Genomic DNA, 115,343 nt, shown 5'->3' with positions numbered 1-115,343 from the left:
CATGATCAGGTGGATGCCGAGGGAACGACCGCGCTGGGCGATGTCGACGACGCCGTCGACGAACTCCGGCACCTCCCCGGCGAGCGCGGCGAACTCGTCGATCACCAGCACCAGGGCCGGTGGCGTCTCGGGATCGCGACGCTTCTCGAGCTCGAGGAGGTCCTTCGCCTTCTTGCGGTTGAAGAGGTGCTCGCGATGGTGCAGCTCGGCGCGCAGGCTGGTGAGGGCGCGACGCACCAGGTGCGGGCTCAGGTCGGTGACCAGCCCCACGGTGTGCGGCAGATCGACGCAGTCCGCGAACGCAGAACCGCCCTTGTAGTCGACGAAGAGGAATGTGACGCGATCGGGGCTGTGGGCCGCGGCCATGCCGAGCACCCACGCCTGCAGGAACTCGCTCTTGCCGGCACCGGTCGTCCCGCCGACGAGCGCGTGCGGACCCTGGGTGCGCAGGTCGAGGGTCATCGCGTCGGTCTGCGACTGCCCGATGATGGCGCGCAGGTTTCCGGCCTTCTTGAGCCGGGACTGCGGAGCACCGGAGCGATCGATGATGGTGTTGTTCTGACGCCACCGGTCGATCACGGCGCTCGCATCCTCGGCGACCTCGTTCCCCACCAGCGAGAGGAAGCTGACGGAGTTCGGGATGTCGGAGGAATCCTCGATCACCGTGCTGGAGTCGACGACCGGGGCGAGGCGCTTCGCGAACATCGTCATGTAGGCGTGCGAGACGCCCTCGACCTGCACCCCGCGGTAGTCCACGCCGCTGCGGACGGTACCGACCACGGCATCGGCGAGGCCGGCGCTCACATCGACGAACGTGCGGCACGCGGCGGGCAGCGCCTCGACCACCGGAGCGACGAAGAGCGCGTACACGCCGACGTCGGCACCGCGTTCGAGGATCTGGGTCAGTCGCGCCCGGTCGACGGGAGCGTCGTTCGTGATGATCACCAGGATGGCCGTCTGGCCGGGGAACGTCGCGTCCTCTGCTGCCCGCTTGACGTCGGTCCCGTAGCGCATCGGATCCCAGTCGGCGCCGTACGGCGGCCGCGCGGACTTCGATTCCCGCGAGCGACGCAGCACGATCTCCTCCAGGCCGCTGAGCAGCGCCGTGCCTGTCGAGGCGGAATCGGCGAGGGGCATCTCCTTGAACGGGTTGCGCTCGCTCGAGGTGTGCGGCAGCCACTTGAGCCAGTCGAGCTCGTTCGCCCAGCCCGGCTCGGTGAGGGCGACGGTCACCAGCTCATTGGGGGAATGCGTACCGAACAGCTGCACCGCGATCCCGCGCAGCGCATCGCTCGCGAGCGACGTCGGCCCCGCGACGCCGATGGATCCCACGCTCTGGAGCGATTCCAGGATGGGGACGTCGTCGATCATCCGGTACCGCTCCTCGAGGCGGTCGACGCGCTCGACGTACTCGACGAGCGCCTCCGGGGTCTCGGTGCGCTTGATGCGCGTGCGCGCCTCGCTCTCGCAGACGCCGAGGCGCAGGGCGAGGAAATTCCAGTGCTCCGGTCGACGCGTCCACAGCAGGGGTCCGAGGCGCATCGCCTCATCGAACACGACGGCGACGGCGGGAACCTCGTTCTGCCGCACCTCCCGCTCCTTCGGGTGCGAGTGGTAGAGCGTCTCCTCGAGCCGCTCGAACTGCTCCTCGAACGACTCCGCCTCCTTGCGCAGACGCTGACCGATGTTGGTCTTCTGGGAGATGAAGTTACCGAACATCATCATCGGGGAGGCGGCGGCGATGAGCAGAGAGGCCGGACGCTGCGTGATGCTGAACATCGTCACGGCCAACAGGATCGGCGCGACGAGCATGGGCCAGGGGAAGAGCCGAGACGGCTGGTCGCGTGGGTAGCGCGGTTCATCCAGCTCCTGCCCCGTGAACCGTTCCTCCACGCGGGGGCTGCGATTGAACATCAGAGCACCCCCGCGCTCGAGCACCGGGTCGCCGCTGGCCGATCCGTCGAAGTCGCTCACCATGTGCACGACGAACTCGCAGTCGCCGAGCGCGAAGCTCTGTCCGGGAATCACGCGGAGCCGCTGCACGAGTCCGCCGTCGACGAGGATTCCGTTCGCCGAGTTCAGATCGACCAGCTCGACGAAGGTCGCGGCGACCTCGATACGAGCGTGCCGCTTCGAGACCAGCGGATCAGCGATCGTGACGTCGTTCGCGCTATCACGGCCGATCAGGAAGTGACCGATCGGCAGCGGGAACTCCTGGCCCGCGGCGGGACCGGCGACGACCGTGAGCACGGCGGCCGGGCGCGTGCCGGCTCCTCCCACCGATACCCGGTTCGGGCCGACGTTGACCACCTCGGCGAGGAAGCCGGAGCCGATCGGAGCGTCACCGACGAGCAGGTCGGGGTTGAGCATGGTGAGCTGCTCGCTGGTCGGCGGCGCCACCGAGAGAGTGAGCACGTCGGCCGGAGCCGCGGCGATACTGCGTGCGGGGTCGGTCGTGGCGATCTGACGCGCGACGTCGGCGATCGTCGCCGTCGAGTCGGCCATCACGACCACATCGGTCAGGGGTGCTGCGGGTCGACGCAGGGTCAGCTTGACTCTCATCGCTCGTCCTCACCGCGCCGAGGGCGCATCTCACTACTCAGGGTCATGCCCACTCCACCTGGAGGGACCGGTCGCCGAAGCGCACCGTGTCGCCGGTCTTCAGCTCGGCGGGGTGTCCGGCCGGGAGGACCGTCTCCGCACCGCCCCGGATGATCGCGCTGCCGTTGGTCGACGCCCGGTCGACGACGAAGACACCTCGTCGAGCCGGCATCACCGCGATGTGCGTCTTGGACACCGAGCGAGTGTCGTCGATCACCGGCACGAGCAGCGCCTCCCCCTCGCCGGCGGCCGCACTCGGAGACCGCCCGAAGAGCGTGGTGCCGCGCACCTCGATGCGCTCGCCCGTGTCGAGCACGAGGATCGCACGGACGCCCGCGGGTGCGGGAGCAGCAGGCGCAGGTGCAGGTGCTGCAAGGGCGGGCGGTTCCGCCGCGGGCGGGGCGGGCGCCGCGACCGGTGCCGGAGCGGGGACCGGAGCCGGAGCGGGCGCCGGGGCGGGAGCCGGGGAGAACGTTGCCGGAGCCGGTGCGCCCGTCGCGAGCGACGGCGGCGCCGCCGACACCATGGAGCCGGCTCCAGATGGCTCTGCCTGCTCCGTCGCAGCCGCCGCGGCCGAGCGGTGCGCACCGATGACGCCTCCGGAAAGGCGCGCACTCGGGACGTACTCGGCCGGCGCGTCGCGATGCACCGGCGTCGCCAGTGACGGCAGCGGAGCCTTCTCCTCGTGTTCGGGCGTCTTCACGCGCTTGCGCGCGATGCGCATGCGTTTCGCATCGTAGGGATTCAACCCGCCGCGCACGTCGACGAACCAGGTCGCGGCAGCGAGATCGAGCCAGCCGCGTCCTCGCCTCTCGATGTCGAACAGCGGGGAGAGCATGATCACCAGCACCGGACCGATGACCGGGACGATGAACGAGGCGTAGGCGAGGAGGAAGCGGACCACGGCTCCGCGCCAGAAACCGGGGCGCTCGAGGGTTCGGACGTTCACCGAGCGGATGCCGCAGATCGCCTTGCCGAGCGTCACTCCCTTGCGTCCGTGCAGGACGAGCTGGACGACGATATAGGCGATCATCAAGCCCTGCGATACGGCTGCCGCGACGATGAGCCACACCAGGTCACCGCGGGCGAAGAACTTCTCGGCGTCGAACTGCCCTGCCACGACCTGCGCCAGAACCGGGGTGAGCGCGATGATCGCCGGGAGCGCGATGAGCACGGCCACCGCCCACTCGATCAGCGCGGCGAGCACGCGCGGCCCTCGCCCTGCTGTGCGGAGACCGAGGGCCTCCGCGTACGCAGGATCCGGGCGTCCGTGCGCGTCGAGCCCTTCGACCTCGGGAGCGTGGTCGTCGATCTCCCAGATCACTCCTGCTCTCCCTCGACCTCGTCGACGGCGTGCGCGGTGTCGAGCAACGGCAGGTCGCTCTTGCCGACCAGTCGCGACGCGATCACGTGCTCCACCAGGCGCGCACGTCTGTTGGTCGCGAAGCTGCGTTGTCCGCCGCGCATTCCGGGCACACCGATCCGGTCGAACTTGTCGCACACGTTGTCGAGCTTGCGGTTGAAGCGGGTGACGGTCCAGCCGAGGCGCTCCGCGGCCTTCGCCGACGTCGGGATCTCGCTCATACCCGTACCGTCCCTGCGCAACTGCGGCTCCGCCAGCGCGAGGATGAGGAGCTTCTGGCTGAGGGTCAACGGGACGTCGCCGATCGTGGAGGCACCCCCGTCGTCGTGCTCGCGCCTGGTCGCACGGAACGTCGGCTCCGCCGCATGCAAGGTGAGTTCGTAGGTCGTCGGTCCCGCGCTGAACACGATGGTCGTGGTCTCGAAGACCAGCGGAAGGCGGGCACCGGGAGCGAGCCAGGCCTGCACGCCACCGGCCGAATCGGTCACGGTCGCCGTGAGTCGCGTGCCGACGTTCGACAGCCACCACAACCCGTCGGCGTCGGTGATCTCCAGAAAGTGCCGGTGCAGGAACAGGTTGTCGTCGAGCTCGAGATCTCCCTCGCGCCCGACGATGAACCGCCCGCCCCGACGGATCGGGAAGTACTCCCCCGCGAACTCGACGGTCACGCCGCCTTCACCACTCACTCCACGCACCCCCGCACGGTCTCGGACGCGCGCCCGTCGTCGCGTCGCAGCATCACGTCGATGCAGACGGTCCCCGCCGCGGCGGGCACCGTGGCGGTCGGATCCGGCGTCTGCTGGGGATCGACCTCGCCCGAGACCGCCACCGGGGTCCAGATGTATGAATCGCCGTCGAGCGGGCTCGGGTTCGTCCAGGTGAAGACCACCTGTTCGCCCTGTCGCGTCCCGGCGAGCTCCGTCACCTTCGGCACCACGTCCGTTCCGACGTCCTTCGGATCGACGGCTTCCGCGGTCTCCTGCGGTTCGGGCGCGATACCCGCGACCAGGAGGTTGAGTCCGACGATGCCGCCGATCACGAGCACGACTCCCGCGGCGGCGAGGGTGATCCACAGCCCCTTCCGACTGCGGGGCGGCTCGGGTGCGACCGGGGCCTCGACGGGGACTCCGGGAACCATCGTCAGCGGCACGGCGGCGTCCGGGGCCACGACCATCGGCGCACGGGCGATGGTCCGGTCGTCGGCGCCCGGCACGGTCGGAGGTGCAGCAACGGGAGACGGCGTGCGCAGCTGCGTCTGCTCGACCGCCGCTTCCTGGGCGACCGGCGCGTCGAAGCGCGGCACCCCCTGCAGCGCGGCCGGAGGCTCCTTCCGCTGCGTCGTCGCCGACGGGCGGGTGAACGAGGCCATGTCGGGATCGATGCTGACGATCTCCCGCACCCGGGTGAGACCGTCGCCGTCGTCGTCGAGGTCTTCCGCCGGCGGGTGATCGTCGACGATGTCGATCGGGGTCACCGAGTGGGAGAGCTCGATCTGCACCTTCTGCAGCGCTCGCGCGAACGCCACGGCGCTCGGGAAGCGATCGTCGGGATTCTTCGCCATCGAGCGCTCGAGGAGTCGTTGCAGGCTCTCCGGGGAGTCCGGCCGCTTCAGAGACGGCAGGGCGGCGCGCTCGATGCGCTCGATGAGGTCGGCACTGGAGTTCCGTTCCCCGGGGCGCTCGAACGGTGATCGTCCGGCGAGCAGGGTGTACAGCGTCGCCCCCAGCGCCCACACGTCCGTGCGCGGCCCGCTCTGGGGCGGCTCGGCGAACGACTCCGGTGGCGACCACGGGATCGACATGCCCGACGCCTCACCCGTCGCGCCCGTCGTCGACGCGATGCCGAAATCGGTGAGCGCCGGCCGGTTGTACTCGGTGACGAGGATGTTGGCGGGCTTGATGTCGCGGTGCAGCACGCCTGCGCGGTGCGCCGTCTCGACAGCGCCGGCCACCTGCACGCCGACCCGGAGAGCCTCGGCGACGGAGAACGGGTCCTTCCGTGCGCGCAGCTGGAGGTTCGGCCGCGGGCAGTACTCCATCACCAGATAGGGGCGCCCGTCGCCGGCGACCCCGGCCTGGTAGATCGTGACGATCGCGGGGTGCGTCGAGAGCATGGCCATGACGTTCGCCTCATCGGCGAACTCCTGCGCGGCGCCGCTCGAGATGCGATCGGCGAGCAGGACCTTCACCGCGACGCGGCGGCGAGGCATCTCCTGCTCGTAGAGGAACACGTCGGCGAAGCCACCGGTGCCCAACGGCTCCACATAGGTGAAGCCGGGAAGATCCGGCGGCGGCGACGGGCGACGCGTCACGGGAGATCCTCGAAGGCGACGGTCACGCCGTCGCCGAGGTCGACGACATCGCCGGAGAGCACCAGCGTCTGCTCCCCGGGGTGCAACCGCACGGGGTCGGCGCCCGGGCGCAGGAGCGTGGACCCGTTGGTGGTGTGCAGGTCGATGACCACCACGGTGTCGCCCTCCGGCCTGACCTCGAGATGGCTGCGTGAGATGTCCTGCTGGGGGCTCTCGACGGCGATCAGGTGCGGGAGGTTCGCCCCGCTCGCACGTGTCGACCGCGGCCGGCGCCCGATGATCACGGTGCGGTCGAGGGCGGCCACCTGACCGGTGGAGAGCCGGATGCGGCCGACCGAGGCCACGGCCGGTGCCGGCGCCACATCGAGCACCTCCGTCGGCGCGTCGTTCGCGACCGGCGGCTGCTGGCGGAGAGCACGGAGGTCCGCTGCCGAGACGGTGGCGCCGTCGTGGTCGCCCTCGACGGGGACCGGCACCACCGGTGCCGCCCCGCCGACCGAGTGCACGGTGGCACCCCACAGCTGGTCGAAGTCGTCGTCGACCGGTGGCGCGAGCGTCACCTCCGTGGGCGGCAGGAAGGCGTCTTCGATGAGGGGAAGCGGCTCCTCGGCCTCGGGCTCCGGCACGACCGGCTCGAGTGCGGGCTCCGGCTCGGGTGCGGGCTCCGGCTCGGGTGCGGGCTCGGGCTCCGCTTCGGGCTCCGGCACGACCGGCTCGGCGGCGACGGCCTCGGGCAGAGCCGGTTCCGAGAGCACGGCGCCGACCACGGGCGACGGCCCGAGCACGGAGGTGAGCGGATCGGCGTCGCTCGGCTCGAGCTCGGCGCTCACGGCCGCGGCACGCACGATGCCGCTCTGCACGGGCAGGCCGTCGGCGTCGGTCGGGGCCTCGACGGTGATCTCGATCTTCGACGCACCGCCGAGGAATCGCTCGTTCCAGGTCGTGACCTCAGCGCCGGACAGCTCGAACGAGTCGGTCGGGGTCGCGACCTGGGCGGAGACCGCGCCTCGCAGGGCGATGCGCACATCGGCGCCTTCGGCGACGGCGGCGACGAAGGACGGCAGCGACGTGAACGAGCCTCCCGCGTGTGCGGTGAGCACATCGACGACCGTCGCGAGCGTCTTCTCCTCCGGCATCCGCTCCCACAGCCGCGCGACGACATCGCCCGGGACGTCGGGGGGCAGCGCGACGAGCGCTCCCGGGATGACGATCAGGTACCACTGTCCCGGTCGGTAGATGGTCTGCATCAGCGAACCCCTCCTGCTGCGGCTTCTCGTGGACGTGTGTCCTGGTCGATGTCCGTGTCGGTGGCCATCAGCGTGCCCGGCCGTGAGGCGACGGAGACGGCATCGACGACGAGGACGGTGATGTTGTCCCTGCCCCCGGCGCTGACAGCCTCGTCGACGAGCACATCAGCGGCCCGCTGCGGATCCGACTCGGCGTTCAGAACCTCGCGGATGCGCGCGTCCGGCACCTCGGAGGTGAGTCCGTCGGAGCACACCAGGATGCGGTCGCCCAGTTCTGCGGGGAACATCCAGTAGTCGGCGTCTCCCGTGCTGCTCGCGCCGATGGCCCGGGTGATGATGTTGCGGCGTCGATCGGAGACGGCGTCCTCGGTCGTGAGCTCGCCCGACTCGATCAGCTCCTGCACCACGGAGTGGTCGACGCTGATCTGCTCGAGCTCGCCGTCGGCGAAGCGGTAGGTGCGCGAGTCTCCGATGTTGAGCGCGAGCCAATACCCCATGCCGTCGACGGACGCGATCACCACTCCGCTGAGAGTGGTCCCCGCGCGGCCGTTGCCGGAGGTGGACAGCTCCTCCACGCTCTCCCTCGAGAGCGACAGCGCGTGGCGGACATCGTCGAGCACGAGCGCCGAACGTCCGATGTACCGCGCGAACTCGGCGATCACGGCGGCGCTCGCGCGCTCTCCGGCCTCGTGGCCACCCATTCCGTCGGCGACCAGGAAGATCGGAGCGGCCGCCAGATGTGCGTCCTCGTTCAGCGCACGCCGAAGCCCCGGATGCGTCGCGGATCCGGTCGAGACGATGAGTCCCGGCCTCACGCGTAGCCGCCGATCGTGACGATGCGGTCGCCGATCTCGATGGCGTCGCCCAGACGCACGGGCACGCGTTGCCCCGCGGGGCAGGCGATCCGCTGTCCTGCGCGCACGATGGTCATGCCGTTCGTGGAATGGCGATCCATCACCCACCCGCCCGACGTCTCCGCTGCGGCCTCGAAGTGCGTCTTCGAGAGGGAGAGCGTCTCGTCGCGCACGGGGACGAGCGTGGCTCCCTCTTCCGGGGCAGGGTTGCGCCCGAACACCGTGCGTCGTGAGACGGATACTCGCGTGCCGTCATCCCAGGTGAAGACGAGGCGATGCCCCGGAACACTGATCCTGGTGTCCTCGAGATCGTCCTCGACGACCGCCGAGGAGGGAGCCGCCGGAGCAGCCGAGGCGTCCGGGACAGGCGCGGCTGCCGGCACCGGGGGCACTGGCGGCGCAGGCGGTGCGACGGGAGCCACCGGGTGCTGCTGGATGGTCGCGTCGATCTCGGGTTCGGGCTCCACCGCCGGCGCGGACCGCACGGGGGCGTCCTGCGTGATGCCGGGGACGAAGGCGATGAGCGATCCCGCCTCGGCGACGGGCGCCGCGGGGGCGGCCGGTCGCGGAGGGATGGAGGCCGGTGCCGGAGAGGCGAGCGCAGCCGGGGCTGCTGCCGGCGGCTGCGGGAGACCGGGGATCGCTGGCGCCTGCGCCGTCGGAGCCGCAGCCGGCGCGACCGCGGCTCCCCGCACCGTCGGAGCCGGAGCGGGCGCCGCGGCGTCCGCCCCGACGGGCGCCGGTACCCGCGCGTCCAGCATCAGGGATCCGGCGACCTTGTCGTGCCATCCCTGGAACCGTCCGGAACCGTCGAAGAGCGGGGTGAAGTACCCCACGACGACGGAGGCGGCGAGGCCGAAGATGACGTTGCGCAGCAGCGTGCGTCCGAAGCCGAGCGGACTCCCGTCCGCGGCCGAGGCGAGCTTCAGACTCTGAGCGCGCATGCCGATCGAGCCGGCCCCCGCCTGCATCACCGTGTAGACGAAGAACCAGCCGAGCAGCACCAGGCCCACCACGGGGCCGCCGATCAGCAGGACTCCGAGGCCGGCCTCGACGCTGCCGGCGAGCGACACGGCGACGAGGAGTCCGCCGCCGAGCACGATCGCGAGGCCCCCGGCGATCAAGGCGTCGATGAGATAGGCGACGGCGCGACGGGAGACCGGCGCGATCTGGTCGGGCGCGGGCTGCGTCATGAGGTCTCGCTCTCGGGGGACGGGGGCGTCGTGCTGTTCTTGATGGTGCCAGGTTCGCGGCGGACGCGCACGGCCGCCGCGTCCTTCAGGTTCTGGAATCCGTTCGAGATGGCGGTGCCGCCGATCAGGGAGCGGACGCTCAGTCGCGCCTGGAGGCGCTTCCAGAAGCCGGCCTCCTTGCCCAGTCCGCCGACGATGTCGTCGACCTCGTGCCAGAAGGACTCGACATCCTCCGGGCTCGGCTCGGCGGGGCCGAACACGTCGGCGTCGGCCCGCTCGGCGAGGGCGGTGACCTGCGGGACCGTGAGCGACGACGCCACGACCGCCGCCTCTTCGATCCGCGTGCCTCCGGGAGGGATGCGGGCGCCGTAGTCGACAGCACGGTCGGTGAGCTCGTCCCAGCCGCCGCTGATGCGGTCGGCGGTGCGCGCGGCCGCGCGGCGGGAACGACGCTTCGCCGCCTTCCACGCGCCGATCACGATGAAGGGCGATGCCAGCAGTGCGATCACTCCGAGGGAGATGCCGCCGATCACGAGGATCGCCCCGATGATGCCCGCGAGGTTCAGACTCTCGTCCTCGGCCTCGCGGTCGTCGGGCAGGGTGGGTGGCAGGTCGACGGGCTCCTGCGGCGGAGGGGGCGGCTGCAGCACCTGCGGCTTCGGGTCGACGCGCGGCTTGGTGTTCTGGTCGTTCGGCACCTGGTCTTCGGGCGGGGTGGGGTTGAACGCCATCCACCCGAGTCCCTCGAAGTTGACCTCGACCCAGGCGTGCACGTTGTCGCCGGTGGCGGCGAACGTGGCTTCGCCTGCCTTGTCCTCGTCGGGGTAATAGCCCATGACCACCCGGGCGGGGATGTCGACCTGCCCGGCGAGCAGCGCCATGGCGACGGCGTACTGCTCGTCGTCACCGATCATCTGCTCCCCGCCGACGAGCGTCGAGATGCGCTCGGCGGTGTGGCCGGCGCGGGAGATGACCTCGCCCTCGAGCCCGTGGCTGAAGAAGCCCTCCTTGGAGAGGAAGTTCTCGAGGGCCCGCACCCGTTCGATCGGCGTCTCGGCACCGGCGATGGTCTCGGCGGCGAGGGCCGTGAGCTCTTCCGGCACGTTGCTCGGCTTCGGCATCGACACCTTGCCGAACGGCACCTCGGCGAGCTGCTCGTCGTCGGGTACGTTCGGCATCACGGCATCCACCGTGTACTCGTCACCCTTCGTCAGCTTCGTGGTGGAGACGGCGGTGCCCGTCTCGGTGTTCACGTAGGTGCCGCGGCGCAACTGCTCGGCATCGTCGCCGGAGAACCTGATCTCGGACAGCTCGCCCGCGGTGGGCATCCATACTCCGCGATACGCACCGATCTCGACTTTGAGCGTCACCGGGACACCCTCGGCATCCGGCGACATGTTCGAGCGCAGGGGGCTGAATGCGCTCGACGAGGTCGGCCCGCCGTCGGTGACGTTGTAGACCATCCCGTCGAACTGGTCCATGACCGCGGTGCGCACGCGCGCGCCCTTGGGCAGGCCCTGCACCGTGAACAGCGTCTGGTCCGCCTCGTCGCGCACGTTCTTCCGGAACGCCTGCAGGGGGCTCGGGTAATCCCGGATGTCGAACGGCGGGATGATCACGTCGCGGAACACGTGTCGTGGCTGCGCCGGGTTCGCGACGGCGCTCGTGGCCACCCCCGCGCCACCGGCGATCGCCAACACGGCCACCCCGGCGAGCAGACGCCGGGTGCGCATGTGCGCGGCGCGGGAGGGATCGACCTCGCTGACGGAGATCGCCGTGTTCTGCGGTGCCCACAACTGGCGAAGGGCGAGCCACGACATGCTCACGACCGCGAAGACGAGTCCCTGCACGAGTGGGAACGCGGGTTCGGGCGTGCCGAGCGCGATCACCAGCATGAGCAGCACGCCGGCCGGGATCAGGGCCCACGCCACCTGCGACAGCCGGAGCGCGAGGGAGGCGGTCACGGTGGTGACGACCAGCGCCAGCAGGAACGGGACGACGAGGTGTCCGTCGGCCGCCGCGACGGGGGCGACCGTGGTGAGCATCTGCTTCCACGCGGTGACCGTCCCGAGCGCGAGCTTCTGCAGCGTCTCGATGGTCGGGATGAAGCCGAGGATCGACGTCTGCGGCAGAGCGAAAGCTCCGCCGAACACGAAGTACGCGGCGATCGTGAGACCCGCGATGATCAGGATGCCCCAATGACGCCAGGTCGTGATGACCGCGATCGCCAGGCCGATCAGGATTCCACCGATGGCGGCGGGCAGGAACGACGGACCGGCGAACGTCGGCCAGAAGCCCACGAGGGCCGTGAGGACCAGGAGCGTCGTCGCTCCCAGGTCGAGGATCCAACGGCGGAGGGGGAGGTCGCCGAACGCGGCGGAGGACCCGGTCATGCGAGCACCTTCTGCAGAGCGAGCGGGACCTGTTCGAGCGCACCCACCGTGACGACGTCGGCATCGCCGATGCGGCGCAGCGCCGGGGCGGAGGCCGTGGTGTCGGCGACCACGACGAGGACACGGGCACCGAACGGCAGACGCGCGCACGCGAGGCGGAGATCGTCGGACTTCACCCGAGCGCCGCAGACCAGGACCACCACGCTCGCCAACGGCATGGTGGCGGACACGACGCCCGCGAGCTCGGCGATGCCACCCTCCTTCGGCTTGCTGTTCTCCACGGCCGAGAGCGAGTCGAGCAGCTGCTTGCCGGTGCCCGCGGGAAGCTCCCGGCCCTGCACGCGCATGTCGACGCGCTGAGAGTCGCGCAGAGCGCGCAGGCCGATCGACCCCGCGGCCGAGACCCCGAGCTCGAAGTCGTCTTCGGTGGCGTAGTCGGCGAGCGAGCGCGAGAGCCCGATCACGAAGTGCGAGCGTCGGGTCTCCTCGTACTGCCGGACCATCATGGTGCCGGTGCGGGCCGTCGACCGCCAGTGCACGTGACGCAGGTCGTCGCCCGGCTGGTACTCCAGGAGGGCGTGGAACGAGACGTCGTCGCGAGACAGATCCGCTGCGGGAAGTCCTTCGAGGTCGCGCAGGTAGCCGAGCGACTGACCGTCGAACAGCACGGTGCGCGGGTGCACGAAGAGGTCGACAGGGTCGTCACGACGGTGAGCCCGCTCGAACAGGCCGAGCGGGTCGCCGCGGACGACGCTCACCGGCCCCACTTTGACCACGCCGCGCTTCTGGGTGGGGATCGCGAAGAGTTCCTCCGCCTCCTCCCCCGGCGCGAGTCGCTGGATGCCGAACTCGCCGCGTCCGGAACCGACGGGGAGCACCACACGAGACGGGAGGATGGCCCTGGTGCCGCGGTTGGCGAGGGTCAGGGCACCGACCGCGCGCTCTCCCACGACCACACGGGTGCGGGCGAGGTCGAGCGCGACGTCGTAGGCGGTGCGGCCGATGAGGAACAGCGCGCACAGGACCACGGCGATCGCGATGACGACGGCGGCGATGGTGAACTCCGCCCATCCGGCGGTCTGGCCGAGCACCCAGAAGCCGACGGCGAGAGCCATCAGCACCCAGGCCAGCGGGCGGACGGCGGAGGTGATCTTGCGGAGGCGCGTCAGGGCGCGCGCACCGAGGACGGCCGCGATGTCACGCCAACCGGCGTCGCGCTCCATCTGCGGCGTCGACGCCGGAAGGGCCTCCGCGGTCATCAGGCCGCCACTCGGGCCTGGGGCGCCGCCACCGCGTCGAGAACACGGGCGATCACGGTGTCGCTGCTGGTGCCGGCGAACTCGGCCTCGGCGTCGAGAAGCAGGCGGTGCTGCCAGACCGGGCGGGCGAGGGCCTTGATGTCGTCGGGAAGCACGAAGTGGCGCCCCTGGGCCGCTGCCCACACCTTGGCCATGCGCACCATCGCGATCGCCCCGCGCACCGACACGCCGAGACGGATGGCGCCGTCCTCGCGCGTGGCCTCGGCGAGCTCGGCCACGTAGCGGAGCACGGCGGGCTCGACGTGCACGGTCGCAGCGAGGTCGGCCATATCGGCCACCGCACTCGTGGTGATGACCGCGGACAGGCCGGCCGAGGGGTTGCGGTCAGAGGCACCGGCGAGGATGCTCTCGGTCACGGCGAGGTCGGGGTAGCCGATCGACGTCTTGATCAGGAAGCGGTCGAGCTGCGCCTCGGGCAGCTTGTAGGTGCCCGCCTGCTCGATGGGGTTCTGCGTCGCGATCACGAGGAAGGGGCGACCGGCCTCGTGCGTGACGCCGTCGACCGTGACGCGCGACTCCTCCATGACCTCGAGCAGCGCGGACTGGGTCTTGGGCGATGCGCGGTTGATCTCGTCGGCGAGCACGATCGACGCGAAGATCGGGCCCCTGTGGAACTCGAAGCGGTGCGACTGCTGATCGTAGATCGTCACGCCGGTGACATCGGACGGCAGCAGGTCGGGCGTGAACTGGATGCGCGCGCTGGTGCCCTGCACGGTCGCGGCCAGCGCCTTGGCGAGGCTGGTCTTGCCCGTTCCCGGTGCATCCTCGAGGAGCACGTGGCCCTCGGCGAGCATCGAGGCCAGCACGAGGCCGACGATCTCCTGCTTGCCCTGCACGGCCTTGTCGATGTTCTCGACGAGGCGCTGGAAGGTGCCCTGGAACCAGGCGGCCTGCTCGGGGGTCATTGTCATGAGGGTGTCGTTCCTTGTTCTCGTGGAGAGGTGTCGCGCGGCATCACTGCCAGACCTTGTGTTCGTATTCCTTGCCGTCCATCACGACCCAGGCCTCGATCGTCCCGCGGCGCATGCCGAGGTAGCAGCCGAGCTGCTGATCGATGTTGCCGTTGCCGTCGGTCGTGACGGTCCGTCCGCCGAATGTGCCGCCGTAGGGAGGCGGCGCGTTGCTGGCGCACTGCACCCACATGCTGGAGTTCGCCGGGAAGCCGCGGCCGGTGAGGTAGAAGTATGCGCACGTGCCGTCGTTGCAGTTGGGCTGTCCGTTCGCGTTTCCGGTCGAGGTGACCCAGGCGCGCGGGTCGGGCTTCGGTCCGGACGTCTGCTCCGCGGATCGGGTGATCTGCTGGCCTGCCTGGTCGGTGACCTCGACGTCGATCGTGTGCCGCTGGCTGTACCCGTCGCCGACCGTACGGCTGCCGCTGGCGGCGACGTTCTGCCAGCCGCCGCCGTCGATGCGGATGCGGACGGTCTTGATGGAGCGGCCGTTCGCGGCGGGCCCCGCGTCCCAGTTGAAGGTGACGCTGGTGGGGTTCTGCGAAGCGCTGACCGCCGGCTGCTTCAGCGGACCGTACGGGTTGCCGACGATCTGTCCGGAGGGATCGCTCGCGTACGTCGACCCGTCGACCGTCGCGACCGCGCGCACCCGCACGTTGTAGTTGGTTCCGTTGGCGAGTCCGGTGACCACGTTGTTGCCCGGCATCGCCGCCCAGCTGCTACCGCCGTTGATCGAGTACTGGTACTGCACCTCGGTCGTCTTCGCGCCGTTGAGGGCGCTCCGGGACCAGGTGAGAGTGAGCGAGCGATCGCCCGGCGTGACGGCCGAGAGAACAGGAGCGTCGGGCTTGTTCACACCGCGGCGCGGTGCCGACATGGGACTCCAGTCGCCCCAGCCCGCCTTGTTCTGGGCACGGATGCGGTAGGTGTACGGCACCTCTGATGTCGGGACCGAGACCGCTTGCGACCGTATGGACGCCCCCGGGGTGAGTGTGTTGCGGAGCGTTCCGCCCTCCCATACCTGCAGTTCGAAGGAGTCGATCGGATCACCGTTGGGATTCCCCGGCACCCAGCTCACCTGCATCTGCGCCTGGCTGCCCACGGCCTGCAGCTGCGCGACGGTTGGGGCGGCCGCGGGCATCGGAGGACCTGCCGGTACCTCCGACGCCGACCAGCCGCTCCAGCTCGACGGCTCGGGCGCGCGGTTGTGAGCCTGCACGCGCACCTGGTAGATGCCGCCGTTCTCGAGCCCCTCCCAGGTCATCGAGTTCCCGGTGGCCTGCTTCTGCGAGACCCCGGACGGCGGAGCCGGGGAGATCTCCAGCGTGTAGCTCTCGACAGGAGATCCGGGAGTTGTCGGGGTGGCCCAGGAGACCTTGAGGGACTTGTCGCCGAAGGCGAGGGTCGGCGGGTTCGGGGTGTCGGGCCGAGCGTCCGGACGGGCGACCGCCGACGAGCCTGACGGCTTCGACTCGCCGACGCGGTTCGTCGCGGTCACCTGGAAGGTGTATTCGACGTTGTTGGTCAAGCCGTCCAGCGTGCAGGTGGTGGAGCGGCACTCCTTCGAGTACGGGTTGCCGCTGACGGACTTCACCGTGTACTTCGTGATCTCGGCGCCGTTGTTCGCCGGCGCCCCATAGGAGACGACGACGGTACGGTCCTGCACGCTCGAGACGAGAGGGGTTCCCGGCGCGTCCGGAACACCCTGCACCGTGACGATGATCTGCCCGTTGGCTTCGCGCTCGGCATCCTTCGTCGCGTCCTGGATGCGATAGCGCACGACCATGGTCCCGACGAAGCTGGGGTCGGGCGTGACGACCACCTGATCGCCCTTGACGGCCGCGCCGCCGGAGCCCGACTCCGTGGCGGCCGTCATCAGCTTGAGCGGCGTCTCCGGGAACGGGTTGTAGTCGTTCGCGAGCACGGGCACCGTGATGCTCTTGCCCTGATCCGCTTCCGAGATCGTGTCGGTGTTGGCCGCGGGCAGTGGGCGGGTCGACGCGCCGACGCGCACGGTCACGGTGCCTTCGACCGCCTCGGTCGTTCCGTCGGTGATCTCGAGCTTGAGCGAGGCGACCGTGCCCTTCTCGACATCCGACGACGCTTCCACGAGCAGCTTCGAGCCATCGATCTTGGCGGTGATGCCCTTGCCGGCGCCGCTGACGTACTTGTACCTGTGCGTGCCCTCGTCCTCCGGATCGGGGTCGGTCGTGAGCGCAGCGAGGTCGAGCGTCGACGCCTTCTCCCCCGGGGCGACGATGACCTCTGCCCCCGTGAACACCGGCTGCTGGTTCTCCGGCGGCAGCACGTTGATCGGGATGCTCAGCGTCGCCGTGCGGCCCTCGGGGTCGTCGGGGCCCGTGCCGTCGGTGACCTCGAAGGTGAGCGAGTCCTGTCCGAAGTACCCGTCGGCCGAGGTGTAGACCAGCGTCGTCTCGTCCTTCACGAGGTCGTCGCCGTTCGCATACACGGCGGTGACCTTGGCGTGTTCGGTGATCCGAGCCGTACCGCCGCCGGCGACGGTGACGAATTTCGAGAGCGGGATCTCCTTGGTCTCGCCGCTCATGACCTCGAGCGGCTTCGTCGAGTCGAGGATCGGCCGGAGGTCCGCTTCGGCGGGAACGAAGATGAAGGCCGATGCGGCCAGTTCGTCCTGGTCGGTGATCGTGTAGCGGATGAGCTGCAGGTTCTCCGTCACGGTGACCCGCACCTTGCCGTTCTCGAGCTGCATGGCGCCTTCACCGAGCGCGAGCTTGAGGCGGTCGGTCGTGCCGTCCGGGTCCTCGTCGTTCTTGAGGATGTCGAGGTCGGCACTCATCGTGCCGTCGGTGAGGTCGGTCGGGCGCACGCGGTCGTCTCGCGCGACGGGCGCCTGCAACGGCACGTCCTCGTCGACCGTGATCTGCAGGGCCGCGGTGGCTTCCGCGCCCCGCGCATCGCGGATCGTGTACTGCAGCGACGTCTCGAGCTCGCGGTTCGGCGCCTGCACCAGCACGCGGTCACCCGAGACGCGGGCCGTGATCCCCGTGTCGGTCGGAACCTCGAGACCGTCCTTCACGAGACTGATCTTGTCGCCCTCGGGGTCGGAGTCGTTGAGCATCACCGGTACCGAGATCTCACGGCCGGGTCGCACGACCACGGCATCCTTCACCGCGAAGGGCCTCTGGTTGACCTGCTCGCCCGGAGCGATGCCCACGCGGATCGTGGCGATGCCCTCCTTGCCGAGGCGGTCGCGCACTCGATAGCGGAACACATCGACACCGGAGGAGTCGTCGAACGCCTCGTAGGTGAAGTAGTTCTGCGCGGTCTCGGTGATGCGGCCCTTCGTGGGGCTGGAGGCGATGTCGATCAGCTCGACCGAGTCGCCGTCGGCGTCGATGCCGTCCAGAGGCACGGCGATGTTCGCGGTGGATCCGGCGAGCACGCGCGCAACGAGATCCTGAGGGCGTGGAGCGGCGTTGGTGTCCGCGTCGACGGGGAGGATCTGAATCGTGACGTAGCCGGCGTCCTTCTGCTGGCGGGAGTCGACGGCCTCATACGTCAGATAGACCGTCTTCGCGACGGGTCCGGCCTTGAAGCGGATCGTGTCCTGCGAGACGAACGCCTCGCCGTCTTCCGGGTCGACGAGGGGCTCGACCAGCTCGGGCACGACGTGCATGACGTCGTCGTTCGGATGCGTGTCGTTGTCGAGCACCGGGATGGTGACGACGTCGCCGGCACGCACGATCGCGGTGTCGTCGTTCACGACCGGCTGGAGGAGCTGGTCGGGCGCGGGGATCGGGATCACCACGACCTCGCCCTCGGCCGACTTGGAACCGTTCGAGATCCGGTACTTGATGCGGGCCTGATCGGTGAGCGATCCCTGGTCGGTGATACGGAGGGTCTCATGGTTGATGACCGACACCGAGACGCCGGAGTCGTCCTCGATCGAGACCGACTGCACGACGAGGATGCCGCCGGCGGGGTCGACATCGTTCGCGAGCACACCGATGAGCACGTCACCACCGGTCGGCAGCAGCGCCACGTCGCGCACGGCGACAGGGGGCAGATCCGTCTCGCTCGCCTCCAGCACGTCAACGCGCACGATCCCCTCGCCGTTCTCGGGACCGGCGGTCGCGAGATACAGCACGTAGTAGGTGCCGGGGGCATCGGCGGTGAATGTGAACGTCTTGTTGGGGCCGTCGGTCACGATGGTCGCGCCGGGGACCTCGTTCACGCGCCCGAGACGCAGCAGCTCTCGGCCCGAGCTGGTGTCGTTGGCGAGCGGCGCCACCGTGACCTGCTCGCCGACGCGGGTGACGACGTGGTCGGCGTTGGTCTTCGGCTTCGTCGAGCCCTCCGGCCGCACGTCGAGGATCACCGTGGCGGTGGCCGTCTCGCCGTATCCGTCGGCGACCGTGACCTGCACCTCCTTATGCCCCTGCTGGCTCGCCGTGGCCTTGTAGGTGATCTGACCGTCGGTGTTGAAGTCGACCTCGTCTCCGGGAGCGGCGACCACGTCCTTGAGGTAGACGTCGTCGCCCTCCGGGTCGATCCAGTCCGGGAGGATGTTGTACGAGATCGTGCCGCCGGTCTCGACCGTCAAGGTCGTCCTGCGCTTGGGGACAGGGGCGGTGTTGACGCTCTTGTCGAAGACGGTCAGCGTGACGGCCGCCGTGTCCTTGCCACCGCGGCCGTCATCGGCCTCGTAGGTGAACGTCGTCGAGCCGGACGCGCCCTCCTCGACCGCGATCTGCAGTGATCCGCCGTTCTGCACCTGCTGGATCGTGCCGATCGCGGGCTGGGCCTCGGCGAGCGTGGCGACCAGGACGTCGCCGTCGGGGTCGTTGTCGTTGTCGAGCACCGGGAGCATGGTCGTGACACCGGGGCGCACGCCGAAGGTGTCGTCCTCGGCGATCGGAGGAGTGTTCTCCTCCTTGCGCTCCGGGAGCGTCGTCTCGACGGTCTCCTCGGTCGAGTCGTCCTCGTTCTCGGTCTCGCCTTCCGGCGGGGTGAGGTCGTTCCAGTTGTCGACGCGCTGCAGACTCTCGTTGGCCAGCCAGGCCGCGCCGCCCACGGCGTCGTTGAGGATGATGACGTCGCGGTTGACACGGAACACGAGGCTCTTCGCGTCTTCGGCGCCCTCGACCTGGGCGTTGACGTCGTTGGTCGTGCCCGGGCACTCGCGGATGAAGGTCGCCGTGCCGGCCCACGCGCCGTAGGTGCATCCGCGCAGCCAGACGGGAGCGGCCGCGGTGCCGTCGCCCCCCGCGTCGACCTCGGTCGGCTCGCTGCCGTCGAGGGGGACGCTGACGAGGGCGTTCGCAGTCGAGATCGCCACCGCGTCGGTGTTCTCGGACGACTGCTGCAGGACCGCCTTGTCGGCACCGCGGATCTCGGTGCGCATGCCACCGGGCGAGGTCACGACCCCGGCGGCGCGATCGAGCACGACCGGTGTGCGTCCAACGGCTGTGATGGTCGGCTTCGCGGCCGCATCGAGCTCGCCGACCGAGGCTGCGGAGGCGTCGAGCGCCTCCCCCTCGTTGTCCACAGGGACGGTGACGACCTCGCCGCGCTCCGGCGCGAGTCCGAAGACGGTGCCGTCCTTGGCCACCGCCACGTCGGCACCGGCTCCCAGCTCCGCCACCGGCTCGTTGACCTCGGCTTCGAAGGAGGAGACACCCTGCGCCGGAACGACCCAGAGCTCGCCGGTCTTCTGGTCGAGGATCGCGGCCGTGCGGTTGCCCAGCGCGACCTTCGAGGAGGAGGGGACCTTCGCGGAGTCGTTGAGCGAGACGCGTGCCGGATCGACGGCGGTCAGGGTCGAGGCGTTCTCATCGACGACGAGGATGTTGCTCGTGTCCTGCAGGATGTCGTAGTTCTCACCCGTGGTGCGCAGGCCACCGTCGAGGACGGTCGACTCGTTGTTGAAGTGCCCGACGAGCAGGCTCGAGGTCTTGGTGATCCAGACGCCGCCGTCGTTCAGATCGACCTTGGTGGTCGGGAATCCCTCATAGGTGAAAGCCATCGTGGTGATGGCGATGACGCCGACGGTGACGCCGGCGGCCGACGCCAGCGTCTTCGGTCGTGCGCGCATCCATGACAACGCCTTCATTCCCGGTTCCCCCCCAGGGTGACACTCTTCGATTGCTCCTGTGCAGTCCCGACGGGCCCACCGAGCACCCGTTCATCCTAACTGCGTCCTGGAATACTGCTCGATGGGGATATTTGCCCATCGCCGAGGGTCAGGCTCGCCAGCACCCCGAGATGTGGTCGTCGACCATCCCGCCCGACTGCATCAGCGCGTACATCGTGGTCGGCCCGACGAAGCGGAATCCGCGACGGCGCAGCTCTGTGCTCAGCGCGGTCGATTCCGGCGTGACCGCCGGGACGTCGGCGAAGGATGACGGGCGATCACCCGCGGCCGTCGGAGCGAACGACCACATGAGCGCGTCGAACTCGCCCTCGGCCATGCCCCGGACGATGCGGGCGTTGCCGATGGTCGCCTCGATCTTGGCGCGGTTGCGGACGATGCCGGCATCGCCCATCAGACGCTCGACGTCGGACTCGTCGAACTCCGCGACGATCCCGGGCTCGAATCCTGCGAACACCTCGCGGAACCGCGGTCGCTTGCGCAGGATCGTGATCCACGAGAGCCCCGCCTGGAAGCCCTCGAGCGCCATCTTCTCGAACAGCGCACGATCGCCGTGCAGGGGCGTGCCCCACTCCTCGTCGTGATAGCGGCGGTACTCGTCGTCGTCGCCCACCCAGGCGCAGCGGTCGCGGGCGTCGGGGCCCGTGAGAAGAGAGGTCATCCGCTCAGGCTAGCCGCGGTGACCGACACCGCCTTCAACCGAACGTGGCCGCGTCGATCACGAACCGGTACCGCACGTCCGACGCCAGCACGCGCTCATAGGCCGCGTTGATGTCGGAGGCGGGGATGGTCTCGATCTCGGCGGCGATGCCGTGCTCTGCACAGAAGTCGAGCATCTCCTGAGTCTCGCGGATGCCGCCGATGTTGCTGCCGGCGAGCGAGCGGCGTCCGCCGATCAGCGACATCACGCCGACCTCGAGGGGCTCGCCGGGAGCACCGACGCACACCATGGCTCCGCCGACGTCGAGCAGGCTCAGGTACGAGCGCAGATCGATCACGGCACTCACCGTGTTGAGGATCACGTCGAACGACGACCGCAGGTCGCGGAAGGTCTCGCGGTCGCTCGTGGCGCGATAGTGGTCGGCGCCGAGACGCAGACCGTCGTCCTTCTTGCTCAGGGTCTGCGAGAGCACGGTCACCTCGGCGCCGAGCGCGTGCGCGATCTGCACGCCCATGTGCCCGAGTCCGCCGAGACCGACGACCGCGACACGAGTGCCGGGTCCGACGTTCCAGTGCCGCAGCGGCGAGTAGGTCGTGATGCCGGCGCACAGCAGGGGTGCAGCGACATCCAGCGCCAGAGCATCGGGGATGCGCAGGACGAAGGCCTCGGTCACGACGACCTGCTCGGAGTACCCGCCCTGGGTGACGGTGCCGTCACGGTCGGTGCTGCCATAGGTGAGCACGGCCCCCTGTGTGCAGAACTGCTCCTCGTCGCGCAGGCAGTTGCGGCACTCGCCGCACGAGTTCACCAGGCATCCGACGCCGACGCGGTCGCCCACCGCGTGCCGGGTGACGTCCGCGCCGACTGCCGCCACCGTGCCGGTGATCTCATGCCCGGGAGCGAGCGGATACTGCTGCGGACCCCAGTCGCCGCGCACCGTGTGGATATCGGAGTGGCAGATCCCGGCGAAGGCGACGTCGATCAGCACGTCGAGTGGGCCGAGCTCGCGCCGTTCGATCACGGTCTTCTCGAGCGGGGCCGCTTCACGGGGTGCGGCATAGGCGTTCACGGCAGACATCTCGGACTCCTCGGATCGGGTACCTGCCGAGACTACCCAGCCCCGAATGGGAATCGGCCATCCGCGCGGATCGGCGATTGTCAAGGCCGGGGGCGCTCCGCTCGGCCGCGTCTAGGCTCGCGCCATGACCACCACCGACGACACGATCTCCGAGTACCTCACCCGCTACGCGGACAGCCTCACCGCGTTCGATGCCGAGACCGCGGCGGGGCTGTGGTCGACGCCGGGGACGATCGTGAACGACCGCTCCTCTGGTGTGCTGGAATCCCGCGACGCCATGATCGACGGTCTGCGGCAGTCCTATCCGATCTACCGGCGACTGGGGCTGGCCTCCGTCGGATTCGAGCTGCGCGAGCGCCGCGATCTCTCCGACCGTCTCGTGCTCGTCCGGGTGCGGTGGCTGTTCTTCGATGCCGGCGGCGCGCAGCTGACCGACACCGACAGCTACTACCTCCTGCGCGACGAAGACGCGGTGGGGCTGCAGGCATGCGTGTGCGTCGAGACCGATGCCGCCGAGAAGCTCCAGGCGCTGGCCGCCGCGCGCGGCGTGGACCTCACCGCGGCGCCCTGAGAACGACACCCGACACAGGGATCCCGCCTCGATCGTGAAGACGGGGCGGGATTCCTGGACCATGAACCGCGGGCGGGGTCAGCGCTGCTTCTTCTTCAGCGCCTTCTCCTGGATCGGCGCCCGGCCGGTCGCCGCGAGGTCGGCGTAGTACGCACGGGCCTCATCCTGACGCTGCTTCTCCAGACCGCTCGCGATGGGGGCACGCACGTGCTCGGGCTCGTAGCCGAACGCGTTCACGAGGTCGAGCGCATACGGGCGCAGGCGGGTGCACAGGCGATCGATGTAGCTCGACACGGCCGCGGCGCGCTGCGTCGACAGCCGTCCGTTGATGAGGTGCCAGGCGAGATGCTTCTCGATGAGCTGCAGACCGAACAGGTCACGCAGCCAGGTGAGCACCTTCTTCGTGTCCTCGTCGTCGATCTGGTGCACGGCGTCGGTGAACGCCTCCCACTGCAGCAGTTCGCCGTGCGCGCGGGCCGCCTCGATGAGCTCTGCCTGGTTCTCGTTGAACAGGCGGGCTCCGAGTGCCTTGTCCTTCGCGCCGGGGCGCAGACGCGAGGCGATGTCGGCCACCATCTGCTGCACACGGCCCGCGAGCAGGTCATGCTGCTGCTCCTCGCGCAGGCCCCGTTCGACCGAGCGGCTCACCTGTCCGAAGTCGGAGACGGCCTGACCGAGCTGACGCAGGCCGGCGCCGTGGAACAGTTTGCCCGCCGTCATCCCGACAGCGAACTTCGCGAGCGCCGCCGCATCCTTGCCCTGGAACTGCTTGGCGTAGTCGGTGAGCAGACGCTTGCCGACGAGCTGCAGCAGCACGTTGTTGTCGCCCTCGAACGTCACGTAGATGTCGAGGTCGGCGCGCAGACCCACCAGACGGTTCTCGAACATGAAACCGGCGCCGCCGGTGGCCTCACGAGCCTCCTGCAGCGTGTCGAGCGCGTGCCAGGTCGACAGCGGCTTGAGAGCCGCAGCCAGCGTCTCGAGGTCTTCGCGGTCGGCCGGGGTGTCGGTGCGACCGGAGAAGACGCCATCGAACTTCTGCAGGAACTCGTCGTGCGCGAAGATCTGCGCGTACGTGGTGGCCAGACGCGGGAGCAGACGGCGCTGGTGCTTGCCGTAGTCCATGAGCACGACCTCCTGCCCGTCCGCGCCGTCGAACTGACGGCGCTGGGTGGCGTAGGTGATCGCGATGTGCAGACCGAGAGCGGAGGCCCAGGATGCCGCGCCGTCGAGCGACACGCGCCCCTGCACGAGGGTGCCGAGCATGGTGAAGAAGCGGCGGCCGGGGCTGTCGATCGCGCTGGAGTACGTGCCGTCGGCCGCGACATCGCCGTAGCGGTTGAGGAGGTTGGTGCGTGGGATGCGCACGTGGTCGAACGAGAGGCGCCCGTTGTCGATACCGTTGAGCCCACCCTTGAGGCCGTCGTCCTCGCGGCCGATGCCGGGAAGATCGACGCCGTCGTCGCCGCGCAGCGGCACGTAGAAGCAGTGCACGCCGTGATTGACGCCGTTGGTGATGAGCTGCGCGAAGACCGTCGCCGCGATGCCGTGCAGGGCCGCGTTTCCGAGGTACTCCTTCGTCGCCCCGCGGAACGGGGTGTTGATGACGAACTCCTCCGTCTCGGGGTCGTAGGTCGCGGTCGTTCCGACGGCCGCGACGTCGGAGCCGTGACCGATCTCGGTCATCGCGAAGGCGCCGGGGATGGACAGGTCCATCACCCCGGGGAGCCACTTCGCGTGGTGCGCCTCGGTGCCGAGCTGCAGGATCGCCGAGCCGAAGAGCCCCCACTGCACGCCCGACTTGATCTGCAGGCTGGGGTCGGCCACCACGAGCTCCTCGAAGCCGGCGATGTTGGCGCCGTTGTTCTCCTCGCCGCCGAGCGACTTGGGAAACGCGCGGTGCACGGCCTTGTTCTCGACCAGCAGGTGCAGCTGGCTGAGCACGCGCTCGCGGTGCTCGTCCTTGCCGAGCTCGTCCTTGCGCCAGAACGCCGAGTCCTTGATCATCTCGCGGGCCTGGCGGCGCACGTCACCCCACGTGCCCATCAGGGCGTCGTTGACGCGGGCGACATCCAGGCGCAGGTGCGCATCCGCGGTGTCGGTGGAGGGGCGAGTCGTCTTCGGACGGACGGCGGCGTCGACCATGAGCGTTCCTCTCAGAGGGAAGTGGGAATACTGCCATGGTAGGTCTGCCACAACCACGGGCGAAGTGCTCTGTCCACTTCCTCCAACACCCGGCGGGCACATCTCCCCGCCGCGTTGTCGTCAGACCACAGTCCGCGCCTGCGCCTCCGCGTCGGGGCTCACCGTTCGCGGCGTCGTCGGCTGCCGCTCGACCCCGGCCTCCCGCCAGCGCCGCCTCGTCCCCGCACTCAACCGCCCCCAGGTCCGGTCACGGATGAAGATCGCATCGATCGCGATCATCGTGAGCGAGAACCACGGCAGTCCCATGAGCACCGCGATGCCGATGTGGAAGGAGAGGATGCCGAGCAGGCCGATCAGCCGCGTCGGACGAGTCAACAGCATGAGGGGGAAGGCGACCTGCAGGATGATCGACCCCCAGCTCGCGATCGTGACCATCGGCCCCCAGGCGGTGACGAGGTCGCTGAGCACCGGCCAGGTACCGAACCGTGCCGTCTGCAGCGGGTTGTAGATCGCGTACCCCTCTTCCCACGGGGCACCCCCGGCCTTGTACAGCGCCCCCGAGGCGTACACGAAGCACACCTGCGCGGTGAGGGCGACGAGGGCGAGGTTGTGGAACATGGTTCCCAGCAGCGCCGGCTGGCTGTTCGGGGCGAACCACTCCCCCGACTTCGCCCGACGCCTCGCGTCCAGCGACCACCGGGCCGCGGGGTCGGCGAAGAACAGCAGCAGCAGGGCGATGCGGAACATGTTGTCGCCCTGATCGCCGACCATGTCGTTGGCCTCGATGAAGCCCACCCAGAGGCAGAAGAAAATCGGGAGCACGATCCGGAACCGCCAGCCCAGGACGAACAGCACCGCGAGCACCCCGAGGAGGAGGTAGAGCGCCGTGTACAGCGCGTCGTTGCCCATCGCGGCATGGAAGGCGCTGAACACCCAGATCTTCGGGAACTCGCTCACCGGCTCGGCGAGCTCGCCGTTCCAGGCCGATCCGGATCCGAACGTGTAGAGGCGGGTGCTGAAGTTCGAGGCCAGCAGGCCGATGGCGGTGACGCCGAAGAGGATACGTGTGACCGCGAGCCCGTAGAGTGCCTTCTTGCCGTTGAAGAGCCAGTCGCCGACGAAAGCAGAGATGCGGTCGATCGCCGAGAGCACCATCGCCCAGAGCCCGCCGATCATCGACGAGGCGAACGTCAGCAGCCGAGTGAGGTACGACCGCGGGGGCACAGTGCTCGCAGGAGCGGGCGCGGGTTCACGAGGAGGAGCGGGAGGCGTGGACACCGGCGCCGGCGCGGTCGTCGTGCTCCGGGGCAGGGCTTCCTTCTTCGTCACGTCCTGCTTCGCGCCGGGCTTCCGCGGCGCGGTCCTCGTCGGCGCGCTCACGGCTGGATCCTCTCGAACTGGGCGCGGAAGGTGTCCGCGAAGTTCTCACGGCTCTGCCCTTCCTCTTCTATGGGAAGTCTCCATCCGGTGGTCGAGAACGTCGGATCGGGCCGCTGTGCGCTCGGATCGTTGCGATCCTCGTACGGGACCACGTTCTGACGACTCACGCGGTACTGCACTTTGACCACGGCATCCGCACCCCAGATCGCATAGGCCACCTGGGTCGCGTACGCGGTGGAGAGGTGCTCTTCGGCCATGTACGCCTCCGTCGACGGGTTGTCGCCCTCGAGCTTCTCGAACGAGCGCACCATCCACTCCTCCCCGTCGTCCTTCGCGAAGTCAAGACCGACCACGGCCTGCTGATCGGCGTTCAGCTTGTTGTAGGCGTTCATCTGTCCACTCGCCACCTCGCTGGACTGGATACCGGCGCGGGGCGGGAAGAGGTTGTAGCGGATCATCGACAGCTCGACGTCGGTGGCGCTGACCCAGCCGGTCTCGACCTGCTCGCCGTCCTTCTCGATGACGGCACGGACGTTGAAGTGGTAGTCGCCGTTGATCGGCTCCGGCGCGAAGACGCTCCAGGACTGTCCGAACATCGGCAGCATGTACCCGGCCAGCACCTCCTGTGTGGGGATCTCCCGCAGGGCGGAGTACGGCGCGATCCACAGGAAGGACGCCCCGATATGCCACAACGTCAGGAGGCAGGCGGCGAAGGCGATGAGCTTCACCCACCAGGTCGGACGCGGACGCACCACGGCCGTGTCACCCGACGCGGACACGTCGGTCTCCGGTGAGGACTCGAGTTTCGTGCTCATTCACTTCCCTCCGTACCGCCGAGGGTCGGGACCGCCGTGGGGAAACGGTCCCGACCACTCAGCGTTCCTGCATCGCGATCACTCCGTCTGCACCTGGGGCCGTCGGGATCTCGCGAGTCTCATCGCCCCCAGGCCGAGCATGAGGAGCAGTGCGGCCAGAGCGATCCATCCGCCCTGGACCTGTCCGCCTGTCGTGGCCAGACCCGACGCCACCACCTGGAACGAGGCCGATACGCTGCCGGACGTCGCTCCGGTCAGCGTCACGGTGTGGGTTCCGAGATCGGTGTCGGTGGGAACGGTCCAGGTGAAGGTGACCGTGCCCTGCGCGTTCGCGACCTGGGTTCCCAGCGCCACGGGGGCGGAGGTCATGACACCCGTCACCGTCTCGCCGGGCCTGAAGCCCGTGCCGACCGCGGTCTGTTGCTTGCCACGCTCCAGCACCGGGGACTTGAGCGCGATGGCGATGTTCCCGGTCGGGTCGGCCGCCGCGTCCGCCGAGGCGCTGGCGGTGGCATCGGCGGATGCCGCAGCCGTGGCTTCGGCCGAGGCGTCAGCTGCAGCCGACGCCGATGCCGTGGCCGACGACGAGGCGTTCGCCGCCGCTGCCGCCGAGGCGTTCGGATCCGCATCGGCCGAAGCCGAGGCATCCGCCGCACTGGTGGAGGTCGCGTCGTTCTGCGCTGCCGCCTGAGCCGCTGCCGCCGCAGAGGCATTCGCCGCTGTGGTGGCCGTGGTCGAGGCATCCGTGGAGGCATCGGTGGTCGCCGCTGCCTGGGCCGCGGCGTTGGCCGACACGTCCGCCGCAGCGGATGCCTGGCTGGTCGCGTCTGCGAGTGCCGCAGCCACTGCCGCTGCTTCCGCCGAGGCGTTACTGTCGTCGTCGGCCTGCGCAGAGGCCGACGCCGACGCGGAGGCGTTGGTGTTGATCTCCGCCGATGCGTCCGCCGAGGCGACCGCATCCGAAGACGCATCGGTCGAAGCGTTCGCGATGGCTGCCGCGCTCGCGTTCGACGCCGCGCTCGTACTCGCATCCGACGTGGCCGATGTGTCGGCCGCGGTGTTCGTCGTGGCGTCGGCCAGCGCTGCCGCCTGGGCGGCGATCGCCGCGCCGGCGTTCGCCTCCGAGGTGGCATCCGCCGTCGCCGCCGTGGACGAGGTCGCGGTCGCCGCTGCCTCCGATGCCGCTTCCGCCGCCGGGTCGGCCGCAGCCGATCCCTCCGCCGTGGCGTCGGCGAAGGCCGCGGCCTGCGCGGACGCTTCGGCGACCGCGGCGGTGGTGGCGTCGGCGTTCGCCGAAGCGGATGCCGAGGCTGTCGCGTTCGTGTTCGCCGAAGCCTCAGACGATGCGTCCGTGGACGAATCCGTGGTCGCTGCCGATTCCGACGAGGCCGAGGAGTTCGACTCCGCCGCCGTCGATGCCGCGGCGTTCGCGTCGTCCGACGCGTCCGCTTGCGCGGCCGCCTGCGCCGCGACGGCCGCCGAGGCGTTGGCCGCGGAGGTCACATCCGTGGTCGCGGTGGTCGAGGCATCGGTCGTCGCCGCGGCCTGAGCCGCCGACGTGGCATCAGCCGTCGCTGCCGCCGAGGCGGCGGAGGTGGCATCCGCGAGGGCAGCGGCTTCCGCAGCTGCCTGAGCCGACGGGTCACCGTCTGCCGTCGCGTCAGCCGAGGCGGACGCCGAGGCTGCCGCGTTCGTGTTGACGTCGCCCGGATCGCCCGCAGTCACCTCGGTGGTGTCCGATCCGGTGACCGCACCCGCGGTCGCCGTGAGCGTGTAGCCCGTTCCCGGCGTGGTGCCGGCCGGAACCGGATAACTCGCCGTGAAGGCGCCGGAGGCATCCGTGGTCGCGGTCACCGGACCGCCGACGTCGGCGCCGCCGCCCGGAGCCGTCAGCTGCAACGACACCGAGGAGCTCACCGGCCACCCGGAACCGGTGACGGCCAGGTTCGTGCCCGCGGGGACTTGCGCCGCCGCATCCACCACGACCGGAGCCGCTGTGACCTCTGTCGTGTCGGTCGCCGTCTGCGAACCCACCGAAGCCGTGACCGTGTAGCCGGTCCCTGCGGGTGTGCCGGCCGGAACCGGGTAGTCGAGTGCGAAGCCGCCGAGAGCACCGGTCGTCGCGGTTCGAGGCGTGCCGATGGCCGCACCGCCGGGAGCGGTCAGCTGCACCGACACCTCGGTGTCGGCCGGCCAGTTCGTCCCGGTGACAGGCAGATCGCTGCCGGCCTGCACGGTCGCCGCCGCGTCGATCGCGGCCGCCGCCGTCACCTCGGTGGTGTCGGTCGCGGTCTGGGCGCCGACGGTCGCCGTCACGGTGTAGCCCGTGCCGGGAGTCGCAGAGGCCGGCACCGGGTAGTCGAGCGTGAAGCCGCCCGTGCCGTCGGTGGTCACCGTCTCCGGACCGCCCACGTTCGCACCACCGCCGGGAGCGGTCAGCTGCACCGACACCTGCCTGTTCGCCGGCCAATTCGTCCCCGTGACCGGAAGCGACGTTCCTGCCTGAACCGTCGCCGCTGCGTCGACGGCCGCCGCGGCCGTGACCTCGGTCGTGTCGGTCGCGGTCTGGGTGCCGACGGTCGCCGTCACGGTGTAGCCCGCTCCGGGAGTCGCAGAGGCCGGCACCGGATAGTCCAGCGTGAAGCCGCCGGACACATCCGTCGTCACCGTCTCCGGACCGCCGACGTTCCCGCCGCCGGGAGCCGTCAACTGCACCGACACCTGCGTGTTCGCCGGCCAATTCGCTCCGGTGACCGGAAGCGACGTCCCTGCCTGCACGGTCGCCGCCGCGTCGACGGTCGCCGCCGCCGTCACCTCGGTCGTGTCGATCGCGGTGACCGCTCCTGCCGTCCCGGTCACGGTGTACGCCGCGCCCGGCGCCGCAGACGCGGGAACCGGGTAGTCGAGCGTGATCTCGCCGGATGCGTTGGAGGTCGCCGTGACCGGCCCGCCGACGTTCGCGCCCCCACCGGGAGCCGTCAGCTGCACCGACACCTGCGTGTTCGCGGGCCAGTTCGTGCCGGTGATGGGAAGGCTCGTGCCCGCCTGGACGGTCGCGGCTGCGTCGATCGACGCGACCGGCGCAGCCGTCACCTCGGTGGTGTCGGTCGCCGTCTGGGTGCCGACCGATGCCGTGACCTCGTATCCGGTCGCCGCCGGCGTTCCCGCCGGGACGGGATAGGCCAGCGTGAACGTGCCGGAGCCGTCGGTGGTCACGAGTTCGGGACCACCGATGTTCGCACCGCCGCCGGGAGCCCGCAGCTGCACCGACACCTGGGTGTTCGCGGGCCAGTTGGTTCCCGAGACACCGAGATTCGTGCCCGCCTGCACCGCGGGTGCCGCGTCGATGGCTGCCGCAGCAGTGACCTCGGTGGTGTCCGTCGCCGTGCTGGTGCCGTCGGTCGCCGTCACGATGTAGCCGGTGCCCGGCGGCGTCGCCACCGGAATCCCGTACGCGAAGGTGAAGGCGCCGTTGGCATCGGTCGTGACCGGCAACGGGTCGTTGACGATGCCGCCGCCGGCGGTGGTCACCTGGATGGTGACCTGCGTGTTCGCAGGCCATCCCGAGCCCGTCACAGGGAGGTCGGTTCCCGCCTGGACCGTGGCGGCCGCGTCGATCGCGGGGACGGCCGCCACCGCGGCCTTCACCGTCGACGATCCGAGGTCGAGCGAGACCCCGCCCCCGACGGCGGGGAGCAGATTCACGCCGAGCGCGCGCACGGTGAAGCTCCCTCCGGGGATGTCTCCTGTCGCCGGCTGCTCGTTGATGGTGATGGTCGCGACCTGCGCCAGCACGCCCTGCAGAACGGGATCGAGCGTCGAGAGCACCGGTCCGGTGATCGCGGCGAGCGCGGGCTGCACGAGCGGGATCACGCTGTTCAGCGCGGTGTTCACGAGCGGACCCGTCGTGGTGGCGACCGCATTCGTGACGGCAGCGACCACCGGGTTCAGCAGGACGCCGATGTTGAGACCGGCGAGGCTGATGTCGGTCGCGACCACGGGAACCGGCGTCGCGGTGCCGGCGAACTGCGCCAGCGAGCCCTTGACCGTCACATCCCCTGACACCAGTGGCGTTCCGGTGAGCGGCACCGTGAGATCCACCCCGACGGTCAGCGTCACCTGGAGCGCGTCCAACGTCGACTTCAGGATGGTGGAGACCTTGCCGTTCAAGCTGTTGGGGTGGGTGCCGGTGAGGGCGGAGGTGATGCCCTGCTGGATCGCGGAGATCGTCGTGGCCGACAGCACCGGGGTGTTCGCCGGCAGGGAGTTGAGGTCGGCCCCAGCCCCGGTCTCGACGAGGATCTTGGCGAGATCGACGGACACCGTCCCGGTGTTCAGATCGACCAGCACCGAGCCCGTCGTGTTCTCCACCGGTGTCTGCAGCACCTGCGTGGTCACGGTCTGTCCGACCGTGTCGAGTCCGGCGATCGCGACCGTTCCTCCGGTCGCGGTGAACGCCGCGACGAGCGGCACGTCGGGAATCGCATTGATCGTGTTGACGATGGTCGTGGTGAGTGCGGTCAGCGCTCCGCCGGGGCCGGCGAGATCGCTCACGGGGGTGACGGTGCCCTGGATCGCGGAGGCGAGTGTGCCCGAGAGCCCGGCGACCAGGTTGCTGTGCAGATCGAGGTTCAGATCCGCGATGCGGTACTGGGAGGTGACCGTTCCCGCGTTGGATTCGGCACGCGATGCGAGTGCGCCGATACCGACCGACGCCTGGTCGAGAACCGCGTCGGTGAGTCCGGCGACGGCGAGCTGGTCGAACAGGTCGGTGAGCTCGAGGGTGCCGGGGTTCACGCTGCCGTCGATGGCGCCGGTGTCGATCGCGCCCCCCGAGGTGATGGTCCCGGATGAGGCGATCGACTGCGTCTGGGTCGGCGACGAGCTGAAGCTCTGCGCTGCGCCCAGATCGCCGAGTCGCAGCAGACCGGGCGTCCCGGGGGTGCCGTCGGTCAGGAGCGGCACGTTCAGCGTGCCCACGTCGATGCTCAGCGCCTCCAGCAGCCCGACGTCCAGCCCGCCGAGCTCAGAGCCGGGGGCCGCCGGGTTGCTCGTCAGCGTGTGTCCGAGCGCCGCGATGTCGAGGCCGCCGAGCAGGGCGGCGGGCAGCTGGATGATCTGCCCCTGCGCGACAGACGGATCATTCGGATTCGCCGCGTCCAGCGCATTCGCCGCCGTCGGCACCAGTGCACTCGCGAGGATCACCGCGCCGACGGTGACGCCGGCGATGCCTCCTCCTACCGCTCTGCGTCGCCGCAGAGTCCTCTCCTGCAATTCCATTCGCTACTCCCGTGTGATGCGATCTTCCGCGTCACATGGCCCCCCCACGGGTCGACTTCTGTCGGCCGAGCGATGTTGCGCTCATTCTTACGGGATCCCGAATGAGAAGTCCAGCATTCGTCCAGAAATCGTCCGGTGAACGTCTTCGCGCGAGACATTTCGAAACGTGGTGACCGTGCAGCGACGGGATGCTCCCGGCGAGAGGATGCCGGGACGCCGAACCGCCCCGCATGCCGAAGCTTGCGGGGCGGTCTTCCGGACGGTGCGACCGGACTAGAGCGAGAGCCCGTGACCGAACCGGAACAGCGGATCGGCGGTGTCGAACGGCACATCGGGACGGGAGGCTTCGACAGCGTCCATCGACCGCGGCAGGTCGAACGGCAGCCTGCCCTGGGCGGGGAACGCGGCGCTGAGCACGTCGAGGAGCGCGGCGCTCGAGGCCCCCCAGTTCACGGTCATCGCGGCCGCGGCCTCGACGATCGGGGTGAGGATCGGCGGACGATCCGCGAGCACGTCGACGACGGTCGGCACGACGGCGGCGACCGCGCGGACGTGCGCGACCACATCGTCCGAGAACGCGAGAGAGCCCGCGTGGAAGAAGTTCTCGAACATCGTCTCGCGCTCTTCGAACGGAGCCTGCAGGCGGATGACGGCCAGGTCGGCTTCCTCCGGCGTCGTGACGATCTCCCCGAACGATGCAGCGACCGTCGCGTCGACGCCCTCGACGTAGAGCTTGCGGCCGGGGACCAACGGCAGGGCACCGTCGTTCATGAGCACCGTGATCGAGGCGCGCTGGGCGACCTCCCCCGCGGCTCGGAAATCGGCTCGCCCGACGATCTCGTCGGCCGCGTCCTCGTCGACGTACGGGTTCTCGAACAGCCCGAGCTCGAACTTCTCGCGCAGGATGCGGCGAGCCGAGACGTCGAGTCGCTCCTCGGTCACCTCACCGTCGGCGATGAGCTCGAGCAGCAGCTCCGGGTTCGCTTCGCCGCCGAACTGGTCGGCTCCGGCCTCCAGCACCTTCTTCATGCGCTCGCGCGGCGTGAGATCCTCCACGCCCCAGGCACGTGCGGGGAAGGGCTGACCGAAGATCTCGGAGTCGCTGATCAGGCCCCAGTCGGTGCACACGAGACCGTCGAAGCCGTAGCGCTCACGCAGCAGGCCGGTGATCACGGACTTGTTGAACCCGAATCCCACCTCCTCGTACTCCGTGCCGACGGGCATCCCGTAGTACGGCATCATCTGCCGGGTCCCCGCGGCGAGCGCGTCTTCGAACGGCTTCAGGTGAAGCTCGAACTCGCCGCCAGGATAGATCTGCTCGCGGCCGTAGGGGAAGTGCGGGTCCTCGCCGTCCTTCTGCGGACCGCCTCCGGGGAAGTGCTTCGTCATGGTCGACACCGATCCGGGCCCGAAGGACTCCCCCTGGAACCCGCGGATGTAGGCGGCGCCGAGCTTTCCCGACAGTTCCGCGTCTTCGCCGAAGGTCGCCGTCTGCCGCGCCCACCGCGGCTCAGTCGCGAGGTCGACCTGCGGGTGCAGCGCGACCCGCAGCCCGACCGCCGTGTACTCCTGTCGGGCGATGTCGGCGAAGCGCTCGACGAGCGCCTCGTCACGGGTGGCGGCGAGGCCGAGGGTCTCGGGCCATTGCGAGAAGGGGCCGGCGAGGATCGACGCACCGGGGTTCTCGCTGAACGAGTGCCGCGGGTCGGTCGACAGCGTCACCGGGATGCCGAGACGCGTGGATGCCGCCAGTCGCTGCAGCGCGTTCTGCCATGCCGCGATCTCGCGGCCGGTCGGCGCCTCACCGAGCAGGTTGAAGTGCGTCATCCGCTTGGTCTCGAGGAATTCGCGCGCCGATGGAGTCGCGAAGACCGGGTTCGGCTCTTCGAGGTGGCCGATGGCGATCATGGTGTGGAAGAAGAGCCCGGCCTTCTCCTCGATCGTCATGGCGTCGAGCAGAAGCTGCACCCGTTCGTCGACGGGGAGATCGGTGTCGAGCCACGGGCGTGCGGTGATGGTCTCGGTCATGGTCACTTGACTCCCTTGATGCGGTAGACGAGAACGGCGCCGGCCAGCGCGACGACCGCGCCGAACAGGTACCAGGTGGTGTAGCCGCCGAGCGGTGTGGCTGCGCCGATGGCGATGATGCCGGGGGCGATGGCCGGGGCGATGGACTGCGGCAGAGCATTGGCGATGTTCAGCACACCGAGGTCCTTGGCCACGTCGTCGGGGTTGGGCAGCACCTCGGTCGCGAGGGCCAGGTCGACCGAGAGGAAGGACCCGGCGCCCAGACCGATGATCGCCTGCGCGATGATGACGGTCGTGACGTCGGGGGCGACGGCGAGGATGACCAGCCCGACCACCATGATCACGCCGGCGATCGCGACGAAGGGGCGACGCTTGCCGATCTTGTCGGAGAGGAATCCACCCAGCGGCGAGGAGATCGCCATCGCCGCCATCGAGGCGAGGTTGGCGGCCAGGATGATGCCGACCGCGCCCTGCTCGTCGAGGCCGAACTTGGTGACGAGGTAGAGCGGCAGGAAGGTGGCGATACCGGCGTAGCCGAACATCACGAAGAACTTGGTGAGCCAGGTCCAGCCGAAGTCGGGGTGCGTGCGCGGGTTGAACACGAACGAGCCGAAGAACATGCCGACGGTGAACTTCTCGGCCGGCTTCTCGGTGAGGCGGCGATCCTTGAGGATCAGGACGAACACGATCACGAGGATCAGTGCGATCACGCCGGGCACCACGAAGCGCTCGAAGTCGCCGGGGAGAAAGTTCACGAGGAAGCTGCCGGCGAGGATGCCGATCGGGGTCGTGATGCCGATGATGCCGGAGACCTTGCCTCGGCTGGTGACCGGCACCTGATCGGGCAGCGTGGCGTTGGCCGCGGCCAGCACGGCGTTCATCGCGGTCTGCACGAGGCACCAGGCGAGCAGGACCATCCACACGGAGGTCGCCGAGCCGATGAGGAGGAAGCCGCCGAGCCCCACGATCGCGCCGCCGAGGATCCACGGACGACGCATGCCCCAGCGCGAGGTGGTGCGGTCGGAGAGCCGGCCGACGAGGGGGTTCGCGATCAGGGCGAAGATCGCACCCACGCCCATCACGAGTCCGAGGCTGCCCTCGGTGTTCACGGGGTCGATGTGCTGGATCTTGAATGCCATCGACACCATGACCGGGGTGAGCAGGGCGAGGTAGACGCCGAAGTTCACGGCGGCGAGGCCCGGCGTGTAGCCGCGCGGGGTCTTCGGCGGCGTGGTTCCGGGGGCCTTGAACCCGGTGGTGCCGACCGCGGCCGCCGTGGCGGCGGATGACAGCTCTGTCATGACAGTCCTTTCGATTCACCGCACGTCTTCGGGCGATGCGGTCTGGGATGACGATACACCAATCTCGACCATCTGGTAACTGAAACCAGACCGATTGGTAATGAGCGAGGATAGGATGCGGAAGGAGGATGCGATGACGACGACGACCGGCTCCCGGCACGCGCGCGCTGCCGCCACGCGCCAGCGCATCCTGACCGCGGCGCACGATCTGTTCGTCACCCGCGGCTACCGGTCGACGTCTCTGCGCGATATCGCCACCGCGGCCTCCGTCAGCCATCCAGGGCTCCTCGGCCATTTCGCCTCGAAGGACGACCTGCTCGGCGAAGTGGTCGCCGAGCTCGAAGCCGAGAACGAGACCGTGTTCAGCGCCATCTCGGCCGCCTCCGAGCCGGGCGAGCTGGTGTTCGCCGGCATCGCCGAACGGAACGCGCGCACCGCGGGCTACCTCGAGCTGTTCGCCGCGCTCACGGGCGAAGCCTCTGCTCCCGGACACCCTGCGCACGAGCGGATGCGCGCCCGGTACTGCCGACTCCGCTCGCTGAGCATCGACGTCCTGGAAGACGCGAAGCACCACGGCGTCATCGCAGCCGATCGCGATGTCGACGGGGAGACGGTGCGACACACCGCCGGATGGGACGGGCTGCAGCTGCTGTCGCAGTATCTGCCTGATCGGGTCGACGTGGTGGAGATGCTCGAGGAGCGGGAGAACCTCTGGGCACTGCCGCTCGGGTGGCGGAACCCCGACGACGAGCCCTCGTCGGACACCTCTGACCCGGCGGGGCCCCTGCCCGCACTGCGCACGACCGCTGCAGCCGACGTCGATCCCGGCTATGCGGTCGGCCGTCGTCGTCGCGCGCAGATCCTCGCCGATGCGACCCGCCTGTTCGCCCGCGACGGCTACGGCGACACCAGCCTGCAGGACATCGCGACCGCGGTCGGGGTGTCGAAGTCGACGCTGCTGCACCACTACCCGTCGAAGGAACTGCTGCTCAGCGCCGTCCTGACCGAACGCGACAGCGCCATCAACCAGAACCAGGGGTTCGCCGGCGCCGCGTCAGCGGGCGAGCTGCTGCGCGGCATCCCCGACGGTGCCGCGCTCAGCGCGCAGGAGGAACCCGGTCTGATCGAGGTGTATGCGGTGTTGTCGTGCGAGGCCGTGCCCGCCACCCACCCCGCGCATGACTACTTCGCGATGCGGTTCGCGAACGCCCTCGACTACTTCACCGAGCTCTTCCGGCTCGCCCAGGTCGACGGCGACCTACCGGCGCACCGCGACCCCGCGCACGAGGCCACGTGGCTCATCGCGATGTGGGACGGACTGCAGTACCAGTGGCTGTACGACAGGGAGCGGCTCGACATCGCCACCCACCTGCGCGCACATCTCGACGACGTGCTGCCTCCGCGCTGAGCGCGCGCGGAGTCGGGCGGTGATGGTCAGGGCTCAGATCAGGCCGCAGCGATGACCGCGAGAACACCCTTGCCGTACGCCTCGCGTTTCTTCGCGCCGATGCCGGTGATCCCGTCGAGGTCGGCGAGGGAGGCAGGACGATGCTCCGCGAGCGCGCGCAGGGTCGCGTCCCCGAATACGATGTAGGCGGGGACGCCCTGCTCGCGGGCGGTCTCGGCCCGCCAGGTGCGCAGCGCCTCGAACAGACCCCGGTCTCCGGCGTCCAGGGCATCGGCGGCACTGGCCTTGCGAGCCCGACCGGACGAGGTCGGACGCCCGATCGTGTCCTTGCGCAGCGGTACAGCCGTCTCGCCGCGCAGCACTCCGGCGGCCTGCTCTCCGGGAGCGAGGGTGCCGTAGTCGCCCTGCGCGACCAGGATGCCACGGGCGAGGAGCTGCCGGACGACGCTGCGCCAGTCCTGATCGGAGAGGTCGTTGCCGATGCCGTAGGTCGCGAGCTTCTCGTGTCCCTGCTGCCGGATGCGCTCGGTCGAGGCGCCGCGGAGGATGTCGATCAGGTGGCCGGCACCGAACGCCTGATTGCGCTCACGCTTCAGCCGCACGATCGTCGAGAGCAGCTTCTGCGCGGGCACGAGCCCGTCGAACGTCTCGGTGTTCTCGAGGCACGTGTCGCAGTTGCCACAGGGCTGCGATTCCTGACCGAAGTACCCCAGCAGGTTCTGCCGGCGGCACTCCACGGTCTCGCACAGCGCGAGCATCGCGTCGAGGTGCTGGCCCATCCGCATCTTGAACGTGCGGTCGCCGGGGCTCTGGTCGATGAGCCGGCGCTGCTGCACGACGTCGCCCAGACCGTACGCCATCCACGCCACAGAGGGCTCGCCGTCGCGGCCGGCGCGACCGGTCTCCTGGTAGTAGCCCTCGACCGACTTCGGCAGATCGATGTGCGCGACGAAGCGCACGTCGGGCTTGTCGATGCCCATGCCGAACGCGATGGTCGCGACCATGACCACGCCGTCTTCACGGAGGAAGCGCGCCTGGTTGGCCGCCCGCACCTCGGCGGGCAGACCCGCGTGGTACGGCAGCGCATCGAACCCCTGGGCGGCGAGAGAGGTCGCCGTCTGCTCGACCGATTTGCGGCTGAGCGCGTAGACGATCCCTGCCGCGCCTTCCGGCTGCGAGCGGATGAACTGGACGAGCTGCTTGCGCGGATCGACCTTCGGCACGATGCGGTACTGGATGTTCGGGCGGTCGAAGCTCGCGACGAAGTGGGCAGCGCCCTCGAGGTGCAGCCGCTCGGTGATCTCCTTGTGCGTCGCCGCGGTCGCCGTCGCCGTGAGCGCCATGCGCGGCACCCCGGGGAACCGCTCCCCCAGGTCGCCGAGCGTCAGGTAGTCGGGGCGGAAGTCATGCCCCCACTGCGACACGCAGTGCGCCTCGTCGATCGCGATGACGCTGAGCGATCCGCGCTGCAGCAGCGCGGTGGTCTGCGCGTTCGAGAGGCGCTCCGGGGCGACGTAGATGAGGTCGAGCTCGCCGTCGACGTAGGCCCGCTCGACCTCGCGACGCTCGTCGATCGCCTGGGTGGAGTTGAGGTAGGCGGCCTTCACACCGTTGGCCCGCAGGGCATCGACCTGGTCGTGCATGAGCGCGATGAGCGGGCTGATCACGAGGCCCGTGCCCTCACGGACGAGGGCGGGCACCTGGTAGGTGATGCTCTTTCCGCCACCGGTCGGCATCAACACGACGGCGTCTCCGCCGGCGATGACCTGCTCGACGATCGCCGCCTGGTCGCCGCGGAACTCGTCGTAGCCGAAGACGGTGTGCAGAGCCTCGCGCGCGGTCGCGTACCGGCTCGGTGTCGCGCGACGAGCGGCCGGAGCCGCGGATGCGGGGGCCACCGGAGTGACCGGCCCCTGACCCCAGTCGAGCGGCGGCTCGTAGCCCGCCCCCTGCGGCTCCCAGTCCATCGGCTCGGGCGGGGCGGACGACTCCCAACCGTCGTCGTAGGGCTCGTCGGCGTACGGCAGGTCCGCGTACGGGTCACGGGGAGTCTGCGGCATCCCTCCAGCGTAACGACCCCCGCCGACGCGGGAGGCGCTTCCTCCACACCCTCGACCGCCCCACTGCCGAAACCCAGGCCACCTGCCTCCCCCATGGAGTGTCGCACTCCGACGCGCCGGTGCGGCAGCAGACGGCCTGGGTTTTCGCCGGGCCCGACCGCGCACGCGGGGCGTAGGTTGGAGGCATCCGTTCGAAGGAGCAGCCGATGACCGCCATCACCGTGACCCGCAACGACGAGGAATCGCGCTACGAGATCCGTTCCGACGACGTGCTCGCGGGCTTCGCGGCGTACGATCTGCGCCCCGGATCCATCCGCTTCATCCATACCGAGATCGACCCGGCGTTCCAGGGCCAGGGCCTGGCGGGCACGCTCGCATCGGCGGCGCTGGCGGATGCGGCAGGACGGGGTGACGCCATCGTGCCGCTGTGCCCGTACATCGCCAAGTACCTCGAGACGCACGAGGTGGCCGGTGCCGAGATTCGCTGGCCGAAGACCCCCTCTGCACCTGTGGGAACCGCGGACGAGGACCCGACGGGCCGCGCCGAATGATCGGACAGCACCGCCTCCTCCTCGAGCCCCGCGAGGTGCCGCTCGGCGGGGTGCGCGGCATGAACGTGCTGCGCGCGCTACCGCACCGCAACCTGCCCACGATCGGCGCCTGGTGCTTCCTCGACCGGTTCGGACCGGCCGACACGAAGATGCGGGTCGAGCCGCACCCCCACATCGGTCTGCAGACCGTGACCTGGCCGCTCGTCGGAGAGATCCGTCACCGCGACTCGCTCGGCAGCGACGCCGACCTGCGCCGCGGGCAGTTGAACCTGATGACCGCGGGCAACGGGATCTCCCACTCGGAGTACTCGATCGGCGAGGATCCCGTCCCCCTCGATGCGCTGCAGTTCTGGGTGGCGCTCCCGGATTCGGCCCGCCACGGCGCTGCCGGGTTCGAACGGCACACCGCACTGCCCGCACTCACCGTCTCGGCCGACGAGGGAGCGGATGCCGAAGCCACCGTCGTGCTCGGCGAGTTCGCCGGCGTGCGCTCACCCGCCACGGTGCACACCCCGATCGTCGGGGCCGAGATCGTGCTCGCTCCCGGCTCGCGTGTGCTTCTGCCGCTGCGCTCCGACTGGGAGCACGCCCTCATGCTCGTCGAGGGAGATGCCGTGGTGGCCGCGCATCCGCTCGATCGCAACGCACTGCTCTACCTCGGCGACTCCCGCGACACCGTCGAGGTGTCGAGCACCGAGGGGGCCCTGCTGTTCCTGCTCGGCGGCGCGCCCTTCGAGGACGACCTCGTGATGTGGTGGAACTTCGCCGGCCGCTCGCATGACGAGATCGTCGAGGCGCGCGAAGAGTGGGAAGCGGAGTCCGTGACGGGAGCGGCATCCCCCCGCTTCGGCGCGGTCGACGGTCACGACGTGCGCATCCCCGCTCCGCCGCTCCCTGACGTGCGGCTCATGCCGCGCAGCCGGAAACTCTGACTCAGCCGCGCTCGGGCGTGTGCACACGAGCGAGGAAGCGCTCCGTGCGCGGCGACGGCCCCCGCGGATCGAGGAGCGACACCACGACCGTCACGGCCGTGGCGAGCGGGATCGTCCAGGCGGCGGGCTGCGCGAGGTAGGGCGCGGCCACTCCGACTCCCCCGACCGCCGCGTGCACCAGCAGCGCGAGTCCGGCGGCGATCCCGCCCGACAGCATCCCGGCGACCGCGCCACGGGCGGTGAGTCCTCGCCACCAGACTCCCAACAGCACGACCGGCGACAGCGTCGACGCCGCCACCACGAACACCACGCCGACGCTCGACCCGAGGCCGGCCGGTGCCGTGAGCAGCGCCACCACGAGCGGCACCAGCGCACAGAGCACGGCCGACAGGCGGAACGACCGCACCGAGCCGGAGAACACGTCCTGGCTGATCACGCCCGCGAGCGACACGACGAGACCGGCCGATGTCGCCAGGAACGCCGCGAACGCCCCCGCGACGATCAGCGCGGTCAGCAGTTCGCCGAACGCTCCGGGGAACACGCGCGACGGCAACAGCAGCACCACCGTGTCGGCGACACCGGGAACCGCGAGGTCGGGAGCGGCGATGCGCGCCAGCAGCCCCATCGTGCTCGACACCGCATAGAACGCGCTCACCATGCCGATCACGATGACGGTGGTCCGCCGCGCCGACACCCCGGTCGGACTCGTGTAGAACCGCACCAGCACGTGCGGGAGCCCCATCGTCCCCAACAGCAGTGCGAGCAACAGGGATGCCGTCTCATACGCGTCGAAGCCCGAGGGCCCGGCCTCGACGGGGAACACCAGCGCGGGATCGACGTCGTGCGGACCGTCGCTGAGGGCGAACGCGATGAACACCACCGGCACCAGGAGCGCCGTGAGCTTGAGCCAGTACTGGAACGCCTGCACATAGGTGATGGCTCGCATGCCGCCCGCGGCGACCGCCGCCGCCACGAGCACCGCGACGGTCACGGCCCCCACCCATTCCGGAAGGCCGGCCACGACGAGGAGCGTCAGCCCCGCTCCGTGCAGCTGCGGCACGATGTAGAGCCAGCCGATCACCAGCACCGCGATGCTGGTCACGCGCCGGGCCGACGTCGACTCCAGCCGCGCCTCGATGAAGTCCGGGATCGTGTAGGCGCCGCTGCGTCGGAGCGGCGCCGCCACGAACGCGAGCACCAGCAGGTAGCCGGCCGCATAGCCGATCGGGAACCAGAAGCCCCGGGCGCCGTCGAGCAGCACGAGACCCGACAGTCCGAGGAAAGTGCCGGCTGAGAGGTACTCGCCGCTGATCGCCGACGCGTTCCACACCGGCCGCACGGTGCGCGACGCCACGAAGAAGTCCCCCGTCGTGCGCGAGATGCGCAGGCCGTAGATGCCGATCAGCAGGGTCGCGACGATGACGAGCGCGACGCCGATGAGGTCGAGCACCGCGTTCATTCGCGATCCCGGAGCGCGCGGTATCGGCGCTCGTTGCGGGCGGCCGTGCGCACGTAGAGCACCGCGAACACGAGGATGATCGGATAGAACGCGTAGGCCTGCAGCAGCCACGACAGCGGCAGGCCCCAGACCACGACCTGTCCGACCTCGGGGACGAGAGCGATCGTCAGGGTCAGCGCGATCACCACGACGACGAACCCCGCGACGGTCCCGAGCGCGAGCCGGAGCTGACTGCGCATCAGGGCGCGCGCATACACGGCATCCGCCTCGTCGACGGGCGAGCCGGGGAGCGCGATGCCGCGGGTGAAGGTGGTCGGCCTCCGATCGGGCAGATCGGCCGTCACACGAACCCGCTTCGGCTTCTCGGTCATCCTGCCCCCTCTCCGCGCAGCAGCGCGTCGCGCACCGCGGGTACCAGTCGCCGGCTGACCGGGAGAGAGGTCGCACCGATCGACACGGTGGGCTCCGGCCCCGACAGCCGCGCCTCGGTCACGGCGGCGATGCGCACGAGCGAAGAGCGGTGGATGCGGAGGAACCCGGCATCCGCCCATCGCGCCTCCAGCTCCGAGATCGGGATGCGCACCAGATGACCCGTCCCATCTCCGGTGTGCAGTCGGGAGTAGTCCCCCTGCGCCCGCACCCAGCGCACGTCGCTGCGTTTCACGAACCGCACGACCGAGCCGACCGTGACCGGCAGCATCTCGTCGTCGCCCGATGCCGCGGCGTCTCCGAGCTCGACCACCCGGTCGACCGCCCGCCGCAGACGCTCGAGGCGCACGGGCTTGAGCAGATAGTCGGCGGCACGCAGCTCGAACGCCTCCACCGCCTTCGCCTCGTCGGCGGTGACAAACACGACCGCCGGAGGTTCGGCGAGGGTCAGCAGCGCCCGCGCGAGCTCCATCCCGGTCAGGCCCGGCATGTGGATGTCGAGGAAGGCGATCCGCACCGCCCGTTCCGACAGCAGCCGCAGCGCCTCCGCCCCCGACGTCGCCGTGAGGATCTCACCGACCCGGGTGTCGGTACGCAGCAGATGGACGAGCTCGTCGAGGGCGGGTCTCTCGTCATCCGCGACGAGGACGTCGATCGAGGGCGCGCTGTTCGTCATGATCGTCAGTCGTTGTCCGGGTCGTGCTGCGGCTGCGATTTCGGGACCCGCATGCGCACCAGGGTACCGGCGCCGGTGTTCGTCTCGACGACCAGTCCACCGTCGGCACCATACAGCTGGCGCAGCCGGGTGTCCACGTTGCGGAGCCCCACGTGCACACCGTCGTCACCGGCCGTCAGCGTGGTCCGCAAGGCTTCCGGATCCATGCCGACGCCATCGTCCTCGACCGTGATCTCGGTGTGGGTGCCGTCGTCGCGCGAGGCGATGCGGATCTCCCCTCCTCCTTCGCCCGGTTCGAGACCGTGACGGACGGCGTTCTCCACCAGGGGCTGCACCGAGAGGAACGGGATGACGGTCGCCAGGGTCTCCGGCGCGATCTGCAGCGTGACGCGCAGACGATCGCCGAAGCGTGCACGTTCGAGCTCGAGGTAGGAGTGGATGCTGCCGAGTTCCTCCGCGATCGTCGTGAACTCGCCCTGACGGCGGAACGAGTAGCGCGTGAAGTCGGCGAACTCGAGCACCAGCTCCCTGGCCCGCGCGGGGTCGGTGAGGATGAACGAGGCGATCGCCGTGAGGGCGTTGTAGATGAAGTGCGGAGAGATCTGCGCCCGCAGCGAGCGCAGCTCCGCCTCGGCCAGCTGCGTCCGGTGCGCATCGAGTCCGCCGAGCTCGACCTGGGCCGCACACCAGTCGGCGATCTCTTCCGCCGCCCGCACGAGCGCGGCCCTGACCGGTGCCGCGAACGCCACGACGACTCCGGCCACCCGGCCGTCGACGAGGATCGGAGCACCGACCGCCTCCAGGTCGTCCTCCCTGCCCTGCGCCGGGAACACCTGCCTCCGCCCCGAGGCCCCGACCTGGGCGGCGATGCGGCGGGCCGCGGATTCGAGTCCATCGGACGGACCGTCGAACGACACCGTGCCTTCCGCGCTCACGATCGCGACCGCCGCGCTGCCGAGCAGCACTCGCAGGTGACGCGCGGCTTTGACCACATCGGGATCCGAGAGCCCGGCGCGCAGATGCGGCGCCGCCAGGCTCGCCTGATGCAGTGCGGTGAGGGCGGCCTGTTCGGCGTCGCTTCCGAGGTCGGCGGCCCCGCGCGCGAGTCGGCGTGCGAGCAGGAGGAGCACCGAGAGGACGATGCCGCCGAGCACGCCGAGGATCGCTGCGAGAACGACGTCGGTCATGGTCCCAGCCTAGGCACCGGCGTGGCTGCGCTCAGCAGCAGCGGGCACCGGGGTTGCGATCCTGGTCGTCCATCCGCTGCCGCCAGAACTGCCGTTCGGTCAGCGGCTCCTCCTCCGGATGCTGCCGACGCTGATGGGCGACGTAGGTCGCATAGGCGGTGTCGCCCATCAGGGTCGTCATGTACCACCGGATGCCGCGACCAGCCCGCGCCACGGCACTGAGCAGCGTCCGCAGGAGGGAGGTCGCGGCATCCGTCCGCCTCATGGTGTCGGCCATCTCAGGGGGATCGACATCAGTGGGTCGACGCCTTGCGCTCGTCGGCGAGGATCGGCTCCCACTGCTTCTCGAGCTCACGTTCTTCGGCGCTCGGCAGGAATCCGGCCGGGGCGAAGCGGCGCGAGGCCACGGGCGGCTCCTCGGTGTTCTCGCCGCCGCCGTTGCGGATGGCCCTGATCGTGACGATCACAGCGGTCACCATCACGATGATCGCCAGGGTCACGAAGATGATCGACAGCGTGCCCTGCACGGCGGTGTTGCGGATGACCGCGTCGAGCACCTGCGGCTCGCCGAGTGAGGTGTCTCCGCTGTCGCGGGCCGCGACGTAGCGGAAGTGGTTCGCCCAGTAGCCGATGGCCGGCACCGGAGAGGCGATCTTGTAGAGCGACGCCGTGATGGTCACGACCGCGGTGAACGCCAGCGGCAGGGCGATGATCCACAACCACTTGAAGTAGCTGCGGCCGCGCTTGGCGACGATGGCCAGCACCACGGCGAGCGCGATCGCGGCGAGCAGCTGGTTGGCGATGCCGAACAGCGGGAAGAAGGTGTTGATGCCGCCGAGCGGGTCGGTGACACCGAGGATGAGGATCGCGCCCCATCCGGCCACCATGATCGCCGTGCAGATCCAGACGCCGGGGCGCCACGAGACGTCGCGGAACTTGGGGAACCAGGCGCCGATCGAGTCCTGCAGCATGAAGCGGGCGACGCGTGTACCGGCATCCACTGCGGTGAGGATGAACAGCGCCTCGAACATGATCGCGAAGTGGTACCAGAACGCCATGAGCGCCTGACCGCCGAGGGCCTGCTGCATGATGTGCGCGAGTCCGAGGGCGAGCGTCGGGGCGCCACCGGTGCGGGACACGATCGACTCCTCGCCGACCGCGGCCGCCGTGCCGGTGAGCATCTCGGGCGTGAGATTCACCCCCGTCAGCCCCAGCGAGTTCACGAAGGCGACGGCCCCTTCGACCGTGCCGCCTGTCGCCGCCGTCGGTGCGTTCATCGCGAAGTAGATGCCCTGGTCGATCGAGATCGCGGCGACGAGGGCCATGATCGCGACGAACGACTCCATGAGCATGCCGCCGTAGCCGATGAAGCGCGTCTGGCGCTCCTTCTCGATGAGCTTCGGGGTCGTTCCGGAGGCGATCAGCGCATGGAACCCGGAGAGCGCCCCGCACGCGATCGTCACGAACAGGAAGGGGAAGAGCGGACCGGCGAACACCGGACCCATGCCGTTCTCGCCGAAGATGCTGACCGCGGGGACCGTGATCTCGGGGCGCACCAGCACGATGGCTCCGGCGAGCATGACGATCACGCCGATCTTCATGAAGGTCGACAGATAGTCGCGCGGGGCGAGCAGCAGCCAGACCGGGAGCACGGCGGCGATGAAGCCGTAGACGATGATGCCCCAGGCGATGGTGGTGCGGTCGAGGTGGAAGATCGCCTGACCCCACTCGGTGCCGGCGACCCATCCGCCGCCGATGATCGCCGCCATCAGCAGGGCGAAGCCGATGATCGAGACCTCGGTGACCTTGCCGGGGCGGAGATAACGCAGGTACACGCCCATGAAGAGGGCGATCGGGATGGTCATGGCGACCGAGAAGACGCCCCAGGGGCTCTCGCCGAGCGCGTTGACGACGACGAGGGCGAGGATGGCGACGATGATCAGCATGATCAGCAGCGAGGCGATGATCGCCGCGGTGCCGCCGATCTTGCCGAGCTCCTGGCGGGCCATCTGACCGATCGTGCGGCCGCCGCGGCGCATCGAGAAGAAGAGCACCGTGTAGTCCTGCACGGCGCCGGCGAGCACGACGCCGACGATGATCCAGATCGTGCCGGGCAGGTACCCCATCTGCGCGGCGAGCACGGGTCCGACGAGCGGGCCGGCGCCGGCGATCGCGGCGAAGTGGTGACCGTAGAGCACACGGCGGTCGGTGGGGACGTAGTCCTTGCCGTCCTGCTTGACCTCGGCGGGAGTCGCCCTGCGGTCATCGGGCCGGGTGATGTACTTCTCGATCACCTTGGAGTAGAACCGGTAGCCGATCAGGTACGTGCAGACCGCCGCGAACACGAACCAGATCGCGTTGACGGTCTCGCCGCGCACGATCGCGAGCATGGTCCAGGCGACGGCACCCAGCAGGGCGATCGCGGCCCACAGGATGATCTTCGGCAGGGTCCAGCGGTTCGCCTTCTCGTGATGCTCTTCGGTGAGGGCGACGGAGGGGAGTTTCGGATCGGTGACGATCACGGGCTCGTCGTCGACGAGTCCGGCGCCGTCGCGGCGGCGCGACGAAGGTGCGGTCATGGGGGTCTCCTCGGGGTACGCGACGTTGCGTTCCCCCACGTTAGGAAGACGACGCCGTCGGAGAGGACCGAGGGAGCAGGTGCTGCGACGAGCGGCGCCGTTCACGCGGTGAACGGATGCGCCCGCGCAGCACGGCACCCCGTGGTCGTTCGACCACGGGGTGCCGTGCTGTCGTGCTTCCGTATTACTCCCGCTTCTCCCCTCGCGGTGCGGGAGTCGCCGGCGCCGACGTCTGCGGTGCGGGAGTCGCCGGCGCGGTCGTCTCCGGAGCCGGAGTCTCCGGCGCGGGAGTCTCGGGCGCCGGAGTCTCGGGCGCCGGAGTCTCGGGCGCCGGAGTCTCGGGCGCCGGGGTCTCCGGAGCCTTCGCCTGCGGCACGTCGACCGTCAGCACGGTGCGGACATCCGACTCGCCGTACTGCACGACCCCGAGGTAGCGGGTGCCGGCGGCCAGGCCGGTCCAGCTGAGGTCGTACGACGTCTGCGTGCCGCGGACCGCGGCGAGCGGGTTCGGCGTGGCGGTCAGGTCTCCCTCGCCGTCGGGCAGCACGTTGGCGTAGGTCATGTCCCACGTCATCGGGCCCGTCGTCGAGTAGATGTTGGCCACCACGAGGTACGTACCCGCCGTCGGCGACGGGATCGTGACCTGCTCATCCGCCGAGCCGGTCGCCGAGCGCCAGCGCTGGTAGTACTGCAGGTCGTCCGGGCCCACCACGCGGTACACGGTGAGGTCGAGATCGCTGCCCTTGTCATCGGACGAGTCGAGGTCGAACCGCGAGAGCGTCGTACCCTCCGGCACGTTCACGATCCACGACACGTCCTTGTTCGCATCACCCGACTTCTCGTCACCCGAGTGACCCTCGACCGGGTTGTCCGCATCGGCGAGCAGCTCGAACGGAGTCAGACCCGAGAGTCCGAGCGCCAGATCTCCGGTGAGACCGGGGGTGATGTCCACCGACGTACTGCCGTCGACACCACTGCCCGTGACCTCGGCCGGAGCATCGGCCGTGACCGGGAACAGCGCGATCGGAGAGCGCACCGAGTTCTTTGCACTCGTCCAGGTCAGCGAACCCGTGGCCCACTGCTCCACCGGAGCGCTCGCGTTGTCGAACGTGACCGTGAAGGTCTTCGTCTGACCGGGGCGATCGAACTTCAGCTGCTGCGGCGTGACCTTGATGTTCACTCCCGGCACGGAGGCCTTGGCGGTGAACGTGCCCTTCTCGGTCGAGGTGACCGTGCGGGTGACGGTCTGCGCGCTGGTCAGCGAGCCGATCGAGATCGACGCCTGGTTCAGATCGCTGCCGTCGATGGGATCGATGCCGGGGAAGTCCGACAACCCCTTCCCGTCGAGGAACGCCGCCCAGTCCTTCACACCGTTGAGGTAGAGCAGACCCGGGTTCAGGTACCGCTTCGGATCGACCTGACCCGCACCCTGCTCGAACGGGTTCGTGTTCTTCGATCCGTCGGGCAGCACCGTGTCGTAGGCGGTGGTCATCATCGCCGACTTGATCTCGGCGGGCGTCGCCTTCGGGCGCTCACCGAGGTACAGGGCCGCGAGACCCGCGACGTGCGGCGAGGCCATGGACGTGCCGGAGAGGATGCCGAAGGTCGGCTTCTCGCCCGGAGCGTTCTCGGTCGCCGCGAGGATCGCGACGCCGGGAGCCGCGATGTCCGGCTTCATCACGTCGCTGCCGTCTGCCAGCATCGGTCCACGGCTCGAGAAGCCTGCGATCTGCGGCGTCGGGGTGGTGACGCCCGTGGTGTTCTCCCCGACGAGCGTGATCGGACGATCCACGCCGCCCTGCACGTACGCGAGCACCGCGGCGCGGTGCACCGCGTTCAGGTGCACGGTCGGCACCGAGTGGAAGTCGTTGTCGAGCGAGTCGGCGCCACCGGGCACGTTCACGAGGACCATGCCCATGCCCCCGGCATCCTTCACGACCTGCGACTTCTCGGCGCGGGCGTTGCCGCCACGGTCGCAGACCACGATGTGTCCGGCGACCTTGGCCGGATCGAGGGTGCCGGGCAGGCAGAGCTGCGGATCCTTCGCTCCTGCTGCGGAGGCATCGACGGCGGCGATGGACGGGCCGGTGACCCTCTGACCGAACGGCACGCTCACCGAGGCTCCGGCCTGCGCGAACCCGTCGAACTGCACGGTGCCCTCCCAGGTCGGGATGGTCGAGGCGGCGACGGTCGTGTACCAGGGCGATGCGTGGTCGGCCGTGACCGGGGCGGGGCCGTCGTTGCCGGCGCTGGTCGCGACGAAGACGCCGGCAGCTGCGGCGTTGAAGAATGCGAGGTCCTCCGGGGCCATCACAGTGCTGGCGGCGCCGCCGCCGATGGAGTAGTTGATCACGTCGACGCCGTCGGCGACAGCCTGATCGATCGCGGCGATGAGGTCGCTCTGCGCGCAGATGTCATCGTCCTTGGTCGACGTGTCGGGGCCGACGTAGCAGGCCTTGTAGGCCGAGATCTTCGCGGCCGGTGCGACTCCCGAGACCGTCCCGAAATCGACGTTCTCGATGCTGGCCTTGACCTTGAAGTTGCCCGCGGCAGTGCTCGCGGTGTGCGAGCCGTGGCCGTCGCCGTCACGCGGCGAGAGGTAGTCGTACTGGAAGTCGAACCCGGCGGCCTCGGCTCCGGCGTAGAAGTACTGCCCGCCGATGAGCTTCGAGGAGTAGTCGCTCTTGTCCCAGTCCTGGCCCTCGACCATCGCGGCCTGGAACTGGCCACCGTCGGACTTGTCGAAGTAGACGTAGGTGCCGTCGGTGTAGGGCTGACCACCCTTGTTGCGAGTGTTCTGCTGCTTCTGCTTCTTGATCTTCTTGCCCTCGAAGGAGGGGTGCTCGGGGGCGATGCCGGTGTCGATCACACCGACGACGACGCCTTCTCCGGCCTTCTCGACTCCTCCGGTCTGCTGCCACACGCCGCCGCGGCCCTTGCGGTCGTCGCCGAGACCGAGGTAGTCGGTCGAGGTCTGCGCATCGGGGTGGCGGATCTCGTCGGGGTAGACACCGAGCACGTCCTTCGAGGCACGGAGCGCATCGACCTGTTCGCCGCTGAGGTCGGCGCTGAACCCGTTCAGCACCACCTGATACGTCGTGTCGGGGGTCACGCCGATGTCGCTGACGAGGTCGGTCTGCTCGGTCTGGAGGTGCTCGACGTAGCGCTGCGAATCCTGCGACTGCGTCTCGAGCTGCTCGCCTTCAGCGGGCTTGGTGGCCTTCAGCCCCTTCACGTCGCCCTCATAGGTGGCGAGCGGATCCGACTTCATCACGACGATGTAATGTCCGGGGGTTCCTGCGACGGGGACGGGGTGCGTCACCTCCTCCGTCGCGGCGTAGCCGGTGGTTGCTGTCGATGCGATGAACAGCGTGGCCAGGGTGGCGGCCGCTGCCATCCGGAGGGGTGTTCGACCCATGTGGTGCTCCCGATGATCACGGTGCAACCGCGTTGCTGCACCGCGGCCAACATAGTCCCGCCCTCAGCGATCGACGCGAGATCTGGTCGATCGACCAGTCGGCATTCGCCGATCGACCAGGGTTATCCACGGCCGCCCTCCCGATAGGTCGACAGTAAGCTGGAGAGGTGGCCCGTACCTCCGTCCTGTCGACCCGAGTACTGCTCGTCTGCGCGGCGATCGGAGTCGCGACGGGCATCCTCGCGGGCATCGCCGGATGGGTGACGCCGGTGCTGCTGGCGAGCCCCCTGCTGTTCCTCTACGGCCTGGTGCTCGGCTCGCACGTGCTGCCGGGCATCATCGCGCAGGAGGTGCTGCGCCTTCCGCTCGTCGCGCTGATCACTCATGTGTTCGCCGCCCTGATCGCGAGCGCCTTCAACCCGGCGTGGGCGCTGCGCTTCATCGGCACGGCACTGCTGTTCGGCCTGATCCAGGAGGGGGTGGCCGCCCTCACCCGCTATCGATCCTGGGGGCCGTGGCGGTTCTTCATCTCGGCGGCGATCATCGGGATGTTCGTGGCCGTCGTGGTGTTCTTCGCCGCCCACCTCGCGGTCATGCCGCTGTGGGCGCAGATCCTCTACCTCGCGATCTCGGTGCTCGGACCGATCGCGTGGACTGCGGTCGGCCTCGCGATCGGTTCCGCGCTCAGTCGCGCGGGCGTCGCCCGCCGATAGGCGCTCGTCCCGCATGGAGAATCAGGTAAGGCTCAGCTAAGTTAGAAGCGTACGATCCGCCGACCCGGGACTTCGCCGTGCGCCCATCCGCGCCCCTGCTCCGCGTGCGTGACCTCTCCCTCACCCACGCCGATGCGGCGCACCCCTCGCCGCGCGACGTGACGTTCGACATCGATGCCGGAGAGGTCGTGCTCCTGCTCGGTCCCTCCGGTTCCGGCAAGTCGACGCTCACCCTCGCGCTCAACGGACTGATCCCCCACGCCCTCCCCGCGACGCTGGTCGGCACCGTCGAAGCCGGGGGCATCGACACCGCCAGCGCGCAGACGGCCACGCTGAGCACACACGTCGCGATGGTCTTCCAGGATCCCGATGCGCAGATCGTCACCGGCAGCGTCTACGACGAGGTCGCGTTCGGCCCCGAGAACCTGCGGCTTCCGCTCGACGTGGTCGAAAGTCGCGTCGAGGAGGCACTGCGTCGGGTCGGACTCTGGGAACGGCGCGACGAGAACCCCGACCACCTCTCCGGCGGCGGAAGGCAGCGACTCGCGATCGCCGGAGCCCTGGCGATGGGCTCTCCGCTCATCGTGCTCGACGAGCCGACGGCGAACCTCGATCCCCAGGGCATCGACGACGTGTACGCCGCCCTCTCGGAGGTCGTCGCGACCGGCGACCGCGCGATCCTGCTCGTGGAGCACAACCTCGACGCGGCGATGGCTTTCGTCACGCGCGCGATCGTGCTCGACGGCGACGGCCGGGTCGCCTTCGACGGCCCGGCCGCCGAGGTCATCCGCGACCACGCGGATGAGCTGGTCCGGATGGGAGTGTGGCTTCCCGCTGCCACCCTGGCGGCACTCCGCCTTCGGGAACGGGGATTCTCGCTCGCCCCCCTGCCGCTGTCGCCGCAGGAGCTCGCCGCAGCGCTCGATCGTGAGAACGTCTCGCCCTCCACCCCTCGGCGCGCAGCCGACGAGATCTCTCCACCCTCCGGCGAGGCGACGGCACGTGTCGAGCCGATCATCCGCGCTCGCGGGCTGACCGTGCGCCGACGCCGCACCGAGATCCTGCACGGGATCGATCTCGATCTCGAACCGGGCAGCCTCACGGCGATCGTCGGTGCGAACGGCGCGGGCAAGACGACGCTGATCCAGGCGCTCGCAGGGGTCGTGCCACCGCCTCGTGGCCAGGTGCGGGTCGACGGGATCGATCCGGGCACCGCATCGCCGCGCGACCTCGCCGCGCGCATCGGGTTCGTCTTCCAGAATCCCGAGCACCAGTTCATCGCCCCCACGGTGTTCGACGAGCTGGCCCACGGACTGCGGCTGCGGCACGTATCGGATGACGAGATCTCGACCAGGGTCGGCGAGATGCTGGCCCGCTTCGGCCTCGAGCACAAGGCGGGCGTGCATCCGTTCCTGCTCTCCGGCGGCGAGAAGCGAAGACTGTCGGTGGGGACCGCCCTGATCACCCGCCCGCGGGTGCTGGCGCTCGACGAGCCCACGTTCGGCCAGGATCGCGCCAGAGCCGCCGAGCTGCTCGACCTGCTGCAGAGCCTGCGCGCTGAAGGCACGACCATCGTGATCGTCACGCACGACCTCCAGCTCGTGGCCGAGCACACCAGCCACGTCGTGGTCCTGGCGGCCGGCCGGGTGCAGGCGGTCGGCCCCACCGCCACCCTGCTGCAGGACGAGCGGCTGTTCGCCGACGCGGGGCTGCGCCTGCCCCCGCTGCAGCGCGTGCTGGCCTCGGCCGGGCTCGGGGCGACCGCGTGACCACGACGACCTTCGATCCGTACGCACGTATCACGGCGACGTCGCGGCGGCAGTTCCTGTATGCGTTGAATCCGCTCGCGAAGGTCGCCGGGTTCGCGCCGGCGATGGTCCTGCTCGTGTTCGTGCGCGACCTGACGACGCCCGCCGCTTTCCTGATTCTCGCCTACGCGCTGATCCTGGTCGGGGCGCGTCTCACGGTTCGGCTCCTCGCTCTCCTGCTGCTCGGTCTCCCGGCCGGCATGCTCCTGGTGGGCATCGGGTTCTCCGTATGGGTCGACACCGGACTCGTCGCGGGCAGTTCCCCCGTCTTGCGGATCGGCGACTGGACCCTCTACAGCGGAGCGCTCCTGATCGGCTTCGCGACGGCGCTGCGGCTCGGATCGATCGTCGCTCTCGCGCTCGTCGGCGGGCTCACGACCAGTGGGCCCGACCTCGTGCGCGCCAGTGTGCAGCAGCTGCGGGTGCCGTACCGGATCGGCTACACGGCACTGGCAGCGTTCCGGTTCGTGCCGCGGTTCGGGCATGAGCTCGCCGTGATCCGGGCGGCCCACCGGGTGCGCGGTTACCACGGCGGACGCGGACCGTTCGCCCGCATCGCCCGCGGGTGGGGCTACATCGTGCCGCTTCTCGCCGGCGCGATCCGTCACGCCGAGCGGGTGGCGCTGGCGATGGACTCGCGCGCCTTCGGTGCGCATCCCACCCGCACCGAGCGGCACCTCGTCCCGTTCCGCACACGCGACACCGTCTTCACCATCGCGACCCTGCTGGCATCCGCGGCCATCTTCGTCGCCTTCTTCCCCTGGCAGCTTCCCTGAAAGGCACCCGATGGCATTCAGCAAGATGGTCAAGCCCGAGTCGACCGAGCTCATCCACCTGGTGGTGCTGCGTACGGAACGCCTGTCGGCGCACTGGATCAGGGTGACCCTCGGCGGCGGCGAGATCGAGAAGTTCCGCCCGATGGGGTTCGACCAGTGGTTCCGGCTGTTCCTGCCCATCGGCGGCGACGCGGGCCTCGACCGGGTGCCGGCGAAAGCCAACAAGATGTTCGGCTACCTGAAGTTCCTGCGCATCCCCGACGGCGAACGTCCGGTGATGCGCAACTACAGCGTGCGGGCATATCGAGCGGCCACGGCCGACGCCGGCGCCGAGATCGACGTGGACTTCGTCCTGCACGGCTCGGCGGCCGACGGAACGGCCGGCCCGGCGTCTCGGTGGGCCGAGGCCTGCCGGCCGGGCGAGCACGTGCTGATCATCGACGAGGGTCTCACCTTCAATCCGCAGCGCGGAACGGATCGTGTCGTGTTGGTCGGCGATGAGACCGCCCTGCCCGCGATCTCCTCGATCTGCGCCTCGCTGCCGGCGAACGCGGTCGGCACAGCGATCGTCGAGACGCCGAGCGAGGAGGATGCGCTGGAGTTCGCGCATCCCGCCGGCATCGAGGTGGTGTGGATCGCGCGTCCGCACGATGTCGCTCCCGGTTCCCTCGCTCTGGAGACGCTCGGCCGCACCGCCCTGCCGGAGGCCCCGTTCCATGCGTACGCGGCGGGTGAGCAGGCGCTCGCATCGGGTGCCCGCAAACACCTCGTCGGCGAGCGCGGGGTGGACAAGAACGCGGTGAGCTTCTGCGGATACTGGAAGATCGGTGCGGCCTCCCCCGCGTCGAAGGCCGCCCGCGAAGCTGCCGCGGAGCCCCTGGCATGAGCGCGGATGCCGCGGGCCGGACGCCCCGCGCCGGCGGACGGTTCCGCTTCCCTACCGCCATCCTGCTGACCTGCGCGGCACTCGGCGTCGCCGGAGCGGTGCTGCTCGCACCGATGAACTGGTTCTCGACCGTGCTGACCGGGCCGCTCCCGTTCGTGGGCATGGCGCTCGCCGGTCTCTGGCTGCTGCCGTCGGTGATCGCGCTGCGGTTGCTGCGTCGCCCACTCGTCGGCCTGCTCGTTGCCCTGATCGCCGGCCTCGTCATGGTGCCGTTCTCCGGGTATGGTTTCCGCACCGTGCTGACCAATCTCTGGTGGGCGGCATTCACGGAGCTGCCGTTCCTCTTCGTGCTCTGGCGCTACTGGGGCACGTGGATGCACTATCTCGGTGCGGTCACGGTCGGCATCGTGTACCCGATCTCCGCGTGGGCATGGTTCGATCTCGGGTCGATGTCGCTCTTCGCCCAGATCGCGTTCTTTGCCGTGACCATCGCGAGCTGCGTGGGCGGCACGGCCCTCGGCATTCTGGTCGCCGACCGTCTGCGCAGAGCCGGAGTCGGTGCGACCGGTGGCGACGGGGCCGGAGTCCGCAGGGCCTGAGTCCGCAGGCATCGCTGAGCCTCGAGAGCACAGGCGCCGACGTCACGCATCGACGTCATCAGGCACCGCGTCATCAGGCACCGCGTGATCAGGCCGGCGTCGTCGTCAGGCGGGCGTCGTCGTCAGGCGGCGATGTCGAAGCGTGCGCGCCCGCCGAGCCTCGGGGCCTGCTGTGGGTCCACATATCGGGGCGGTATGAACCACACCCGCGCTCTACCCCGGCTCCCACTCCCACTCCCGTTCCCGGGAGCGTCGATGCGGATCTCCCACCCGTTGTCGTGGATGCGATGGTGACACGTCTCACACAGCAGCACCCCGTTGGAGAGATCGGTCGGCCCGCGATCGCGTCTCCACCAGCGGATGTGATGCGCCCTCGTCATCTCCGGCGGCAATCCGCACATCGCGCATCCCCCGTCACGCTCCACCAACGCCAGCCGTTGCGCCCGGGTGAACAACCGTTTCTCCCGCCCCCAATCGAGAACCTCACTGTCCCCACCGAGAACACACGGGATCACGCCACCCCCGGCCGCCATCCGCCGCGCCGCCCCGACACTGACCGGCTGATCCACACCATCCACGGTCGCCGACCCGGTCCCGGCCTCCAGATCATCCAGACCCACCCGCACGATCACCCTCGCACCCGCCACCGGAACCCGCCGCTCACACCCGAGCACATGCGCGCAGAACACCGAAAGAGCATCCGCCTGGATCATCGGAACCGTCCGCCGATCCCCATCAGGAGCGCCCGCATCGGGAGCATCCTTCCGCGCCGCGAACACCGCCGTCACGAACCCCCGGATCGCCGTCACCACCGGCGCCGCGGTCTCCACATCGAGAACCGCGTTCAGATGCACCATCCCGTCCCGCTCGAACAGCGACAACGCCCGCCTGCCACGGCGCTCGTCCTCACGCGGCTCCACCCCATCCGGGTCAAGCCACGCCTCCACCCGCACCACGAGCATGCGCACACCATCGAGCGCGAGCCCTGCCGCCTTCTCCACCAGCAGCCGCTCCCCCTCAGCAATCCGCTCCACCCCCGCCACAACCCGGCACCGATCCAGCGCCGCGATGATCACCGCCGCCGCCGGAGCCCCCAGCACCCCCACATCCAACGCCGCACTCACCAACGGATACCTCGCCGGCAGACGCGCCCCCAGAAGATCACTCCGCGGCGCCGTCGCCTCACCCACCCTGACAAGACGCGACGCCTCACCCCTCGACACCCCCGTCGCCACCGCGATCAACGTCGCCGGACTACGGAAACCCTGCTGCTTCGCCAGACTCCCCGCACCCAACTCCGCACGCGACTCCCGAGCAATACACGCCGCCACCGACACATGCACCGCATCCAACCGACGCCGCAACACCCCGATCGACGCGCTCACCACGATCAACTGCTCCCGCGACAACTCCCCCGAATCCCCCACACCCGCCCACACCTCATCCAAGCGAGACATCGCCTCATGCAACGCGGTCAAATTCGACATACTCGATTTTACCGCGACCACCACCGACATTCGAAGCTATATTCGAATAAATACCGGTGCACCGGCATCCCGAGAACACCGAGCGACGCCCGGCGGTGCCGGAGAGCGTCACTGCACGTCGGCGAACAGCCCCATGATCTCCGGGCCCATCTCGACCTGACTCAGCACGATCCCGAAGGAGCCGTCGGGATCGACCCAGAAGTCCGTCCCCTGCCCGCCCGACCAGCCGTAGCGACCCGCGTTCTCTCCCTCGGTCTGCACCGCAACGCCGAACCCCCATCCCGTGCCCTCCCAGAATCCCGGGAAGAAGCTGTCGTCGGTCTTCGCGCTCGACGGCACCTGGTCGGTGCGCATCAGCGCGAGCAGTTCGGGGTCGATGATGACGTTGCCGTCATGCCGTCCCCCTGCGGCGAGCATCCCCGCGAAAGCCGCATAGTCGGCCGCGGTCGACACGAGCTCCGAATGACTGAGGTCGAACGGAGCGGGCGCGACGGAGAAGCCCCCGGCGGCGGGCTCGATCTCGACCAGGGCGCCGTGCTCGTGACAATACGCGGCAGGCAGCCGGTACGCCTGGTCGAGGGGCACCGTGTATCCGGTATCGACCATGCCGAGCGGGGCGAAGAGGTCGCGTCGCAGATGATCTTCCAGCGAACCGTCGACCACGCGCGAGAGCAGGATCCCGAGGATCCCGAAGGAGTGGTGGTAACGCCATCCGGTGCCGGGTTCGAAGGCCAGCGGGAGCACGGCCAGCGCGTCCAGCCACTCCTGAGCGCCCATCGCGACAGGTTCCTGCCCTGCGGCCGTCCGGTTCCCGATCATCGCCTCCGCCAGCGGGGACGGCACGACCTGCACCCCGTATCCGGAGGTGTTCGTGAGCAGGTGCCGCAGCGTGATCGGCGTCGTCGCGGGTACGACGTCGTCGAGCGGGGCGTCCGGAGCGCGCAGCACCCAGCGGTCGGCGAGTTCAGGCAACCATCGCTCCACAGGGTCATCGAGCCGGAGGCGTCCCTCCTGCACGAGCCTCAGCGCCGCGACCGCGAGGATCGGCTTCGTCATCGACTGGATGCGGACGATCGCATCCGCCGGGAGATCGCCGGCCGTGACGATCTCGATGGCCCCGCCAGGAGCACCGAGCACGCCGATGATCCCCGGAGCGGTGCCCCGCGCGACGTGGTCTTCCATGATCTGCCGGAACAAGGTCGTCATGCCCTCGATTCAACCCGGCGGCAGCACCCGTGTCCACGCCTCGACGACGATCCGGCCGAGACGGGAAGAGGCCCCGGACGTCGCATCCGGGGCCCCTTCAGGTGCACGATCTCAGCGCTTGCCGACGATCTGACGGCCGACGAGATCGCGCATGATCTCGTTCGTGCCGCCGTAGATGCGGTGGACCCGGGCGTCGGTGAAGGCGCGCGCGATCGGGTACTCCATGATGTAGCCGTATCCGCCGTGCAGCTGCACGCCTGTGTCGAGCACCTCCCACTCGCGCTCGGTCGCCCAGAACTTGACCTTCGCCGCATCCTCCGCGGTGAGCGTGTTGTCCTTGTAGGCGAGCAGTGCGCGGTCGATGTACGCCCACATCGCATCGGTGGTCGCAGACATGTCGGCGAGCCGGAAGCGGGTGTTCTGGAAGTCGGCGATGCGCTCACCGAACGCCTCGCGATCCTTCGTGTAGGCGATGGTCCAGTCGAGGGCGGCCTGTGCGGCTGCGGCCGCGGCGACGCCGATCGAGAGACGCTCGAGCGGCAGGTTCAGCATCAGCTGGATGAAGCCCTGGCCCTCCTTGCCGCTGATGAGGTTCTCGTCGGGGACGAACACGTCGGTGAAGCTGAGCTCGGCCGTGTCCCAGCCGTGGAAACCCATCTTGCTGAGCTTCTTGCCCTGGTCGAAGCCCTCCATGCCCTTCTCCACGAGCAGCAGACTGAACGCGTCGGGACGGTTGCCCTCACCGGTCTTGACGAACGTGACGACCACGTCGGCCGTCGTGCCCGAGGAGATGAACGTCTTCGCACCGTTGAGGATGTAGCCGCCGTCGACCTTCTTGGCGTTGGTCTTGATGCCACGCAGATCCGAACCCGCACCCGGGTCGGTCATGGCGAGTGCGCCGAGCACCTCACCCGTGGCCATGCGGGGCAGCCACTTCTCCTTCTGCTCCTGCGTTCCCATGTGCACGAGGTAGGGCACGGCCAGGTCGTCCTGGATGCCGAAGGCCCCCGCCAGCGAACCGGCACCAGCGGCGATGACCTCTTCCATGACGATCGTGCGGAAGCGGTAGTCCTGCAGCATCCCGGCGCCACCGAACTCCTCGGGGACCGACAGGCCGATCAGACCCGCTTCGCCGGCGGCGCGCATGGTCCCCCGGTCGATCTCACCGGCGGCATCCCACCGCTCGATCGCTTCGCCTGTCACGTGGCGCTTGACGAAGTCCTTGACCAGGTCCCGGAAAGCCTCGTGATCCTCGTCGTAGATGTCGCGTTCCATGCCGTCCTCCTGAACGTCTCATGCATCGTTGCTCCGGTGATTCTATGTCGCAGAGGGGACGCGGGACAGGACGTTGTGAGAATGCATCCCATAAATCGTGACACTGGGTACCGCACTTGTCGGATGTCGCAACCGGGGCTTCCGCCCCCGATTCAGTGCGCGTAATCCGGCGCGGCAGGAAGGCCGAAGAACTCCTCGAGCGTGTGGAATCCGCCCTCGTGATAGGCCGCGGCGAGGTCGACTCCGACGTAGCGGAGATGCCACGGCTCCGGCGCATACCCCGTCACGGGGGTGCCGACCTGCTCGTAACGCACGATGAAGCCGTACTCCCAGGCATGAGCGGCGACCCAGTCGCTCTGCGCGGTCGCTCCGAAGCCGTCGAGGCCCCCGCACCCCGTGCCGCAGGCGACCACGTCGAGTGCGAGACCCGTCTGGTGCTCGCTGTGGCCGGGGCGCGCCGAGCCCGCATCCGCCTCGGCCTGTCCCTGTGATCGCACGTGGGATCCGTACGTCGTCACCTGCAGTCCGTAGGAGCGGTAGCCGTTGTTCGCGCCGAGGCGTCCCACGCCCGCGGCTGCGGCGGCATCCGCCATCCGCCCGACCGCCGCGGCCACGTCGGAGCGCACGCGCCCCGAGGGTGTCGTCATCTGCAGCGGCACGGAGTCGAGATTCGCCGGCTCGTACTCGGGCGGGTTCAGCGGCAGCGACTTGTTCACCACGACCCAGAGGCGCGCAGGATCGGTGAGCGAGACGCACGGAGCGTTCCCCGCGACGACCGCCTCGCGGAAGGCGGCACCGCCGCCGAAGCCCGCGATCGCCGCCGCATCGTCGCCGCTCGCGATCGCCTGCTGCACCGAAGGCTCGGCACAGGGGTCGGCCGCGGTCGTCGCGGCCACCCTGACCGGCGGAACCTGCATGACCGCGACCGGCACCGGCATCGGATCGGCACCTGAGGAGGACACCGGTCCGGAACCGATCGAGAGCAGGATGCCGATGGCAGTGAGGGCGACGCCGATCGGCAATGCGGGCCCGCGGATCGGGGACCGCGGAGCCGCATGCTGAGCGTGCGGCAGGAAGGGCATTGATCCATCTTCTCATTCGAAGATATGTTGCAGAGTGTCTTGCGATATCTTCGTCTTTCTGTTCGAATGGTCGAATGAGGTGGCAGGGACAAAAGCTCGGAGAGACGGACGCGGCGGCGCTGCCCGGCCTCGAAGACCGCTCGAGTGTGCTGCGCTCGGTGACCACCCCCGATTTCGCCGGCATGACGTTCCACGAGGTGCTGTCGAAGTCTGCTCTCAACCACGTCCCCGGTGCCTCGCGCATGCCGTTCGCGTGGACGATCAACCCCTACCGCGGATGCTCGCATGCCTGCGTCTACTGCTTCGCCCGCGGCACGCACGAGTACCTCGACCTCGACGGCGGGTCCGACTTCGACTCGCAGATCGTGGTGAAGGTGAACGTCGTCGAGGTGCTCGCACGAGAGCTGCGCAAAGGCAGCTGGGAGCATGAGACCGTGGCCCTGGGCACGAACACCGATCCGTATCAGCGCGCCGAGGGGCGATACAAGCTCATGCCCGGCATCATCGAGACGCTCGCGGCATCCGGCACCCCGATATCGATCCTGACCAAGGGCACGCTGATCCGCCGTGACATCCCCCTGCTCGCGAAAGCCGCCGAGCGCGTGCCGATCGACGTGCAGATGTCGATCGCGATGTACGACGACGACCTGCAGAAGGCGATCGAGCCCGGAGCCCCGACCACGCAGGCCCGGCTCGACACCGTGCGGGCTCTGGCCGACGCCGGGTTCCCCGTGACCGTGTTCCTCATGCCGATCATGCCGCACATGACCGATTCGCTCGCCGCGATCGACAGTGCCCTCGTGCGCATCAAGGAGGCGGGGGCGCGTAGCGTCATCTACGGCGCCCTGCATCTGCGACCGGGCGTCAAGCCGTGGTTCTTCCAATGGCTCGACACTCATCGTCCCGACCTCGTCTCGTCGTACCGGGGGCTGTATCCCGGGGCTTCCGCCGAGGCGCCCAAGGGATACCGGCAGTGGCTCGCCAAGCGCACCCGTCCGCTCATCCGCATGCACGGACTGGACGGCCGCCACGAAGACGACTACCCCCGGCGCGGGCTCCGACCGGGGCAGGGCCATGTGCAGACGAGTGCCGCCGCCGCGACCGCGGTGCGGTTCACCCCCAGCGCCCGAGCCGAGGCAGCGCCCGCGCAGCCGATGCTCTTCTGACCCCGCGGTCGGGCGCGCATCCCGCAGCCGCGTAGGCTCGAGGATCATGGCGATCGGTTCGACAGTCCACACATTCGAGGTGCAGCTCGCTGACACCGATCGCGGAGTCTACGAGGACTACTCGTTGCGCGTGGCCCGGCATCCGTCCGAGACCGATGCGTACATGCTCACACGCGTGCTGGCCTACGGGCTCGAGTTCGCCGAAGGCATCGCATTCGGCGGCAGCATCTCCTCGACGGAAGAGCCCGCAGTGCTCGTGCGCGACCTCACCGGCCTCGTCACCGTCTGGGTCGAGATCGGGGCGCCCGACGCCGAGCGGCTGCACTACGGCAGCAGGCTCGCCGAGCGCACCGTGGTGTACACCCACCGCGACCCCGCCAAGGTGATGGCGCCGTGGACCGACAAGCGCATCCACCGCCGCGAGGACATCCGCCTCCACAGCTTCGACCCCGGATTCATCGAGACCGCGTCAGCCCTGATCGAGCGCCGCAACACCATGACCCTCACCGTGACCGAGAACGTGATCTATCTCGACCTCAACGGCACGAACCTGACCTCCGCCGTGCACGTGCACGAGCTGTCCTGACCGACGCTCCGCGCCGCCGCGCGCGATGAGACCGCACTCGTGGCTGCCCGTCAGGCCGATCCGTTCGGAGTGAATGGACTCGCGGGACCGTGGTGACGGCGGGTATCGGGGTCGACCCAGTTGCCCGACCCGGTCATCCGGTGCCAGCGCTTGTGGAACGCGAGATCGGTACCTTCGGCTTCGACGACAGCAGCACCGCACAAATCGCAGATACGAAGCATGATGATGTCACCGTCGGCGGTCGTGATCGAGAATGACTCCGCCGGGAATACGACGCCCATCGTGCTCTCCTCTCGCGCCCGCACCGACCGTCGAGGTCAGGTTCCGAGACCCTCTCAGGGTAGCTTCGCGCGACCCGGGCCGACACTGCGACACCATCCACCGTCATCATCCCGTGGAAGGCGTCATCTCGGCACGGAACCTCGGAGCGCTCGCTTCCGAACGTTCACAACTCCGGAGAGACGACGCAGAAGGGCCCCGGGAACGTGCTTCCCGGGGCCCTTCTGCAGGATCGTCCTCGTTGTGCGCGGTCGCAGCCGGCGACCGACCGACTCAGGAGGTGAGGTCTGCCGCGGTCGGAACGCGACCGGCGATCTCCTCGATCACGTCGTCGTCGAGACGGGCGTTCTCGAACGGCGCATCGATCTCGGCGCGCTCGAGCAGCTCACTCATGCGGCGCTGACGCTGACGCGTGATCAGCGTGACGACTCGACCTGCGCGGCCGGCACGACCCGTACGGCCCGAGCGGTGCAGGTACGTCTTGTACTCGTCGGGCGCATCGGCCTGGACGACCAGATCGATATCGTCGACGTGGATGCCGCGGGCGGCGACATCCGTGGCGACGAGCACGCTCACGCGCCCCGACGTCAGACGCTCGAGGTTGCGCGTGCGCTTGGCCTGGTTCAGGTCACCGTGCAGTGAGACGGCCGGGATGCCGGCGTCGTCGAACTGCTCCGCGAGCATGTCGGCGTAGGCGCGGGTACGGGCGAACACCAACGTCTTTCCGTCGCGGTCGACGAGCGACGTGAGGATGTCGGCCTTGTCGCGGTGCTCGATCACGAGCACGCGGTGCTCGATCGTGCTGGAGTCCTGGTCTTCACCTGCGACCTCGTACACGGCCGGGTCGACGAGGAACTCGTCGACGAGTGCGGCGACCTCACGGTCGAGCGTGGCCGAGAACAGCAGCTTCTGGCTGCCGTCGGCGGTGTGACGCAGGATGCGCTGCACCGGTTCGACGAAGCCGAGCTCGCACATGTGGTCGGCCTCGTCGAGCACCGCGATGCGGCAGTCCGAGAGGTCGAGCTTGCCCTGGTTGATGAGGTCCTCGACACGACCGGGGGTGCCGATCACGATGTCGACGCCCTTCTTGAGCGCGCCCACCTGACGCCCCTGCGGCACGCCACCGTAGATCTGCGTGGTGAACAGCCCGACGCTGCGGGCGATCGGCTGGATGGTGCGGTCGATCTGCAGCGCGAGCTCACGCGTCGGAGCGAGGATGATCGCGCGCGGCGACCGCCCGAACTCACGGCGCTTGCCGGCCTGCGACTGCAGCACGCGCTCGACGAGCGGCGCGCCGAAGGCGATGGTCTTGCCGGAGCCGGTACGGCCGCGGGCGAGCACGTCGCGCCCGGCGAGGACGGCCGGGATGCTGGCAGCCTGGATCGGGAACGGCGTGGCCGCACCCATACCGACGAGGGTCTCGACGATGTTCGATCCGAGACCGAGGTCGCCGAAGGTCACACCGTCGACCTCGACCGCCGCGACGGACTTCGCCTCGAGGCGCTCGTGCACGACGTCATCGCCCGGCGTGAACTTCGCTCCGGTCGATGCAGGACGGCTGGTGGCGTTCCAGTCGTTGCGGCTCGGTCGCTCGTTGCGGGCCGGGCGCCCACGGGTGTCCGAGGTCAGCGGGCGCGGGCGCTCGGTGCGGTACGCGCCACCGGTCGACGGACGCGAACGCTCGTCGCGGCCGCCCTCGTACGAACGCTGTGTGCGGTCACGGTCGAAAGCGCGACGCGCGCGGTCGGCGTCGTATGAACGCTCGGGGCGCTCGGTGCCGCGATCGTTCGACCGGGTGCGGTCACCGGCGCGGTCATCGCGACGCGGGCGGTCGTCACGGTCGAACCGGGGACGCTCGGTGCCGCGGTCACGGTCGAACCGCGGACGCTCGGCACCACGCCGGTCGTCGCGACCCGGACGCCCGCCATCGCGGTGGTCGTTGTCACGGAAGCCCTGACGCTGGGTGCCGGCGCCGCGGTCATCGCGACGCGCACGGTCGTCGCGGTCGAACCGGGGGCGGTCGCCGCCGCGGTCGTCGCGGTAGGTGCCGGGCCCGGTCGGGCGCTGTCCGGTCTGGCGCTGTCCGCCGCGGTCGTCGCGACGCGGACGGTCGTCGAAACGGCCTCCGGCGCTGGGGCGGTCGTTGTAGCGAGGGCGCTCGGAGCGCTCGTCGTTGCGGTGGTGCGGGGCCTCGCGACGCCCGGACTCGGCGCGGTTGCGGATCCCGCGCGCCTCGTCGCGGCCGGCGCGCTCCGACGCACCCCAGCGCTGCTTGGGCGCACCCGACTCGGCTTCAGCCGGACGGTAGCCGCGGTGGCCGGCGCTGCGGCTGCCGGGGCGACGGTCGTACCCTCCCGCGGATGCAGCGGTGCGACGATCGCCGGCATCCGCTCGTCCGCCGCGCTCATCGCGTGCACCGTCACGGGCGGGGCCGCCGTTGTGACGGTCGTGGAAAGAGGTCTTCTTCGCGCCGTAGCGCGGTTCGAAGTTCGCGGACGGACGTCCGCCGCGGGGCTTCTTGTTCTTCGGCATTGCGGTGTCTTTCTGTGTTCTCGCACGAGAACAGCGCCGCGCGCACGCGCGAGCACCCTGCGCCTGGTCGAACTCGACCAGCGGGGTTCCGGACTGTCAGCGGCCGGGGCCATTCATGTGATGGTTGATTAGCGTCGAGCGACGCTCACCATCGGCCCCTGGACTCACACTTCACACACAGAAAACGTCCGCGCCAACGCGCGGGTGTCCGAAGCCGACCGCTCAAGTGTAGCCGACGCTCCTGAGAGACCGCCGACCCGATCGTGGCCGTACGATGACGAGGTGAGTACCGCTTCCCCCACCGGCGCCCAGATCAGCCTTCGACGCGGCGGGGTGACCGCACAGATCGCACAGGTCGGCGCCTCCCTGCGTTCGCTGCGCATCGACGATGTCGACCTCGTACCGCCGTATCCTCTCGAGCTGCCCACGCCGGCCTGTTCCGGCGTGGTCCTCGTCCCGTGGCCGAACCGGGTGCGCGACGGAGAGTGGGACGACGACGGCACCGCACGGAGACTCGCGATCACCGAGCCGAAGCTGAACAACGCGAGCCACGGCCTGTTGCGCTTCACCGCCTACGAGGTCTCGCACACCGAGGGCGAAGCCGTGCTGCGTGCGACCGTCGTCCCGCAGACGGGATACCCGTACCTGATCGAGACGACAGTGGAGTACGCGCTCACGCCCGACGGCATCGACGTGTCGCACACGCTCACCAACCGGTCGACCACGTCCGCGCCCGTGGCCCTCGGCACCCACCCGTTCGTGACGATCGGCGACGTGGACCCGCATGACCTCGTGCTGCGGATCCCCGCGGAGACGGCGTTCGACACCGACGACAGGATGCTCCCCACCGGCACCCGACCGGCCGATGCCGCTCTGCGCGAGGGCGTCCGACTGGGAGACGTCACCCTCGACACCGGCTTCACGGATCTCGCCCGTGATCCCGACGGACGTGTGCACCATTCGCTCACCGCGCCGGACGGTCGCCGCGTGACGCTCTGGCAGGGCGAGGGTTTCGACTACGTGCAGGTGTACACGACGCCCGCTTATCCCGGTCAGAGCCTCGCGGTCGCGATCGAGCCGATGACCGCACCGGCCGACGCCCTGAACAGCGGCCTCGGCATCCGCCGGCTCGCCCCCGATGAGACCTGGACCCTGCACTGGGGCATCACGCTGAGCTGACTCGACGCGGCTCGCCGCGAACTCCCCGACGAGAACAGAGAGCGAATGACGCCGCGCCGGCGAGTCGGATGGTGACTCGCCGGCCGCGGCGCACATGATCTCCGTTTCGGCCGGGCGACGCCGAGAAGGCGCTACTCCCCGCGCTCGCGCAGCTCGCGGCGGGTGAGCTGCGGCGCGTGCGGCAGGCCGGAGGCATCGATCAGCACCGGCTGAGCCGACGCCACGGCGGCACCGGATGCATCCGGGCCCACGGGAGCATCCGGAGCCGAGGTTCCTCCGGCATCCGTTCCTCCCGCCTTGCGCGCTGCGCGTCGCTCCTTGGCCCCCTCGACGAGGTTGTAGAGCGTGGGCAGCACGATCAGCGTCAGCACCGTCGACGAGATCAGACCGCCGATCACGACGATCGCGAGCGGCTGCGAGATGAAGCCGCCGTGACCCGTGATGCCGAGGGCCATCGGAGTGAGGGCGAGGATGGTGGCGAGTGCGGTCATCAGGATCGGTCGCAGACGCTTCTCACCACCGGCCTTCACCGCCTCGATGGTCGACAGACCCTTCTCCCGGTACTGGTTCACGAGGTCGACGAGCACGATCGCATTCGTCACCACGATGCCGATGAGCATCAGCACGCCGATCAACGATGCGACGCCGAGCGGCACACCCGTGATGATCTGCAGCAGGATCGCCCCGGTCGCCGCGAACGGCACCGAGATGAGCAGCAGCAGCGGCTGGCGCAGCGACTTGAAGGTCGCGACCATGACCACGTAGACGATCAGGATCGCCGCGAGCATCGCCAGCCCCAGCTGCGAGAACGAGTCGGCCTGCTGCGACGCGACACCGCCCACCTCGGCGGATGCACCGTCGGGCAGGTCGACCGCCGCGAGCGCGGTGTTCACGGACTGCGTGGCCGTGGCGAGGTTGTCGGACGCCGGCGGCACGGTGATCGTCGCGGTACGGCGGCCCTGCTCCGTGGTGATCGAGGTGGGTCCGTTCTGCTGCTCGACGGTCGCGATGTCCTGCAGCTGCACGATGCCGGTCGGCGTCGGGATGGTGAGCTGCTTGAGCGCGTCGACCGTGGTCGGCGGGTTCGGGGTCACGATGTAGACCGTCAGCGCGGTGTCGTCGATCTCGACGGATCCCGCCTGCTGCGGGCGCATGGTGCCCGACACGATGGCACCGACCGCGACCTCGGAGAGTCCACGCTGGGCGGCGGCTTCCCTGTCGACCACGACGGCGATGTACGGCAGCGACGCGGCGAGGTTGTCGCTCACCTGGCCGACGCCGTCCTTCCCGTCGAGTTCCTTGACCAGCGCGGTGGTCGCCGTCTGGAGGTCGTCCGAGCTCGAGGCGCTGACCGTGATCTCGATGTCGCTCGATCCGAAGCCGGCCGAGGCCGAGACCGCGACATCCCCGACATCGTCACCGAGGCCGTCGATCGCATCCTGCACATCCGCGCGGAGCTTCTCCTGATCGGCGTTCGAGTCGGTGAGCACCGAGTACGTGACGCCCGCACCGCCCGAGAAGGCGTCGCTGAGCGCCGAACCACTGGTGCCGATCGAGGCCTGTACGTGCTCGATGCCGTCGATGTCGAGCAGGGCGTCTTCGACCGCCACCGCCGCATCCGACTTGGCCTCGAGGCTCGCCGTCGGGCCGAGGTCCTGCGTGATCGTCATGGTGTTCTGGCCGGAGTCGCCGAGGAAGTTGACCTTCATCAGCGGCGCTGCGGCGAGCGTGGCGCCGAGCACGACGACCGCGAGGATCACCGTGACACCGGAGTGCTTGAGCGTCCAGCCCAGGATCGGCCGGTACTGGCGCTGCAGCCACGTCGGCGGCGCGTCCGGGTGCTCGGGGTCGATCGCATCGCCGTGCTCGTCGAGCAACGGCTTGCCCGGCTTGAGGAACCAGTAGGCGAGCACCGGCACGATCGTCAGGGCGACCAGGAGCGAGGCGACCATCGCGATCGTCACCGTCATCGCGAACGGCCGGAACAGCTCGCCGACCATGTCGCCGACGAAGACGATCGGCAGGAAGACCGCCACTGTCGTGATGGTGGACGCCGTGATCGCCATCGCGACCTCGCGCACCGCGAGGCGGATCGCATCGCCCTTGTCGGCATCGCCCACGTAGTGACGTTTGATGTTCTCGATCACGACGATGGAGTCGTCGACCACGCGACCGATCGCGATAGTGAGCGCACCGAGGGTGAGCACGTTCAGCGAGTAGCCGAACGCCTGCAGCCCGATGAAGGTGATGAGCACGCTGGTGGGGATCGAGATCGCGGTGACGAGGGTGGAGCGCACCGACATCAGGAAGACGAGGATCACGAGCACCGCGAACACCAGGCCGAGCATTCCCTCGGTGGCGAGCGTCTCGATCGACTGCACGATGAACGGCGCCTGGTCGAAGATCACGGTGAAGGTCGCGTCCGGGAAGGCGTCGCCGATCGTGTCGAGCGCGGCGATCACGCCGTTGGACACCTCCACGGTGTTCGCCGCGGGGAGCTTGGTGATGGAGATCGACAGCGCATCCTTGCCGTCGACACGGGAGATGGAGGTGACGGGGTCGGACTCCTGCACGACCGTCGCGACATCGCCGATCGTGACGTCGGTGCCGACCAGCGGAAGGGCGGCGATCTCCTCGACCGAGGTGATCTTCGCGCCCGTCTGCACCGTCAGCGTCTGACCGTTCTCGGTGATGTCGCCACCGGGGAACAGCGTGCCGTTCTGGTCGAGTGCGTCGTTGATCGCCGAGGTGCTCTGGCCGGCAGCGGCGAGCTTCGCCACGTCGGGCGTGATGCTGATGCGCTGCCCGACGCCACCCACGATCTCGGCCGCGTTGACGCCGTCGACGTCTTCGAGTTCGGGGATCGCGACCGATTCGAGCTGGGCCTGGGCGTTGTCGGCATCCTCGAATCCGGTGACGGCGACCTGGATCACCGGGAAGTCGTCGATGGAGACCGACAGCACCTGAGGGGTCACATCCTCCGGCAGCTGCGATGAAATGCGGTTGATCGCCTGCTGGATCTTCTGCTCGGCTGTGGCGAGATTCGTTCCGTAGGCGAACATCGCCTGCACGATCGAGGCGTTCGTGGTGCTGGTCGCCGTCGTCGACTCCAGACCGGGCACGCCCTGGATCGCCGCTTCGACCGGCGTGGATACGTCGTTCTCGACCACCTCGGGCGAGGCGCCGGGGTAGGTCGTCATGACGACGAGTGCCGGCAGCTCGAGCGAGGGGATGAGTTCCTGCTTGAGGTTCGTGAGCGCGAGCCCGCCGAACACCGCCGCGACGATGGTGATGAGAGCGATGAGCGCGCGGTTCTTCAGGCTCAGGATGGCGAGTTTCGACAAGGCGGTTTCCTCGGTGTCAGGGTGTGGCTGTCGCTGCGGAAGGGGTGGAGACGTCGTCTCCGAGGATCCGCGCCAGTGCGGACTCGATGAAGGACTGGGTGAGACGGTCGTCGCGGATCTGCATGCTCCACATGACGCCGTCGATGAAGATCATCGCCGCTCTGGCACGGTCTTCGCCATAGGTCGGCGTGAGCAGGTCGACGAGGCGGTCCGACAGATGGCGGGCGAGATCCCGCAGGCGGGGGTCGTGCACGGCGGCGGTGACCACGGCGCGGTCGGCCTGCACGGCATGGTGGTCGCCCATGCTCTCGAACACGAGGGCGGCGATCACGTCGGGGCTGTCACCGCGTTCGGCGAGGGTCTGCCGCACGCCGTCGAGACGTGCGTCGACCTCTTCGGCGAGCGCGCGGAAGGCCGCGGCCCTGAGGTCGTCGAGGGTGTCGAAGTACTGCGTCGTCGCCCCGAGAGGCACCCCGGCACGCGCGGCCACCATGCGGTGTGTGACGGCGTCGGCGCCCACCTCGACGATGAGCTCGGCCGTCGCGGTCACGATCTCCCGACGGCGCGCCTCAGGGTCACGTCGCCGACGCTCCCCTTGCCTCATCCCGCCCCCTTGGACATCCGTACATGTACGTTTGTACATTTCAGGATTGTGAAGATGCTGGGAACGGACCTCGCCCTCGCTCCGCACGGAGTCGTGGACCTCCAAGGTGTCGGCGGCGAACGCAGGACCGGCGGTCAGGATGATGCGGTGCTGCACCAGGGAGGCGGGCACGTACATCCCCAACCCCAGCACCGCGAGGGCGGCGGTGCACTCATACCAGTGCGGCCTCGACCTGCCCGCGCTCGAAGTAGGCGACGAGATCGGGATCCAGCGGCGGGATCTCGATCGCGGAGCCGTCACCCCGCAGCGACGCGGTGGCGAGGATGCCGGCGGCGACGGCCTCGCGGGCCGCGACGGGCGACGTCTCGGTGAGTCCGCCGTGGCGCACGAAGCGCAGGAACTCCGCGACGAGCAGGGCGTCCGCACCGTCGTGCCCCGCGTCGGGCACCTCCGGGACGATGAAGGTCTCGTCGGCCGCCGCCGCTCCGGCATGACGCCGATTCCACAGCTTGACCTCACTACCGGCGACATCGCCGAAGTTCTCGATGCGACCCTCGGTGCCGATCACGGTGTAGTTGCGCCAGTAGTCGGGCGTGAAGTGGCACTGCTGGTACGACGCGAAGATGCCGCCCTCCAGCTGCATGTTCACCATCGAGATGTCCTCGACGTCCACCACCGGGTGCAGACCGGTCAGCGCCGTCGGCGGCCAGTTGTCCATGCTGAACCAGTCGGGCATCCGCTCCCCCGCCCTGTCACGACGGTCGGTGATGTCGCCGTACACGCTCAGCGCCCCCATCGCGGAGACGCGCTCGCTGTAGGCGCCGGCGAGCCAGTGGATGATGTCGATGTCGTGAGCGCCCTTCTGCAGCAGCAGTCCGGTGGTGCGGCGACGGTCGGCGTGCCAGTCCTTGAAGTAGAAGTCGCCGCCGTGACCGACGAAGTGCCGCACCCAGACGGCCTTGACCTGACCGATGCGTCCGCTCTGGATCAGACCGCGCATCAGCGTGATCACGGGCATGTGCCGCATGTTGTGGCCGATGTAGAGCCCGGTGCCGGTGCGGCGTGCGGTCTCGAGCATCGCGTCGGCGTCGGCGAGGTCGATCGCCAGGGGCTTCTCGCAGAACACCGGCACTCCTGCTTCGAGGGCACGGATGCTGAGGGCTGCGTGCGTGTCGTCGGGGGTGAGCACCATGACGGCGTCGACGCCGGAGGCCAGCAGCTCGTCGAGAGAGTCGGTGACGAGCGCATCCGGCACGAGAGCGCGGGCGTCGTCGCGAGCGCGCGGTGCGAGATCGCACACGGCGCTGATGCGCGAGCCGTGTCCCGGGCGATGCACCTCTTCCTGGAGGGTCGAGCGCGCGCCGAAGCCGATGATGCCGATCTGGAGATCCACGATGGTCCTTCTGTGTGATGGGTCTGTGCAGGATGCCGAGGTCAACGGGCCCGCTGTGCGGGGGCGTCGAGGTCGGTCGATCCGCCGGGGAAGAGCGTCCACGCGAAGTCGTGCAGGCGCCCGGGTGTGGGGTCGGTCTCGAGGGCGCGGTCGACGATGATGCACGCCTGCCGCTCGTAGAAGTCGGTGGGACCGACGGTCGTGAGCGTGGGCGCGATCAGGCGGGCGTCCGGGGTGTTGCCCACGCCCACCACCGCGACGTCGTGCGGCACCCGGAGGCCGAGCATGTGCGCGGCGTTGATCGCGGCGATCGCAGCGAAGTCGGTGGTGGCGTACACCGCTCGCGGTCGGTTCTCCCCCGACAGCAGCTCCACCGCGGCGGTGAAGGCGCTCGCCTGGGTGTCGGCATACGTCACCGTCCAGCTCGGGTCCGGTTCGATGCCGGCGGCCGCCATCCTCTCGACGTAGGGCGTGTAGCGCGTGATCTGCGTGCCGGCGAGGCGCACGGCTCCCTCCGCGGCGATGCATCCGATCGTGGTGTGCCGCTCCAGCAGATGGTCCATCGCGATCTCGCAGCCGGGGATCGCATCCGAGCGGATCACATCGAAGCCCTCGGGTTCGAGATGTTCGGAGAACACCACGAGACGCTGACCGCGACGCACGAGGTCGTCGAGGTTCTGCCGCGCCTTGTCGTCGAGGCCCACGCCGTCGAGGTACGCCACGTCGCTCTCGACCCGGTCCAGGGCCGCGTGCCAATCACCGTCGGCGAGGATCAGCGTGGTGAGCCCGTGCTTGTTCGCCTCGGCGTTCACCGCGTCGGCGACCGCCAACGACCACGGGTCGCTCAGCATGTGCAGCGAGAGCTGCACCATGCCGCTGCGTCCGGTGCGGATCGCCCGCGCTGCACTGTTCGGGCGGTAGTTCAGCTCATCGGCTGCGGCCAGCACGCGTGCGGCCGTGGCTTCGGCGACGCCGGCGCCCGACGCCGCCCCTGCGCGTCCGGAGAACACATACGACACGGTCGCCGTCGACACCCCGGCCCGTTCGGCCACCATGCGCAGTGTCGGGCGCCGGGGCGCCTGGTGCTCGCTCTTCGCCATGTCTCAGCCCTTCGATCCGCTGAACGCGATGCCCTGGATGAACTGCCGCTGCAGGATCATGAAGGTCACCAGCATCGGCAGCGTCGCCAGCAGCGCGCCGGCCATCAGCACCGGGTAGTCGGTGCCGTGGATGCCGACCAGCTGCGAGAGCCCGACCGACAGCGGCATCTTCGCGGGGTCGGTCGTCACGATCAACGGCCAGAGCAGATCGTTCCAGGACCACAGCACGGTGAACACCACAAGTGCGATGATGCCAGGCTTCGCGAGCGGAACCATGATCCGCCAGAAGGTCTGCCACGGATTCGCTCCGTCGATGCGGGCGGCCTCTTCCAGCTCGGCGGGCATGGACATGAAGAACTGCCGCATCAGGAAGGTGCCGAAGGCGCTGAAGATGCCCGGCACGATGAGCGCCTGCAGCGTGTTGAGCCAGCCCAGCGACTGGATGATCTCGTACTGCGGCAGCAGGTACAGCTGCGACGGCACCATGAGCACCGAGAGGAACACGACGAACAGGGCGTTGCGGCCGGGGAACGGGATGCGTGCGAACGCGTAGCCCGCCATGGTACACAGCACCACCTGGCCGACCGTGCGCCCGACCGTGAGCCACACGGAGTTCAGGAACATCTGTCCGAACGGCATCGAGTCGAACACCTCGGCGAAGTTCGTGAACACCCACTCGCGCGGCAGGAACGACGGCGGCACCTGCACCGAGTCGGACAGCGTCTTGAACGAGGTCAGCAGCTGCCAGACGAACGGGAAGACCATCAGCACCGCGCCGAGGATCAGCACGAGGTGCACGATCCAGAGGCCGCGGTTCCGCGGCTTCCCCGCCCGGGTTCCGGAGCGGCCCACGGGGGCGCCGACCACGGCGCGTGTGTCGAGCGAGACGTCACTCATAGTGCACCCACTTCTTCTGCAGACGGAACTGCACGATCGTGAGGATCAGGATGATCACGAGCAGGAGGAAGGCGATGGCGGCCGCATAGCCGCGGTCGTTGTCGAGGAAGCCCGCCTCATAGAAGAGATAGACGACGGTGCGGGTGTTCGGCATCGCGGGGTTGCTGCGGCCGAGCATCATGTAGATGAGGTCGAACACCTGCAGCGCTCCGATCACGCTGATCACGCTGACGAAGAAGATCGACGGCGACAGCAGCGGGATCGTGATCGAGAAGAACTTGCGCACCGGGCCCGCGCCGTCGAGGTCGGCCGCCTCCATGATCGTGTCGGGGATGCCCTGGAGTCCGGCGAGGAAGATGACGATGTTGGTGCCGAGCCCCGCCCAGATGCCCACGACGGCGATCGCGACCAGCGCGGTGTTCGGGTCGGTGAGCCAGCTGCGGCCCTCGATCCCGACGGCACCGAGGGCCGCATTGAGCACTCCGTAGTCGCCGTTGTAGATCATGCGCCACACCAGCGCGATGGCTGCCGGCATGGTGACGACGGGGATGAAGTACAGCGTGCGGTAGGCGCTGCGCCCCTTGAGACCGGCGGTGTTCAGCAGCGCGGCGATGCCGACCGCGAGGGGAATGCCGATGAGGGCGATGATCGTGTAGATCGCGGTGTTGCGGAGGGCTCCGATCAGCTCGGGGTCCTGGAACAGGCGCGTGTAGTTCTCGATTCCCACCCACTCGGACCCGCCGAACGGGCCTGACTTGGTGAACGAGATGATGAGGGTGCGGACGGTCGGCCAGAGATAGAACGCGGCGATCCCGAGGGCGGTCGGGCCGAGGAAGACCAGCGCCCACCAGGGGGACGCTCCCGGACTCCGTCGGCGGCGGCGGGTGCCGGGGCTCTGCGGCTCCGGCACCCGCTCCGCCGTCTCGACCGCGCGCGGCGCGATGACGGTCATGCGGTCACTCCTGCTCGGCGTCCAGTGCCGCCTGCATCTGGTCGGCGAGATCCTGGAGGCCGTCCTTCGGGGACACCGCGCCCGACCACACCTGCGAGAGCACCTCGCTCTCGATGCTCGTCCAGGCGGAGGTGTTCTTCGAGGCCGGGTACGGCACGGCGTTCTCGAGCGCGTCGATGTAGACCTGAAGGTCGTACTGGGGCAGAGCGTCGACCCACGCCTGCTGCGTGCCCTCGAACGCGGGGATCACGGTGCCGGTCTCGGCCTGGATCTTCGCCGCCTGCTCTCCGGAGGCGAACTCGGCGAACGCCTTGGCCTCGGCGAGGTGTGCGCTCTTCGCGTTGGCGACGTTGCCGACACCGTGGATCACGCTCTGGTTGCCCTCTGCTCCGGCGGGGAGCGGGGCCACATCGACGCTGCCGCCGATGTCGGCGTTGTCCGCGTAGGCGATGGCCGCCCAGGATCCGTTCTGGAACATGGCGACCTTGCCGGAGAGGAAGAAGTCCTCGGGGTTGGTGTCGGTCATCTGCTGCGCCGTGGGCGAGGAGCCCGCCGCGATCAGGTCGGTCCACAGCTCGATGCCGGCGAGCGCTTCGGGCGAGCCGTATCCGCTCTTCGTCCCGTCGGCGGAGATCACCTCACCACCGGCCTGGGCGATCGAGTTGTAGAAGTTCTCCTGGCCGTACTGGCTGGCGGCGACCCCGAACTGGCCCTTCGCGGGATCGGTGAGCTGCGCGGCGGCCGCGGTGAAGTCGTCCCAGGTCCAGTCCGCGGAGGGGTACTCCACACCCGCCGCGTCGAAGAGCGCCTTGTTGTACCAGAGGGCGACGGTGTCGAAGTCCTTCGGGGCGCCGTAGAGCTTGCCGTCGTAGGTGTAGAGGTCGATGAGGCCCTGCGGATAGTCCGCGGCGTCGATGCCACCGTCATCGAGAGGAGCGAGCTGCCCGTTCGACGCGTAGAGCTGGAAGTTCGGGCCGTTCATCCAGAAGACGTCGGCCGCCGAACCGCCGGATGCCGCCGTCTGCAGCTTCGTGAAGTACTCCTTGTACGGCGTGACCTGGATGTCGATCGTGACGTTCGGGTTCTCCTTCGTGAAGGCAGCGGCGATGTCTTCCATCGCCGGTTTCTGGTTCTCGTCCCAGATGGCATAGCTGAGGGTGACCTCGCCGTCGGCGCTGCCGCCGCCCGTCGAGGAGGAGGAGCAGGCGCTGAGGGCGAGGACAGCGACCGCTGACGCGGCGAGGGCGCCGAGAGCGCGGCGGGTCGTACGGGGCATCGGTGTCTCCTTCGACAGGTGCACGAGTGCAGAAACGGATGTTAATCGTTTAGCGTTAATCGATTAGCAAGGAGAGTAGCCCGAGGGGGCCGCACCCCGCAACCCTCGATTACAGGGCTGAACCGAGGGCGAGACCGAGGCCCGCGGCGAGCAGACCGAGCAGCAGCATCCCGATCGCATTGAACGTCGACGCGGGGCGCTCGCCGTCGCGCCACAGGGCCACCGTGTCGAGCATCGCCGTGCTGAAGGTCGTGTAGCCGCCCAACAACCCGGCGCCGAGAAGGAAGGCGGCATCCGGCAGGGCGGTGGTGACCAGTCCGAGCGCGAACGAGCCCGTGAGGTTCACCAGCAGGATGCCCCAGGGGAACCGACGACCCGCGAGACGGGCGACGCCGAGATCGGCGAGGTAGCGCAGCACCGCGCCGACCCCTCCGGCGAGCGCGGCACCGAGGAACAGCAGCGGGCTCATGATGCCCGTCCCGTCCGGGGCCGGCCGAGACGCAGCCCGAGAGCTGCCGCACCGAGCCCGAGAACGAGGCTGCCCACCGCGTAGGCGGCGGCGAGAGCAGGCACGTCAGCCCACAGGGCGACAGTGCCGGTCATGAACGCGCTGTAGGTCGTGAATCCGCCGAGCACTCCGGTGCCGAGCATCAGCCGCAGGTCGGCCGATGCGGGCAGGCGGGCCGCCAGCACGCCGATCAGCAGGGCCCCGACGACGTTGGCGATGAGCACCGCGACGGGAATACCGCCCCCATCCGGGAGCGCGAGGGCGAGGCCGAGCCGTGCGGCCGTCCCCACCGTGCCGCCGGCGGCGACGAGCAGGATGCGGCGGAGGTTCACCTCCGCCACTGTAGTCGCCGAGCAGCGCGGCGTTCGCCGGATGGCAGCGGCCCCTGCGGATGTCAAGGCGGTGGATACCAGGACGCGAAGGGCGTTGACTGACGACATGAATCCCCTGTGGAAGCTCGACCGCACCCTGCCCGTCGGATCCCCCTTCGAACCCGGCGCGCACCACGACGTCGTCATCGTCGGCGCCGGGATCACCGGTCTCTCCACGGCGGTGATGCTCACCAGAGCCGGGCTCGACGTGGCCGTGATCGAGGCGGGCGAGGTCGCCGAGCTCGCGACGGGGGCCAACACGGGCAAGCTCTCCCTGCTGCAGGGTGGCCAGCTCGCGACGATCCGGCGCCATCATCCGGCTGCGCTCGTGCGCGCCTACGTCGACGCCAACCGCTCGGGCATGGAATGGCTGCTCGCATTCGCCGAGCTCGCAGGAGTCCCCTTCACACGACACACCGACCACTCGTACGCGCAGGGCCCTTCCGGCATCGACACGGTCGACGAGCAGCACTCCGCGGCTCGGGAAGCCGGATTGCCGACGCGATTGGCGTCGCCCACCTCACTCCCCGCGACCCCGTTCCCGGTGGCCGCCGCCGTGGCGCTCGACGAGCAGGTCGCGATCGACCCCGTGGCCGTTTCCCTCGCCCTCACCGAGGAGCTTCTCACCGGCGGCGGCACGCTCCACACCGGCGTTCGCGCGACGGGAACCCACGCGTTGGCCGGTCGCGTCGACACCGCGCACGGGCCGCTCTTCGCCGACCACATCGTGCTCGCGACGGGCACCCCGATCACCGACCGAGGTCTGTACTTCGCCAAGACGCGGGGGCTCCGGTCGTACTGCGTGTCCTTCCGCGTGCCGGACGGCGTTCCGGAGGGGACGTTCCTCTCGGTCGACGGACCGACGCGCTCCATCCGCCCGGTGACCGTCGCGGACGGCCCCGGTGGCGGCGCCCGACTGATCGTGGGCGGCAACGGGCACCCGGTCGGCCGATCCGGCGGCGAGAGAGCCGCGGTGGAGGACCTCGTCGCCTGGACGCAGCTGCACTTCCCCGGCGCGGAGGAGACGCACCGCTGGTCGGCGCAGGACTACGAGTCGCACGACCTGATCCCGTTCGTGGGGGCGATGCCGCGCGGCCTCGGCCGCATCCGCTTCGCGACGGGCTACGGGAAGTGGGGCTTGTCGAACGCCCCCGCCGCCGCGCAGCGCCTCACCTCCGAGATCCTGGGCACGCCCCGACGCGACCGCCCGACCTGGATCACCACGATCGGCACGCGTCTGACCGTGCCCGCCGACCTCGTTCGCGGTGCGGTCGAGGGCGGCAAGGTCGCGACGGCGCTCGCCTCCGGCTGGGTGGAGGCGGAGACCCGCCGCACGCCGGTTCCGCAACCGGCCGAGGGCCAGGGCGCGGTGGCGAATCGCGCAGGGCGCCCGGTCGCGGTCTCCACCGTCGACGGTGTGACGCGCGCCGTGAGCGCGGTGTGCACGCACCTGGGCGGCGTGCTCGCCTGGAACGACGCCGAGTGTTCGTGGGACTGCCCGCTGCACGCCTCGCGCTTCGCGCCGGACGGCACCCGCCTCGAGGGTCCGGCGCTGCGAGACCTCACTCCCCTGACGCCGGCGGACCCGGAGTGATGTCGCCGGCGGGAGGCGCGCCGTCCCACCCCTGCTGCGGCGTCTCCCCGTTCTCGCGGAACACGTACTGCGACACGAGCTTGCGCTGGCTGCTCGACCAGTCGATCGCGGGGCGACGCTGTTCCGGCGGCAGGTAGCCCAGCCGGTAGACGGCCATGAGTTCGAGATCGTCCGGCACCCGCAACAGCTGCACGATCTCGTCCCAGCGGCCCGGCACCTCCATCGGGAACGAGATGAACTGGATGCCCATGCCGAGTTCGACCGTGGTGAGCCAGACGTTCTCCATCGCCGCCCCCATGCTGAACACCGAATAGAACGACGAGAGCTGCCCCGGCCGGTACTCGCTGCGGTCGAGCATCACGCCCAGCAGCAGCGGCGACCCCGCCACGAGCTTCCGGTTCTCGGCACCGAGGGTCTTCGGCACTCCGAAGGTGTTCATGAGCGTCTGCCCGCGCTTGGTGAACACCTGGCTCGTGAACGGGCGGAGCGCGGCGGGCAGCTTGTCGAACAGCATCCCGCTGCGCTTCTCCTCCATCTCGGCCTGACTGAAGCGGAAGTACGGTTTGTACCGCTCGAAGAACGTGCCGTTCGACATCGCCTCGGTCATGCTCTCGCCCGAGATGCGGGCGATCTGCTCGATCGTTTCGCGGCTCTCGATCACCACGAATCGCCAGGGCTGGCTGTTCAGCTGCGACGGAGCGCGGCCCGCGGCTTCGAGGAGGATGCGCTGATGGTCCTCGGAGACAGGGTCGGGCAGGAATGCGCCGTTGGTGGTCTTGCGGCGGCGGATGGCATCGAGCAGTTCCATGCGTTTCACTTCCGGTCGGCGGCGGATCGCGAGAGCACCAGCCCTGCGACGATGAAGGGGGCGGCGGCGAGCGCGACCAGCGGATGCCGCCGGCTGTGCGTGCCGAGGTACGGGATGGCCGCGAGCGGCACGGCGGCGGGGAGCAGCCCGACCGCAGCGCGACGGCCACCCGTGCGCGGCCCCCGCGACCAGCCCGCCACGACGGCGACAGCCGAGGTCGCACATGTCGCGATGTAGAGCGCGTGGTGCAGCCAGCGGAAGCGGCTGGTGTCGACCAGGCGCGCGGCGACGGATGCGCCGAGTGCGCAGTTCACGGCGTAGGCCGTGGCCGCAGCGGCGAACAGCGGCGCGTTGTTCGCGCGCTCACGGCGGTGGACCATGGCATGACCCTACGCCCGCGCCTGGGCCTCAGGCTCCCCCTTGCACGCGAGTGCGCCGGTCGGCTAGGCCGTGTGCCGGACGCGAACGACCCCCTCCTGCGCGGACATCGCTCAGGAGAGGGTCGGCTCGGTACGTGGCCTAGAGGTTGCCCTCCGCGTAGACGCGGAGCGCGTCGCGGACGAACTCCGCACCGTGCGTGCCGCCGGACGATGTCGCGTAGTTCGCGCCGAAGCGCGGATCCGCGACGTACATCTCGCCGAGCCCGATCACGTATGCCTTGACGTCTCCGCCGGGGACGGCGGCGGGTGTGCCCGGGATGCCCGTGAGCCACTCGACGTGGCGACGCGCGACCTCCTGGGCCGCGGGTGAAGCCGGATCGATGCCGCTCTCCGCGGCGGCGATCCAGTCGCGCCCGAGGTCGGACACGCGCTGCTGCCAGTCGGCGCGCGCGGCGTCCGTCATCCCGCGCCACCAGCTGTCGCTGTCGGCGTAGGCCTTCTTCCCCCAGCGTTCCTCGACTTCCTCCTTGTGCTGCGTGTGGTCGAAGCCGTCGAACATGTTCTCTGCCATGAGGTTCTCACCTCCTCTCAATGCCGTGATGGTGGATTCGACCGACGCGATCTGACGCGCCAGCCGGGTCTGCTCGTCGCGCAGCAGCGCGAGATGGGTTTCCAGGGCCGATGCCTCGCTCGCTGCGGCATCGCTGTCCGATGCGGATCCCAGCACGTCCGCGATCTGCGGGAGACCGAGCCCCAATTCCCGCAGCAGCAGGATGCGCTGCAGACGCACCAGCGCCGGGCCGTCGTAGTGCCGGTAGCCGTTGTGCGCGATGCGCGAGGGCGGCAGCAGGCCGATGTCGTCGTAGTGCCGCAGTGTGCGGCTCGTGGTTCCGGCGAGGCGGGCGATCTCCTGGATCGACCAGTCATCCGTCTCCATTCCGCCTCCTCTCGTTCGTGGTCGTGCGGTGATGTCTTGAACTCTAGAAGTTGACGTTGCGTCAAGGTCAACATCTTTCAGCGAATATTCGCGCTCCCTTCTTGACAGGATCGAGATATATCGTGTTATCGTGGCAACACACGATATATCGTGACCCTCAACCCAGGAGAAGCAGACATGACCGAGAAGTGGCTCATCGCCCCCGGCGAGGAACGCGTCATCGACATCGAATCCGTCACCCGCCTCAAGGTGGGCCTCGTCGGCGGACAGGTCGACATCATCGCCCATGACGAACCGGGCATCCGCATCGAGGTGCACGGCGTCACCACCAAGGACCTGCGCATCGAATCCCACGACGGCGAGGTCGAGATCGACCACCCGCAGTTGGGCTGGGACAACTTCCTCGAGGTGTTCCGCAACTTCGGCTCCGGCGGCCCCCGCGCCGAGGTGAGCGTCGCGGTCCCCCGCGCGATCGCCCTGAACCTCGGTGTCGTCAGCGCCGGGGCTCTGGTCTCCGGACTCCGCAACGACGCCCGCCTCAACACCGTGTCGGGCGACATCATCGTCGACACCCTGATCGGCGACCTCACGGTCAACTCCGTGTCGGGCGACGTGCAGGTGCGCGGCCTCACCGGCTCGATCAGCGCGAACAGCGTCTCGGGCGATGTGGCCGTCACCGGTGCCGTGCGCCGGGCGACCGTCGACATCGTCTCGGGCTCCACGCTGGTCGACGCCGCGGGCGACGTGAACACGATCAACGTCAACTCGGTCTCTGGCGGCACCACCGTGCGCCTCGACGAGTCGCTCGCCGCGAACTACGTCATCCGGTCACTGAGCGGACGCCTGCTGATCGACGGGGTCGAGCGCAGCACCTCGGGCCCCAGCAACTACACGGGCACGACCGGGGAGCTCGCCGGACGCTTCGTCGACCTGCGCGCGAACTCCGTCTCGGGGGGCGTGACGGTCCTCCGCCGCACCCCGGCATCGATCGCCGACGACCCGGAGTGGGAAGCATGAGCCCCGCGGTCTTCTCCCACGGCGACCTGCGCCTGTACCTGCTGTCGCTGCTCGCCGAGGCGCCGCAGCACGGCTACGGCATCATCCAGTCGCTCACCGATCGCACCGGCGGCACCTACACGCCGAGCGCCGGGACCATCTATCCCCGGCTCGCGAAGCTCGAGGAAGAGGGGCTGGTCACCAAGACCGTCGACGGCCGCACCACCATCTACGCCATCACCGAGGCCGGGCGGGCGGAGCTCGCGTCGCGCGAGGGCGACCTCGCCGGCATCGAAGCCGGCCTCACCGACTCGGTGCGGCTGATCGCGAGCGAAGTGCGGCAGAGCGTCCAGGACGCGATGAAGAGCCTTCGCGCCGATCTGGCAGCGGCCGAGAAGGGCGAGCGCACGGCGGCGAAGAACCGTCCCCGCACGGCGACCGACGACTCCCGGCTCGTCAGCCGCGAGGAGATGCACCGCGCCGATGCCGTGATCAACGCCTTCCGCGCACGGGTGCGCACCGATCTGCGCACCCACATCGCGAAGGGCGGCACCCTCTCCCCCTCGGTCGTCACCGAGCTCGAAGCGGCGCTCGACACCGCCGCACGCGGTGTCACGGTCGCCCTGAGCACGCCACGCCCGTGATCGGTTCCGAGCCGGGTGCGGCACGTCCGCGGCAGGACGACGCCCGCGCGCGGGTGGAACCTCGTCTGCCGGGGCACGCGCGACCACCGCAGCTCCCCACCGCACCCGTGCAGACGTCACCCTCCGCGCGACGTCACGGCATCGTCATCCACATGGGGTGACGCCGTACGAGAAGAGGCCCCACCGGCAATCGCCGACGGGGCCTCTTCTGCGTCCGGGGAACGGCCACTACTTCTCGGGCCAGATCTCCTTCTGCTCGTCCGGCACCGACTCTCCGAGCGGCACGACGAGGATCGAACGATGCTGCCGGTGCGCGAGGCGCGCGGCCACCGATCCGGTGAAGAACTCCCTGATCGACTCGCCGATGCCACGCTTGCGTGTACCGACGACGATCAGCTGCGCGTCGAGCTTGTTGGCGAGCTGCTTGATCGCCAGAGCCGGATCGCCGACCAGTTGCCGCGCCGTCCAGGTGACGTCGGTGCCCGCCAGCAGCGTGGCCGCAGCGGCCTCGACCGCCTCGAACTCCGCGGCTCCGGCGTCGAAGTTGATGTCGATCGGAGCTGAGTGGACGTAGCCGTCCGGGTCCTCGTACGTCACGAAGCGCGTGACGTCGACGTGGGCGACCACGAGCGGTGCGCTAAGAAGTCGCGCGTAGCGGACGGCCTCATCGATCACGTGTCGGTCCTGGTCCAGCTGCATGCCGACGATGACGGCTTTCTGCAGAGCCGCATTCTGTGCGGCCTCGTCGGACGGAGTGGAGGTGTTGTCGGTCATGATGATCGTTCCCTTCACCGGCCTGGCATCAGCCAGAGGGTCGTACCCGCGTGCTATTCTGAATGCTACTCTTACCGGCCTTCAGCCGGTGTCGTGAAATGCATCGGGCCTGAACAGCCCGCAGCTTAACTCGTGAGGGGGTCTCGCGCATGGGCCGTGGCCGTCAGAAGGCGAAACACACCAAGATCGCCCGCGAACTCAAGGCGTACAGTCCGTCGGTGAACTACTCCGCTCTCGAGCGCGAGTTGGGTCATCCGACCGACGAAGACGCGTATGTCGACAAGTGGGCCGATGACTATGCCGACGAAGACGAGGACGAACTAGAGAAGGCCTGACCGCCCCTCTGTTCGTCGCACCCGCACCACGTGCGGGTGTTTCGTCGTGCTCTGGCGCTGAGCTGATGTGCTCAGCGACAGAGCACCGTCTGTCATGCCCCGACGTCGCCAGCTGAGAGGATCTCCTCATGGCACACGTCGTCGCCCTCTACCGTCACCCGATCAAGGGACTCACCCCCGAGCGTCGGGACTCCCTGACCGTGCAGCCCGACGGCCGGATCACCGGCGATCGCGTGCTCGCCTTCCGGTTCGCGGATGCCGCCGAGCCGGAGGACCGCGACGGCTTCGACTACTGGCCCAAGGCCAAGGGGCTCGCCCTCCAGGACTTTCCCGCGCTCGCCGCCCTGCGCACGAGCTATGACGACGAGACCCGACGCATCCGCATCGAACACGCCGGCTCGGTGCTCGTCGAGGCGACCCTCGACGACGGCGGACGGCGCGAGCTGACCGATGCCGTCACCGACTTCGTCCTCGCGACCTCGGAGGGCCGTCGGCTGCGACGCCCCGGCCGCCTCCCGCTCGTGCTCGTCGGTGACGGGGAGACATCGCGCTTCCAGGACCGCCCGCGGGGCTACGTCTCGATTCACGGCCGAGCCAGCGTTCGCGCATTGGGGGAAGCCCTCGGGACGAACGTCGACGACCGACGCTTCCGCTCCAACGTGGTGATCGACGACGCCTCTTCCTGGAGCGAGCTCGAGTGGACCGGCCAGGTGCGCGTCGGCGACGTCGCCTTCCAGGCCGCCGGCCCCATCGTGCGCTGCCTCGCGACCCACGCGAACCCGGACACGGGCGTGCGGGATGCCAAGGTGCTCACCACCCTCACGAGCGCCTTCGCCCAGCAGGAGCCGACCCTCGGACGCCTGCTCCTGCCCGGCTGGGCGCCGTCGGACGACGGCCGACCCCAGGGTGGTGGCATGATCCGCGTCGGTGATGAGATCCACACCCACCGTGCATGATCGTCTCCCCGCGCGCACCGGATCGACCGTGGATGTCCTCACATGGGGCTTGTGAGCGCAAACATGCGCCGCTTCAGAGACTGGTCCAGACGGGCCCAGGGTTCGCGATCACTCGCCGGAGGCGTAGCGGGCACGAATCTGCCCGGTGATCCAGCGATTGAGTGCGGCGGGATCACCGAGCGGCAGACCCGTCCGCGGGTCCGGCGTCGCGTAGTCCGACGGTCCGAATTCCGCCAGGAAAGTCGGGCGACGGCCCTCGGAGCGCAGACGGTCGACGACGAGGTCCCACCATCCCCACTGCGCCTCGACAGCGGACGCCCACCGCGGAGATCGCGGGTCATCGATCTGGGGGGATTGCGCGTGTCCGAATCGCGCGTGGATATGGTCGGCGCGGTCGATAGCCAGCGCCATGGCCTCGGGCTGATCCTGCAACAGCGACTCGGCGGAGACCATCCAGTGGGAGACGTCGAGCGTCAGCCGAAGGCCCGGATGCCTCTCGAGCAATCGCGCCGAGGAGTGCGCGGAGGGGAGCATCCGCGCACGATGCGTCTCGACCAGGATGTCCATGCCGGTCCGCTCGCGCTCGGCGACGATCCAGCCGGCGAGCGCGTCCAGGTCCCGCTCCCTCCAGTGGTCCCGACCGGCGTGCAGGGTGATGTGCAGCGGGGCGATGCCCTCGGCACCGATGGCATCCAGTTGGAGCGCGAGCGCGCGGCGGTGCGCCTCAGGATCGGATTCGACGCTTCCGACGAGCAACGAGACCGGCGCACCGGTCTCGTCTATCGCCGCGACGAGCTCGCGCCGGGCGCTCGACTCCGAGGGAAGCCAGAGCTCCACCCCGTCGTAGCCTTCGCGGAGCGCGGTCTCGACCAACGCTCGCGGAGGCATCGCGGAGACCCAATCGTTCATCAGGACGAGCGGGCTTCGTGTCATCGGCAGATGTCCTCTCCGGTGGATCGGGGCATCGCCGCGAAACCGACGGTCGGCGTGTGCGTGTCAGAGCATGTCAGCGCTCCCTCGATGAGGCCGAGTATAAGCGTCACCGACTTCGTTTGTCGGTTGTGAGCGCAAACATTCTGTGGTTGGATGTGCTTGTGATCGACGGCGCCTCGGCGTCACCCCCGCCCAGGGCGATCCGCAGGAACATGACCTCAAAGAGGAGAACAGCATGGCAATCACCCCTCGCTTCACCCGCACCGCCGCGATCGTCGCGGTCGGCGCGGTGTCGGCCTTCGGCCTCGCAGCCTGCTCATCCGGCGACTCCGGTGACAGTGGCGCCAGCGGCGAGCCCATCACGATCGAGTACCTGCACCGCCTGCCCGACGGCGAGGGCATGACCCCCGCCTCCGAGATCGTCGACCGCTGGAACGCCGAACACCCCGACATCCAGGTGAAGGCGACGAAGTTCGACGGCAAGTCGAGCGACATGATCCTCAAGCTCGAGACCGACGTGAAGGCCGGCAACGGACCCTGCCTCGCGCAGACGGGCTACTCGGAGGTCCCTCAGCTGTTCGTCAAGGGACTGCTGCAGGACGTCGCGGACGAGGCGAAGAAGTACGAGGACGACTTCTCGGCCGGTGCGTTCAGCGGCATGAAGGTCGGCGACGCCATCGTGGGCCTCCCGCAGGACACCGGGCCCCTCGTCTACTTCTACAACGAGGCCGAGTTCACGGCGCTGGGCCTCGACGCCCCGAAGACGCTCGACGACCTCACGGCCGACTCCGCCGCAGCGGCCGCCGCCGGCAAGTACGTCACCGCGTTCACACCGGATGAGGCTCAGAACTGGCTCTCCGCCCAGTCGGCCGCGGCCGGCGACACCTGGTTCAGCACCGCCGGCGACGAGTGGAAGGTCGACGCCGAGGGCGCAGGCTCCGAGCGCGTCGCCGCGTTCTGGCAGGGCCTGCTCGACGGCAAGCAGACGTTGGCGACCGAGCGCTGGGGTGAGGGCTTCACCGCCGCGCTCAACGAAGGCAGCCTCATCGGCCACGTCGGAGCCGCGTGGGAGGCCGGGTTCCTCCTCGATTCGCTCGACGGCACACCGGCCGAGGGGCAGTGGCGCGTCGCCCAGCTTCCCGACTTCGGCGCGGGTGCCATGAGCGGCCCCGACGGCGGTTCCGGCGTCTCGGTGATGAAGGGCTGCGAGTACCCCGCCGAAGCGATGGAGTTCAACGACTGGTTCAACACGCAGGTCGACGACCTCGCATCGCAGGGCCTCGTCGTCGCCGCCAAGGGCGACGTGGAGACCCCCGAGAAGATGCTCCGCCAGTTCGGCGGTCAGAATGTGCTCGCCGAATTGAGCACGGCCACCGAGAATCTGAACCCCGACTTCCCCTACGCACCGGGCTTCTCGACGCTGTCGAAGATGAACGAGACCGCCGCTGCGGCCGTCGCCGGCACGGCATCGGTGGCCGACATCTTCACCACCGCGCAGGACACCGCCGTCTCCTCCCTGAAGGACCTCGGCCTCCCGGTCGCAGAGTGAGTCGACGAGAAGGCATCATCGGATGATCGACGGCGGAGTGCACGCGCAATCGTGCACTCCGCCGTCGTCTTGACCTCGAGAGGCGACACCATGGTCACAGTGACCGAAACGCGAGGTGCGGCACCGGCGCCGACATCGCGCATCCCCGCGGATCCCACCCGCCGGCGCCGGTTCGGGACCCGACGCGAAGGTCTCACCGGATGGCTGTTCATGGCGCCGTTCGCGGTGCTGTTCGTGCTGGTCTTCCTGGTGCCGATCATCGTGTCGATCCGCTCGTCGTTCTTCGCGCAGGTGCCGTCAGGAGACGGACTCTACGGCGGCGGCGAACTCGTCGACACGTTCGTCGGTCTCGAGAACTTCGTCACCGCCGCGACCAACGGCGCGTTCTGGACGGGCATGGGTCGCGTCGTCCTCTACGCCGCACTGCAGATCCCCGTGATGATCTTCGTCGCGCTCGGCCTCGCCCTGCTGCTGGACTCGTTCATCGTGCGCCGTCCCACGCTCTTCCGGCTCTCGTTCTTCCTCCCGTACGCGGTTCCCGGCATCATCGCGGCGATGATGTGGCTCTACCTCTACACGCCCGAGGTGTCGCCCTTCCTGCCCTTCCTCCCCGAAGGCACCGACTTCATGGCACCGGGCACGATCCTGTTCTCGATGGCGAACATGACGACGTGGACCTACACGGGCTACAACATGCTGATCTTCCTGTCGGCGCTGCAGGCTGTTCCGCGCGACCTCTATGAGGCGGCACGCCTCGACGGTGCATCCGGATTCCAGATCTCGATGCGCATCAAGGTACCGCTGGTGCGCGGGGCCGCATTGCTCGCCGTGCTCCTGTCGATCATCGGCACCATCCAACTGTTCAACGAGCCGGTGGTGCTGCAGGCCGCGAACTCGTGGATGGGCAAGGACTTCACCCCGATGATGCTCACCTACAACACGATGATGGGCGAGATCTCACCGTCCGGCAGCGGCCCGGCATCCGCATACTCCCTGCTCATGGCTCTGATCGCGGGCGTGCTCGCGATCGTGTACGCGCTGCTGCAGCGCCGGAAGGGCGACGCATGACCACCACGCGCCTCATCACCACTGAGCCATCCACGCGCCGACGCCCCCGTCGCCCGCGCGACGTGGATGCTCCGCCGCCCTCGATCGCCCCGACCCCGGTCGCGCGCGCGTTCGGCATCATCGCGCTCGTGATCGCGACGCTGTACTTCCTGGTGCCGGTGTACTGGCTCATCGTCGCCTCCACGAAGAACAACACCGACCTCACCTCGACCTTCGGCTTCTGGTTCGCCGACTGGAACCTCGGCACCAACTACGACAGCCTGATGAACTGGACCCAGGGTCTGTTCTGGCGCTGGGTCGGCAACTCGATGCTCTACTCGGTGAGTGCGGGCGTCATCGGCACCCTGTTCGCCGTGATGGCCGGTTACGCGATCGCGAAGTTCGCGTTCCCCGGCAAGCGCATCGCCGTGGGCGTGATCATGGCCGGGCTCCTGCTCCCGGTGGCGCTGCTGACGGTGCCGCTGTACATCGAGTTCCAGGCGCTCGGACTGACCAACACCGTCTGGGCGATCATCATCCCCTCGGCGGTGTCTCCGTTCGGTGTCTTCCTCGGCATGGTCTACGCCCAGTCGTCGGTGCCGACCGAACTGCTCGAAGCAGCTCGCATCGACGGCGCCGGCGAGGCCCGCATCTTCTTCACGATCGTGATGCGCCTGCTGGGTCCGGCGATGGTGACGATCTTCCTGTTCATCTTCGTCGCGACGTGGAACAACTTCCTGCTTCCCCTCATGATGATCTCGAGTCAGGATCTGAAGCCCGTGACCCTCGGTCTCTACGGCATGGTGAGCTACTTCGCCCCGGACAAGGGTGCGGTCATGCTCGGCGCCCTGCTCGGCGTCATCCCGCTCGTGCTGCTGTTCTTCGCCCTGCAGAAGTACTGGCGTTCCGGTCTCGCCGCCGGCGCGGTCAAGGGCTGATCCCCCGTCTCATCCCTCACGTCCGCCCTCGGCCCATCGGCCGAGGGCGGACGTCTGCGCGCGGTGGATGTGCGGTGCTGCGTGGCTGCGGGGTGTGCGGGGGTTGCGGGGTGTGCGGGGGCTGCGGGGTGTGCGGCGTCGGAGGGCAAGCCGGGTCGGAGGCTCAGCGAGCGCACGGGAATCTGGCGAGCGCACGGAATCTCCACGCGTACAAGTCGTGCACTCGACAACGAGCCGTGCACTCGGCGGGGCGAGGGCGGGTGGGCGCGGGGCGGGCGGACGCGGGGCGGGCGGACGCGGGGCGGGGCGCGGGGCGGGCGGACGCGGGGTGGGGCGCGGTAGAGACGGCGAACGGCCCGGAGGAGCACTCCGGGCCGTTCGGGCGGTGCGTCAGCTCAGTCGGCGTCTCCGCAGCCAGAGGACGAGGCCGAGCGTGATCGCGGCCAGACCGGCGACCGCCGCCCCTGCCCAGATGGCTCCGTCTGCACCGGTCGTCGCGAGGCCACCGGCGCTAGCGGCAGCACCGGCCGTGACCGTGAGGTCCCCGCGCGCCAGCTCCACGCCCTGGGCGTCGGTCGCGACGAGAGCGTGGGCTCCAGCCGGCGTCGCTGCGGGAATCGAGACCGTGGCCACGGCGTCGCCGTCGGCGGACACCGTCACCTCGCCGATCCGCACCGGCTCGGAATGCAGCCACAGCTGCACCACCGCGTCCGGCTCGAACCCGCTCAGCTGCACGGTCAGACTCCCTCCCGCCACCACCGAGCCGATGGAGGCCGTGACGGTCGCCTTCTTCCCCGGCTTCGCCTTCTTGACCTTCAACGGAGCGCTGGCGAGTTCCGCACCGGACGCGTCCTGGACGATCACCCGGTGCTTCCCGAGCGAGGCGTCGGTGGGGATCAGCAGTCTCGTCGACAGCGCGCCCTTCTCATCGACCGTCGCATCCGTCAGCTTCGCGCCGTCGAGCCACACCGACACCGTCGAGCGCGGACCGAAGCCCGTGAGCGCGACACCCACCGTCTCCCCGGCGCGCACCGAGTCGGTGTCGAGACCGATCTTCGGATCGATAGCCGGGTTGCACGCGCTCAGGTCGTCGGCCGGACGCGTCGCGGGCGCATGGCCCGCCTGCGGAGCCGAGGAGCCGTAGACGGCCATCTCGGCCACCGAGGCGAACTGCGTCCCCGAGATCGATGAGGTCGCGGTGACCCGGATGTAGCGGGCTGTGGTCTCGGCGAAGTCCACGTCCTGCCAGTCGGCGAGGTTCTGCCACTCCCCCGACGTGACCGGCGTGTACGCCTGCCCGTCCGCGGAGACCGCGACCTCATAGCCCTTGATCGGCCCGTTCTGGTTCGCGTTGCGACGCAGGTACGAGATGCCGTCGATCTTCTCGGCGGCACCGAGATCGAAGGTCATCACGTGCGGATACGAGGTCGCGTCGACGCTCCACCGGCTGTGCCAGAAGGTGCCGGCGTTGCCGTCGATCATGTTGGCGGCGGCGCCGTCTTCACCGGCTGTCTCCTCGGAGCTCGCCGACACCGTGATCTGCGAGTTGGGGATGCGTGCCCGCGAGGACACCGACACCTCCTGCGTCGTGCGGACGGTGCGCACGTCGCAATCCGCGAGGTACGTCGCCGCGATCCCGATTCCGATGCCCGTACCGGCTGCGGCTGCCGGCGCGGTGATCAGCCACGTGGTGTCCACACTGTCCCCGGGAGCGACCGTCTCGAACAGGTTCGATGAGCCGTCGGCGACCTCAACCGCGTACCCCTCCGGCAGCTCGAGCTGCACGCCGATGTTCTCGACGGCGATGGACTCGCTGTTCGTGAAGGTGGTCGTGAACGCGGTCTGCGCACCGGGGCTCAGGACGCCCGCTTCGCCGGACACGGTCGCGCACGGGGTGCCGCCGGTGGTGGGACCGAGGTCGGTGACGGTGAAGTCGTCGAGCACGAAGTCCACTTCCGGCCCTCCCACCCGCTCGAGTCCCACCCAGGTGTAGTCGCCGCATCCGACGACGACGTCCTGCGAGAACTGTGCCGTCTCCAGCGCCTGGGTGATCCCCGTGCGGCTGAGCGTGGTCGACGTGACCTTGCCACCCGCCACGGAGTCGGTCCCGGTGAGCCAGCGATATGCGCCGCTCGCCCCGGCCTGGTAGTCGAAGCCGATCCGGTAGGAGTGCCCTGCCTGCAACGGCACGAGCGTCGGGTCGGTGCGATAGATCAGACCGCTGTACTCCGAGTTCGACATCAGCGAGTGATCCCCCGACAGGGTGGAGTCGACCGCGAGCCCGGCCAGTGCCCCCGAGTCGAACGGGATGGCGGTGTTCCGCCATTCGCTCGTCGTGTAGGGCTCGTTGCGGCGCGAGATGCTCGTGCGGATGCCGCCGGGGTCGCCTGCGAAGACGAACGGCCCCCAGCCGGCCTGGTTGCCCTCGAAGTCGTTCGAGTAGACGGTGCCCTCGGCACGAGGCGAAGTCGTATCGCGCATGATGCGCGCGTTGTCGACCCGCACCTTCGGCTCACCCGCCACGGCGGACACGGAGACATCCACCTGACCGGACGCCGGTGCCAGGAAGGAGACCGATCCTCGCTGGTACCCCAACCCGGCCTTCGAGTCCGACACCATGCGGTTCTCCGTCGGGGAGAGGTTCCAGGTGGCCGGAACGACCCCGTTCCCCGTGTCGACCGCCACCGTGACGTCTCTCGTCGCCGTCGGCTCGATCTGCACCTGGGCCGAGAACGAGTACCGCTCTCCCGGCTTCAGGCCGGTGACGGTCTGGGTGATGGACGATGCGGCAGCGCCGAGCACAGCGATGTTGTCGCCGCGGGACTCGGTCTTCGCCGTTCCCTGATCTGTGCGCTCGATCGTCACCTCGCCTCGCGGGTTCCAGACGTCGAGCGAACCGGAGTTGAAACCCGGGTCGTCGAGACCGGCGTCGTGGTAGTCGACGGCTGCGCGCTGCGCCCCGCCCTGCGGCACCACGACATAGGCCGTGCCCTTGTCTCCCGTGAGCGTGAGCTCACCGCCCGTCGCGTTGACCGTGCCGACCTTGACGCGTCCCTGGTCGCCGAGCTCGAAGACGTCGAAGGCCGTGTTGCCGCGGAAGGCGTCGGTGAGACCGAACGTCTTCTCGCCGCCGGATGCGGAGTAGAAGTACATCTTGTCGGCGTCGACGGGCGACCCGGCCTCCTCGTTCGACTCCAGCGACTGCCACGGCAGCAGGTACGAGTCGCCTCGCAGCACCGTCGCCCCGTCCATCGTGACGACCCTGGTGCTTCCGTCCATGCGCACGGCGACGTCATCCGTCAGCGTCGCCTCCGCACCCGCCTCGTACGTGAGCAGATCGAAGTGCTGCAGGAACTTCGTCGGCAGGCTCTGCGTCCAGATGTTGCCCATGAAGCCGTCCCAGTTGCGGTTGCCCTGCCATCCCTCGGCGTCGATCAGCCGCTGCTGGCCCAACAGGGCGTCGTCGTTCCAGATGTCGGCCTGTCCGTTCTGGATGAAGCGCACCATGGTGGAGTTGATGCCCTTGTTGTCCTTGCCGCCGTAGGCGAGGTCGTTCGGCCAGTGCGACCAGACCGTGTTGTCGACGAACTTGTCGCCCCATTCGGTCGCGACTTCGAGGTCCATGCCGTTCAGCTCGTCCGCGAGCTCTTCGGCGACCCAGCCGTTGGAATAGTAGACGTCGATGTAGACGCCGCTGAGCCCCGGTACCTCGTCACGCAGCTGCTGGAAACGATCGAGCACACGACCGGTGCCGAGGTCTGCCTGCTGGTTGATGTAGTACGACTGGTCGAGCCATGCCCACCCCTTCTTGTACGGGGCGTCGCCGTCGAGGATCGCCGGGTCGAAGGCGTTGGCCTGGGGGTAGATCTCCGTGGCGTTGACGTGCACGCTCATGTCGGCGTTGAGCTTCGCGCCCTCGTCGACGAGGGTGTTCAGGTCGTCGAGACCACCGGCACGCTCATTGTAGTTTCCGCCGTAGTCGGTGTTCGCCGAGTCGTGGCCCTCGCTGCCATAGCCCTTGTTGAGCACCCACTGGCCGAGGCCGTCGGTCTGGTTCGCGATGCGCTTGGTGTTGTCGAGCACGAGGTCGAAGTAGTTCGTCGCACTGGACGCGAAATTGAAGGGGATGCGGCTGACGACACGCTCCGCGACCCGGTCGGCACCGAGACGCGGGGTGTCGACCTCGCGATAGCGGATCGCCGCGTCCTGCCAGTCGACGGTCGCGTCGCCGTTGCGGTCGGCGGCGAGGAGGACGGTGACCTGGGGCAGGGCGTAGGTGGTGACGCGGCTGTCGACGGCGGTGGTGGGGTGAACCAGCCAGGCGCTGGATCCGATCTCGGCCGTGCGCCCCGATGCCTCGGTCACGCGCGTGGTCAGGCGGGTGTTCCAGGAGGCGGTCCCCCCGGAGGCCTGGGTCGTCGCATTGGTGATCACGCTGCCGACCAGCGCTCCGTTGCCGAGGAACGCGAATGCCGCCCCTTTCTGGCCGGTCGCCGTGGATGCGTTCACCGCGATGTGCTCGTCGGCGTTCTTGGTGCTGTCAGGACTGATCACGGTGCGATCCAGCGTCGCCCCGCCGTCCGCAGCGCTCGCGGAGAGGAACGCGTTGTCCGGGACCCCGAGCGTGGTCACGGTCGCCGAGCCTTCGACGGCGGTGACCTCGAACCCGACGGTGCCGTTCTTCGCGACGCGGATGCTGCTGCGCACCGTGACGTCGATGCCGGTGAGCTTCGACACGTAGTCGACTCCGGTCGCGGAGGAGGTCGAGGTGGTCTCCGACGGGTAGCTCGTCCCGTTCACGGACCAGGTCTTCGCGGAGGTGCGCTGCCCGGTGATGCTGTCGTCCCCCACCCGGTACTCGGCGATGCGGGGGAACTCGGTCGAGACGACCGCAGTCGTGCCGCCGTCGGCGATCTCGACCTTCTCGTCGGTGTCGGGGACCTCCGGCTCGGTGACGATGGGAGGCAGCTCCTGGTCCGACAGGATCTCGATCTCACCCCCACCGGCACCATTGCCGGTCATGTCCTGCGCATCGATGATCAGCAGCGCGACGTACCGACCCTCGACCGCGGTGTCGAGCGAGATGCGCTGCTTCTCATTGTTCGACGTCGGCGCGTGCAGGGTCGCCGTCGCGACCGCGGCCCCCCACCCGCCGTCCGCCGGCGAGAGGGTGGCAGCCTGGGCGTCGTCGGTCACGTAGACCTCGACATTCTTCGCGTCGATCCGCTGTCCGAGCTTGCCCGAGTAGTCGAGCGCCTTGACGGAGACGGAGCGCTGGAGGTCGATGGACAGCCAGTGCGGGAACGGCGCCTTCTCCGTGTAGCGCGAGACCCACTGCGTACCGAAATCACCATCGAAGGCGGCGAGCGCCGTGCCGTCGACCGATGGCGGAGCCGGGTAGGGGTCCGATTCGCTCGACACCCCGTGCAGGCGGTAGTCGGTCTTGGGGACGGGGATCAGATCGGCAGCCTGCGCAGCCGGCGCCTGGATGAGCACGCCGCCGAACGCGAGCGCCGTCGCCAGCAGGGAGCTGAGGGCGACGGCCGCGCGGGGCGGTCGGGAAGGTTTCGACACGTCTTGCCTCTCGGTCGGAGCGACGTCCGGGAGCACAGACGCCCCGATGCGTCGCAGATGATCATCGATGACACACCTCGATGTTTGCGCTATCACAATATGCAGACGGAGTCCGGTATATCAAGGCTCCGTTGTAAGCGAGCGCAAACATTGGCCAAAAGTCATCCGCCACAGACGAGAAGAGCCGCCCCGCGCACACGGTGCGAGGCGGCTCTTCTGACGTTCCGGCTCAGGAGCCGATGAACTCCTCGGTCTCTCCGAAGGAGGGCTCCTCACGGATCTCGACCTTCGCTCCAAGGCCATCGGTATCGAGCACCACGATCTCGTTGCGGCCGACCTTCCAGAGCGGTGCCGGCGCGTAGAGCGTCTCCTGCGGCCCGACTTTCCAGTACCGCCCCAGGAGGAACCCGTTCAGCCAGACCATCCCCTTCGATCCCGCGGGGAACGCCAGCCAGGCATCGAGCGGCTCGGCGACGTCGAACGAGGCGACGGCGAGGCCGTCGGAGGCGTTCGCCGGCAAGCCGGAAGCCGCCGAGCGGGGAGTCGCCAAGTGGGTAGTCGCCGAATGCGCGGTCACGGCAGGAGCATCCTGCGGGATGAGGCGATGCGTCCACCCGTTGACGAGCCGGCGGCCGATCATCACGCCGCGCATGATGCCCTTGCCCTCACCCGTGTACGGACCGTAATTGATGCGCCCGAGACTCTCGACCACGATCGTGAGCCGCCCGGCGCCGCCGCCTACGGGCAGGGAGAGCGAGGTATCGCCATCGCGCTCGAGCACGCCGAGCCGCAGCCCGTCGAGGGACACCACGGCACGGTCATGCAGTCCGTCGATCGTGAGCACGGCCTCGGCGGGAAATGACACGTCCGCCTGATACGCGACCAGACCGTCTTCAGCACCGAGCTCTTCGAACGTGCGCGGTCGCGGCGAGACGTCGCCGGTCACGGGGAGAGTCGCGATCAGCTCCCCCAGCGAAGCCCGTGGTTCGAGCGGTGCGGTCGCGGCGCTCTGCCGCTGCGGATCGGCGGGGATCGGAGGGAGCTCACCCGCATGGAACGGCGCGAACATCGACCGCAGCGCATGGAACTTCTCGTTCAGCGTGCCGTCTTCGCCGATCGGTGCATCCGAGTCGTAACTGGTGACCGTCGGCTGCAGCACCTGGTCATGGTTCGCCCCGTTCCAGAGGCCGAAGTTCGTGCCGCCGTGCGCCATGTAGAGGCTCACGGATCCGCCCGCAGCCAGCAACTCCGCGATCGTGCCGCCGGTGCTCGCGGCGGAGCGCACGTGGTGCCGTTCGCCCCAGTGGTCGAACCAGCCGCCCCACAGCTCGCTGCACATGAGCGCATCGCCCTCGCGACGCAGCTCGACCGCCCGCGCGACGCCGGTACCGAAGGTGAAGGTCGCCATCGCACCCGGAACACTGCCGTGCTCGATCATGTCGCCGGTGATGCCGTCGGCGGTCGTGAGCATCTCGACCATCCCGCGGCGACGGAGCCCATCGCGCAGGTGTGCGAGGTAGGCGGAATCGCTGCCGAACGAGCCGTACTCGTTCTCGATCTGGATCGCGACGATCGGTCCGCCGTGCGCCGCCTGCAGAGGGGCGAGGCGGGGGATCAGCGCGTCGTACCACGCGTCGACCGCCGCGAGGAAGTCGGCGTCGCTGGTGCGCAGTGCCGTGACCCGCCCCGACAGCCAGAACGGGATGCCGCCGTTGGACCACTCGGCGCAGATGTAGGGACTGGGCCGGAGGAAGACATCGAGTCCGACGTCTCCGGCGAGGCGGATGAAGCGCTCGATGTCGCGCCACCCGTCGAAGTGCGCATCGCCCTCGACGCGCTCATGGAAGTTCCAGGCGACATACGTGTCGACCGTGTTCGCGCCCATCGCGGCGAGCCGACGGAGGCGGTCCTCCCACTGGTCGGGATGGACGCGGAAGTAGTGGATCGAGCCCGCCAGGATGCGGTGGGCGACGCCGTCGCGGAGAATCTCCCCGTCACGCCAGGTCAAGGTGGGCGCGCCGATCGGCGACGCGGCGGCCGGGGCGTCGACGGCGACGGAAGAGTCGTCGAGAGCCGAGGCGAGAAGGTCAGGCATAGCGCTCCAAGCACGAGTGTTTGCGTTCACATTATCGCATCACACGACTCGCCGCCTCCTGGATTCACGCCGATTGATCGCTACCATTGAGCACATGTCACCTCGTCGCCCGAGAGACGACCGCGCCCCCAGCCAGGTCGATGTCGCCCAGCTCGCCGGAGTCTCCACGCAGACCGTCTCGCGCGTCATGTCCGGGCAGGACAACGTGCGCCCCGACACCGCCAGGCGCGTGCTCGCAGCGGTCGAAGAGCTCGGCTATCGCGTGCACGCCGCCGCCGCATCCCTCGCCTCCGGCCGCACCCGTGTGCTCGGTGTGATCGTCGTCTCGACCGACCGATACTCGTCAGCGGCCCTCGGTGTCGGCATCCAGCAGGCGGCTGCGGCGAACGGATACACCGTCTCGACGGCGGCCGTCGCCGACCATGCGTCGGCCGAGGCGTTCCTGGAGGCCTTCGACCGGCTGGAGCGTCAGGGCGCGGAAGGCATCATCCTCGGGGTGCCGGTCGAGCTCGAGAGTCCGGCCATGCGGGCGCGCACCGAACGCACCCCCGCAACCCGCAGCGAGCGCACCTCTCTCGACGAAGACGCCCCTCTCGCCGTCGACCAGCGCGCGATCGCGCGTCTCGCCGTCGAGCACCTGCTCGATCTCGGGCACAAGACCGTCTGGCACGTCTCCGGCGACGACTACTGGACCGAGACGCAGCAGCGCAGCGAGGCGTGGGAACAGACGCTCCGCGACCGCGGAATCGTTCCCCCGCCGCTGATCCCCGCCGACTGGACGCCCGAGTCGGGCTACCGCGCCGGTCGCACGATCGCGGCCATCCCCGAGGCCACGGCCGTGTTCGTCAGCAGCGACGAGATGGCGTTCGGACTGATCCGCGCGCTGCACGAGGCCGGTCGCAGCGTTCCCGACGACGTCTCGGTGGTGAGCGTCGACGACATCGCCCTCGCCGCCTACGCCTCCCCCGCGCTCACCACGGTCCGCCAACCCTTCGAGGCGATGGGCCGCGCGGCCGCGCTCCGGGTGATCGCTCAGATCGAGGGACACGATGCGGTCGGCGAGATGCCCTCCACCGACCCTCAGCTCATCGTGCGCTCGTCCACCGCGCCGCCGCGCTCCGCGTAGTACCTGGCGCATCCGCGACCTCCTCCCACCCGCCTCATCGCGAGACAGAACTCATCGCGAGACCGAAAGCGAATTGATGCAACTGGCACCGAAGGCCGTGGTCGTCGCCGTTCTGCGGAGCGCAATACCCTGGGCGATACTCCTCATCGCTGCAGTCGGGCTCGTGCTCGGCATCCCTGCGATGCGGATCCCCATCGTCTTCGCGGTCCTCGGACTCGCCGTAGTCGTCGCGCTCATCGAGCTCACCTGGCTGACGCCGGCTGCTGTACGGAGCTTTCGATACTCCGTCTCATCTGACGGGATCCATACCTCGGAGGGCGTCGTCTTCCAGCGAGAGAACTTCTTGCCGATGCAGCAGATCCTGATCGTCGAGCGGCGCCAGGGACCGATCATGCGGTCCGTCGGGCTCGTGAAGGTCCGATTGCGGGTTCCCGGGTCGTACGTCGACATCGACGGTGTCACCGACGACGCCTTCATCGATCTGCAACGCGAAGTCCGATCGGCCCATGCTCCCGATGCTCATGGTTAGAAGGAACAGCCGCGTCATGATCGCGATCGTCGGTGTTCGCGCCCTCCTCGGCGGCATCGTCGGCACCGCAGTCTCCCTTCTCATCAGCGCACTGGTCGGCAAGCCCGTGCCACTCGTGGTGTATCTGATCCTGCTCGTCGGGTTCGTCGTGCGACTCGTCTTCGCGGTTGCCGAGTGGCGGAGCACGACGTATCAGCCCCTCGAATCCGAGCTCACGTACCGGTCAGGTTATGTCAGCTCGAGTTCGCTGCAGGTGCCCTGGTCGAGTGTGCGGGGCGTCTATGTCGAAACCCCCTGGCTTCTGCGCCTGTTCGGGCGATCCGAACTCCGAGTCGCCCACGGTACGGGGCAGGCGAACGACATCCATTTCAGAGCACTCACCCCTGCGGCGATCGCAGAACTCCGCACCCATATCGAAAGCTCCCGCGAGGCGGGCGCCCGCGATGTCGACTTCTTCGACGACACGGAGGAGTTCACGGGCGCCGAGATCTGGCTGTACGCCTTCACGCATTCGCGGTGGTACGTCATCTTCCCCCTCGCCATCGCCGCGATCGGATTGCTCTCGCAGTTCTTGGAACGCGACATCATTCAGACTTCCCTCTTTCTCTGGGACCGACTGATCCGGTTGCCGGTCGCGATGATGGTGGTCGCCCTGGCAGGCACGTGTGCGCTGGCGATCGCGACAGGGGTCATCTCCAGGATGGTGGAGATGTCGAACTTCCGGATCCGGCGGACGGCGGAACTGATCGAGACCCGACAGGGACTGCTGTCGACCAGGACGCGCACGATCGATTGCGCTGACATCACCCTGCTCGATCTGCAGCAGCCCGTTCTGTTTCGTCTGGCTCATCGCAGCATCGTGCGCGTGTCGGGCGGATCGGGTGAGGGAGACCCACAGAACTTCTTGTCTCCTCATGCCACGGCCCAAGAAGCGACTTCAGCGATTCAGAGTGTCTTCCCGAATCATCGGCAGGGCACACTCATCGCGCGGTCGAGGCTCTTCGGCGTGATCGCCATCGGTGCGATCTGGATCGGGGCGATCATCATCGTCCAGTCGTTGATCGGAGCGGCGTGGTCGGTGGTAGCAGGCACAGCTCTGATCATCGTCATCGCGTTGTGGAGCGTGCGCGCACCGTCCCGGTTCTTCCTCTCACCCGACGGGGTCGTGGAGATCCATCGAGGAATCCTGTTCCGTAGGCGGCTTCTCTTCCGAGCTTCTTCGATCCTTCACTACGAATCCGTCGTCAGCCCCGTGGGCCGATGGCTCCCTGCGAACACGATGAAGGTCACCGTTGCCGACAGAGGCACACGAGAGATCTCGATGAGGGCTGTCCCACTGAGAGAGCTACGCGCGTTGGTCCAGGCGCTGACCCAGCTGAAGAGCGTGGGGACATATCGATACAGCCGGATTCCCGACGTGACCGAAGACACGACAGACGACGTCACCGCCGCCCCTCCGACGTCGACAGAAGCTGTTCTCACCCGCCCCACACCGCCCGGGCGCCGGCCTCGCCGATGAGCACGACCATGACCGTGCTCCCTGCGCCGCTCACCACGGCCAATGCGGCCAGAATCATGCGCGCTGTCCTGCGAGGCCCCTCGGTGAAGCGGTACCAGCACCACTGCACCGCGGCGACGACGAACATCGCCAGCGCCCATGGCCACAGGAGCCCGCCGAGAGCCGCATGATGGACGACGGCCGGCACCGGTCCCACCTGCTGCGCCAACGCCTCACCCGCGAGCATCGTGATGGGCACGAGCACCAGCACGGCCAGCGCGGCGATCGGTGTGACGACGCCGAGCCTCTTGCGCGCGGCGGGCAGGAAGGCGCCGAGGATCAGTGCCAGCGCCGTGAGCGGCACGAGGATGACCACCGCGTGGACGATGAGCGGATGCAGCGGGAGGCCGTCGATCTCGAAGAGGTCCATACTCAGGACACGGGATGACATCGCGCGAGGTTCAGATGAACTTCTCGCCCGGCTGTCTCGTGTCTTCGGAGAGGACCGAAGGAGGTGGCGGATGCCGAAGGATGATGCGGCGCGTCTCGGCGCGCTCTACGACGCGCATGCGGCACCGATCTGGCGCTATGTCGTGCACCTCACCGGGGATCGAGCGGGTGCCGACGACGTGGTCCAGGAGACGCTGCTGCGCGCCTGGCGCACTCCGCGGATCCTCGCCGAGGATCCGGAATCGACACGATCCTGGATGTACACGGTCGCCCGACACCTGGTCGTGGACGAGGTGCGCAGCGCCCACCACCGCCGGGAGATCACGACGGATGAACCCCCGGACTCCGCCATGCGAGACGCGACAGACGCCATCTTCGATGCGATCCTCATCGAAGAGGCGCTCTCGGCCCTCTCCGAGGCGCATCGCGAGGTCGTGATCCGCGCGTACTACCGAGGGCTCACCGTGTCGGAGATCTCCGACGAGCTGACGATCCCGGAGGGAACCGTGAAGTCGAGGCTGCACTACGGCCTGCGCGCGCTGCGTCTCGGGCTGCAGGAGAAGGGAGTGACGCGATGAACGCCGACCACGGGCGCTATGCCGACGGGGATGCCGCCTACGTGCTCGGAGCTCTCAGCGCCGCCGATCGCGCCGAATACGAGGCGCACCTCTCGCAGTGCGCCGAGTGCCGCGCGGCCATCGCCGAGATCACGCCGATCCCCGGCCTGCTCTCCCGGGTACCCCCCGAGCGGGCGGAATCGCTGCTGCAGGCAGCGGGTGTCGAGACTCCGGCCCCGGAGCACCGCGCGCGCGTACTGTCCCTGGCCACCGAGCGCGCCCGACGCCGTCGCCGTGCACGGATCGTCGGCATCGCCGCAGCCGCCGCGATCGTGGTGGCCACCGTGGCGGTGCCCGTGATCTCTACTCTGCGTCCACCGTCGACCACGATCGCGCTCGATCAGCTTCGAGACGCGCCGCTGACCGCATCCGTCAGCCTCACCGATGTCGCCTGGGGAACCCGACTCGACATGATCTGCGACTATGGCAGCGAAGGCGACGCGCCCGCGGATGGATGGGCCTACGCGCTGGTGGTGGTGAGCGACGACGGCACCGAGAGCGTGCTGTCGACCTGGCGCGCGCACCCCGGAACCACGGCGCGCCTGAGCGCCGGCACCGAACTCCCGGCGTCCGACATCGCCGCCGTCGAGATCCGTGCTGTCGACTCCGGAACCGTGCTGATGCGATCGGCGCTCGACGGATCCTGAACCTTTCCCCGTCGCCTCTCGTGTACCCCATGACCGCACCCGCGGTCCTGCACAGGAGGTTCACCATGCTCTCGAGAGTCTCGAAGACCGCGGCCGTCGCCGCGCTGCTCATGACGTTCGTCGTCGCCGGCTGCACGTCGACCGGCGGAAGCTCCGGCGGTGGGGCGCAGGACACGGGCGGCGCCTACGGCCAGTCCTCCGGATCGAGCGCCCCCACCTCGGGATCGTCGTCCGGCTCAGACACTCTGATGACCGCGGACTCGGATCTCGGCGAGATCGTCGTCGACGCCGACGGGAAGACGCTCTACATGTTCGACAACGACACGCAGGACTCGGGGAAGAGCTCGTGCACCGGCGAGTGCCTGACGAACTGGCCGCCGCTGACCGTCGAGAGCGACGCGCCGGCCGTCGAAGGCGTGACCGGCGAAGTCGGCACCATCACCACGGCCGACGGCTCCACTCAGGTGACCCTCAACGGCTGGCCGCTTTACTACTTCGCCGGTGATGCCGCCGCAGGAGACGTCAACGGTCAGGGCGTCGGCGGCATCTGGTGGGTGCTCTCCCCCGCCGGGGAACGCATGGCCGAGTGACGTCGCGCAGGCGTCGGCCCACGGTGTCACCAGCGACCGTGCCGGTGCTCCCACTCGTCCTCGACGGTGCGCCGCCGCCCCGCGACGATGCCGGCGGGGATCGCGACGATCAGCACACCCGCGATGACGAGCAGCGGAATCCGCCAGCCCGCGGTCGTCTCGTGCAGCAGTCCGACCAGCAGGGGGAAAGTCGCCGCGATGGCGTAGCCGATGCTCTGCACGAAGCCGCTCAGCGCCACTGCGCTCTCCGGAGTGCGGGCGCGGATGCTGAGCAGCACCAGACTCAGAGGGAACATGATGGCTGTGAGGCCGAAGATGCTCACCCACAGCGGCAGGGCCACGGTCGGCGCGAACAGGAAGCCGGCGAGTCCCACCAGCCCTCCGCCGACCGCGACGAAGAAGAGCGGGCGCGTCGCCTGGAAGCGCACGACGAGGATCGGCACGAGCAGCGAGCACGGGAGACCGATCAGCGCGAAGAGGGAGAGCAGGAAGCCCGCGGTCGCCGGAGTGACGTCACCGATGTCCACGAGCATGGTCGGCATCCATGCGAACGAGACGTACGCCATGGTCGACGACGCCCCGAAGACGATCGCGAGCGCCCAGGCGAGCGGAAGCCGCCACAGCCGGGCGAAGTACCGGCGGTTCGCAGGGGTGGTCGAGATCGGACCGGTCGCGACGGCCACCGCATCCTGCACGTCGTCGACGCCGTCGGTCGGGTCGGGGGCCAGGAGCTCGTTCTTCACCGGATCGCGATTCACCGGCTCGACCGCCCGCGAGCCGTTCTTCAGCAGCAGTGCCACCCAGGGCACCAGCGCGATACCCGCGACGATGCCCCACATCCCCAGCGACACCCGCCAGCCGAGAGAGTCGGCCACCGGCACGGCGACCAGCGGAGGCAGGAACGTCGACACCGCCATCGTGGTCGAGTAGATGGTCATCATCACCCCGAGCCGATCCGGGAAGTACTTCTTCACCAGCGGCGGGAGGAGCACGTTGCCCGAGCCGACGCCCGCGAACACGACCGCGGTGGCCGCGAGCAGAGTCGTCGAATCGAACGCGAGGCCGCGCAGCAGCAGGCCCAGAGCCATGAGCGTGATCGCGGCGACCGCCATCCGCTCCAGGCCGAATCGACGCTCGAACAGCGGCGTGAGCAGACCGAAGATCGCGAAGCAGACCGGCGGTGCGGCACCGATGAGGCCGACGACGACCGGCGAGACCGGGAAGTCCTCGGCGACGTGGTCGATGACCGGAGACAGGGAGGCGACCGCCGAGCGCAGCGAGAACGCCACCAGGACGATCCCCACGAGTGCGAGAGCCCGACCCTGCCAGAGCGGTCGCGCACTCGGCATCGTCATGAGGTCTGTGACCCCTCCACCCAGGCCAGGTATTCATCCGAGACGGTGCCGGTCACGTACCGGCCGTCGAAGCAGCTCATGTCGAGATCGGTGAGCGCCGAGCCCTCGATGATCGCGGCCTTGAGGTCTTCGACCTCCTGGTAGACCAGGTGATCGCACCCGAGCTCCTCGGCGATCTCGGGGATCGTGCGCCCGTGCGCGATGAGCTCGTGGCGCGACGGCATGTTGATGCCGTACACGTGCGGGTGCCGCACGGGAGGCGCAGCAGAAGCGAAGGTCACCGAGGCGGCGCCGGCATCGCGCGCCATCTGGATGATCTCCTTGGAGGTGGTGCCCCGCACGATCGAGTCGTCGATCAGGAGCACGTTCTTGCCCTGGAACTCGGTCGACATGGCGTTGAGCTTCTGGCGCACGCTCTTCTTGCGCACCGCCTGTCCCGGCATGATGAAGGTGCGGCCGACGTAGCGGTTCTTGTAGAAGCCCTCGCGGTACTCGATGCCGAGCTTGCGGGCGACCTCCATCGCCGCAGGGCGCGACGAGTCGGGGATCGGCATGACCACGTCGATCTTGTCCATCGGCACGTGCTTGGCGATCGTGTCGGCGAGCCGATCGCCCATGCGCAGACGCGACTCGTACACCGAGATGCCGTTCATGACGGAGTCGGGACGGGCGAGGTAGACGTACTCGAAGGCGCACGGTGCGAGAGTGGCGGCCGTGGCGCACTGCTTCGAGAACAGCTCTCCGTCGTTGGTGATGAAGATCGCCTCGCCGGGCTCGACCTCGCGCACGACGTCGTAGTCGCCGTTCTCGAGCACGAGCGACTCGCTCGCGACGACCCACTCGTCCTTGCCCTCGGCGCCGGGGACGGTCGAGGGACGACGACCCAGGATCAGCGGACGGATGCCGAACGGGTCACGGAAGGCGAGCAGTCCGTAGCCGGCGATGACGGCGATCACGGCGTAGGCGCCTTCGATGCGCTCGTGCGTGCGCGCCACGGCCTCGAACACCCGCTCGGGGTCGAGGTCGACGGTCGAGGTCGTGTTCTGCAGCTCGCCGGCGAGCACGTTGAGCAGCAGCTCGGTGTCGCTGGAGGAGTTGAGGTGGCGGCGATCGCGCTTGGCCATGTCGGCCGTGAGCTCACGCGTGTTGGTGAGGTTCCCGTTGTGGATGAGGATGATGCCGTACGGCGCGTTCACGTAGAACGGCTGCATCTCCTCTTCGTTCGAGGCCGTGCCCTTGGTGGCGTAGCGCACGTGGCCGAGACCCACGTTGCCGAGCAGGGCTCGCATGTCGCGGGTGCGGAACGCCTCGCGGACCATCCCCTGCGCCTTGGCGTTGTGCATCACGCCGTTCGCCTCGGCGGTGGCGATTCCCGTCGCATCCTGGCCGCGGTGCTGCAGCAGCAGGAGTGCGTCGTAGATGTCCTGATTGACCGGGGCAGAGCCCACCATTCCGACGATGCCGCACATGGGCTCTTACTTCGCTCCGTCCGCGTAGGCGCCGACCAGGCGCACTGCTCCACCGTCGACGCCCTTGGCGCCCTGTTCGAATTCACCGGTCGGACGCGGCCCGAAGCCGACGGTCCCGACCTGCCACGAGGGCATGCCCTCGGCGTTCAGCGCCGCGATCGCGGCATCCTTCTTCTCCGCGGCGACCACGGCGAGGAAGCCGATGCCGAGGTTCCAGGTGCCCTCCGCCGACTCCAGCGTGGACCCGGCGATATCGCTGAGCACGCGGAAGACCGGGCTCGGCGACCAGCTGCTGCGGTCGACCTCGACCCAACTGCCCTGCGGGAGCACGCGCGCGAGGTTCGCCGCGATGCCTCCGCCGGTGACGTGGCTGAGGGCGTGCACGCCGCCGGTTCCCGTGGAGCCGCCGAGCTGCTCGATCAGACGAAGCAGCGGCAGCGTGTAGAGGCGTGTCGGCTCGAGGAGCGCTTCACCCCAGGTCGTGCCGAAGTCGGCGGCGTTGTCGCCGTAGCCGATGCCCGCGCGGGTCACGATGTGACGAACCAGGGAGTAGCCGTTGGAGTGCAGTCCGCTGGAGGCGACCGCGATCACCGTGTCGCCGTCCTGCACGAGTTCCGCGCCGAGGATCGCATCGGCCTCGACCACTCCGGTCGCGGCTCCCGCCACGTCGTAGTCGCGGGGGCCGAGCAGGCCCGGGTGCTCCGCGGTCTCTCCGCCGACCAGCGCGGTGCCGGTGGCCGAGCACGCCTGGGCGATGCCGCGGACGATGTCGGCGATCCGCTCCGGGACGACCTTGCCGCACGCGATGTAGTCGGTCATGAAGAGCGGCTTGGCGCCCACCACGACGATGTCGTCGACGACCATGCCGACCAGGTCCTGCCCGATCGTGTCGTGCTTGTCGATCGCCTGCGCGATCGCGACCTTCGTGCCGACGCCGTCGGTGCTGGTCGCGAGCAGCGGGCGACGGAAGTCGCGCAGCGCGCTGGCATCGAACAGGCCGGCGAAACCGCCGACACCGCCGAGCACTTCGGGACCGTGCGTCGCGCGCACGGAAGACTTCATCAGCTCGACGGCGAGATCACCTGCAGCGGTGTCGACGCCGGCTTCGGAATAGGGATTGGTGGGGGAGGCAGCCACGTCTCCAGCCTACCGCCCGCGGCCGGTCCGACTCTCCGCGAAGTCGGACCTCGGATCCGGAGCCCCGAGCCGCCTACGATGGGGCCATGGCCGACAAGCCGCAGTGGCTCATCCGCGAAGACGCGAGCGTACCCGTGCTCGTCGCGCTCGCACTGCGGCAGCGCCTCGGCATCCGGGTTCCGGAGGACCTGCCGAGCCTCCGCGAACTCGCCGTCCGCGCGCCGGATGCCGTCGACGCCTCCCCCACGATCGAGGCCCAGTGGCGCGACTACTGGGACATGACGGTCGAGCCGCGCGCGCATCCTTCCGACGTGCCACTCGAGCTCATCGACGGGTTCGACACCCTGGTCGCCCTGCCCGCCCACGGTGCGGAGGAGCTCACAGCGGCCATCGCCCCGCAGGCGACGTCGGCTCTGCTCTACGCGCGCGCCGCGCACGACCGCTACGTGAGTTCGATGAAGAGCCACACCGGAGGCGACGCATACCGCGCCTATGCGAGTGCGATCGCGGAGTTCGAGCGCGAAGTCGGCCGACGCGCGCACTCGTTCGAGCTCAACGTGCAGGTGCTGCCGTTCTCGCAGCGCGGCATCTGGTGGATCGGGGCGCTCACGGTGGCGGTGACCGACGGTCTGCGCCGCGACGTCGTGGCGTTCGACGCCGCGATCCGTCCGGTGATCGCCGAGCTGGCCTAGCCCCCGCAGCTTCCGGGATCCACCGTCCCCGCGAGTGCACGGATTGCTTGCGAGTGCACGGGATAGCTGCGCAAAGAAGCCGTGCACTCGGCGATACGCCGTGCACTCGGCGGTACGCCGTGCACTCGGCGGTAGGTGAAGGGGTCAGTCCTCGTCGACGACGGTTTCGCGGTCGACCCGGACGACGCGGTCGTGACGGCGGGCGATGCGCTCCAGGATCAGACCGGTGACGCCGCCGAGCGCGATGCCGATCGGCACCGTCCACAGCAGCAGGAAGCCGAACACCTGACCGGGCGGGTAGACGACGTCGAGGGCCTGCGACTCGTCGAAGCTGCCGGTCCAGGTGAGGATGCCGGCGGCGATCACGCCGACCACGACGCCGATGCCCATGAGCACGCCGTACCGCGGCACACGGCGCACGGTCGCTTCGACGGTCTGGTGGGAATCGGTGGGGGCCATGCATCCATTGTCCCACCGCCGACGCGTGTCGCGTACCCGGGGCGTCGCGGAAGGACGGCCCTCCCCGCGTCCGCTGCGGGGAGGGCCGTCCGTATCGCGTCTCGACTAGACCTCGGTCGTCGTCTGCGCGGTCTCTTCCGTGCGGTTGCGGCGGGCGATGAGCACACCACCGGTCGCCGCGAGGGCGACGACGATCAGGCCGCCCACGATCCACGGCCACACGGGGGCGCCGTCTGATGCCGCGGGCTCGGTCGCGGTGGTCACCGCGGCGGTGGCCTCGGAGTCGGAGGCGGGCTTCTCCTCCGCGACGCCGCAGGCCGCGCCCACCGGGATCACGGCGGTGACCGGGTCGAGCTGCTCGCCTGCGGCGTAGGTGCCGAATGCGGATGCTCCGGCCTCGGTCAGCGTGGTCGGGACTGCGTCGAGCGTCAGCACGCCGTCGACGACCGCCGCGTCGCCGAGCGCGAACTCCGCGAGGCGAACGCCCTTCTGGTCGATGCTCTCGCCGCCCTGCGTCGTACCGGTCACGTCGAAGACCAGGTAGCCCTTGTCCCCAGCGAGCTCGACGGCCGCATTCCCGAGCGTCGTGTTGAGCGCACCGTCGTGACCCGTGAAGGTGATGCTGCCGCCGTAGGTCACGAGGCCCGCGAGGGTCTTGTCGTCGAACGATCCGGTGCCGTTCTCCCACACGTAGTCGGGGTACTGGTAGGCCACGTCGGTCAGCGTCCACCCGCCCTTCGCGATGCCCTCGATGTAGGTGCGGAACGACTCCTTGTATCCCCACTTGAGAGTTGCGCCCTCGACCGTGCACACACCGATCGTGGTGTTCGCCCTGTTCAGGGTGAACACGAGACCGCGGTTCACCGAGCCCTGGAACGTGAGGGTGTGCTCGCCGTCCTCGAGGCTTGCCGGCAGCGAACCCGACCAGGTCGCGACGCCGTTCGCGTCGGCCGTCACCGTCTCGAGCAGCACGGGCGTCGAGTACACGACGACCTTGATGCCCTGCTCGTTCGCGCGGAACCCGGATGCCGACACCGTGGCCGGCTGGCCCGCTCCGAGGGCTGCGAGGTTCTCGTCGTCTGCCTGGATGCCCTCGGTCGCCGGCGGGGCAGCAGGGAGGGTGGTCTTCGGCTTCACGACAGCGGCGGCAACCGTTCCGCTCGAACCGGCCGGCGCCGCCGCGACGGAGCCGATCGTGAATGTCACCGGGTTCAGCGCGGTGCCGTAGCCGGCGAGCACGCGGTCTCGACCGGCATCCGTCAGCGCCGCGGGCGCCGCCGTGTAGGTCACGGCACCGTTGGCCGCGATGCGCGCCGCGTTGGAGAGATCGAGCGTCGCGAACGGCACCTGTGCGCCGCCGCTCGTGACGTACAGCGTCGCCGCCGATGCCGAGGTGATGCGGATCTGCGGGTTCGACACGGTCACATCGAGCACGCCCTGGTGACCGGTGAAGCGCACCGAGCCGCGATAGACGACGCTGCCGAGGCCGGTGTTCACGTCGAAGTCGCCGCCGACGGTCTGACCGAACTGGAACTGCCCGCCCGAACGGGTCGCGCCGTCGGAGACCGCGATGGAGCCCTTCGCGATGTCACCCGTGATGTAGTTCGTGAACGACGACGAGATCGCCCAGCGGAGTGATCCGCCAGGGACGTTCGTGGGCGGAGTCGTCGGGGTGACGGGCTTCTCCGGCACCGTCACACCGAACAGGTCGTCCCACTGCTGCGGGGTGATCGTCACGGTCGAGCGGGCGTAGATCGTGCTCGCGTCGGGCATCGAATGCTGCTTCCACACGATGACCTCATACGACTTCGTGCGGTCGAGGTTCTTCGCCGCGGTCGTGAGATCGACCGCGAAGGCGCCGAACGTGACCTTCTGCACGTACTGCATCGCGAGGAACCCACCATCGGCACTCACGTTGCCCTCGGTGCCGGCTTCGATCAGGGCGACATAGGCTCCAGGGATCTCGCCGAGATTGGTGGCCGCTGCTGCGACGGTCAGGCCGTCCTTCGCGGTCGCAACCTTGACCGTCGTGCCCACAGTCGGCCCCGCCGGGAAGAGCGCGTCCCACTGCTCGTCACTGACTGTGATGGCGCCGCGAGCGTAGATCGTGTTCGCATCGGGCATCGAGTGCTGCTTCCAGACGATCACCTCATACGCCTTCGTGCGGTCGAGCTTGTCGGCCGCGGCCGTCAGGTCCACCGTGAACGCGCCGCCCGTGACCTTCTGCACGTACTGCATCGCGACGAACCCGCCGCCTGCGGTGACGCTCCCTTCGGCGCCCTTCTCGATCACAGCGACGTAGGCACCGGTGATCGCACCGAGCTTCGAAGCCGCAGCGGTGATGGTCAGGCCGTCCTTCATGCTCGCCGACTTCACCGTGGAGGTGATGACCGAGGTGTCGCCGTAGTTCAGGGCGACGCTGCGCTCCTGGTCGGCGTTGACCACGCCACCGGCGGCATACGTGTAGATCCCATAGGAACCGGGGGCCGCCGCGGCGTCCTTCAGCGTCAGCGTCGCCTGGAACGTGCCGTCGGCGGCGATGTCGACCCACTGCGCACGGATCGCGCTCTGGTACTGCTCGGGAACCTGGTTCAGCACCCCCTCGGCCAGAGCCCAGGCCTGCGCGCCCACCGATCGGGTCGACGATGCCGCACCCGTCGAAGGCTGCCATGTCGAGCCGAAGTTGCCGAAGACCACGTAGGTGCCCTGCGGAAGGTGCTGGGGGATCGGCATCCCGCGTCCACCGACATTCGCGGTCGGGTCATAGCCCGAGCCCTTCACGACGACCTTGTCACCGGCTTTGAGAGCCACACCTGCGGCCGGAGTCGTGCCGTCGGCGAGGAACACCTCGATCGCCGCCGAGACCGGAGCCGGCTGCAGGCTCTCCCACTGTGCGTCGGTGACGGCGATGGTCGAGCGTGCATAGATCGTGCTCGCATCGGGGTTCGAGTGCTGCTTCCACGCGATGACCTCGTAGGACTTCGTGCGGTCGAGCTTGTCGGCGGCGGCGGTCAGGTCCACCGTGAAGGCGCCGCCGGAGATCGGGCGCACGTACTGCATCGCCAGGAACCCGCCGCTGCCGGTGACGTTCGCCTCGGTGCCCTTCTCGATCAACGCGACGTACGCACCCGGGATCGCTCCGAGCTTGGTCCCGGAGGCCGTGACGGTCAGACCGTTCGTCGCCGTCGCCGTCTTCACGGCTGTGGAGACCGTCGGAGTCTCGGTGTAGTTCAGGGCGACACTGCGCTCCTGGTCGGCGTTGATCACGCCACCGGCCGCATACGTGTAGATCCCGTAAGACCCCGGCGTCGCCGCGGCATCCTTCAGGGTCACGGTCGCCTGGAACGTGCCGTCGGCCGCGATGTCGACCCACTGCGCGCGGATCGCGCTCTGGTACTGCGCGGGAACCTGGTTCAGCACGCCCTCGGCCAGAGCCCACGTCTGCGCACCGACGGAACGGCTCGAAGATACCGCACCCGTCGAGGGCTGCCATGCCGAAGCGAAATTGCCGAACACCACGTATGTGCCCTGCGGAAGGTGCTTCGGGATCGGCACACCACGGCCCTCGGTCCCGAGGTTCGCCGCCGGGTCGTAACCCGAGCCCTTCACGACGACCTTGTCGCCGGCTTTGAGCGCCACACCGGCGGCCGGAGTCGTGCCGTCGGCGAGGAACACCTCGATCGTCGCCGACTTCGGGGTCTCGCCCGGTTCCGTACCGGGATCGGTCCCCGGATCCGTACCGGGATCGGTCCCCGGATCCGTGCCAGGATCGGTCCCCGGATCCGTGCCAGGATCGGTCCCCGGATCGGTTCCGGGGTCGGTTCCCGGATCGGTGGGGGCGGCACCGAACACCGCGTCCCACTGCCCGGCCGAGATGCCGACGTCGCCGCGGCCGTAAATCGTGGTCTCGTTCGGGTTCGAGTGCTTCTGCCAGACGAGAACCTCATAGGTCTTCGTGCGGTCCAGCGAGCCGGCCGGTGCGTCGAGCGTGAACGTGCTCGCCCCTCCGGCGACGGTCGGCATCACGAAGGCGGCGTACCCGCCACCACCGGAGAGGCCCGCCTCCGTCCCCTTCACGATGAGCGCCGCGTATGCGCCCTCGACTTCGGGGAGACCGCTCGCCTGCACCTGCACACTCACTCCGGAGGCGCCTGCGGAGGCGACCGTGGCAGTGACCATCGCACCGGCGGCGTGCGCGGGTGGCACGATCACGGCGCCGGCGGCGATGAGGAGGAAGGAGACGAAAGCGGCGAGCAGCACGCGTATGCGTGCGCTCCCGGGGGATGCTGTGGCTGTGGCGTTCACGGTTCTCCATGGCTCCGGGCGCGCAGAAGCACACGCGCGCCGGCGGTGCCGCAATGCAGTCGGGCGAGGGTTAAATTTTGGTTAGGCTCAGCTAAGTAAGCCGCCGACCCTGAGCGTAGAGGGGGGAATCAGCGCGCGTCAAGTTTTAGGATAGCCTTGCCTAATGCGTCGCGCTTCCGCCCTTCTCCTCGTCGCCGCGTTGGCCGTCGGGCTCACGGCCTGCACCGAGCCGGGAGGCACGGCCGCACCGGCCGCCGTCGCCGACGACGACTGCCCCCAGGCATCCCTCCCGCTCGCCGCACTCGATCTGATCGACGACGTCCGCGCGCACACCGGCCCATCCACCGCCTGCCTCTCGACCCACGCGATCGCGCCCGTCGACGACGACAGCGCTCCGACGCTGCCTGTGACGGTGACCGACAGCGAAGGCCACGAGATCGAGATCACCGATATCGACCGGATCCTCCCGATCGACATCTCGGGCACGATCGCGTCGACCGTGTTCGCACTCGGGCTCGGCGATCAGGTCGTCGGTCGCGACGCCTCCACCGTCTTCGCCGGCACCGAAGACCTTCCCGTCGTGACCAAGACCGGCCACACGCTCAACGCCGAGGCGATCCTCGAGCTGGCCCCGACCGTCGTCCTCACCGACACCACGATCGGCCCGAAGGAGGTGCGTCAGCAGTTGCGCGACGCGGGCATCGCCGTCGTCGTGATCTCCAGCGACCGTCGGCTCGACACCACCGACGCACTCGTGACCGAGATCGCCACCGCGCTCGGCATGCCTCGCCGCGGGGAAGCGCTCATCGATCGACTGGACGCCTCGGTCGACGAGACGCTCGCGGAGATCGCCGAGATCGTTCCCGCCGACGAAGCCGATCGCGCCCGGATGCTGTTCCTCTACGTCCGCGGCAGCGCGAACGTCTACTACATCTTCGGAGAGGACTCCGGAGCCGACTCGCTGATCGACGCGGTGGGCGGGGTCGATGTGGCGGCCGAGATCGGGTGGGAGGGCATGAAGCCGATGACCGCCGAGGCCCTCGTCGCCGCGCAGCCCGACGTGCTGGTGATGATGACCGACGGGCTCGAATCCGTGGGCGGCATCGACGGGCTGATCGAGCGGATCCCCGCCGTGGCGCAGACCCCCGCCGGTGCGAACCGTCGCGTGATCGACATGGCCGACAGCGAGATCCTGAGCTTCGGTCCGCGCACCGCCGACGTGATCGGCGCTCTGGCCCGCGCCCTGTACGCCCCCGAGCCCGCGAAGTGACCGGGGAGGTCGTCACCCCGACTCCGACGAGGCACCGGGGCCTGCGCTTCACCCTGGTGACGGTGGGCCTGGTGATCGCGCTCGCGATCACGTGCATCGTGTCGATCACGAGCGGGCAGTACGACCTCTCCCCCGCCTCCCTCATCGGCGTGCTCCTGCGCGGCGTCGGGGTCGACACCGCGTGGGCTCCGTCGGCTTCCACCGACTACGGCGTGATCTTCACCCTGCGCATGCCCCGCATCGTGCTCGGCCTCCTCGTCGGCGCCGCCCTCGCGGTCTCGGGAGTGCTCATGCAGGCGATCTTCGGCAACCCGCTCGCGGACGCCGGTGTGGTCGGCGTCTCCTCGGGCGCAGCGCTCGGCGCCGCAGCGAGCATCACGTTCGGGCTCGCGACCTTCGGCATGTGGACCACGCCTGCCTTCGCGTTCCTCGGCGGCCTGATAGCGGTGTTCTCGGTGTACTTCATCAGCCGCTCCGGAGGGCGCACCGAAGTCGTGACGCTCCTGCTCACCGGTATCGCCATCAACGCGATTGCCGGCGCCGGCATGGCCTTCTTCACGTTCCTCGGCACCACATCGACCCGCGAGCAGATCGTGTTCTGGCAGCTCGGTTCGCTGAACGGCGCGCTGTGGTCGAACATCCAGCTCGTCGCGCCGCTCGTGCTGATCGGCGTGGCGGTCGCGCTGATCGTCGCACCGCGCCTGGATCTCTTCGCGCTCGGCGAGCGCACCGCGCGACACCTCGGCGTCAATGTCGAGCTGCTGCGGATCGTGGTGATCGTGACGGTCGCGCTGCTGGTGTGCGCGGCGGTCGCCTTCGCCGGGATCATCGGATTCGCCGGTCTCGTCGTGCCACACCTGATGCGGATGATGATCGGCCCCGCCCACGTGCCGCTCGTGATCGCCTCGGCGCTCGGCGGCGCACTGCTCATCGCGGTCGCCGACCTCGTGGCCCGCACGGCCGTGCCGCTCGCCGATCTGCCCATCGGCATGATCACCTCGCTCGTGGGCGGCCCGTTCTTCCTGTGGCTTCTCGTGCGCACCCGTCGTCGCTCGGGAGGGTGGGCATGACCGTCAGGCTCCGCGGGTCGGGACTCACCGTGCGCGTCGGCGAAGGGCGGACGATCCTCGACGACGCGTCCATCGCGATCCGCTCCGGAGAGGTCCACGCTCTCGTCGGGCCGAACGGGGCGGGCAAATCCACCCTGTTCGGAGTGCTCGCCGGAGATGTCACAGCACAGGCCGGCGCGGTCGAGCTCGACGGCCAGCCGATCGAGCGCGTCAAGCCGCGCACGCTCGCCCAGCAGCGGGCCGTGCTGCTGCAGGAGAACACCGTCACGTTCCCGTTCAGCACTGAGCAGGTCGTGCGCATGGGGCGGACGCCCTGGGCACGCACCCCGGCGGCCGAGGACGACGACGAGCTGGTGTCCGCAGCGATGGCGCAGACCGAGGTCACGGCACTCCGGGCCCGCGCGGTGCCGTCGCTGTCCGGCGGCGAGCGCGCCAGGGTCGCCCTCGCCCGCGTGCTCGCCCAGCACACCGGCCTCCTGCTGCTCGACGAACCGACCGCGGCTCTCGACCTGAAGCACCACGAAGACGTCATGCGGCTGATCCGCGGACGCGCGGATGCCGGGATCGCGGTCGCCATCGTGCTGCACGACCTCAATGCCGCCCTCGCGCATGCCGACCGCGTCACGCTGCTCGCCGAGGGCAGGGTCGCGGCGACGGGCACTCCGGCCGAGGTACTGACCGCCGAGCGGATCGAGCAGGTCTATGGCCAGGCGGTCGACGTGTTCCCGCACCCGGTGACCGGGGTTCCAATGGTGGTCGCGCAACGCTGATCCGCCCGGGGCTAGGACTCCTCCCGCAGCGAGCGGATCATGCTCCGGAGGATCTTCAGCGCTCCCGCCTGCTCGTCCTCGGTCATCCCGGACAGCATCCGGACCTCCACCGAGCGGACGGCGGCAGTCGCCTTCGCGAGACTCTCACGACCGCGGTCGGTGAGGCGGGCGGGGAGAGCCTTGCCGACCGGGGCCTCCGCCGGCCTGGTCACGAACCCGTCCCGCTCCAGCGCCTGCAGCAGCACGTTCATCGACTGCCGCGTGACGAATGCGCCGCGCGCGAGCGCGGAGTTCGACAAGCCGGGTCGCTGAGAGAGCAGTTCGAGGCAGGAGTAGTGGGTGATGGTCATCCCGAGCGGGCGCAGCACCTCTTCCATCGCGGCACGCAGGGCGCTGGACGCTTCTTTCAGCAGGTAGCCCAGTGAGGTGTCGAGGTCGATCCCATCGCGGTCTTGACTCATGTCAGTATTCTGACATACGCTGATCTGTGTCAGAAAACTGACACAAATGGAAGGACTTGCCTCATGCCCGTCACCGGCCCCGACTTCATCTCCCTTCAGGCACGCGACCTCGACGCCTCGCAGGCGTTCTACGAGCAGTACCTCGGCCTCGTCCGCTCCCCGGCAGGACCGCCTCACGCCGTCGTCTTCGAGACGGCTCCGATCGCGTTCGCCCTCCGGGACATCGCCCCGGGCACCGACCTGACCGGTGTCGCCCAGCCCGGCATCGGCACCGCGATCTGGCTTCACGCCACTGATGTCCAGTCCATCCACGATGCACTCCTCGCCGATGGCCACACCATCGTCGCGGACCCGATCGATGGACCGTTCGGCCGCACCTTCACGTTCGCCGACCCCGACGGCTACCGGATCACCCTCCACGACCGCGCCTGACACGCCATCCAGCGGGGCTGACGCCAAGCCCGGAGCCTCATCCCCTCGCGAGGTCCGGTGGGGCTGCGCTAGGGACGCACCGGCAGCACGTCGCTCAAGTCGGCGCGCGTGCCCGAAGCGTGGATGCGTCCGCCGTCTGCGGCATCCGCCCATCGCTCCGTGCCGGTGGACACGGCGATCCAGGTCGCCGCATCCATCTCCACCACGTTCGGCGGCGTGCCACGGGTGTGTCGAGGACCCTGGATGACCTGCACCGCACCGAAGGGAGGCACTCGCACTTCCACGCTGTTGCCCGGCGCCTTCTCGTCGAGCAGCTGCAGCAGATAGCGCACGGCGGTGGCGAGATCGGTGCGCTGCGGCTTCACGCCCGAGGCATCCGCGGAGCGGACGGCATCGAGAGCCGCGCGTCCGTCGACGATGTCGATCTTCCTGGCCATCTCTCCAGACTACGACCGACCGCGCGCCACGAGTCCTATGCTCGGACGCATGAGCATGCATCCCCAGGGCGCCCGCGCCGAGCTGCTCGCGGCAGTCGCCGACCATTCGTGGGGCGTGCGGATCCCGC

88 protein-coding genes and 1 pseudogene (2 of these 89 only partly in view) are annotated in these 115,343 nt (G+C 69.1%); 32 read left to right on the top strand and 57 right to left on the bottom strand.

The window, feature by feature from the left end; genetic code table 11:
- The 13 genes from ABDC25_RS02825 to ABDC25_RS02765 form a co-directional block, all read right to left on the bottom strand.
- Positions 1-2,562 carry the 5' portion of an FtsK/SpoIIIE domain-containing protein gene (locus tag ABDC25_RS02825; protein ID WP_167254865.1) on the bottom strand. Its footprint begins 1,959 nt before the window's first position, so only the first 2,562 of its 4,521 coding nucleotides appear in the window; its start codon is at positions 2,560-2,562; the stop codon falls past the left edge of the window.
- A gap of 43 nt (positions 2,563-2,605) precedes the next feature.
- Positions 2,606-3,925, bottom strand: a complete 1,320-nt coding sequence (locus tag ABDC25_RS02820; protein ID WP_021198486.1) for an RDD family protein — start codon at positions 3,923-3,925, stop codon at positions 2,606-2,608.
- Positions 3,922-4,632, bottom strand: coding sequence for a hypothetical protein (locus ABDC25_RS02815; RefSeq protein ID WP_021198485.1), 711 nt, complete (start codon positions 4,630-4,632; stop codon positions 3,922-3,924). The genes ABDC25_RS02820 and ABDC25_RS02815 overlap by 4 nt, the downstream gene beginning before the upstream one ends.
- Before the next feature lie 14 nt (positions 4,633-4,646).
- Positions 4,647-6,275: a serine/threonine-protein kinase gene (locus ABDC25_RS02810; RefSeq protein ID WP_021198484.1), complete on the bottom strand. Its 1,629-nt coding sequence runs from the start codon at positions 6,273-6,275 to the stop codon at positions 4,647-4,649.
- Positions 6,272-7,522, bottom strand: a complete 1,251-nt coding sequence (locus tag ABDC25_RS02805) for an FHA domain-containing protein (RefSeq protein ID WP_208323766.1) — start codon at positions 7,520-7,522, stop codon at positions 6,272-6,274. Before ABDC25_RS02805 ends, ABDC25_RS02810 begins: the two co-directional genes overlap by 4 nt.
- Positions 7,522-8,337: a protein phosphatase 2C domain-containing protein gene (locus ABDC25_RS02800; protein ID WP_021198482.1), complete on the bottom strand. Its 816-nt coding sequence runs from the start codon at positions 8,335-8,337 to the stop codon at positions 7,522-7,524. Before ABDC25_RS02800 ends, ABDC25_RS02805 begins: the two co-directional genes overlap by 1 nt.
- Positions 8,334-9,569: an RDD family protein gene (locus tag ABDC25_RS02795; RefSeq protein WP_347124742.1), complete on the bottom strand. Its 1,236-nt coding sequence runs from the start codon at positions 9,567-9,569 to the stop codon at positions 8,334-8,336. Before ABDC25_RS02795 ends, ABDC25_RS02800 begins: the two co-directional genes overlap by 4 nt.
- Positions 9,566-11,962 carry a transglutaminaseTgpA domain-containing protein gene (locus ABDC25_RS02790; protein WP_347124740.1) on the bottom strand — a complete coding sequence of 799 codons (2,397 nt, stop codon included), beginning with the start codon at positions 11,960-11,962 and terminating at the stop codon, positions 9,566-9,568. The genes ABDC25_RS02795 and ABDC25_RS02790 overlap by 4 nt, the downstream gene beginning before the upstream one ends.
- Complete coding sequence (locus tag ABDC25_RS02785) at positions 11,959-13,221, bottom strand: DUF58 domain-containing protein (RefSeq protein WP_167254851.1); 1,263 nt, start codon at positions 13,219-13,221, stop codon at positions 11,959-11,961. The genes ABDC25_RS02790 and ABDC25_RS02785 overlap by 4 nt, the downstream gene beginning before the upstream one ends.
- Positions 13,221-14,192, bottom strand: coding sequence for a MoxR family ATPase (locus ABDC25_RS02780; protein WP_347124738.1), 972 nt, complete (start codon positions 14,190-14,192; stop codon positions 13,221-13,223). Before ABDC25_RS02780 ends, ABDC25_RS02785 begins: the two co-directional genes overlap by 1 nt.
- Positions 14,193-14,235: 43 nt before the next feature.
- The gene (locus ABDC25_RS02775) at positions 14,236-20,325 is read right to left on the bottom strand and encodes an Ig-like domain-containing protein (RefSeq protein ID WP_347124736.1); all 6,090 of its coding nucleotides are present in this window, start codon (positions 20,323-20,325) and stop codon (positions 14,236-14,238) included.
- Positions 20,326-20,455: 130 nt separating this feature from the next.
- A complete protein-coding gene (locus ABDC25_RS02770; RefSeq protein WP_347124734.1) occupies positions 20,456-21,025 on the bottom strand; it encodes a DNA-3-methyladenine glycosylase I in 570 nt (189 codons plus the stop codon).
- A gap of 34 nt (positions 21,026-21,059) precedes the next feature.
- Complete coding sequence (locus ABDC25_RS02765) at positions 21,060-22,103, bottom strand: NAD(P)-dependent alcohol dehydrogenase (RefSeq protein WP_167254845.1); 1,044 nt, start codon at positions 22,101-22,103, stop codon at positions 21,060-21,062.
- Between the two features lie 124 nt (positions 22,104-22,227).
- Between ABDC25_RS02765 and ABDC25_RS02760 the strand changes: the two genes are divergently transcribed.
- Positions 22,228-22,674 carry a hypothetical protein gene (locus ABDC25_RS02760; RefSeq protein WP_029266514.1) on the top strand — a complete coding sequence of 149 codons (447 nt, stop codon included), beginning with the start codon at positions 22,228-22,230 and terminating at the stop codon, positions 22,672-22,674.
- A gap of 78 nt (positions 22,675-22,752) precedes the next feature.
- Here the strand turns inward: ABDC25_RS02760 and ABDC25_RS02755 are convergent, their stop codons facing one another.
- The 6 genes from ABDC25_RS02755 to ABDC25_RS02730 form a co-directional block, all read right to left on the bottom strand.
- Positions 22,753-24,819, bottom strand: coding sequence for an acyl-CoA dehydrogenase (locus ABDC25_RS02755; protein WP_297556995.1), 2,067 nt, complete (start codon positions 24,817-24,819; stop codon positions 22,753-22,755).
- Positions 24,820-24,939: 120 nt separating this feature from the next.
- Positions 24,940-26,199, bottom strand: coding sequence for an HTTM domain-containing protein (locus ABDC25_RS02750; RefSeq protein WP_347124731.1), 1,260 nt, complete (start codon positions 26,197-26,199; stop codon positions 24,940-24,942).
- Positions 26,196-27,014, bottom strand: a complete 819-nt coding sequence (locus tag ABDC25_RS02745) for a DUF5819 family protein (RefSeq protein WP_021198472.1) — start codon at positions 27,012-27,014, stop codon at positions 26,196-26,198. Before ABDC25_RS02745 ends, ABDC25_RS02750 begins: the two co-directional genes overlap by 4 nt.
- A 78-nt stretch (positions 27,015-27,092) precedes the next feature.
- Positions 27,093-32,294 (bottom strand): choice-of-anchor G family protein, encoded by a 5,202-nt coding sequence (locus ABDC25_RS02740; protein ID WP_347124729.1) that lies wholly within the window; start codon positions 32,292-32,294, stop codon positions 27,093-27,095.
- A gap of 273 nt (positions 32,295-32,567) precedes the next feature.
- Positions 32,568-34,322, bottom strand: a complete 1,755-nt coding sequence (locus tag ABDC25_RS02735; RefSeq protein ID WP_347124727.1) for a glycoside hydrolase family 3 N-terminal domain-containing protein — start codon at positions 34,320-34,322, stop codon at positions 32,568-32,570.
- A gap of 2 nt (positions 34,323-34,324) precedes the next feature.
- A complete protein-coding gene (locus ABDC25_RS02730; protein WP_347124725.1) occupies positions 34,325-35,623 on the bottom strand; it encodes an MFS transporter in 1,299 nt (432 codons plus the stop codon).
- A gap of 133 nt (positions 35,624-35,756) precedes the next feature.
- Here ABDC25_RS02730 and ABDC25_RS02725 point away from each other — a divergent pair, with 133 nt between their 5' ends.
- On the top strand, positions 35,757-37,031 hold the full coding sequence (locus ABDC25_RS02725) for a TetR/AcrR family transcriptional regulator (RefSeq protein ID WP_347124723.1): 1,275 nt from the start codon (positions 35,757-35,759) through the stop codon (positions 37,029-37,031).
- Between the two features lie 38 nt (positions 37,032-37,069).
- On the opposite strand, the gene recQ is transcribed toward ABDC25_RS02725, so the two are convergent.
- The gene (gene recQ / locus ABDC25_RS02720) at positions 37,070-39,091 is read right to left on the bottom strand and encodes a DNA helicase RecQ (RefSeq protein WP_347124721.1); all 2,022 of its coding nucleotides are present in this window, start codon (positions 39,089-39,091) and stop codon (positions 37,070-37,072) included.
- A gap of 206 nt (positions 39,092-39,297) precedes the next feature.
- Here recQ and ABDC25_RS02715 point away from each other — a divergent pair, with 206 nt between their 5' ends.
- Both ABDC25_RS02715 and ABDC25_RS02710 read left to right on the top strand, forming a co-directional pair.
- Positions 39,298-39,642, top strand: coding sequence for a GNAT family N-acetyltransferase (locus ABDC25_RS02715; RefSeq protein ID WP_347124719.1), 345 nt, complete (start codon positions 39,298-39,300; stop codon positions 39,640-39,642).
- Complete coding sequence (locus tag ABDC25_RS02710; RefSeq protein WP_347124717.1) at positions 39,639-40,574, top strand: pirin family protein; 936 nt, start codon at positions 39,639-39,641, stop codon at positions 40,572-40,574. Before ABDC25_RS02715 ends, ABDC25_RS02710 begins: the two co-directional genes overlap by 4 nt.
- Position 40,575: 1 nt before the next feature.
- On the opposite strand, the gene ABDC25_RS02705 is transcribed toward ABDC25_RS02710, so the two are convergent.
- From ABDC25_RS02705 to ABDC25_RS02675, 7 genes are all read right to left on the bottom strand, one after another.
- On the bottom strand, positions 40,576-42,033 hold the full coding sequence (locus tag ABDC25_RS02705) for a cation acetate symporter (RefSeq protein WP_347124715.1): 1,458 nt from the start codon (positions 42,031-42,033) through the stop codon (positions 40,576-40,578).
- Complete coding sequence (locus ABDC25_RS02700; protein WP_021198463.1) at positions 42,030-42,404, bottom strand: hypothetical protein; 375 nt, start codon at positions 42,402-42,404, stop codon at positions 42,030-42,032. The genes ABDC25_RS02705 and ABDC25_RS02700 overlap by 4 nt, the downstream gene beginning before the upstream one ends.
- On the bottom strand, positions 42,401-43,138 hold the full coding sequence (locus ABDC25_RS02695; RefSeq protein ID WP_347124713.1) for a LytTR family DNA-binding domain-containing protein: 738 nt from the start codon (positions 43,136-43,138) through the stop codon (positions 42,401-42,403). Before ABDC25_RS02695 ends, ABDC25_RS02700 begins: the two co-directional genes overlap by 4 nt.
- A 5-nt stretch (positions 43,139-43,143) precedes the next feature.
- Entirely contained in the window at positions 43,144-44,325 is a 1,182-nt protein-coding gene (locus ABDC25_RS02690; protein WP_347124711.1) for a histidine kinase, read from the bottom strand.
- 31 nt (positions 44,326-44,356) lie between these two features.
- On the bottom strand, positions 44,357-44,602 hold the full coding sequence (locus ABDC25_RS02685) for a YbdD/YjiX family protein (RefSeq protein ID WP_051667976.1): 246 nt from the start codon (positions 44,600-44,602) through the stop codon (positions 44,357-44,359).
- 16 nt (positions 44,603-44,618) lie between these two features.
- Positions 44,619-46,904 (bottom strand): carbon starvation CstA family protein, encoded by a 2,286-nt coding sequence (locus tag ABDC25_RS02680; protein ID WP_021198459.1) that lies wholly within the window; start codon positions 46,902-46,904, stop codon positions 44,619-44,621.
- Positions 46,905-47,088: 184 nt separating this feature from the next.
- Entirely contained in the window at positions 47,089-50,322 is a 3,234-nt protein-coding gene (locus tag ABDC25_RS02675; RefSeq protein WP_347124709.1) for a S8 family serine peptidase, read from the bottom strand.
- Positions 50,323-50,489: 167 nt separating this feature from the next.
- Here ABDC25_RS02675 and ABDC25_RS02670 point away from each other — a divergent pair, with 167 nt between their 5' ends.
- The 5 genes from ABDC25_RS02670 (at position 50,490) to ABDC25_RS02650 (ending at position 55,104) form a co-directional block, all read left to right on the top strand.
- Positions 50,490-51,035: an ECF transporter S component gene (locus ABDC25_RS02670; protein WP_021198457.1), complete on the top strand. Its 546-nt coding sequence runs from the start codon at positions 50,490-50,492 to the stop codon at positions 51,033-51,035.
- A gap of 77 nt (positions 51,036-51,112) precedes the next feature.
- On the top strand, positions 51,113-52,804 hold the full coding sequence (locus tag ABDC25_RS02665) for an ABC transporter ATP-binding protein (RefSeq protein WP_167254821.1): 1,692 nt from the start codon (positions 51,113-51,115) through the stop codon (positions 52,802-52,804).
- On the top strand, positions 52,801-53,619 hold the full coding sequence (locus tag ABDC25_RS02660; RefSeq protein ID WP_167254819.1) for a CbiQ family ECF transporter T component: 819 nt from the start codon (positions 52,801-52,803) through the stop codon (positions 53,617-53,619). Before ABDC25_RS02665 ends, ABDC25_RS02660 begins: the two co-directional genes overlap by 4 nt.
- Positions 53,620-53,629: 10 nt before the next feature.
- The gene (locus ABDC25_RS02655) at positions 53,630-54,505 is read left to right on the top strand and encodes a siderophore-interacting protein (protein WP_167254817.1); all 876 of its coding nucleotides are present in this window, start codon (positions 53,630-53,632) and stop codon (positions 54,503-54,505) included.
- The gene (locus ABDC25_RS02650) at positions 54,502-55,104 is read left to right on the top strand and encodes an ECF transporter S component (RefSeq protein ID WP_167254815.1); all 603 of its coding nucleotides are present in this window, start codon (positions 54,502-54,504) and stop codon (positions 55,102-55,104) included. The genes ABDC25_RS02655 and ABDC25_RS02650 overlap by 4 nt, the downstream gene beginning before the upstream one ends.
- A 122-nt stretch (positions 55,105-55,226) precedes the next feature.
- Here the strand turns inward: ABDC25_RS02650 and ABDC25_RS02645 are convergent, their stop codons facing one another.
- The 4 genes from ABDC25_RS02645 to ABDC25_RS02630 form a co-directional block, all read right to left on the bottom strand.
- The gene (locus tag ABDC25_RS02645) at positions 55,227-56,591 is read right to left on the bottom strand and encodes a DUF222 domain-containing protein (RefSeq protein ID WP_347124705.1); all 1,365 of its coding nucleotides are present in this window, start codon (positions 56,589-56,591) and stop codon (positions 55,227-55,229) included.
- A 108-nt stretch (positions 56,592-56,699) separates the two neighbouring features.
- A complete protein-coding gene (locus tag ABDC25_RS02640; protein ID WP_167253748.1) occupies positions 56,700-57,797 on the bottom strand; it encodes a serine hydrolase domain-containing protein in 1,098 nt (365 codons plus the stop codon).
- Between the two features lie 111 nt (positions 57,798-57,908).
- Positions 57,909-59,072, bottom strand: coding sequence for an acyl-CoA dehydrogenase family protein (locus ABDC25_RS02635; protein ID WP_029265285.1), 1,164 nt, complete (start codon positions 59,070-59,072; stop codon positions 57,909-57,911).
- A 152-nt stretch (positions 59,073-59,224) separates the two neighbouring features.
- Positions 59,225-60,154, bottom strand: a complete 930-nt coding sequence (locus tag ABDC25_RS02630) for a M15 family metallopeptidase (RefSeq protein ID WP_167253744.1) — start codon at positions 60,152-60,154, stop codon at positions 59,225-59,227.
- A 74-nt stretch (positions 60,155-60,228) separates the two neighbouring features.
- Between ABDC25_RS02630 and ABDC25_RS02625 the strand changes: the two genes are divergently transcribed.
- On the top strand, positions 60,229-61,320 hold the full coding sequence (locus ABDC25_RS02625) for an Rv2578c family radical SAM protein (protein WP_167253742.1): 1,092 nt from the start codon (positions 60,229-60,231) through the stop codon (positions 61,318-61,320).
- Positions 61,321-61,366: 46 nt separating this feature from the next.
- Complete coding sequence (locus ABDC25_RS02620) at positions 61,367-61,906, top strand: YaeQ family protein (protein ID WP_029259835.1); 540 nt, start codon at positions 61,367-61,369, stop codon at positions 61,904-61,906.
- A 50-nt stretch (positions 61,907-61,956) separates the two neighbouring features.
- Here the strand turns inward: ABDC25_RS02620 and ABDC25_RS02615 are convergent, their stop codons facing one another.
- Positions 61,957-62,187 (bottom strand): hypothetical protein, encoded by a 231-nt coding sequence (locus tag ABDC25_RS02615; RefSeq protein WP_031206749.1) that lies wholly within the window; start codon positions 62,185-62,187, stop codon positions 61,957-61,959.
- Positions 62,188-62,458: 271 nt separating this feature from the next.
- Positions 62,459-64,717 (bottom strand): DEAD/DEAH box helicase, encoded by a 2,259-nt coding sequence (locus ABDC25_RS02610; RefSeq protein WP_347124701.1) that lies wholly within the window; start codon positions 64,715-64,717, stop codon positions 62,459-62,461.
- 282 nt (positions 64,718-64,999) lie between these two features.
- Between ABDC25_RS02610 and ABDC25_RS02605 the strand changes: the two genes are divergently transcribed.
- Positions 65,000-65,896: an aldose 1-epimerase family protein gene (locus ABDC25_RS02605; RefSeq protein WP_347124699.1), complete on the top strand. Its 897-nt coding sequence runs from the start codon at positions 65,000-65,002 to the stop codon at positions 65,894-65,896.
- Positions 65,897-66,027: 131 nt separating this feature from the next.
- On the opposite strand, the gene ABDC25_RS02600 is transcribed toward ABDC25_RS02605, so the two are convergent.
- From ABDC25_RS02600 to ABDC25_RS02560, 9 genes are all read right to left on the bottom strand, one after another.
- Complete coding sequence (locus tag ABDC25_RS02600; protein WP_029265280.1) at positions 66,028-69,240, bottom strand: efflux RND transporter permease subunit; 3,213 nt, start codon at positions 69,238-69,240, stop codon at positions 66,028-66,030.
- Positions 69,241-69,256: 16 nt separating this feature from the next.
- On the bottom strand, positions 69,257-69,844 hold the full coding sequence (locus tag ABDC25_RS02595; protein WP_347124697.1) for a TetR family transcriptional regulator: 588 nt from the start codon (positions 69,842-69,844) through the stop codon (positions 69,257-69,259).
- A 211-nt stretch (positions 69,845-70,055) separates the two neighbouring features.
- Complete coding sequence (locus tag ABDC25_RS02590; RefSeq protein ID WP_347124695.1) at positions 70,056-71,237, bottom strand: Gfo/Idh/MocA family oxidoreductase; 1,182 nt, start codon at positions 71,235-71,237, stop codon at positions 70,056-70,058.
- A gap of 41 nt (positions 71,238-71,278) precedes the next feature.
- Positions 71,279-72,337, bottom strand: coding sequence for a LacI family DNA-binding transcriptional regulator (locus tag ABDC25_RS02585; RefSeq protein WP_347124693.1), 1,059 nt, complete (start codon positions 72,335-72,337; stop codon positions 71,279-71,281).
- 3 nt (positions 72,338-72,340) lie between these two features.
- Positions 72,341-73,234, bottom strand: coding sequence for a carbohydrate ABC transporter permease (locus ABDC25_RS02580; RefSeq protein ID WP_029265275.1), 894 nt, complete (start codon positions 73,232-73,234; stop codon positions 72,341-72,343).
- On the bottom strand, positions 73,227-74,186 hold the full coding sequence (locus ABDC25_RS02575; RefSeq protein ID WP_347124691.1) for a sugar ABC transporter permease: 960 nt from the start codon (positions 74,184-74,186) through the stop codon (positions 73,227-73,229). Before ABDC25_RS02575 ends, ABDC25_RS02580 begins: the two co-directional genes overlap by 8 nt.
- 4 nt (positions 74,187-74,190) lie before the next feature.
- On the bottom strand, positions 74,191-75,462 hold the full coding sequence (locus ABDC25_RS02570; protein WP_347124689.1) for a sugar ABC transporter substrate-binding protein: 1,272 nt from the start codon (positions 75,460-75,462) through the stop codon (positions 74,191-74,193).
- A gap of 109 nt (positions 75,463-75,571) precedes the next feature.
- Positions 75,572-75,931, bottom strand: coding sequence for a CrcB family protein (locus ABDC25_RS02565; RefSeq protein ID WP_029258389.1), 360 nt, complete (start codon positions 75,929-75,931; stop codon positions 75,572-75,574).
- Positions 75,928-76,302, bottom strand: a complete 375-nt coding sequence (locus ABDC25_RS02560; RefSeq protein WP_036271458.1) for a CrcB family protein — start codon at positions 76,300-76,302, stop codon at positions 75,928-75,930. The genes ABDC25_RS02565 and ABDC25_RS02560 overlap by 4 nt, the downstream gene beginning before the upstream one ends.
- A 106-nt stretch (positions 76,303-76,408) precedes the next feature.
- On the opposite strand from ABDC25_RS02560, the gene ABDC25_RS02555 reads away from it, so the two are divergent.
- Positions 76,409-77,935, top strand: a complete 1,527-nt coding sequence (locus ABDC25_RS02555) for an FAD-dependent oxidoreductase (protein ID WP_167253731.1) — start codon at positions 76,409-76,411, stop codon at positions 77,933-77,935.
- Here ABDC25_RS02555 and ABDC25_RS02550 read toward each other — a convergent pair.
- From ABDC25_RS02550 to ABDC25_RS02540, 3 genes are all read right to left on the bottom strand, one after another.
- Positions 77,904-78,743, bottom strand: a complete 840-nt coding sequence (locus ABDC25_RS02550) for a nitroreductase family protein (RefSeq protein WP_029258386.1) — start codon at positions 78,741-78,743, stop codon at positions 77,904-77,906. The genes ABDC25_RS02555 and ABDC25_RS02550 overlap by 32 nt on opposite strands.
- A gap of 5 nt (positions 78,744-78,748) precedes the next feature.
- The gene (locus ABDC25_RS02545) at positions 78,749-79,123 is read right to left on the bottom strand and encodes a hypothetical protein (RefSeq protein ID WP_021201496.1); all 375 of its coding nucleotides are present in this window, start codon (positions 79,121-79,123) and stop codon (positions 78,749-78,751) included.
- 139 nt (positions 79,124-79,262) lie between these two features.
- Positions 79,263-80,060, bottom strand: coding sequence for a MerR family transcriptional regulator (locus ABDC25_RS02540; protein WP_167253729.1), 798 nt, complete (start codon positions 80,058-80,060; stop codon positions 79,263-79,265).
- A gap of 177 nt (positions 80,061-80,237) precedes the next feature.
- On the opposite strand from ABDC25_RS02540, the gene ABDC25_RS02535 reads away from it, so the two are divergent.
- Entirely contained in the window at positions 80,238-81,077 is an 840-nt protein-coding gene (locus ABDC25_RS02535; protein ID WP_029259534.1) for a DUF4097 family beta strand repeat-containing protein, read from the top strand.
- Positions 81,074-81,700: a PadR family transcriptional regulator gene (locus tag ABDC25_RS02530; RefSeq protein ID WP_167253727.1), complete on the top strand. Its 627-nt coding sequence runs from the start codon at positions 81,074-81,076 to the stop codon at positions 81,698-81,700. The genes ABDC25_RS02535 and ABDC25_RS02530 overlap by 4 nt, the downstream gene beginning before the upstream one ends.
- Before the next feature lie 228 nt (positions 81,701-81,928).
- Here the strand turns inward: ABDC25_RS02530 and ABDC25_RS02525 are convergent, their stop codons facing one another.
- A complete protein-coding gene (locus ABDC25_RS02525; RefSeq protein ID WP_029259536.1) occupies positions 81,929-82,474 on the bottom strand; it encodes a universal stress protein in 546 nt (181 codons plus the stop codon).
- Positions 82,475-82,623: 149 nt separating this feature from the next.
- On the opposite strand from ABDC25_RS02525, the gene ABDC25_RS02520 reads away from it, so the two are divergent.
- Positions 82,624-82,809, top strand: coding sequence for a DUF3073 domain-containing protein (locus tag ABDC25_RS02520; protein WP_029259537.1), 186 nt, complete (start codon positions 82,624-82,626; stop codon positions 82,807-82,809).
- A gap of 128 nt (positions 82,810-82,937) precedes the next feature.
- Positions 82,938-83,765 (top strand): MOSC N-terminal beta barrel domain-containing protein, encoded by an 828-nt coding sequence (locus ABDC25_RS02515; protein WP_167253725.1) that lies wholly within the window; start codon positions 82,938-82,940, stop codon positions 83,763-83,765.
- Between the two features lie 108 nt (positions 83,766-83,873).
- Here ABDC25_RS02515 and ABDC25_RS02510 read toward each other — a convergent pair whose 3' ends face one another.
- The gene (locus ABDC25_RS02510) at positions 83,874-84,698 is read right to left on the bottom strand and encodes a TIM barrel protein (protein WP_167253723.1); all 825 of its coding nucleotides are present in this window, start codon (positions 84,696-84,698) and stop codon (positions 83,874-83,876) included.
- A 235-nt stretch (positions 84,699-84,933) separates the two neighbouring features.
- Between ABDC25_RS02510 and ABDC25_RS02505 the strand changes: the two genes are divergently transcribed.
- From ABDC25_RS02505 to ABDC25_RS02495, 3 genes are all read left to right on the top strand, one after another.
- Entirely contained in the window at positions 84,934-86,247 is a 1,314-nt protein-coding gene (locus ABDC25_RS02505) for an extracellular solute-binding protein (protein WP_292776439.1), read from the top strand.
- Between the two features lie 90 nt (positions 86,248-86,337).
- Positions 86,338-87,315, top strand: a complete 978-nt coding sequence (locus ABDC25_RS02500) for a sugar ABC transporter permease (RefSeq protein ID WP_029259541.1) — start codon at positions 86,338-86,340, stop codon at positions 87,313-87,315.
- Positions 87,312-88,232, top strand: a complete 921-nt coding sequence (locus tag ABDC25_RS02495) for a carbohydrate ABC transporter permease (protein ID WP_029259542.1) — start codon at positions 87,312-87,314, stop codon at positions 88,230-88,232. The genes ABDC25_RS02500 and ABDC25_RS02495 overlap by 4 nt, the downstream gene beginning before the upstream one ends.
- A gap of 390 nt (positions 88,233-88,622) precedes the next feature.
- On the opposite strand, the gene ABDC25_RS02490 is transcribed toward ABDC25_RS02495, so the two are convergent.
- Together ABDC25_RS02490 and ABDC25_RS02485 are read right to left on the bottom strand one after the other, a co-directional pair.
- Positions 88,623-93,806, bottom strand: coding sequence for an endo-alpha-N-acetylgalactosaminidase family protein (locus tag ABDC25_RS02490; protein ID WP_347124680.1), 5,184 nt, complete (start codon positions 93,804-93,806; stop codon positions 88,623-88,625).
- Positions 93,807-94,035: 229 nt separating this feature from the next.
- A complete protein-coding gene (locus tag ABDC25_RS02485; protein WP_021199180.1) occupies positions 94,036-95,901 on the bottom strand; it encodes a beta-galactosidase family protein in 1,866 nt (621 codons plus the stop codon).
- Positions 95,902-95,995: 94 nt separating this feature from the next.
- On the opposite strand from ABDC25_RS02485, the gene ABDC25_RS02480 reads away from it, so the two are divergent.
- The 3 genes from ABDC25_RS02480 to ABDC25_RS02470 all read left to right on the top strand — a co-directional run bounded on the left by ABDC25_RS02480 (position 95,996) and on the right by ABDC25_RS02470 (position 99,075).
- Positions 95,996-97,027: a substrate-binding domain-containing protein gene (locus ABDC25_RS02480; RefSeq protein ID WP_021199181.1), complete on the top strand. Its 1,032-nt coding sequence runs from the start codon at positions 95,996-95,998 to the stop codon at positions 97,025-97,027.
- A 76-nt stretch (positions 97,028-97,103) separates the two neighbouring features.
- Complete coding sequence (locus tag ABDC25_RS02475; protein ID WP_021199182.1) at positions 97,104-97,556, top strand: PH domain-containing protein; 453 nt, start codon at positions 97,104-97,106, stop codon at positions 97,554-97,556.
- Positions 97,534-99,075 carry a PH domain-containing protein gene (locus tag ABDC25_RS02470; protein WP_347124677.1) on the top strand — a complete coding sequence of 514 codons (1,542 nt, stop codon included), beginning with the start codon at positions 97,534-97,536 and terminating at the stop codon, positions 99,073-99,075. Before ABDC25_RS02475 ends, ABDC25_RS02470 begins: the two co-directional genes overlap by 23 nt.
- Here the strand turns inward: ABDC25_RS02470 and ABDC25_RS02465 are convergent.
- Positions 99,038-99,505: pseudogene (locus ABDC25_RS02465) on the bottom strand (DUF2231 domain-containing protein); the annotation flags it as partial. The gene ABDC25_RS02470 and the pseudogene ABDC25_RS02465 overlap by 38 nt on opposite strands.
- 70 nt (positions 99,506-99,575) lie before the next feature.
- Here ABDC25_RS02465 and ABDC25_RS02460 point away from each other — a divergent pair.
- Genes ABDC25_RS02460 through ABDC25_RS02450 form a run of 3 tightly spaced genes read left to right on the top strand, consistent with a single transcriptional unit; the run spans position 99,576 to position 101,358 of the window.
- Entirely contained in the window at positions 99,576-100,082 is a 507-nt protein-coding gene (locus ABDC25_RS02460) for a sigma-70 family RNA polymerase sigma factor (RefSeq protein WP_167253713.1), read from the top strand.
- Positions 100,079-100,768 carry a zf-HC2 domain-containing protein gene (locus ABDC25_RS02455; protein ID WP_347124675.1) on the top strand — a complete coding sequence of 230 codons (690 nt, stop codon included), beginning with the start codon at positions 100,079-100,081 and terminating at the stop codon, positions 100,766-100,768. The genes ABDC25_RS02460 and ABDC25_RS02455 overlap by 4 nt, the downstream gene beginning before the upstream one ends.
- A gap of 29 nt (positions 100,769-100,797) precedes the next feature.
- Positions 100,798-101,358: a hypothetical protein gene (locus ABDC25_RS02450; RefSeq protein ID WP_347124673.1), complete on the top strand. Its 561-nt coding sequence runs from the start codon at positions 100,798-100,800 to the stop codon at positions 101,356-101,358.
- 26 nt (positions 101,359-101,384) lie between these two features.
- Here ABDC25_RS02450 and ABDC25_RS02445 read toward each other — a convergent pair whose 3' ends face one another.
- The 3 genes from ABDC25_RS02445 to purM are packed head-to-tail and all read right to left on the bottom strand — an operon-like array spanning position 101,385 to position 105,319.
- On the bottom strand, positions 101,385-102,713 hold the full coding sequence (locus ABDC25_RS02445) for an MFS transporter (protein ID WP_021199188.1): 1,329 nt from the start codon (positions 102,711-102,713) through the stop codon (positions 101,385-101,387).
- Positions 102,710-104,182: an amidophosphoribosyltransferase gene (gene purF / locus ABDC25_RS02440; protein ID WP_021199189.1), complete on the bottom strand. Its 1,473-nt coding sequence runs from the start codon at positions 104,180-104,182 to the stop codon at positions 102,710-102,712. Before purF ends, ABDC25_RS02445 begins: the two co-directional genes overlap by 4 nt.
- A 6-nt stretch (positions 104,183-104,188) precedes the next feature.
- Positions 104,189-105,319 carry a phosphoribosylformylglycinamidine cyclo-ligase gene (purM, locus tag ABDC25_RS02435; protein ID WP_347124671.1) on the bottom strand — a complete coding sequence of 377 codons (1,131 nt, stop codon included), beginning with the start codon at positions 105,317-105,319 and terminating at the stop codon, positions 104,189-104,191.
- 86 nt (positions 105,320-105,405) lie between these two features.
- On the opposite strand from purM, the gene ABDC25_RS02430 reads away from it, so the two are divergent.
- Positions 105,406-106,011 (top strand): hypothetical protein, encoded by a 606-nt coding sequence (locus ABDC25_RS02430; protein WP_021199191.1) that lies wholly within the window; start codon positions 105,406-105,408, stop codon positions 106,009-106,011.
- 144 nt (positions 106,012-106,155) lie between these two features.
- On the opposite strand, the gene ABDC25_RS02425 is transcribed toward ABDC25_RS02430, so the two are convergent.
- Positions 106,156-106,470, bottom strand: a complete 315-nt coding sequence (locus ABDC25_RS02425) for a hypothetical protein (protein WP_021199192.1) — start codon at positions 106,468-106,470, stop codon at positions 106,156-106,158.
- Between the two features lie 105 nt (positions 106,471-106,575).
- Positions 106,576-110,775, bottom strand: coding sequence for an HtaA domain-containing protein (locus ABDC25_RS02420; RefSeq protein WP_347124668.1), 4,200 nt, complete (start codon positions 110,773-110,775; stop codon positions 106,576-106,578).
- A 163-nt stretch (positions 110,776-110,938) separates the two neighbouring features.
- On the opposite strand from ABDC25_RS02420, the gene ABDC25_RS02415 reads away from it, so the two are divergent.
- The 3 genes from ABDC25_RS02415 to ABDC25_RS02405 are packed head-to-tail and all read left to right on the top strand — an operon-like array spanning position 110,939 to position 113,885.
- A complete protein-coding gene (locus tag ABDC25_RS02415; RefSeq protein WP_347124666.1) occupies positions 110,939-112,045 on the top strand; it encodes an ABC transporter substrate-binding protein in 1,107 nt (368 codons plus the stop codon).
- The gene (locus tag ABDC25_RS02410) at positions 112,042-113,115 is read left to right on the top strand and encodes an iron ABC transporter permease (RefSeq protein WP_347124664.1); all 1,074 of its coding nucleotides are present in this window, start codon (positions 112,042-112,044) and stop codon (positions 113,113-113,115) included. Before ABDC25_RS02415 ends, ABDC25_RS02410 begins: the two co-directional genes overlap by 4 nt.
- The gene (locus tag ABDC25_RS02405) at positions 113,112-113,885 is read left to right on the top strand and encodes a heme ABC transporter ATP-binding protein (RefSeq protein WP_347124662.1); all 774 of its coding nucleotides are present in this window, start codon (positions 113,112-113,114) and stop codon (positions 113,883-113,885) included. Before ABDC25_RS02410 ends, ABDC25_RS02405 begins: the two co-directional genes overlap by 4 nt.
- An 11-nt stretch (positions 113,886-113,896) precedes the next feature.
- Here the strand turns inward: ABDC25_RS02405 and ABDC25_RS02400 are convergent, their stop codons facing one another.
- Positions 113,897-114,346 carry a MarR family transcriptional regulator gene (locus ABDC25_RS02400; RefSeq protein WP_347124660.1) on the bottom strand — a complete coding sequence of 150 codons (450 nt, stop codon included), beginning with the start codon at positions 114,344-114,346 and terminating at the stop codon, positions 113,897-113,899.
- A gap of 63 nt (positions 114,347-114,409) precedes the next feature.
- On the opposite strand from ABDC25_RS02400, the gene ABDC25_RS02395 reads away from it, so the two are divergent.
- The gene (locus ABDC25_RS02395; protein WP_021199198.1) at positions 114,410-114,778 is read left to right on the top strand and encodes a VOC family protein; all 369 of its coding nucleotides are present in this window, start codon (positions 114,410-114,412) and stop codon (positions 114,776-114,778) included.
- A gap of 68 nt (positions 114,779-114,846) precedes the next feature.
- On the opposite strand, the gene ABDC25_RS02390 is transcribed toward ABDC25_RS02395, so the two are convergent.
- Positions 114,847-115,215: a sterol carrier family protein gene (locus ABDC25_RS02390; RefSeq protein ID WP_021199210.1), complete on the bottom strand. Its 369-nt coding sequence runs from the start codon at positions 115,213-115,215 to the stop codon at positions 114,847-114,849.
- Positions 115,216-115,264: 49 nt separating this feature from the next.
- Between ABDC25_RS02390 and ABDC25_RS02385 the strand changes: the two genes are divergently transcribed.
- Positions 115,265-115,343 carry the 5' end (the start) of a CoA pyrophosphatase gene (locus ABDC25_RS02385; protein ID WP_081859751.1) on the top strand. It continues 596 nt past the right edge of the window, so the window shows 79 of its 675 coding nt (coding positions 1-79); it begins with the start codon at positions 115,265-115,267; its stop codon lies beyond the right edge, outside the window.

The organism is Microbacterium sp. SY138 (assembly GCF_039729145.1).
Lineage (GTDB): Bacteria > Actinomycetota > Actinomycetes > Actinomycetales > Microbacteriaceae > Microbacterium > Microbacterium maritypicum_A.
The sequence above is the reverse complement of the archived record's forward strand: the minus strand, read 5'-3'. Positions and strand labels throughout refer to the sequence as shown.

Coding starts and splice junctions, on each gene's coding strand:
- ABDC25_RS02540 (WP_167253729.1), bottom strand. CDS start 80,060: ATGGAGACGGATGACTGGTCGATCCAGGAGATCGCCCGCCTCGCCGGA.
- ABDC25_RS02685 (WP_051667976.1), bottom strand. CDS start 44,602: ATGGCCGACACCATGAGGCGGACGGATGCCGCGACCTCCCTCCTGCGG.
- ABDC25_RS02760 (WP_029266514.1), top strand. CDS start 22,228: ATGACCACCACCGACGACACGATCTCCGAGTACCTCACCCGCTACGCG.
- ABDC25_RS02545 (WP_021201496.1), bottom strand. CDS start 79,123: ATGGTCCACCGCCGTGAGCGCGCGAACAACGCGCCGCTGTTCGCCGCT.
- ABDC25_RS02745 (WP_021198472.1), bottom strand. CDS start 27,014: ATGAGCACGAAACTCGAGTCCTCACCGGAGACCGACGTGTCCGCGTCG.
- ABDC25_RS02735 (WP_347124727.1), bottom strand. CDS start 34,322: ATGACCGAGACCATCACCGCACGCCCGTGGCTCGACACCGATCTCCCC.
- ABDC25_RS02610 (WP_347124701.1), bottom strand. CDS start 64,717: ATGCCGAAGAACAAGAAGCCCCGCGGCGGACGTCCGTCCGCGAACTTC.
- ABDC25_RS02525 (WP_029259536.1), bottom strand. CDS start 82,474: ATGACCGACAACACCTCCACTCCGTCCGACGAGGCCGCACAGAATGCG.
- ABDC25_RS02650 (WP_167254815.1), top strand. CDS start 54,502: ATGAGCGCGGATGCCGCGGGCCGGACGCCCCGCGCCGGCGGACGGTTC.
- ABDC25_RS02520 (WP_029259537.1), top strand. CDS start 82,624: ATGGGCCGTGGCCGTCAGAAGGCGAAACACACCAAGATCGCCCGCGAA.
- ABDC25_RS02425 (WP_021199192.1), bottom strand. CDS start 106,470: ATGGCCCCCACCGATTCCCACCAGACCGTCGAAGCGACCGTGCGCCGT.
- ABDC25_RS02795 (WP_347124742.1), bottom strand. CDS start 9,569: ATGACGCAGCCCGCGCCCGACCAGATCGCGCCGGTCTCCCGTCGCGCC.
- ABDC25_RS02625 (WP_167253742.1), top strand. CDS start 60,229: ATGAGGTGGCAGGGACAAAAGCTCGGAGAGACGGACGCGGCGGCGCTG.
- ABDC25_RS02780 (WP_347124738.1), bottom strand. CDS start 14,192: ATGACAATGACCCCCGAGCAGGCCGCCTGGTTCCAGGGCACCTTCCAG.
- ABDC25_RS02805 (WP_208323766.1), bottom strand. CDS start 7,522: ATGCAGACCATCTACCGACCGGGACAGTGGTACCTGATCGTCATCCCG.
- ABDC25_RS02680 (WP_021198459.1), bottom strand. CDS start 46,904: ATGACCGCACCTTCGTCGCGCCGCCGCGACGGCGCCGGACTCGTCGAC.
- ABDC25_RS02755 (WP_297556995.1), bottom strand. CDS start 24,819: ATGGTCGACGCCGCCGTCCGTCCGAAGACGACTCGCCCCTCCACCGAC.
- ABDC25_RS02645 (WP_347124705.1), bottom strand. CDS start 56,591: ATGTCGAATTTGACCGCGTTGCATGAGGCGATGTCTCGCTTGGATGAG.
- ABDC25_RS02470 (WP_347124677.1), top strand. CDS start 97,534: ATGCTCCCGATGCTCATGGTTAGAAGGAACAGCCGCGTCATGATCGCG.
- ABDC25_RS02620 (WP_029259835.1), top strand. CDS start 61,367: ATGGCGATCGGTTCGACAGTCCACACATTCGAGGTGCAGCTCGCTGAC.
- ABDC25_RS02455 (WP_347124675.1), top strand. CDS start 100,079: ATGAACGCCGACCACGGGCGCTATGCCGACGGGGATGCCGCCTACGTG.
- ABDC25_RS02715 (WP_347124719.1), top strand. CDS start 39,298: ATGACCGCCATCACCGTGACCCGCAACGACGAGGAATCGCGCTACGAG.
- ABDC25_RS02395 (WP_021199198.1), top strand. CDS start 114,410: ATGCCCGTCACCGGCCCCGACTTCATCTCCCTTCAGGCACGCGACCTC.
- ABDC25_RS02530 (WP_167253727.1), top strand. CDS start 81,074: ATGAGCCCCGCGGTCTTCTCCCACGGCGACCTGCGCCTGTACCTGCTG.
- ABDC25_RS02475 (WP_021199182.1), top strand. CDS start 97,104: ATGCAACTGGCACCGAAGGCCGTGGTCGTCGCCGTTCTGCGGAGCGCA.
- ABDC25_RS02390 (WP_021199210.1), bottom strand. CDS start 115,215: ATGGCCAGGAAGATCGACATCGTCGACGGACGCGCGGCTCTCGATGCC.
- ABDC25_RS02480 (WP_021199181.1), top strand. CDS start 95,996: ATGTCACCTCGTCGCCCGAGAGACGACCGCGCCCCCAGCCAGGTCGAT.
- ABDC25_RS02695 (WP_347124713.1), bottom strand. CDS start 43,138: ATGACGAACAGCGCGCCCTCGATCGACGTCCTCGTCGCGGATGACGAG.
- ABDC25_RS02405 (WP_347124662.1), top strand. CDS start 113,112: ATGACCGTCAGGCTCCGCGGGTCGGGACTCACCGTGCGCGTCGGCGAA.
- ABDC25_RS02460 (WP_167253713.1), top strand. CDS start 99,576: ATGCCGAAGGATGATGCGGCGCGTCTCGGCGCGCTCTACGACGCGCAT.
- recQ (WP_347124721.1), bottom strand. CDS start 39,091: ATGCCGCAGACTCCCCGTGACCCGTACGCGGACCTGCCGTACGCCGAC.
- ABDC25_RS02725 (WP_347124723.1), top strand. CDS start 35,757: ATGACGACGACGACCGGCTCCCGGCACGCGCGCGCTGCCGCCACGCGC.
- ABDC25_RS02690 (WP_347124711.1), bottom strand. CDS start 44,325: ATGACCGACGTCGTTCTCGCAGCGATCCTCGGCGTGCTCGGCGGCATC.
- ABDC25_RS02775 (WP_347124736.1), bottom strand. CDS start 20,325: ATGAAGGCGTTGTCATGGATGCGCGCACGACCGAAGACGCTGGCGTCG.
- ABDC25_RS02675 (WP_347124709.1), bottom strand. CDS start 50,322: ATGGGTCGAACACCCCTCCGGATGGCAGCGGCCGCCACCCTGGCCACG.
- ABDC25_RS02485 (WP_021199180.1), bottom strand. CDS start 95,901: ATGCCTGACCTTCTCGCCTCGGCTCTCGACGACTCTTCCGTCGCCGTC.
- ABDC25_RS02785 (WP_167254851.1), bottom strand. CDS start 13,221: ATGACCGCGGAGGCCCTTCCGGCGTCGACGCCGCAGATGGAGCGCGAC.
- ABDC25_RS02430 (WP_021199191.1), top strand. CDS start 105,406: ATGGCCGACAAGCCGCAGTGGCTCATCCGCGAAGACGCGAGCGTACCC.
- ABDC25_RS02740 (WP_347124729.1), bottom strand. CDS start 32,294: ATGGAATTGCAGGAGAGGACTCTGCGGCGACGCAGAGCGGTAGGAGGA.
- ABDC25_RS02555 (WP_167253731.1), top strand. CDS start 76,409: ATGAATCCCCTGTGGAAGCTCGACCGCACCCTGCCCGTCGGATCCCCC.
- ABDC25_RS02445 (WP_021199188.1), bottom strand. CDS start 102,713: ATGACGATGCCGAGTGCGCGACCGCTCTGGCAGGGTCGGGCTCTCGCA.
- ABDC25_RS02500 (WP_029259541.1), top strand. CDS start 86,338: ATGGTCACAGTGACCGAAACGCGAGGTGCGGCACCGGCGCCGACATCG.
- ABDC25_RS02570 (WP_347124689.1), bottom strand. CDS start 75,462: ATGCCCCGTACGACCCGCCGCGCTCTCGGCGCCCTCGCCGCGTCAGCG.
- ABDC25_RS02770 (WP_347124734.1), bottom strand. CDS start 21,025: ATGACCTCTCTTCTCACGGGCCCCGACGCCCGCGACCGCTGCGCCTGG.
- ABDC25_RS02765 (WP_167254845.1), bottom strand. CDS start 22,103: ATGTCTGCCGTGAACGCCTATGCCGCACCCCGTGAAGCGGCCCCGCTC.
- ABDC25_RS02655 (WP_167254817.1), top strand. CDS start 53,630: ATGGCATTCAGCAAGATGGTCAAGCCCGAGTCGACCGAGCTCATCCAC.
- ABDC25_RS02495 (WP_029259542.1), top strand. CDS start 87,312: ATGACCACCACGCGCCTCATCACCACTGAGCCATCCACGCGCCGACGC.
- ABDC25_RS02535 (WP_029259534.1), top strand. CDS start 80,238: ATGACCGAGAAGTGGCTCATCGCCCCCGGCGAGGAACGCGTCATCGAC.
- ABDC25_RS02730 (WP_347124725.1), bottom strand. CDS start 35,623: ATGACAGAGCTGTCATCCGCCGCCACGGCGGCCGCGGTCGGCACCACC.
- ABDC25_RS02505 (WP_292776439.1), top strand. CDS start 84,934: ATGGCAATCACCCCTCGCTTCACCCGCACCGCCGCGATCGTCGCGGTC.
- ABDC25_RS02580 (WP_029265275.1), bottom strand. CDS start 73,234: ATGAGTGACGTCTCGCTCGACACACGCGCCGTGGTCGGCGCCCCCGTG.
- ABDC25_RS02450 (WP_347124673.1), top strand. CDS start 100,798: ATGACCGCACCCGCGGTCCTGCACAGGAGGTTCACCATGCTCTCGAGA.
- ABDC25_RS02640 (WP_167253748.1), bottom strand. CDS start 57,797: ATGACGACCTTGTTCCGGCAGATCATGGAAGACCACGTCGCGCGGGGC.
- ABDC25_RS02585 (WP_347124693.1), bottom strand. CDS start 72,337: ATGGCGAAGAGCGAGCACCAGGCGCCCCGGCGCCCGACACTGCGCATG.
- ABDC25_RS02550 (WP_029258386.1), bottom strand. CDS start 78,743: ATGGAACTGCTCGATGCCATCCGCCGCCGCAAGACCACCAACGGCGCA.
- ABDC25_RS02790 (WP_347124740.1), bottom strand. CDS start 11,962: ATGACCGGGTCCTCCGCCGCGTTCGGCGACCTCCCCCTCCGCCGTTGG.
- ABDC25_RS02510 (WP_167253723.1), bottom strand. CDS start 84,698: ATGACACGAAGCCCGCTCGTCCTGATGAACGATTGGGTCTCCGCGATG.
- ABDC25_RS02705 (WP_347124715.1), bottom strand. CDS start 42,033: ATGAACGCGGTGCTCGACCTCATCGGCGTCGCGCTCGTCATCGTCGCG.
- ABDC25_RS02565 (WP_029258389.1), bottom strand. CDS start 75,931: ATGAGCCCGCTGCTGTTCCTCGGTGCCGCGCTCGCCGGAGGGGTCGGC.
- ABDC25_RS02630 (WP_167253744.1), bottom strand. CDS start 60,154: ATGCCCTTCCTGCCGCACGCTCAGCATGCGGCTCCGCGGTCCCCGATC.
- ABDC25_RS02700 (WP_021198463.1), bottom strand. CDS start 42,404: ATGACCGAGAAGCCGAAGCGGGTTCGTGTGACGGCCGATCTGCCCGAT.
- ABDC25_RS02415 (WP_347124666.1), top strand. CDS start 110,939: ATGCGTCGCGCTTCCGCCCTTCTCCTCGTCGCCGCGTTGGCCGTCGGG.
- ABDC25_RS02575 (WP_347124691.1), bottom strand. CDS start 74,186: ATGACCGTCATCGCGCCGCGCGCGGTCGAGACGGCGGAGCGGGTGCCG.
- ABDC25_RS02710 (WP_347124717.1), top strand. CDS start 39,639: ATGATCGGACAGCACCGCCTCCTCCTCGAGCCCCGCGAGGTGCCGCTC.
- ABDC25_RS02400 (WP_347124660.1), bottom strand. CDS start 114,346: ATGAGTCAAGACCGCGATGGGATCGACCTCGACACCTCACTGGGCTAC.
- purF (WP_021199189.1), bottom strand. CDS start 104,182: ATGTGCGGCATCGTCGGAATGGTGGGCTCTGCCCCGGTCAATCAGGAC.
- ABDC25_RS02615 (WP_031206749.1), bottom strand. CDS start 62,187: ATGGGCGTCGTATTCCCGGCGGAGTCATTCTCGATCACGACCGCCGAC.
- ABDC25_RS02595 (WP_347124697.1), bottom strand. CDS start 69,844: ATGAGGCAAGGGGAGCGTCGGCGACGTGACCCTGAGGCGCGCCGTCGG.
- ABDC25_RS02635 (WP_029265285.1), bottom strand. CDS start 59,072: ATGGAACGCGACATCTACGACGAGGATCACGAGGCTTTCCGGGACCTG.
- ABDC25_RS02515 (WP_167253725.1), top strand. CDS start 82,938: ATGGCACACGTCGTCGCCCTCTACCGTCACCCGATCAAGGGACTCACC.